General features: G+C 43.6%; 100 protein-coding genes, 1 tRNA gene, 2 riboswitches and 1 other annotated feature (1 of these 104 running past the window's edge). Of the genes, 63 read left to right on the forward strand and 38 right to left on the reverse strand.

What is annotated here, in order from left to right; all coding sequences use genetic code 11:
• Window positions 1-335, reverse strand: the beginning of a protein-coding gene (locus H2O73_RS09165; protein ID WP_182108546.1) for a hypothetical protein. It extends 2,086 nt beyond the left edge of the window; the window shows 335 of its 2,421 coding nt (coding positions 1-335); its start codon is at window positions 333-335; the stop codon falls past the left edge of the window.
• Window positions 336-662: 327 nt separating this feature from the next.
• Between H2O73_RS09165 and H2O73_RS09170 the strand changes: the two genes are divergently transcribed.
• Window positions 663-1,697 (forward strand): potassium channel family protein, encoded by a 1,035-nt coding sequence (locus tag H2O73_RS09170; RefSeq protein ID WP_182108547.1) that lies wholly within the window; start codon window positions 663-665, stop codon window positions 1,695-1,697.
• A gap of 72 nt (window positions 1,698-1,769) precedes the next feature.
• On the opposite strand, the gene H2O73_RS09175 is transcribed toward H2O73_RS09170, so the two are convergent.
• Entirely contained in the window at window positions 1,770-2,342 is a 573-nt protein-coding gene (locus tag H2O73_RS09175; RefSeq protein WP_182108548.1) for a UPF0149 family protein, read from the reverse strand.
• 127 nt (window positions 2,343-2,469) lie between these two features.
• Here H2O73_RS09175 and H2O73_RS09180 point away from each other — a divergent pair, with 127 nt between their 5' ends.
• From H2O73_RS09180 to H2O73_RS09210, 7 genes are all read left to right on the forward strand, one after another.
• Complete coding sequence (locus tag H2O73_RS09180) at window positions 2,470-4,881, forward strand: hybrid sensor histidine kinase/response regulator (protein ID WP_182108549.1); 2,412 nt, start codon at window positions 2,470-2,472, stop codon at window positions 4,879-4,881.
• A 233-nt stretch (window positions 4,882-5,114) separates the two neighbouring features.
• Window positions 5,115-5,567 (forward strand): L-alanine exporter AlaE, encoded by a 453-nt coding sequence (locus H2O73_RS09185; RefSeq protein ID WP_182108550.1) that lies wholly within the window; start codon window positions 5,115-5,117, stop codon window positions 5,565-5,567.
• 135 nt (window positions 5,568-5,702) lie between these two features.
• Window positions 5,703-5,790: transfer RNA gene (locus H2O73_RS09190), tRNA-Ser, on the forward strand.
• Window positions 5,791-6,670: 880 nt separating this feature from the next.
• Window positions 6,671-8,230, forward strand: coding sequence for a BCCT family transporter (locus H2O73_RS09195; RefSeq protein ID WP_182108551.1), 1,560 nt, complete (start codon window positions 6,671-6,673; stop codon window positions 8,228-8,230).
• 2 nt (window positions 8,231-8,232) lie between these two features.
• Window positions 8,233-9,498 (forward strand): aconitase X, encoded by a 1,266-nt coding sequence (locus H2O73_RS09200; protein WP_182108552.1) that lies wholly within the window; start codon window positions 8,233-8,235, stop codon window positions 9,496-9,498.
• Entirely contained in the window at window positions 9,486-9,908 is a 423-nt protein-coding gene (locus H2O73_RS09205; protein WP_182108553.1) for an aconitase X swivel domain-containing protein, read from the forward strand. The genes H2O73_RS09200 and H2O73_RS09205 overlap by 13 nt, the downstream gene beginning before the upstream one ends.
• The gene (locus H2O73_RS09210; RefSeq protein WP_182108554.1) at window positions 9,908-10,804 is read left to right on the forward strand and encodes a dihydrodipicolinate synthase family protein; all 897 of its coding nucleotides are present in this window, start codon (window positions 9,908-9,910) and stop codon (window positions 10,802-10,804) included. Before H2O73_RS09205 ends, H2O73_RS09210 begins: the two co-directional genes overlap by 1 nt.
• Window positions 10,805-10,984: 180 nt before the next feature.
• On the opposite strand, the gene dsdC is transcribed toward H2O73_RS09210, so the two are convergent.
• Entirely contained in the window at window positions 10,985-11,941 is a 957-nt protein-coding gene (dsdC, locus tag H2O73_RS09215) for a DNA-binding transcriptional regulator DsdC (RefSeq protein ID WP_182108555.1), read from the reverse strand.
• A gap of 222 nt (window positions 11,942-12,163) precedes the next feature.
• On the opposite strand from dsdC, the gene dsdX reads away from it, so the two are divergent.
• Both dsdX and dsdA read left to right on the forward strand, forming a co-directional pair.
• Entirely contained in the window at window positions 12,164-13,501 is a 1,338-nt protein-coding gene (dsdX, locus tag H2O73_RS09220; protein ID WP_182108556.1) for a D-serine transporter DsdX, read from the forward strand.
• Between the two features lie 17 nt (window positions 13,502-13,518).
• Window positions 13,519-14,850: a D-serine ammonia-lyase gene (gene dsdA, locus H2O73_RS09225; RefSeq protein ID WP_182108557.1), complete on the forward strand. Its 1,332-nt coding sequence runs from the start codon at window positions 13,519-13,521 to the stop codon at window positions 14,848-14,850.
• A 134-nt stretch (window positions 14,851-14,984) separates the two neighbouring features.
• Here the strand turns inward: dsdA and H2O73_RS09230 are convergent, their stop codons facing one another.
• Together H2O73_RS09230 and H2O73_RS09235 are read right to left on the reverse strand one after the other, a co-directional pair.
• Window positions 14,985-17,129: an EAL domain-containing protein gene (locus H2O73_RS09230; protein WP_182108558.1), complete on the reverse strand. Its 2,145-nt coding sequence runs from the start codon at window positions 17,127-17,129 to the stop codon at window positions 14,985-14,987.
• A 20-nt stretch (window positions 17,130-17,149) separates the two neighbouring features.
• Window positions 17,150-18,112, reverse strand: coding sequence for a phosphate/phosphite/phosphonate ABC transporter substrate-binding protein (locus tag H2O73_RS09235; protein WP_182108559.1), 963 nt, complete (start codon window positions 18,110-18,112; stop codon window positions 17,150-17,152).
• A gap of 1,008 nt (window positions 18,113-19,120) precedes the next feature.
• Here H2O73_RS09235 and H2O73_RS09240 point away from each other — a divergent pair.
• The 5 genes from H2O73_RS09240 to H2O73_RS09260 all read left to right on the forward strand — a co-directional run bounded on the left by H2O73_RS09240 (window position 19,121) and on the right by H2O73_RS09260 (window position 24,736).
• A complete protein-coding gene (locus tag H2O73_RS09240; RefSeq protein ID WP_182108560.1) occupies window positions 19,121-20,704 on the forward strand; it encodes an L-lactate permease in 1,584 nt (527 codons plus the stop codon).
• A 108-nt stretch (window positions 20,705-20,812) separates the two neighbouring features.
• Window positions 20,813-21,532 carry a (Fe-S)-binding protein gene (locus H2O73_RS09245; RefSeq protein WP_182108561.1) on the forward strand — a complete coding sequence of 240 codons (720 nt, stop codon included), beginning with the start codon at window positions 20,813-20,815 and terminating at the stop codon, window positions 21,530-21,532.
• A gap of 11 nt (window positions 21,533-21,543) precedes the next feature.
• Window positions 21,544-22,959, forward strand: a complete 1,416-nt coding sequence (locus H2O73_RS09250) for a LutB/LldF family L-lactate oxidation iron-sulfur protein (RefSeq protein WP_182108562.1) — start codon at window positions 21,544-21,546, stop codon at window positions 22,957-22,959.
• A gap of 11 nt (window positions 22,960-22,970) precedes the next feature.
• On the forward strand, window positions 22,971-23,732 hold the full coding sequence (locus H2O73_RS09255; protein ID WP_182108563.1) for a LutC/YkgG family protein: 762 nt from the start codon (window positions 22,971-22,973) through the stop codon (window positions 23,730-23,732).
• Between the two features lie 101 nt (window positions 23,733-23,833).
• A complete protein-coding gene (locus tag H2O73_RS09260) occupies window positions 23,834-24,736 on the forward strand; it encodes a LysR family transcriptional regulator (RefSeq protein ID WP_182108564.1) in 903 nt (300 codons plus the stop codon).
• 5 nt (window positions 24,737-24,741) lie between these two features.
• Here the strand turns inward: H2O73_RS09260 and H2O73_RS09265 are convergent, their stop codons facing one another.
• Entirely contained in the window at window positions 24,742-26,499 is a 1,758-nt protein-coding gene (locus H2O73_RS09265; RefSeq protein ID WP_182108565.1) for a helix-turn-helix domain-containing protein, read from the reverse strand.
• A 255-nt stretch (window positions 26,500-26,754) separates the two neighbouring features.
• Between H2O73_RS09265 and malX the strand changes: the two genes are divergently transcribed.
• The 5 genes from malX to H2O73_RS09290 all read left to right on the forward strand — a co-directional run bounded on the left by malX (window position 26,755) and on the right by H2O73_RS09290 (window position 33,969).
• Complete coding sequence (gene malX, locus H2O73_RS09270) at window positions 26,755-28,290, forward strand: maltose/glucose-specific PTS transporter subunit IIBC (RefSeq protein ID WP_182108566.1); 1,536 nt, start codon at window positions 26,755-26,757, stop codon at window positions 28,288-28,290.
• Window positions 28,287-29,456 (forward strand): MalY/PatB family protein, encoded by a 1,170-nt coding sequence (locus H2O73_RS09275; RefSeq protein WP_182108567.1) that lies wholly within the window; start codon window positions 28,287-28,289, stop codon window positions 29,454-29,456. Before malX ends, H2O73_RS09275 begins: the two co-directional genes overlap by 4 nt.
• A 1-nt stretch (window position 29,457) precedes the next feature.
• Window positions 29,458-30,564 carry a M20/M25/M40 family metallo-hydrolase gene (locus tag H2O73_RS09280; protein WP_182108568.1) on the forward strand — a complete coding sequence of 369 codons (1,107 nt, stop codon included), beginning with the start codon at window positions 29,458-29,460 and terminating at the stop codon, window positions 30,562-30,564.
• Window positions 30,565-30,995: 431 nt separating this feature from the next.
• Window positions 30,996-32,291 (forward strand): methyl-accepting chemotaxis protein, encoded by a 1,296-nt coding sequence (locus tag H2O73_RS22205; protein WP_182108569.1) that lies wholly within the window; start codon window positions 30,996-30,998, stop codon window positions 32,289-32,291.
• Between the two features lie 247 nt (window positions 32,292-32,538).
• Entirely contained in the window at window positions 32,539-33,969 is a 1,431-nt protein-coding gene (locus H2O73_RS09290) for an amidohydrolase (RefSeq protein ID WP_182108570.1), read from the forward strand.
• Window positions 33,970-34,042: 73 nt separating this feature from the next.
• On the opposite strand, the gene H2O73_RS09295 is transcribed toward H2O73_RS09290, so the two are convergent.
• Window positions 34,043-34,291: a hypothetical protein gene (locus H2O73_RS09295; RefSeq protein WP_182108694.1), complete on the reverse strand. Its 249-nt coding sequence runs from the start codon at window positions 34,289-34,291 to the stop codon at window positions 34,043-34,045.
• Between the two features lie 330 nt (window positions 34,292-34,621).
• Here H2O73_RS09295 and H2O73_RS09300 point away from each other — a divergent pair, with 330 nt between their 5' ends.
• Together H2O73_RS09300 and H2O73_RS09305 are read left to right on the forward strand one after the other, a co-directional pair.
• Window positions 34,622-35,836 carry a serine hydrolase domain-containing protein gene (locus tag H2O73_RS09300; RefSeq protein WP_182108571.1) on the forward strand — a complete coding sequence of 405 codons (1,215 nt, stop codon included), beginning with the start codon at window positions 34,622-34,624 and terminating at the stop codon, window positions 35,834-35,836.
• Window positions 35,837-35,923: 87 nt separating this feature from the next.
• Window positions 35,924-37,228, forward strand: a complete 1,305-nt coding sequence (locus H2O73_RS09305) for a serine hydrolase domain-containing protein (protein ID WP_182108572.1) — start codon at window positions 35,924-35,926, stop codon at window positions 37,226-37,228.
• 27 nt (window positions 37,229-37,255) lie between these two features.
• On the opposite strand, the gene H2O73_RS09310 is transcribed toward H2O73_RS09305, so the two are convergent.
• The 6 genes from H2O73_RS09310 to H2O73_RS09335 all read right to left on the reverse strand — a co-directional run bounded on the left by H2O73_RS09310 (window position 37,256) and on the right by H2O73_RS09335 (window position 42,161).
• Entirely contained in the window at window positions 37,256-38,161 is a 906-nt protein-coding gene (locus tag H2O73_RS09310) for a DMT family transporter (protein ID WP_246335876.1), read from the reverse strand.
• Between the two features lie 211 nt (window positions 38,162-38,372).
• Complete coding sequence (locus H2O73_RS09315) at window positions 38,373-38,978, reverse strand: hypothetical protein (protein ID WP_182108573.1); 606 nt, start codon at window positions 38,976-38,978, stop codon at window positions 38,373-38,375.
• 3 nt (window positions 38,979-38,981) lie between these two features.
• The gene (locus tag H2O73_RS09320; RefSeq protein ID WP_246335877.1) at window positions 38,982-39,263 is read right to left on the reverse strand and encodes a DUF1496 domain-containing protein; all 282 of its coding nucleotides are present in this window, start codon (window positions 39,261-39,263) and stop codon (window positions 38,982-38,984) included.
• Between the two features lies 1 nt (window position 39,264).
• A complete protein-coding gene (locus tag H2O73_RS09325; RefSeq protein WP_182108575.1) occupies window positions 39,265-40,158 on the reverse strand; it encodes a 1-aminocyclopropane-1-carboxylate deaminase/D-cysteine desulfhydrase in 894 nt (297 codons plus the stop codon).
• Window positions 40,159-40,227: 69 nt separating this feature from the next.
• A complete protein-coding gene (locus H2O73_RS09330; protein ID WP_182108576.1) occupies window positions 40,228-41,487 on the reverse strand; it encodes a sensor histidine kinase in 1,260 nt (419 codons plus the stop codon).
• On the reverse strand, window positions 41,484-42,161 hold the full coding sequence (locus H2O73_RS09335) for a response regulator transcription factor (RefSeq protein WP_182108577.1): 678 nt from the start codon (window positions 42,159-42,161) through the stop codon (window positions 41,484-41,486). The genes H2O73_RS09330 and H2O73_RS09335 overlap by 4 nt, the downstream gene beginning before the upstream one ends.
• Window positions 42,162-42,345: 184 nt before the next feature.
• Between H2O73_RS09335 and H2O73_RS09340 the strand changes: the two genes are divergently transcribed.
• The 6 genes from H2O73_RS09340 to fabV all read left to right on the forward strand — a co-directional run bounded on the left by H2O73_RS09340 (window position 42,346) and on the right by fabV (window position 49,930).
• A complete protein-coding gene (locus H2O73_RS09340; protein WP_182108578.1) occupies window positions 42,346-43,350 on the forward strand; it encodes a glycosyltransferase family 2 protein in 1,005 nt (334 codons plus the stop codon).
• Window positions 43,347-44,750: an ArnT family glycosyltransferase gene (locus tag H2O73_RS09345; protein WP_182108579.1), complete on the forward strand. Its 1,404-nt coding sequence runs from the start codon at window positions 43,347-43,349 to the stop codon at window positions 44,748-44,750. The genes H2O73_RS09340 and H2O73_RS09345 overlap by 4 nt, the downstream gene beginning before the upstream one ends.
• Window positions 44,747-45,181, forward strand: coding sequence for a GtrA family protein (locus H2O73_RS09350; protein ID WP_368737155.1), 435 nt, complete (start codon window positions 44,747-44,749; stop codon window positions 45,179-45,181). The genes H2O73_RS09345 and H2O73_RS09350 overlap by 4 nt, the downstream gene beginning before the upstream one ends.
• A 356-nt stretch (window positions 45,182-45,537) precedes the next feature.
• The gene (gene psrA / locus H2O73_RS09355) at window positions 45,538-46,164 is read left to right on the forward strand and encodes a TetR family transcriptional repressor PsrA (protein ID WP_182108580.1); all 627 of its coding nucleotides are present in this window, start codon (window positions 45,538-45,540) and stop codon (window positions 46,162-46,164) included.
• A gap of 64 nt (window positions 46,165-46,228) precedes the next feature.
• Complete coding sequence (locus tag H2O73_RS09360) at window positions 46,229-48,514, forward strand: acyl-CoA dehydrogenase (RefSeq protein WP_182108581.1); 2,286 nt, start codon at window positions 46,229-46,231, stop codon at window positions 48,512-48,514.
• Between the two features lie 213 nt (window positions 48,515-48,727).
• Window positions 48,728-49,930 (forward strand): enoyl-ACP reductase FabV, encoded by a 1,203-nt coding sequence (fabV, locus tag H2O73_RS09365; RefSeq protein ID WP_182108582.1) that lies wholly within the window; start codon window positions 48,728-48,730, stop codon window positions 49,928-49,930.
• Window positions 49,931-50,039: 109 nt separating this feature from the next.
• On the opposite strand, the gene H2O73_RS22210 is transcribed toward fabV, so the two are convergent.
• The 8 genes from H2O73_RS22210 to dinG all read right to left on the reverse strand — a co-directional run bounded on the left by H2O73_RS22210 (window position 50,040) and on the right by dinG (window position 60,884).
• On the reverse strand, window positions 50,040-52,976 hold the full coding sequence (locus H2O73_RS22210) for a calcium-binding protein (protein ID WP_182108583.1): 2,937 nt from the start codon (window positions 52,974-52,976) through the stop codon (window positions 50,040-50,042).
• Between the two features lie 35 nt (window positions 52,977-53,011).
• Window positions 53,012-53,091: riboswitch (cyclic di-GMP riboswitch) on the reverse strand.
• A 57-nt stretch (window positions 53,092-53,148) separates the two neighbouring features.
• Complete coding sequence (locus H2O73_RS09375) at window positions 53,149-54,498, reverse strand: HlyD family type I secretion periplasmic adaptor subunit (protein ID WP_182108584.1); 1,350 nt, start codon at window positions 54,496-54,498, stop codon at window positions 53,149-53,151.
• Entirely contained in the window at window positions 54,491-56,164 is a 1,674-nt protein-coding gene (locus tag H2O73_RS09380; RefSeq protein ID WP_182108585.1) for a type I secretion system permease/ATPase, read from the reverse strand. The genes H2O73_RS09375 and H2O73_RS09380 overlap by 8 nt, the downstream gene beginning before the upstream one ends.
• Before the next feature lie 174 nt (window positions 56,165-56,338).
• Window positions 56,339-57,148, reverse strand: coding sequence for an exodeoxyribonuclease III (xthA, locus tag H2O73_RS09385; protein WP_182108586.1), 810 nt, complete (start codon window positions 57,146-57,148; stop codon window positions 56,339-56,341).
• 92 nt (window positions 57,149-57,240) lie between these two features.
• On the reverse strand, window positions 57,241-57,402 hold the full coding sequence (rsmS, locus tag H2O73_RS09390) for a pleiotropic regulatory protein RsmS (RefSeq protein ID WP_182108587.1): 162 nt from the start codon (window positions 57,400-57,402) through the stop codon (window positions 57,241-57,243).
• 1 nt (window position 57,403) lies between these two features.
• Window positions 57,404-57,952, reverse strand: a complete 549-nt coding sequence (locus H2O73_RS09395) for a primosomal replication protein (RefSeq protein ID WP_182108588.1) — start codon at window positions 57,950-57,952, stop codon at window positions 57,404-57,406.
• Complete coding sequence (locus H2O73_RS09400) at window positions 57,949-58,728, reverse strand: sulfite exporter TauE/SafE family protein (protein ID WP_182108589.1); 780 nt, start codon at window positions 58,726-58,728, stop codon at window positions 57,949-57,951. The genes H2O73_RS09395 and H2O73_RS09400 overlap by 4 nt, the downstream gene beginning before the upstream one ends.
• Before the next feature lie 80 nt (window positions 58,729-58,808).
• The gene (gene dinG, locus H2O73_RS09405) at window positions 58,809-60,884 is read right to left on the reverse strand and encodes an ATP-dependent DNA helicase DinG (protein ID WP_182108590.1); all 2,076 of its coding nucleotides are present in this window, start codon (window positions 60,882-60,884) and stop codon (window positions 58,809-58,811) included.
• A 511-nt stretch (window positions 60,885-61,395) separates the two neighbouring features.
• Here dinG and H2O73_RS09410 point away from each other — a divergent pair.
• Together H2O73_RS09410 and H2O73_RS09415 are read left to right on the forward strand one after the other, a co-directional pair.
• Window positions 61,396-62,364 carry a porin gene (locus H2O73_RS09410; protein ID WP_182108591.1) on the forward strand — a complete coding sequence of 323 codons (969 nt, stop codon included), beginning with the start codon at window positions 61,396-61,398 and terminating at the stop codon, window positions 62,362-62,364.
• A gap of 87 nt (window positions 62,365-62,451) precedes the next feature.
• The gene (locus H2O73_RS09415) at window positions 62,452-63,117 is read left to right on the forward strand and encodes a YccT family protein (protein ID WP_246335878.1); all 666 of its coding nucleotides are present in this window, start codon (window positions 62,452-62,454) and stop codon (window positions 63,115-63,117) included.
• A 76-nt stretch (window positions 63,118-63,193) separates the two neighbouring features.
• Here H2O73_RS09415 and bioA read toward each other — a convergent pair whose 3' ends face one another.
• The gene (gene bioA, locus H2O73_RS09420) at window positions 63,194-64,471 is read right to left on the reverse strand and encodes an adenosylmethionine--8-amino-7-oxononanoate transaminase (protein ID WP_182108592.1); all 1,278 of its coding nucleotides are present in this window, start codon (window positions 64,469-64,471) and stop codon (window positions 63,194-63,196) included.
• A 159-nt stretch (window positions 64,472-64,630) separates the two neighbouring features.
• On the opposite strand from bioA, the gene bioB reads away from it, so the two are divergent.
• Genes bioB through bioD form a run of 4 tightly spaced genes read left to right on the forward strand, consistent with a single transcriptional unit; the run spans window position 64,631 to window position 68,329 of the window.
• Complete coding sequence (bioB, locus tag H2O73_RS09425) at window positions 64,631-65,683, forward strand: biotin synthase BioB (RefSeq protein WP_182108593.1); 1,053 nt, start codon at window positions 64,631-64,633, stop codon at window positions 65,681-65,683.
• Window positions 65,667-66,845, forward strand: coding sequence for an 8-amino-7-oxononanoate synthase (bioF, locus tag H2O73_RS09430; RefSeq protein WP_182108594.1), 1,179 nt, complete (start codon window positions 65,667-65,669; stop codon window positions 66,843-66,845). The genes bioB and bioF overlap by 17 nt, the downstream gene beginning before the upstream one ends.
• 3 nt (window positions 66,846-66,848) lie before the next feature.
• Window positions 66,849-67,652 carry a malonyl-ACP O-methyltransferase BioC gene (gene bioC / locus H2O73_RS09435; RefSeq protein WP_182108595.1) on the forward strand — a complete coding sequence of 268 codons (804 nt, stop codon included), beginning with the start codon at window positions 66,849-66,851 and terminating at the stop codon, window positions 67,650-67,652.
• Complete coding sequence (gene bioD, locus H2O73_RS09440) at window positions 67,649-68,329, forward strand: dethiobiotin synthase (protein WP_182108596.1); 681 nt, start codon at window positions 67,649-67,651, stop codon at window positions 68,327-68,329. Before bioC ends, bioD begins: the two co-directional genes overlap by 4 nt.
• A 46-nt stretch (window positions 68,330-68,375) precedes the next feature.
• Here the strand turns inward: bioD and H2O73_RS09445 are convergent, their stop codons facing one another.
• Complete coding sequence (locus tag H2O73_RS09445) at window positions 68,376-68,543, reverse strand: hypothetical protein (protein WP_182108597.1); 168 nt, start codon at window positions 68,541-68,543, stop codon at window positions 68,376-68,378.
• 325 nt (window positions 68,544-68,868) lie between these two features.
• Here H2O73_RS09445 and htpX point away from each other — a divergent pair, with 325 nt between their 5' ends.
• From htpX to H2O73_RS09490, 9 genes are all read left to right on the forward strand, one after another.
• Window positions 68,869-69,741 carry a protease HtpX gene (gene htpX / locus H2O73_RS09450; protein ID WP_182108598.1) on the forward strand — a complete coding sequence of 291 codons (873 nt, stop codon included), beginning with the start codon at window positions 68,869-68,871 and terminating at the stop codon, window positions 69,739-69,741.
• Between the two features lie 192 nt (window positions 69,742-69,933).
• Window positions 69,934-70,353, forward strand: a complete 420-nt coding sequence (locus H2O73_RS09455; protein WP_182108599.1) for a nuclear transport factor 2 family protein — start codon at window positions 69,934-69,936, stop codon at window positions 70,351-70,353.
• Complete coding sequence (locus tag H2O73_RS09460) at window positions 70,350-71,075, forward strand: SDR family NAD(P)-dependent oxidoreductase (protein ID WP_182108600.1); 726 nt, start codon at window positions 70,350-70,352, stop codon at window positions 71,073-71,075. The genes H2O73_RS09455 and H2O73_RS09460 overlap by 4 nt, the downstream gene beginning before the upstream one ends.
• 3 nt (window positions 71,076-71,078) lie before the next feature.
• The gene (locus H2O73_RS09465) at window positions 71,079-72,386 is read left to right on the forward strand and encodes an NAD(P)/FAD-dependent oxidoreductase (RefSeq protein ID WP_182108601.1); all 1,308 of its coding nucleotides are present in this window, start codon (window positions 71,079-71,081) and stop codon (window positions 72,384-72,386) included.
• Entirely contained in the window at window positions 72,386-73,150 is a 765-nt protein-coding gene (locus tag H2O73_RS09470) for a DUF1365 domain-containing protein (protein WP_182108602.1), read from the forward strand. Before H2O73_RS09465 ends, H2O73_RS09470 begins: the two co-directional genes overlap by 1 nt.
• 4 nt (window positions 73,151-73,154) lie before the next feature.
• Complete coding sequence (locus tag H2O73_RS09475) at window positions 73,155-74,396, forward strand: SAM-dependent methyltransferase (protein ID WP_182108603.1); 1,242 nt, start codon at window positions 73,155-73,157, stop codon at window positions 74,394-74,396.
• A gap of 39 nt (window positions 74,397-74,435) precedes the next feature.
• Window positions 74,436-74,978, forward strand: coding sequence for a DUF2878 domain-containing protein (locus H2O73_RS09480; RefSeq protein ID WP_246335879.1), 543 nt, complete (start codon window positions 74,436-74,438; stop codon window positions 74,976-74,978).
• A complete protein-coding gene (locus tag H2O73_RS09485) occupies window positions 74,956-75,546 on the forward strand; it encodes a chalcone isomerase family protein (RefSeq protein WP_246335880.1) in 591 nt (196 codons plus the stop codon). Before H2O73_RS09480 ends, H2O73_RS09485 begins: the two co-directional genes overlap by 23 nt.
• Window positions 75,543-76,067: a DUF3833 domain-containing protein gene (locus H2O73_RS09490; protein ID WP_182108605.1), complete on the forward strand. Its 525-nt coding sequence runs from the start codon at window positions 75,543-75,545 to the stop codon at window positions 76,065-76,067. The genes H2O73_RS09485 and H2O73_RS09490 overlap by 4 nt, the downstream gene beginning before the upstream one ends.
• Window positions 76,068-76,151: 84 nt before the next feature.
• On the opposite strand, the gene purB is transcribed toward H2O73_RS09490, so the two are convergent.
• The 3 genes from purB to mnmA all read right to left on the reverse strand — a co-directional run bounded on the left by purB (window position 76,152) and on the right by mnmA (window position 79,438).
• Window positions 76,152-77,522 (reverse strand): adenylosuccinate lyase, encoded by a 1,371-nt coding sequence (gene purB, locus H2O73_RS09495; RefSeq protein WP_182108606.1) that lies wholly within the window; start codon window positions 77,520-77,522, stop codon window positions 76,152-76,154.
• A 148-nt stretch (window positions 77,523-77,670) separates the two neighbouring features.
• Window positions 77,671-78,288, reverse strand: a complete 618-nt coding sequence (hflD, locus tag H2O73_RS09500) for a high frequency lysogenization protein HflD (protein WP_182108607.1) — start codon at window positions 78,286-78,288, stop codon at window positions 77,671-77,673.
• A 28-nt stretch (window positions 78,289-78,316) separates the two neighbouring features.
• The gene (mnmA, locus tag H2O73_RS09505; protein ID WP_182108608.1) at window positions 78,317-79,438 is read right to left on the reverse strand and encodes a tRNA 2-thiouridine(34) synthase MnmA; all 1,122 of its coding nucleotides are present in this window, start codon (window positions 79,436-79,438) and stop codon (window positions 78,317-78,319) included.
• 244 nt (window positions 79,439-79,682) lie between these two features.
• Between mnmA and H2O73_RS09510 the strand changes: the two genes are divergently transcribed.
• Window positions 79,683-79,952, forward strand: a complete 270-nt coding sequence (locus H2O73_RS09510; RefSeq protein WP_182108609.1) for a hypothetical protein — start codon at window positions 79,683-79,685, stop codon at window positions 79,950-79,952.
• A gap of 92 nt (window positions 79,953-80,044) precedes the next feature.
• The gene (locus H2O73_RS09515) at window positions 80,045-81,349 is read left to right on the forward strand and encodes an inosine/guanosine kinase (RefSeq protein WP_182108610.1); all 1,305 of its coding nucleotides are present in this window, start codon (window positions 80,045-80,047) and stop codon (window positions 81,347-81,349) included.
• Between the two features lie 103 nt (window positions 81,350-81,452).
• On the opposite strand, the gene H2O73_RS09520 is transcribed toward H2O73_RS09515, so the two are convergent.
• Window positions 81,453-81,860: an H-NS family histone-like protein gene (locus tag H2O73_RS09520; protein WP_182108611.1), complete on the reverse strand. Its 408-nt coding sequence runs from the start codon at window positions 81,858-81,860 to the stop codon at window positions 81,453-81,455.
• A gap of 550 nt (window positions 81,861-82,410) precedes the next feature.
• Window positions 82,411-82,594: riboswitch (Lysine riboswitch) on the forward strand.
• 109 nt (window positions 82,595-82,703) lie between these two features.
• Here H2O73_RS09520 and H2O73_RS09525 point away from each other — a divergent pair.
• Complete coding sequence (locus tag H2O73_RS09525) at window positions 82,704-84,305, forward strand: Na+/H+ antiporter NhaC family protein (RefSeq protein ID WP_182108612.1); 1,602 nt, start codon at window positions 82,704-82,706, stop codon at window positions 84,303-84,305.
• Between the two features lie 109 nt (window positions 84,306-84,414).
• Here the strand turns inward: H2O73_RS09525 and H2O73_RS09530 are convergent, their stop codons facing one another.
• Window positions 84,415-85,341 (reverse strand): sigma-54 interaction domain-containing protein, encoded by a 927-nt coding sequence (locus H2O73_RS09530; protein WP_182108613.1) that lies wholly within the window; start codon window positions 85,339-85,341, stop codon window positions 84,415-84,417.
• Between the two features lie 282 nt (window positions 85,342-85,623).
• Window positions 85,624-85,759: a sequence feature (His leader region), on the forward strand.
• A 52-nt stretch (window positions 85,760-85,811) separates the two neighbouring features.
• On the opposite strand from H2O73_RS09530, the gene hisG reads away from it, so the two are divergent.
• The 8 genes from hisG (at window position 85,812) to hisIE (ending at window position 92,975) form a co-directional block, all read left to right on the forward strand.
• A complete protein-coding gene (gene hisG / locus H2O73_RS09535) occupies window positions 85,812-86,708 on the forward strand; it encodes an ATP phosphoribosyltransferase (RefSeq protein ID WP_182108614.1) in 897 nt (298 codons plus the stop codon).
• 4 nt (window positions 86,709-86,712) lie between these two features.
• On the forward strand, window positions 86,713-88,014 hold the full coding sequence (gene hisD / locus H2O73_RS09540) for a histidinol dehydrogenase (RefSeq protein ID WP_182108615.1): 1,302 nt from the start codon (window positions 86,713-86,715) through the stop codon (window positions 88,012-88,014).
• Window positions 88,014-89,054, forward strand: coding sequence for a histidinol-phosphate transaminase (hisC, locus tag H2O73_RS09545; protein ID WP_182108616.1), 1,041 nt, complete (start codon window positions 88,014-88,016; stop codon window positions 89,052-89,054). Before hisD ends, hisC begins: the two co-directional genes overlap by 1 nt.
• A 72-nt stretch (window positions 89,055-89,126) precedes the next feature.
• Complete coding sequence (hisB, locus tag H2O73_RS09550) at window positions 89,127-90,200, forward strand: bifunctional histidinol-phosphatase/imidazoleglycerol-phosphate dehydratase HisB (RefSeq protein ID WP_182108617.1); 1,074 nt, start codon at window positions 89,127-89,129, stop codon at window positions 90,198-90,200.
• An 8-nt stretch (window positions 90,201-90,208) separates the two neighbouring features.
• Complete coding sequence (gene hisH / locus H2O73_RS09555; RefSeq protein WP_182108618.1) at window positions 90,209-90,823, forward strand: imidazole glycerol phosphate synthase subunit HisH; 615 nt, start codon at window positions 90,209-90,211, stop codon at window positions 90,821-90,823.
• Window positions 90,824-90,835: 12 nt separating this feature from the next.
• Window positions 90,836-91,573 carry a 1-(5-phosphoribosyl)-5-[(5-phosphoribosylamino)methylideneamino]imidazole-4-carboxamide isomerase gene (gene hisA, locus H2O73_RS09560; protein ID WP_182108619.1) on the forward strand — a complete coding sequence of 246 codons (738 nt, stop codon included), beginning with the start codon at window positions 90,836-90,838 and terminating at the stop codon, window positions 91,571-91,573.
• Window positions 91,555-92,343, forward strand: coding sequence for an imidazole glycerol phosphate synthase subunit HisF (gene hisF, locus H2O73_RS09565; RefSeq protein WP_182108620.1), 789 nt, complete (start codon window positions 91,555-91,557; stop codon window positions 92,341-92,343). The genes hisA and hisF overlap by 19 nt, the downstream gene beginning before the upstream one ends.
• Complete coding sequence (gene hisIE, locus H2O73_RS09570; protein WP_182108621.1) at window positions 92,340-92,975, forward strand: bifunctional phosphoribosyl-AMP cyclohydrolase/phosphoribosyl-ATP diphosphatase HisIE; 636 nt, start codon at window positions 92,340-92,342, stop codon at window positions 92,973-92,975. The genes hisF and hisIE overlap by 4 nt, the downstream gene beginning before the upstream one ends.
• A 78-nt stretch (window positions 92,976-93,053) precedes the next feature.
• On the opposite strand, the gene H2O73_RS09575 is transcribed toward hisIE, so the two are convergent.
• On the reverse strand, window positions 93,054-94,259 hold the full coding sequence (locus H2O73_RS09575; RefSeq protein ID WP_182108622.1) for a putative manganese transporter: 1,206 nt from the start codon (window positions 94,257-94,259) through the stop codon (window positions 93,054-93,056).
• 230 nt (window positions 94,260-94,489) lie between these two features.
• Here H2O73_RS09575 and H2O73_RS09580 point away from each other — a divergent pair, with 230 nt between their 5' ends.
• Window positions 94,490-95,395: a manganese-dependent inorganic pyrophosphatase gene (locus tag H2O73_RS09580; RefSeq protein WP_182108623.1), complete on the forward strand. Its 906-nt coding sequence runs from the start codon at window positions 94,490-94,492 to the stop codon at window positions 95,393-95,395.
• 59 nt (window positions 95,396-95,454) lie between these two features.
• Here the strand turns inward: H2O73_RS09580 and H2O73_RS09585 are convergent, their stop codons facing one another.
• From H2O73_RS09585 to pspF, 7 genes are all read right to left on the reverse strand, one after another.
• Complete coding sequence (locus H2O73_RS09585; protein WP_182108624.1) at window positions 95,455-96,228, reverse strand: DUF2927 domain-containing protein; 774 nt, start codon at window positions 96,226-96,228, stop codon at window positions 95,455-95,457.
• An 11-nt stretch (window positions 96,229-96,239) separates the two neighbouring features.
• On the reverse strand, window positions 96,240-97,025 hold the full coding sequence (locus H2O73_RS09590; protein ID WP_182108625.1) for a peptide ABC transporter ATP-binding protein: 786 nt from the start codon (window positions 97,023-97,025) through the stop codon (window positions 96,240-96,242).
• Complete coding sequence (locus H2O73_RS09595) at window positions 97,022-98,017, reverse strand: peptide ABC transporter ATP-binding protein (RefSeq protein WP_182108626.1); 996 nt, start codon at window positions 98,015-98,017, stop codon at window positions 97,022-97,024. Before H2O73_RS09595 ends, H2O73_RS09590 begins: the two co-directional genes overlap by 4 nt.
• Entirely contained in the window at window positions 98,017-98,904 is an 888-nt protein-coding gene (gene sapC / locus H2O73_RS09600) for a putrescine export ABC transporter permease SapC (protein ID WP_182108627.1), read from the reverse strand. Before sapC ends, H2O73_RS09595 begins: the two co-directional genes overlap by 1 nt.
• Window positions 98,891-99,853 (reverse strand): ABC transporter permease, encoded by a 963-nt coding sequence (locus tag H2O73_RS09605; protein ID WP_182108628.1) that lies wholly within the window; start codon window positions 99,851-99,853, stop codon window positions 98,891-98,893. The genes sapC and H2O73_RS09605 overlap by 14 nt, the downstream gene beginning before the upstream one ends.
• Entirely contained in the window at window positions 99,854-101,473 is a 1,620-nt protein-coding gene (locus H2O73_RS09610; RefSeq protein WP_182108629.1) for an ABC transporter substrate-binding protein, read from the reverse strand.
• Window positions 101,474-101,595: 122 nt separating this feature from the next.
• A complete protein-coding gene (gene pspF / locus H2O73_RS09615; RefSeq protein WP_182108630.1) occupies window positions 101,596-102,588 on the reverse strand; it encodes a phage shock protein operon transcriptional activator in 993 nt (330 codons plus the stop codon).
• A gap of 187 nt (window positions 102,589-102,775) precedes the next feature.
• Here pspF and pspA point away from each other — a divergent pair, with 187 nt between their 5' ends.
• The 7 genes from pspA (at window position 102,776) to H2O73_RS09650 (ending at window position 110,098) form a co-directional block, all read left to right on the forward strand.
• Window positions 102,776-103,444 (forward strand): phage shock protein PspA, encoded by a 669-nt coding sequence (gene pspA / locus H2O73_RS09620; RefSeq protein ID WP_182108631.1) that lies wholly within the window; start codon window positions 102,776-102,778, stop codon window positions 103,442-103,444.
• Window positions 103,445-103,531: 87 nt separating this feature from the next.
• Complete coding sequence (gene pspB, locus H2O73_RS09625) at window positions 103,532-103,765, forward strand: envelope stress response membrane protein PspB (RefSeq protein WP_182108632.1); 234 nt, start codon at window positions 103,532-103,534, stop codon at window positions 103,763-103,765.
• Entirely contained in the window at window positions 103,758-104,144 is a 387-nt protein-coding gene (pspC, locus tag H2O73_RS09630) for an envelope stress response membrane protein PspC (protein WP_182108633.1), read from the forward strand. Before pspB ends, pspC begins: the two co-directional genes overlap by 8 nt.
• A gap of 145 nt (window positions 104,145-104,289) precedes the next feature.
• The gene (locus H2O73_RS09635) at window positions 104,290-105,321 is read left to right on the forward strand and encodes an efflux RND transporter periplasmic adaptor subunit (protein ID WP_182108634.1); all 1,032 of its coding nucleotides are present in this window, start codon (window positions 104,290-104,292) and stop codon (window positions 105,319-105,321) included.
• A gap of 1 nt (window position 105,322) precedes the next feature.
• Window positions 105,323-106,405 (forward strand): efflux RND transporter periplasmic adaptor subunit, encoded by a 1,083-nt coding sequence (locus H2O73_RS09640; RefSeq protein ID WP_182108635.1) that lies wholly within the window; start codon window positions 105,323-105,325, stop codon window positions 106,403-106,405.
• Entirely contained in the window at window positions 106,398-109,496 is a 3,099-nt protein-coding gene (locus tag H2O73_RS09645; protein ID WP_182108636.1) for an efflux RND transporter permease subunit, read from the forward strand. The genes H2O73_RS09640 and H2O73_RS09645 overlap by 8 nt, the downstream gene beginning before the upstream one ends.
• A gap of 32 nt (window positions 109,497-109,528) precedes the next feature.
• Window positions 109,529-110,098, forward strand: coding sequence for a DNA-3-methyladenine glycosylase I (locus tag H2O73_RS09650; protein ID WP_182108637.1), 570 nt, complete (start codon window positions 109,529-109,531; stop codon window positions 110,096-110,098).
• Window positions 110,099-110,172: 74 nt separating this feature from the next.
• On the opposite strand, the gene H2O73_RS09655 is transcribed toward H2O73_RS09650, so the two are convergent.
• Complete coding sequence (locus H2O73_RS09655) at window positions 110,173-111,378, reverse strand: cystathionine beta-lyase (protein ID WP_182108638.1); 1,206 nt, start codon at window positions 111,376-111,378, stop codon at window positions 110,173-110,175.
• A 264-nt stretch (window positions 111,379-111,642) separates the two neighbouring features.
• Entirely contained in the window at window positions 111,643-113,097 is a 1,455-nt protein-coding gene (gene cls / locus H2O73_RS09660; protein WP_182108639.1) for a cardiolipin synthase, read from the reverse strand.
• Window positions 113,098-113,489: 392 nt separating this feature from the next.
• Here cls and H2O73_RS09665 point away from each other — a divergent pair, with 392 nt between their 5' ends.
• On the forward strand, window positions 113,490-114,920 hold the full coding sequence (locus H2O73_RS09665) for a sodium-dependent transporter (protein ID WP_182108640.1): 1,431 nt from the start codon (window positions 113,490-113,492) through the stop codon (window positions 114,918-114,920).
• Window positions 114,921-115,343: the final 423 nt, after the last annotated feature.

A 115,343-nucleotide genomic window follows, 5' to 3' on the forward strand; every position in this document is an offset into this window, starting at 1 on the left:
AAGTCACCAATACAGTTGTGGCGAAACAGCGCAACTTTTGCCTGCGCATCTAGTTGGCTTAGTGATTTTGCCAACGATTCAGTCACAACGCGGGCGTCAACGTAATCGCAAAATAGATAGGTAAAACTCACGTTTTGACCAATAGACGTGAGTGGGATGATGTCATCACAGATACCATCCACTGCGTTTAATAGTGCGCTATTTTGAACGTTTATTGCTTGATTGGAATAAAGAAAAAGGAAACATGGGTCATCGTAACTGTCGATTTGATTGAATATCGATTTAACGGCTTCTGGTAACTGACGTAAAGCAGGTTGGTTGATTTTTTCTAACATCTATAAGCTCAAATTTGTACGTTATGATTATTTATTGATGGAAAGGTAAGTGCAAGCACGCTTAGCATTGTCTAAGTTGATGCTCTAGGTGTTGAGAACAACAGTACTTCTTGTTGTATGTGCTTAATCTTATAGAAGAATAAAGTACTACGTACAGCTGAAATGGTGATAAGCAAACCTTTGATAGGCAGAATTTTTTATGTTTTGCCTCTGGGATCTCATCTCAACAGAGATGGCTCGCTTAAGCTTCCTAACTTTGTTTACAATATATCTATGCATCAGTAGGACTCATTCAGAGTGCTCTTACAATACGATATGGGATGGTCTATGGCATTGTGGTTATACCTACGGCGCAAATTACAGGCGAGTTTGTTTGACCTTAGTACACGTAACTTAATGGTACTTTCGGCATTATACGTGGCGTTGTCTTGGTTACTGCTAACCGTGGCGGGTGAGAAAGCATTAACCGAGAGCTTTTCAAATTTCATCTACTACCTGATGGTGACAGCCTCTACAGTTGGTTATGGTGACCACTCACCAGTAACTGACTTTGGTAAATGGGTTGTGGTGTTGTTTGTTATCCCTGGTGGCTTGGCGCTGTTTGCCTCGATATTAGGTCGCTTGGGATCGAACCTTGTCGAATATTGGCGAGCGGGAATTTTAGGGAAGAGAAGAGTGAATACAGAAAATCATATTTTATTGCTTGGTTGGAATGGTCAGCGTACGCTTCATCTCATTCGGATGCTGCAACATGAAGAAGATGGAAATAGACCCATCGTGTTATGTACTCGTTCTGACATTGAAAACCCGTTACCAGGGGAAATTGGTTTTGTAAAAGTGAGCAGTTATACCGATGGGCAAGAGATGAAAAATGCCCAAATAGGTCAAGCTAGCTGTATTGTGGTTGATAACTTGGAAGACGATATTACCCTCTCATCCGCACTGTATTGCTCAAACGTGAACCCGAAAGCGCACCTTGTCGCTTACTTTAAAGATGAGGCGTTAAGTGGGCTGTTAAGCCAGCATTGCCCTAATGCAGAGTGCATACCTGCGGTGGGGGCAGAAATGCTCGCCAAAGCGGCGGTTGACCCAGGTTCAAGTGCGTTGCATCAAGAGCTACTCGCTTCAACCCGAGGGATGACGCAGTATTCTACTTACTATCCGGATTCTTTGGCGGCGACTCGTGTAGAAAGCGCATTTATGTTCATGAAAAAGCACCATCAAGCGACCTTGATTGCGATGGAAGGATCGCAAGGTATTGAGCTAAACCCCGATCTCGATGAGCAAATACAACCCGGCGTTAAATTGTTCTACATCGCTGATGAACGAATTGAGCATTTCGATTGGTCTAAGCTTGGTTAACACTCTTTAGAGACAAAAAAGGCTTCACCAAGTGAAGCCTTATATGATTAGCGCATACAATTAGAGCGACGGTTAATCCGCTTGCTCGACCAACTGCATGCCACGCATCGTCAAACCACTTAGCATGGTTGGAATGGCGTTAAAGATCTCTTCAAACTGCTCAAGCCCTTCAAAACCTTGATCGGCTAATGTCGCGATAGACGTTTCTGGATCATAAAGCATTGTCAGTGACAGTAGCACTCCGCCTAGTAGCGCGTTGTCTTCGCTCTCTTCAGGCATGATTGACTCCCAGTCATCACGCGAGAGTTGCCAACCTTGCAGTAAGCCTTCACAAAAATCACGAGTCTCTTCTGTGACGATTTCGGCTTCATCTAAGGCACAGCCTTCAGGCCATTGCCATTCATTACTCATTAGAGCTGGACGGTATTGATTCCATAGAGCGATCACGTGCTCTATGTAGCACTCAAGTTGTTCACCGTCGCTAAAAGGAGCAACTTCTTCACCACCCCAAAGGAAGGGTAGCCACTCATGTGGATCAAGTGTGTGTGGTGCCGCTGCCATAGCAGTGATAAAACCGTGAGTTTTTGCGTGGTTAATCAGCTTGTCTTGCAGTTCTGGCAGAGCGAGGATATCTTGTAAAGTCAAAATCAATACCGAATCAAATTGAAATAGTTAGATAGACGTATAGTAACAGCCCATTGTTAACAAAAATAGGTTGCTGTTGAGTAGCATTAACTATAATTTCTTATAAACATCAAAAATTCAGTTGCTTATGGTCAAGCGTTCATCATTAAAACGAAAAAGCATCTTAGTTCTTGCCATTTACTTAGCGTTTTTTATTACAGCGGTAGGTGGGGTGAGCTACTTAGTTGTTGAGCCGCCTATTCGAGAGCAACTGACCCGCAATCTCGACTCCCGCTCTAAAATCATATCAAGTGAAATTGAAGCGTCATTAGAAAGCCCGCTCGGTATTCTGCAAGGCATTGTTAGCATTGGTAATTCAGGAAAAGATGCCAATTTGCAGGCTGAGATTTTACAGCATCTTTTTGCCATGAGTGACGGCGCCAGTGTGAGTGGGGGTTTATGGCCTCTCCCTTATGTTGATGATTCAACGACGCATTATGCCAGTCTGTTTTTTAACCGAGCTAAAGACGGAGTCGTTGATAGAATCCACTCTTGGAATAACCCAGCGTTAGGCGGTTATGATGGGGAAGGGTGGTACACCGATGTCGAAAACAAACCATTGGGCACGGTGGTGTGGTCACCTGTTTATATCGACGCTTTTACTCATGTACAGATGATCACCGCTTCCTCACCCTACTATGTTGACGGTCAATTTGCAGGGGTCGCAACTGTTGATCTTTCTCTCGAAAGTCTGATTGAGTACGTACAGAAACATGCCAAGGAGCATGGACTTGGTGTGCTGATCCGTGATGGTCAGGGGGAAGTGGTTATTGAGCACAACTTTAAAGTGGCTGAAGATATTTACATCAGTGAGCATAAATTTGGTCATTTTGATTGGACCATAGATGTTGTAAATGCCAACCGGTTGGTGGCTGATCAGGCCTATGACCTCGTGACCAAGGTTGAAATGGGCATTATGCCAATCATGTTGCTGTGTGTGTTGTTTGGTTATTTTGTTATTAACCGTTCACTGATTGATCCTATCGCTCATATAGCGCGTGAGGTTGATGATTCTAAACAGGGCGGCATCATTGATATTAACTACCGTAGTGACGATGAAATAAAACACCTTATTAATGCATTTAATCAAAAAACGGTTTTCTTAGAGCAAGAGAAGAAAAATGCACTGGCATCAACCCGAGCCAAGAGCGCGTTTCTTGCCACTATCTCACATGAAATTAGGACACCAATGAATGGCGTTCTTGGCACCGCTCAAATTTTGCTGAAAACTGATTTGTCAGATGAGCAGCGCAAACACCTCAAAACGCTTTATGACTCGGGCGACCATATGATGGTGTTGCTCAATGAGATCCTAGATTTTTCCAAAATTGAGCAAGGGCATTTAGAGCTAGAGAAAGAGCCGTTTCCTCTTGAATCGATAATCGGCAGTATTAATAGCGTGTATCACACCTTAAGTGTTGAAAAGGGATTATCGTTTAAGATCTCCAGCGATGTTAGTAAACAACGATGGTATTTGTCTGACAAAGCGCGTCTACGACAAATACTATTTAACCTATTGAATAACGCTGTAAAATTTACTTTGAAAGGTTCGATTGAAGTGAACTTCACCGAAGTCACACTGGATGGTAAGAACTATCTCAATATCATTGTCACCGATTCTGGCGTTGGCATTGATAATGCAGCCTTAGAGAAAATATTTAAACCTTTTGTTCAGGCAGAATCTTCTACCACCCGACGTTTTGGTGGGACAGGTTTAGGCTTAGCCATTGTTAAACAGATTGCTCAGTTGATGCACGGGGATATCTCAGTGCAAAGTAAGCTAGGACAAGGAACCACGTTTGATGTGCTGCTTGAAATGGAGGTTAGCCAGCCTCTACAAGCTGAAGGTCGGAAACATAAGAAACTGAGCTATACAGGGCTTAGAGTTTTAATTGTTGAAGATAACCGTACCAACACTGCCATTATCAACACATTTATGAGTGGAAAAGGTTTTGAGTGCTACTGCGTTGGAGACGGTGAAGAAGCCGTACAGGCAGTTCGAGCAAACGAATTTGACCTGATCATGATGGACAATCATATGCCACACAAAGATGGCATTACAGCAACTCAAGAAATCCGTGCGTTGCAATCTGATCGTTCTAATATTCTTATTTTTGGCTGCACGGCTGATCTGTTTAAAGAGACACAAGAGCGCATGCTATCGGCGGGTGTTGATTGTATTGTTTCAAAGCCAATCGATGAACAAGAGCTTGATGACATGCTCTATAGGTATTCAGACAAACTTTATCAGTTCAAGTCACTGGATGATTGCCAAGCAGCGGCTTCTTTCAATGCCGAGCAACAACTCGTATCACTCTATATTGCAGTAGAAGACCGCAACCACGAGCAGGCATACGAGATCCTCTCCAATATATTTACCTACCTCGCCCCTACGGATCATCGCAGCGTTAAAGAACTGCTTGCGCCATTGATTCAAAGCAAGTCACTTCCCTCCCAACAAGAGCTGGATGTCTTGACGGTATTACTCAAAGACGTGTGAAATTATTGGTTGATTTATAAACTGAAACTTTGATCATTCCTACCTAATTTTTCTACTGATTTTAGCTACTTAACCCTTGAAAAATAGTGGTTTATTTATAACTTAACATGAAATACGGTATCTAATTCTGTTCATTTGGTGTTTTAATGGCGTCATTAACTGCTCTCAGCGCTACCGCTGGGGTTTGATGTTGTCTTAGTGCTGCTTTAGCAGAATTATGTGTCGAGGTTAAAATGAGAGTTGGTGGGTCAATCAGTATTCGTAACGCATTAGCAGATACATTTGCTATGGTCGTGTTCTGTTTTGTTTCTGGCATGCTAATTGAAATTTTTGTGTCGGGAATGACGTTTGAGCAGTCGCTTGCATCACGCAGTTTATCGATTCCGGTTAACATTGCGATTGCTTGGCCTTATGGCATTTTTAGAGACGCAATGCTGCGTTTTGGTGGACGAGTTTCATCAGCGCCGATCATGAAGAACATTTCAGATCTAACTGCATATGTATTGTTTCAATCGCCTGTATACGCCGGTATTCTGGTTGTAGTTGGTGCGACAGGTGAGCAGATTGTTACCGCAGTTGCTTCTAATGCTGTTGTTTCTTGCGGCATGGGTGTGCTTTACGGCTACTTCCTAGACGCTTGCCGTAAGTGGTTTAAAGTGCCAGGGTACTACTCACAAGAAGTATGAGTGTACAATCAGGCAGCAAATTAGCCACAACGTAACCACTTAGACGAGTGATGAGTGATTTTTTAGGGATTGGGCTTGACCTAACCCTCTATAATCATTAAATTAGCGCCTCGTTAGCCAAGTTGCTAACGATTCGGTGAGTTGTCCGAGTGGCTGAAGGAGCACGCCTGGAAAGTGTGTATACGGCAACGTATCGAGAGTTCGAATCTCTCACTCACCGCCACATTCTAAGCCCCAGCAGAAATGCTGGGGCTTTTTCGTATCTAAAGCCTAGTGAGCAGCCAGAGGGAACAATAGAGCGCACAAAGGCATAACTTTCTTCACTCTCTCCTGCAAATCGAGAATGCACGTATCTGGTGCGAGGTAGGAGAGGGGGCAACTCTTTTCCTTGGAACATATCTGATAATGGAACTTATCAGCAGACCAAACTCGGTCTTAGACCCCGTAATTTCCTTGAATTAGTCAATCTAGCTTTAACGCTAGCACTTCAAATTACAGTAAAGGGTAGAACGCCTTCGCTGGGGGCTAAAAGGCATTAGGGAGCTTAGCGCCTAGGAGGAGCTAGGGATAGTAAACTTGCTGATTGTAGTGACTAAATCTGGTTTCCGTAGCAAGGTAGTCATGCTTTTGTTGTTATTGAACATAATGGGGAAATTTATTTTATTTCCCAGTTCGAATCAATATGACTGTCTCTTGAACAAATTGCATATTAATAGATTATTTTTATTGTATTGATAGTGATATTAAATTATCTGGTTAGATAATTTAATATGTATGGAAATCAGATTGAACATAAATTCCACATTTTATTAATACGTGAGCTATGTCATTAAGTTTATTGTCAATTAAGACATTTATCACATTAAATTCGAACTAGATAAGTAATATGGTTTTGGTAATAATTATGGTCTTACCTATGGGTTAATCATGAATTCATTAAGAAAAACAAAGATTTGCAGCTTATCCAATAAGATTCTACAAGCCTGTCTAGCATTTGCATAACCCCCCCTCCTTTTGTCCAGAAGGTCTACTTCTGGAACGTTCTAGTATTTAAAAAATTATCTAGTTAATTAATTTTAATAAATTGCCGTGAGGATGATCTTATGAACTCATTCAAAAGGTCGGTTGAGCCAATTTCATTTTGGCCTAGCTTTATTTGCATTACTTTATTTATTAGCTGTGGGATTTTCTTTACAAGTGAATTTGGTGGGTTTCTTAATAGCTCGTTAGATATTATTTCACAGAACTTTGGTTGGCTATTTATGCTAGCTGGGTTATTTGCTTTTGCACTTTGTCTTTTCTTTCTTTTATCACGCTATGGAGACATGAAGTTTGGTGGGCAAGATGCAAAACCAGAACTGGGCAATTGGCAGTGGTTTACCATCTGTTTGTGCTCGGGTATTGGTACAGGGATTTTGTTCTGGGGCATGGGAGAACCGATGTTTTTCTACGCTGAACCAGCGCAAGCGACAGGTTATGAGCCTTTTAGTCGTGATGCGGGCGTGAATGCCATCTCTCAAGCTGCGTTTCATTGGACGATCATTCAATACTGTTTCTACACATTAGGTGCGTTGGCGGTAGCCTTTGTTGCATACAACAAGAATGTTGGTTTTGCTGTCAGTTCATCGCTGTATGGGCTGATTGGTGATAAGCACAAAGGTTGGATCGGCAAAGCTGTTAATGGTTTATGTATCTTTACTCTTTGCGGAGCGGTCGCTTCATCAATGGGTGGGGCTTTGCTTCAAATAGGATCGGGTTTGAATAACCTATTTGGTGTGGAAACAGGACCGACTCTTTGGCTGTTCATCGCCATTGCCATTACCGCAACTTATGTGTTGTCTTCCATCTCTGGGATGAAGAGTGGTCTAACAAAAATTAGCTCATTGAATACCATGATCTTTATTGGTATGGCGTTGTTTATGCTGCTGTTTGGACCTACTCGTTTCATTTTAGATATTGGTGTTGCCAGCCTAGGTGATTTAGCTAATACATTCTTTGATAAAGCGAGTATCACTAATGCCCTAACTCAAGATGAGTGGGCGAAAAACTGGACAGTTCAATATTGGGCTTCGATGGTTGTAGTCGCTCCGCTGATTGGTCTTTTTTACGCCCGTCTGGCTAAAGGACGTACGGTACGTCAGTTTGTATCAGTGACAATCTTAGGACCATCAATTTTTGGTTTCATTTGGATCAGCATCTTTGGTGGTACCGCCATTGATTTGCAAAGCAGCGGTCAGTTCAACATGTGGGAGAGTATTCAGCAAAATGGTATGGAGAACACCGTATTTGCCATTTTCAATAACATGCCCATGTCAACGCTGTTTATTGCTGTGTTCTTATTTGCTGTGTTCACTTCCATCGTCACTTATGCAGACCCTATGACTTCGGTGCTCTCAAACCTGAGCTCTAAGAGCTCTAAGATTGATCAAGAACCGCCAAAAGTATTGAAGATCATTTGGGGTGTTTCCATTGGTACTATCGCTTACCTAATCATCGCGACTGGTGGTATTGATGGGATCCGCGGAATGTTTACGCTAATTGGCTTCCCAATGATGTTCTTGTTGTTTTTTATCGGCGTAGCGGCAGTGAAGAGCGCTCGTGCGATGTATCAAGAACAATTTGGTGAACAACCAAAAGCAACATTAGTTACTGTTGAGGAATAATCATGTATTTAACCGATTACGAACAAGAGTTGCTCGATGGTAAGCATGGCGATGTTAAGCAAAAAGCGATGGCGGTGCTGTTCGATTTGGGTAAAGCCTACCAAGTTGAACGCTTTATCGATATCGCCAGTTGCCATGATGACAGCACGGTCTACTTTGGTGAAGCTCAGGTTGCGTTTGCTGAGCATTTAGCTGAGCTTGGTGCGCGTTTTTCAGTGCCAACTTCGACCAATGCTTGCGCACTGGATATGGTCAACTTCAAAGAGCAACGAATGCCACTTTCGTGGGCGAGTGCGACTCGTCGTATTGAAGCGTCGCACACTGCGATGGGGGCGGCTGGTAGCTGGACGTGTGCGCCTTATCAGGCAGGCTTTACACCACGCTTTGGTGAGCAGGTGGCATTTGCTGAGTCTAATGTGATTGCTTGGACAAACTCGATATTAGGGGCGCGCACCAACCGCTATGCTGGTCCGATTGAACTATTGGCAGGCATTGTCGGTAAAGTCCCTTATTTTGGGTTACACATGACAGAAAATAGGGTCGCCACGGGTCTGATCCGTTTGGACGCTAGCATTAAATCATCTTGGTTTAGTGAGTTGTCACTCTACAACCTACTTGGTCATCTGCATGGGGAAATCGCTGGCGATAAAATTTTCGCAATGGATGGCATGCCTTTAGTGGCACCGATAGATGCCCTCAAGCAATTTAGTGCGACAGCGGCTTCGTCAGGAGGTATTGCACTGTTTCATTTGCTAGGGATCACTCCAGAAGCTCAGAGTCTAGATCAGTGTTTTGCTGGCAAAGCGCCGCTGGAAGAGAGATTGATCACCGTAGATGACTTACGTGATGCTGAAGCCAAGCTCAATAATTTTGATGCTAGTGAGCAGTTGGACTTGATCTCTATTGGTTGTCCACATTTCTCGTTTGCTGAGTTCGTCGAACTTGAGCAATTGCTGGCGGGGCGTAAGGTTTCTAACAACCTCAATTTATGGGTATTTACTGGGCGCGCAAGTTATCTGCATATCGAATCGACAGGTTTGTTGACTAGGCTGCAAAACTTGGGAGTACAGGTGTTCCGCGATGGTTGCACTATGGAGTATCCAATCCAAAACTGGGATACCAGTAGCATCATGACCAACAGCGGTAAGTTTGCTAATTATTGTTATTCCAAAATTGGTATTCACCCTGTATTTGGCAGCATCAGTGATTGTGTTGAATCCGCCGTTATCGGCAAAGTCTATCGGAGTGCAAAGCCGTGGTCGAATTAACTTATACCCCTGTATTGCAAGGCGACTTTGACGCCGAGCTGATTTATTCCCAACAAGCTATTTCCTTTGTTGGCGGCGTAGATATTGAGACTGGTAAGGTGGCAGATCATCGTCATGATTGTTTTGGTCAGTCGATCAAAGACAAAGTATTTGCCTTTCCTTTTGGTAAAGGCTCTAGCGGAGCTGGTTTAGTGTTGATGGAGATGCTCCGCTTAGGCACAGCACCAAAAGCGATTATTAATCTTCGTTCTGACCCGGTGCTATTAACTGGACCATTAATTTGCAAACATTTTTATCAGCAAATTATACCCATTATTAACTTATCAGAAGCCGACTATCAGCAACTTGCTCACGGCGAATGGGTAACAAATCAAGTCGAAGTCAACAAACTAATTATTAAGGCAAAATAATGACAGTATTAACAGGTATTTTCACCGTTTTAACCACGCCATTTAATGATAAAGGCGAGATTGACTTCGCAACACTGGCGCAGCAAATCAATTACCAAATCGATGCAGGTATTCATGGCTTGCTTTTGTGTGGTGCTACTGGCGAATACTCCACTATGTCAGTTGATGAGCGCAAAGCCATTGTTGAAGCAGGAGCCGAAGTGATTGCAGGTCGAGTTCCGTTTGTTGTTGGCACTATCAGTATGGACCCCCGAGAGACAGTTGCATTGTCTAATCATGCTCATGATCATGGCGCGGCATGTATGATGATTCTGTCACCACCGACGTCAGGTTGTGATATGGATGAGGTATTTGAATTCTACAAATACATCAGTGATAACTCTTACGCCAATGTGATGATCTATAACAACCCATATAGTTCGGGGATTGATATTGATGTGGATACGATCGTTAAAGTGGCCAAGCTACCGAGAGTGATTGCTATTAAAGAGTCGTCAGGCAATATTCGCCGTCAAACCGAGATCCGCGCTCGTACTAACGCTGAACAGTTTACGATTTTCTGTGGCTGGGAAGATATGGTATTTGAGTCTTTTACTCTTGGCACTAGAGCATGGATTTCAATGAGCGCAAACTTTGCTCCGCGAGCTGTGGTGAAGCTATATGATTACATCATGTCAGGAGAGACAGACAAGGCGTGGGCTCAGTATCAACAGATCCAACCATTCTGTGCGTTCCTTGAAGAGGGGAAACCCGCACAGATCTGTAAATACAGTTTATACAAGCTTGGGTTAAACGAGCGTCATTCTGCTTGTCGTCCGCCAAGATTACCGCTTAGTGATGCTCAACGGCAGCTACTGGACCAAATGCTAGAGCAGCAGCGTCATGTTTTAGGTTAAGGTCTATTATACCCGTCCTACTTGAAGTTGCAGAGGTGTTGGCATCGCTTCTTCCCCCCAATCAACTAGTTTATCTAGGCTCATGGGGATTCTCGCGCTTGCCACCTACCTGCATCTTCAAGTAATTTGGGTATACTTCCCACAAACGAAAAGGTCACCATTTGGTGACCTTTCTTAAATTTATCGGATATTCGCAGTATCGGTATCTATGCCTTCTCTCAACCATTCTATAAAGAGTGCCAGTTTTCGTGAGTGCTTCTTGTTTGGTGTGACCAAATAGTATTTTTGCTGGCAGGTGACTTCTGTATTTGGAAATGGAGCGACGAGCTCACCTGAATCCAATCGTTTCTTGATTAGGTTATAACGCCCCATAGCAATTCCCGCGTGGTTCATTGCTGCGATAACCGCCAAATCAGAACGATCAAAAGCGATACTGGAGATATGGTCGATGGAAGGGAGTTGGTTTGCTCTTGCCCATACAGCCCATTCGTCATGGTGTGAGTTGTAATCCCACGCTTGGTTATCGTGTAGTAATGTGGTGTTGATGAGGTTTTCAGGCTTATTGAACAAGAAGTGCTGCTGGGCATATTGCTCAGTGCAGACGGGAATATTGGTTTCATTCATGATCTCTTGGCTCCAGACATTGTCTGGTTGTCCTTCATCAAAATAAATAGCGGCATCAATTCCGAAACCTTGGAAGTTAATATTCTCATTGCCAGTGAGTAGTTTTAATTCAATAAAAGGGTAACGCTGGTTAAATTCGTACAATCTCGGTACTAGCCAGCATTGTGCAAATGAAGGGCGAGAGTAAATCGTCAAACTGCCTGAGACATCACCACTTTTTACATCCAATATCTCTTGGTTTATCTCATTCAAACTACGCGTCAATGATTGGTAAATGCGTTCGCCTTCTTCGGTTAAGGTGATCTTTCTATGCGTGCGATGAAACAGTTCTATTCCAAGCTCCAGTTCAAGCTTGTTGATTCGATGGGAGATGGCACTCGGCGTCATTGATAGCTCATCAGCAGCCAGCGAAAAAGAAGAGTGGCGAGCAGCGACTTCAAAGGTATGCAGTTTTGATAGCTGAAAGCTATTAATGCGCTCATTACGAGTGAATATATTATCTTTTGTATACATTATTTTTGTTTGATCCGCTGAATTCACCTGATATTAGAGCTTGGCATTATAGGCTTTAGGGTGAAATTTAATTAACCATAAGTCACTAAATATGAAAAATAGCGGTGAGATCACGCATTTGTTTTAATCTAGTTCATGTGAAGGTGAGTATTGATCGTTTGTCACTGAAGGGGATTCTTCGTTTAATTGACCGCAAATAAAACAACAAAATAAGGTCTGAACATGGAGTCACAACTTTGGGTCATCATGACCCTACTTTCCAGTATCCTCTTGATCGTATTCTCGATCGTGAAATTTAAACTACACCCATTCCTAGCTTTGCTGATGGCGAGTTTCTATGTGGGTGGCATGATGGGCATGCAACCGCTAGAGATGGTGAGTGCCATTGAAGGTGGTATTGGCGGTACGCTTGGCTTCCTTGCTGCGGTGATTGGTCTTGGTACTATCCTAGGCAAAATGATGGAAGTGTCTGGTGCAGCAGAGCGTATTGGCATCACGCTACAAAAAATCCGTTGGCTATCTCCAGAAGTGATCATGGTTCTGGTTGGTTTAGTGTGCGGTATTACCCTTTTTGTCGAAGTGGGAGTGGTACTGCTTATCCCACTAGCCTTTTCTATTGCTAAGAAAACCAATACATCATTACTTAATCTCGCTATTCCGTTATGTACGGCTTTAATGGCGGTGCACTGTATCGTACCTCCGCACCCAGCGGCGCTATTTGTGACTAATGAATTGGGTGCAGATATTGGTTCAGTCATTGTCTATGGATTGTTGATTGGTTTAGTTGCGTCATTAGTGGGTGGTCCACTTTTCCTCAAGGTCATTGGTGCACACTTACCATTTAAATCTGTACCGAGTGAATTCACTTCGCTTGAAGTAAAGAATGAAGACGAACTGCCGTCACTAGCTGCAACGCTATTTACCGTTCTACTGCCAATTGGTTTGATGCTGTTGAAGACAACTGCCGAGCTAAATATGGATCATGGTAGCGCGCTATACACCGCGTTGGAATTCATCGGTAACCCTATTACTGCAATGTTCATCGCCGCGTTTGTTGCCTACTACATGCTGGGTATTAAGCAAAATATGGGCATGGCAACACTACTCGAAAAAACCGAAGGTGCGTTTTCGTCGATTGCTAATATCTTGCTGATTATTGGTGCTGGTGGCGCATTTAATGGTGTCTTAAAAGCCAGTGGTCTGGCAGATGTCTTAGCCCAGCTTCTCTCTAATCTTGATATGCATCCAATCCTATTGGCATGGCTAGTCGCCATCATTCTGCACGCTGCTGTCGGCTCGGCAACGGTTGCCATGATGGGCGCAACAGCCATTGTTGCACCAATGATGTCGCTCTACCCAGATGTTAGCCCTGAAATTATTACATTAGCGATCGGTTCTGGTGCGATTGGCTGCACCATCGTCACAGATTCTCTATTCTGGTTGGTGAAGCAGTATTGCGGCGCCACCATGACTGAAACTTTTAAGTATTATACGACAGCAACATTCATAGCTTCATTCGTAGCCTTAGCAGGCACATTCCTTCTGTCGTACGTGGTTTAAACGAAGGTAACTAAAAAATGACTACATTAGATATACAAAAACTGACGACTGATTTTCCACTAGTAAACAAGATGATTGCACTGGAAGAAATCAGCTGGTTTAACCCAAACATCACTAGCTTGGAAGAGGCGTTACCTTATGTTGGTCTAGGAAAAAGCAATATTGAGGATGCGAGTCAGCGTTTAAGCCGCTTTGCTCCGTACTTGGTGAAAGCTTTTCCTGAAACGGCAGCGACGAATGGCATTATCGAATCTGAAGTATTCGAGATCAGCAACATGAAAGCGAGTCTAGAGCAGCAGTTTGGCACTCCAATCACTGGTCGTCTGATGCTTAAAAAAGATAGCCACCTGCCTATTTCTGGTTCCATCAAGGCTCGTGGTGGTATTTATGAAGTATTAACGCACGCTGAGAAACTGGCCATAGAAGCGGGTTTGCTGACCCAATCAGATGATTACAGCAAACTGTTTAGTGAAGAGTTTAATCAGTTCTTTAGTCAATACAGCATTGCTGTGGGTTCTACCGGTAACCTAGGTATGTCAATTGGTATCATGAGCGCCAAACTGGGCTTTGCGGTATCGGTTCATATGTCGGCTGATGCGCGTGAATGGAAGAAAAACAAACTGCGTTCTCATGGCGTTAATGTTGTGGAATACGAGCAAGATTACGGCGTAGCGGTAGAGCAGGGTCGTAAAGAAGCAGAAAAAGATCCAATGTGTTTCTTTATCGATGATGAAAATTCTCAAACGCTGTTCCTTGGTTACTCGGTTGCGGGCGAGCGCTTGAAAAAGCAGTTTGAAGAGCAAGGTATCTTAGTTGATGAGAACCACCCATTGTTTGTTTACTTACCTTGTGGTGTGGGTGGTGGTCCTGGTGGTGTCGCCTTTGGTTTGAAGATGGCGTTTGGTGATAACGTCCACTGTATCTTTGCTGAGCCAACTCATTCACCGTGTATGTTACTGGGCGTGCATACTGGCTTGCACGATGAAGTGTCTGTACAAGAAATTGGTATTGATAACATCACAGCAGCAGATGGCTTAGCGGTAGGTCGTGCATCAGGCTTTGTTGGTCGCGCAATGGAGCGCTTACTTGATGGCTATTACACCATGACTGATGAAGCAATGTATCTGCAATTGGGTATCTTGAATCAGCAAGAAGGCATTAAGTTAGAGCCATCAGCACTGGCAGGTATGATGGGCGCGGTTGTGGTATCAAAAGATCAACCATACCAAGTGCGTATGCAGTTTGATGAGACGAAAATGCAAAACGCAACGCACTTAGTTTGGGCAACGGGCGGCGGCATGGTGCCAGAACTAGAGATGAACTCTTACCTAGAGAAGTCAGGCATTTAATTGTTGGTGGCTTTCTTAAGTTAATTCATTGGGGAAAGCAAAACCTGCATGTGATAAGGCGAGCCGCAAGGTTCGCCTTTTTGCTTTTATCGAATTATTGTGGTGGCAGTTGTATGAGAGAGGCTATGAATACCTCACACTTTGGCTAGTATTCGATCAGTTAGTTGGTGAACTGGCATAGGTTTGGCAAATAAATAGCCTTGACCAAAATTGCATTGGTGATCGTTTAGATAGTTAGACTGTGTAATAGTCTCAACCCCTTCAGCGACAACCTTAACCCCAAGAGCATGCGCCATTGATATTATGGCAGCGCAGAGCGCTCGGTCATTGGTCTCGTTTTCAATATCTGCAACAAAACAGCGATCAATTTTGAGACCGTCAATATTAAACTCTCGGAGATAACCTAAAGAGGAATACCCGGTACCAAAATCATCGAGCCATACCTGAATTCCCATCTCGCGAAGGCTATCTAGAGCCTGTTTCGCGCACTGTTTGTCTTTCATTAATGCTGTTTCAGTTACCTCCATATGCAAGCGATGTGAAGGTAAACCGTACTGCGATAATTTCCGTGCAATCAACTCAGGGAGTGTTTGTCCATATAATTGCTTGGCTGATAAATTAATAGCAACGTGGAATGAGTCGGTCAGCGAAACATCCTGCCACGCGGCAATGTCTCGGCATACTTGATCAATTATCCAATCCCCTAGCGGAAGAATGATACCGGTGACTTCCGCAATCGGGATGAATTTATCAGGAGAAATGCTCCCCTTGGTCGGGTGATGCCAACGTAAAAGGGCTTCTACGCCTATGATCTCTTGGGTTCGAAGATCAACTTGGGGTTGGTACCAAACTTCGAATTCAGAGAAGTTTGTTACCGCGAGGCGTAAATCTCGCTCAATTTCACTACGGCTAGAGACGACTTGTTCCATTTCCCAAGTGAAATGGCAGTGAGTCCCGCGACCACTTGCTTTGGCTTCATACATGGCAATGTCGGCACGTTTAACCAAGTCTTCGGGCGTCGCGCCAGCAAAAGGATACATTGCAATACCAATGCTCGCGCCAATAATGACGGATTCATTTGGGCTAGGGAGAAATATCGAGCTGTTGAGATCGGTCAGTAATTGCTTGGCCAATTGAGAAGCAGCGTCAAAATTTCTTATATGAGGCAGGCATAGCAAAAATTCGTCACCGCCAATACGCGCGACGATACTATTTTCGAGTTCATCATAACTCGTGCTCGCGATACTCTTGTTTACTTGTCGGTTGATAATGGTTGCAACCTCGCAGAGCAACTCATCGCCAGCTTGGTGACCAAAGTTGTCGTTGATTTTTTTAAACTCATCAAGATCGATGAATAAGATCGCAAAGGCGTCTTTTTCTGATTTTTTTGAATTAATTAACCGCTGTAAACAACGAATGAATTGTGTTCGGTTCGGCAACTGAGTTAAATGGTCGTTATATGCGAGAAACTCAATAGCATCAGTACGTTCTTTAAGGTTGGTATCCATTTCATTAAAGGCTAACGCGAGCTCACCCAACTCATCGGAGCGTGAGATCGAATTGAGCTGCAAGTATTGCCCTTTACTAATACGTTCGGAGTGCTGTACCAGTGCTGAAATTGGTTTTATCAAAGTGTTGGCGAGCATGAGTGCAAAGACCAAACTAACCAAACACATAATTATCGCGATGATGACGATGAAGCTCGCATTTGATTGTTGACTAAGTTCATTGATGCCGAGAATGATGGACTTGTTTCGTTCAATATCAACGTATACAGTTTCTAGTGAATATTGGATAACTAAGCCACCAAGTAACTCATTATTAAAGATCAATGGGTTAGCAATGAGAAGATTGGTTTCATTTTGCTGAATATAGCGCTGTCTAAGTTCCAATGTGTACTTTTCAACATCGGGCATCTCAAGCGCTTGCCCATAGTGATCGATAGATTGACCACCAGTCTGAAAGATCTTCCCCTGATTATCAAAAACTTGGATTTTTTGTATCAACGGATTTTTGAGGGCGGGTTTGAGCAATGACTGGACACCTTCAAGATCAAAAAAATACATCGGATTAATCAGTGCTTCTGTAAGGTATGAGGTTGTTTGCTCCGCTTGACCCAAAGCGTGTTCAACAAATCGTTCTGACAAATTAGCCGATGATTTTGTGACCATTTCTTCGGCGTAGTGTTTAGACACAAGCCATTGTGATAGCGATAAAACGCCCAACGCCAAAAACACCAGAAGTGTATTGCCAAAAACCAATTTAGCCTTAAGTTTCATTATGTTGAGAATCTTCTAAATTAGTTGACTAAATGACTGTTTAATAGCGTTTTCATTTCGCCAACACGATCAATACTTTGTTTGATACTTGGTGAAATGGCATCGAACTTTTTGGTTTTTTTATAAGCCGCAAGCGCCTGTTGTCCGGCTTTATTTTTATGGGCAGACAAAAGAATCGTAATTAAATCATTTTTCAGCGTTAGTGGCATATCATGGCGAGCCAAGACAATCCCCCTTGGTATTGATTGGCTGGTATAAAAAATATTGAGCTCAGGTTTAATTCGGTCAGGAATTTCTTCTTGCCAATCTAAATTACTGAATGCCGATGCAGCAGTGATTTTTCTATGTACCCAGCTCATCATATTGGTTTCTCCGCCTTTACGAGAAAACTCATCGGCGAAGATGTAGCCAATTTTGTCAGCGGGCGGCAACTCACGCAATGATGACAACTCATACAATTCATATCCTTGTTGCAACAGTAATGCCGAAGGGATGATAAAGGCACTGGTTGAACCGCGGTCTTCAAATGCGATCACTTTTCCTTTTAAGTCTTCAAAAGATTGAATGTTGTTATCGGAATGGCTAAAGAAAACTGTGGAGTATTCAGCGACCCCGCTTTTCCAACGACGTGCCAGCATTTGAGCATCCACATCTTTCACTAATTCATAGGCGGAAAAAGCAGTATCAGACAATAAGTCAACTTGCCCGTTTTGCAGCCAGTTGGCCATTTGCATCGTATCTTTTGCGACGGCTATCCGAGCTGAAGTGATGTTGTGATGCTCCAACTGACTGGCGAGATAGTCGGCAAAAGGTTGTGTTCTTTTGAAGGCTTTTTTTGGGTTTGAACTGATAACACCAACCACTAAAGTATTTTCTCTCGCTGAAGGGTTCATTTCCTCTAAATCTGCGTATGTAGAGAATGATAGAGAGCACAGTAAGCTCCCCAATACTAGGGATTTAATTAATAGTAGAGGGCGGAACATGAAGGCTTCCTAATTATTGTTGTCTAATTTGTAGGGAAGAAGGTGCTGGTCTTAAAACTGAGCACGGAGTTTATATCAGACTAAATATCTCTATCAATATAATTTTGAAAATATTTGTTCGTTGAGTTTAATTATGGGTTAAATAGTGAAACTGTTTTTTATAAATTAATGAATTCGTATTGAAATTAGCATCTTAGAAACGAGGTATATGCGAGTGATATCCGAGTGGAGTGCAGTTTTAATGATAATGTTAATGGTAGCGGCAAGTTGATTTTGTATAGTGATATTTAGATTTTTTTGTTTATTTTGACAATGTCAAAATATTATCGCCTGGTCAGTTTTAACTGGTGGTTTAGATATGAAGTCTCTAGTTGAATTATTCTGTTAGATAAAGCGATTTTGAGCAACGGATCTATGGGTGAATTGTTATTTAGATAGTTTGTTTTAAATTGGTGATGTTTGAAAATGTTGTAAATGATATCTTTAATAATCATCAAGTTAAATTTTTAATGTACTTAGTTGCTCGTTGTTATTTGGGAAAAATAAAGTCTACTAGTCATAAAGAGGTAGGGGAGAGCATGTTTTTTATATTGAATATGCCATATATATTTCGTTAAACATTGTTAACATATAGACACGAAATTTGTTATTTGTTTTCATTGCCTCTTTTGAATTGATTTTCATTTGCATTTACTTTGATTCTTATTGTCTTCTATTGTTCATTAATATGAGTTTCTTTGTTTCCATTATGACGCCAATGCGAGTTATGAAAAATAGCTTGTACTTCTAACTCCTTGTTTATGCGTGCTAAATTTCTTTATCCATATTGTTGATATGGTTGCTTGTCACAAATGATGCGAAGTTGTTAATCAGTGTGAATTTTTAACGATAGTAAGAGAAAGAAAAGTATCTAAAATAAAGTCCACCCCAAGAACATTAGATTGGATGCTTAGTAATAAATATTACAGGCTGTGTAAGTGGCAATAATAACTATTAGTGAACAATGACATGTTAAATCTGATTATCTCTACAATACCTATTATCCTTTTAATTTGGATGATGACGAAAAAGAATGCTTTACCATCACATTTTGCTCTACCTATTACCGCATTCTTAGTCGGAATTATTCAACTATTTTATTTTGGTTCTGACTTTACCAATATTACGGCAAATATTATCGCGGGCAGCTTATCTGCGATCACCCCAATCTCTATTATCGCTGGCGCTATTTTATTGAACCGTACTATAGCTCTGTCTGGCGCTGAAACGGTGATTCGACAATGGCTTGAAAGCATTAGTCGTAATCAAATCGCACAATTAATGATTATCGGCTGGGCGTTTGCCTTTATGATTGAAGGTGCATCTGGGTTTGGTACGCCAGCTGCGATAGCCGCCCCTATATTAGTCGGGTTAGGTTTTCCTCCTCTACGAGTTGCGATGCTGGCATTAATTATGAATTCGGTACCCGTTTCATTTGGTGCTGTAGGTACACCGACCTGGTTTGGTTTTGGTGGATTGAATTTAGATGAGGCATCGCTTCTAACGATAGGTCAGTATTCCGCATTATTGCATACCGTGGCAGCCATCGTTATTCCAGTTATTGCGCTGAGCTTTGTTGTTGATTGGCGAGCGATTACACGTAATCTCATCTTTATTCAGCTCAGTATCTTTTCGTGTACGGTCCCTTATTTGTTGTTTGCTCAGTGGAACTATGAATTCCCCGCATTGGTCGGTGGGGCTATGGGTTTGTCGATTTCAATTCTACTGGCTAAGTTCAACATTGGTATGCAAAAACCTAGCGAAGAAAATCAAGAGCCAATTACCAAAGTGCCGTTTGGGCAAGTGCTTAAAGCAATGAGTCCAACCCTGTTGTTGATTGCTATTTTAATTGTGACGCGAATTCAGCAGCTAGGTATTAAATCGCTACTTTTAGACTCAACACCGATGCTTAATTTTAACCTAGGTTGGTTTGGTGAGTTTAGTGTGAGTAATGCGTTGATCATTAAGTTTGCACACATTTTAGGTACTGAAACTAGCTGGGCATATAAAACCTTGTATGTACCTGCACTGATCCCATTTGTGCTAGTTGTGATGATTTCAGCCGTTGTTTTTGGCATGTCTAGAGCTCAACTGACGCAGGTATTTACAGAGACAGGTAGCCGAATCAAAGTGCCGTTTATTGCGCTAATAGGTGCACTGATCATGGTTAAGTTGATGATGATGGGGGGAGAGAACTCCCCGATCATGACGACCGGACGAGCCTTCTCCGACCTAACAGGGACCAACTGGCAATTCTTTGCGTCTTACCTAGGTGCGCTAGGTGCGTTCTTCTCTGGCTCTGCCACGGTATCTAACCTGACCTTTGGCGGCATTCAGCAGAGTATCGCGCATAACGTTGGTTTATCAGAACACCTTATCTTGGCGCTTCAGTCCGTTGGTGGCTCAATGGGTAATATGGTGTGTATTAATAACATCATCGCAGTATCCACTATTTTGGGCATTTCAAACAAAGAAGGTTACATCATTAAACGCACGGTCATCCCAATGATTCTATATGGGGCGATTGTCGCTGTGGCAAGCCTTGCAATTTAATTTGTTGTCGCTCACTTGCCATCAAATCGCTTTGAAAATAAAGCGAGCGGGTGAGCCAACTTCTACATTTAATACAGAAACACTGTCCCTCTTAATTGGAGCAATATTATGAAGGTTAACTTTTTTGTTACCTGTCTATGTGACACGGTAAAGGCAGATGTAGCGAAAAAAACGGTTCTTTTACTAGAAGAACTTGGCTGCGAAATCATTTTTCCTAAGCAACAAGGCTGCTGTGGTCAACCTTCTCTTAATAGCGGTTACATTGAGCAAAGTAAGCCAGCCATGAAAAATTTGATTATGGCGTTTGAAACAAACGATTTTCCAATTGTTACCCCGGCAGGTTCTTGCGCCGCATCAATCAAAAAGTACCCAGAATACTTGGCGGATGAACCAGAGTGGGCACAAAGAGCACAGAAAGTGGCTGACCGCTTATTTGAGTTGACTCAGTTTATTGTTAATCAGCTTGGCGTTAAAAATGTTGGTGCACGTTTGAAAGGACGCGCGGTTTACCACCCATCATGTAGTTTGATTCGCAAACTTGGCGTACGTGAAGAGCCTCTGATGTTACTCGCAAACGTGGAAGGTTTAGAGATGGTGCCGATTAAGAACCAAGAAACCTGTTGTGGTTTTGGTGGCACGTTCTCCGTCAAAATGTCAGAGATCTCTGGCGAAATGGTCAAAGAAAAAGTTCAACATATTAGCGCAGTAGAGCCGGAGTACCTGATTGGGGCAGACATCAGTTGCTTGATCAATATTGGCGGACGTATGACTCGCGAAGGTCAGCCCGTTAAGGTGATGCACATTGTCGATGTTCTGTTGAGCCGATAGGAGTTTAAGCCATGTCTATGAAAACCAGCGATGTTAATTTCAAGCAACGAATTGACGTACAAATGAAAGATGATTTCATGCGTAAATCAGTGGCGAATGCCCAAGAACGCATGTTCACTAATCGACAAATTGCCGCAGACAAACTTGGAAACTGGGAAGAGTGGCGTGAGATGGGTATGGATATCCGTAATCACGTATTAGAAAACCTAGATTATTATCTGCACCAACTCAGTGAGAAGGTGTTGGATAATGGCGGACATGTCTTTTTTGCCAAAACCGCTCAAGAAGCGACAGATTACGTAGAGCAAATCATTCAAGCAAAAAATGCTAAGAAGGTCGTTAAGTCGAAATCGATGGTGACGGAAGAAATCGGTCTTAATCAGATGATTGAACGCAATAATTGCGAAGTGATCGAGACAGATTTAGGTGAGTATATTTTGCAAGTGGATGATTGCGATCCTCCGTCACACATTGTGGTTCCGGCACTGCATAAGAACAGAACACAGATTAAAGAGATCTTTAAAGATAAGCTGAATTATCAAGGCAGTAATGATCCTGAAGAGATGACGCGTTTCGTGCGCAATCATATTCGTCATGACTTTTTAGAAGCGGATATTGGTATTACTGGGTGTAACTTTGCAGTGGCAGAGTCGGGCACGGTCTCTTTAGTGACCAATGAAGGTAATGCCCGTTTAGCGACGAGTTTACCGAAAACCCATATTGCTGTAATGGGTATGGAGCGAATTGTTCCTACTTTTGAAGAGCTGGATATTGTGATCAGCTTACTGTGTCGCAGTGCTGTTGGCATTCCTCTGACGGGATATGTGACCGCATTAACTGGACCACGGGAAGATGAGCAGTGTGACGGACCTGAAGAGTTCCATTTAGTCATAGTTGATAATGGTCGCTCAGATATTTTAGGCTCCGAGTTTAAAGATATTCTGCGTTGTGTACGCTGCGCTGCGTGCGTAAACACCTGCCCAGCATACCGCCATATTGGTGGGCAATCATATGGCTCAATATACTCGGGTCCGATTGGTGCGGTGCTCTCTCCTCTGCTCGGTGGGTATGACGACTTTAAAGAGTTACCTTATGCGTGCAGCTTGTGTAAGGCTTGCCACGATGTGTGCCCAGTTAAAATTCCGCTGTCTGATTTGCTTATGAAGCATCGCGAGAAGATGGCTGAACAGCATATCACTCCGCTCAGTGAGCGCGTTGTTGTTAAAGGTTTTAACGTGCTAAACGCCACGCCTTTATTATGGAATATGGGGGTTAAAGTGGGGGCAACGATGGCCAGTAAAATAATCAAAAACGGCAAAATGCCACTGAATGTAGGGGCGATTGGCAAGTGGGCAGAAACGCGTGATTTACCACAACCGGACGGGCAATCCTTCCGCAGTTGGTTTGAAACAAGAGACAAGAAATAGGAGCGATGGTTATGTCATACGATAAAACAGCTAATAGAGCGCAGCGTCTGCATAATCGAGAGTCGTTTCTCGACAATATAGCCAGCAAACTTGGCCGTACTAAGGCAGTGTCGCAAGTTGAACGCCCTGCATTAAAGTACACTTGTCACCAAGAGGTGATGGTAACATTCAGTCAAGATGAGCTCAAAGATGCTCTGATTACCTACGCTAATACAGCCTTAGGGGCAAACGCAGTTGTCACTACCCAAGCCGAACTTGAAGCAACCTTGAAACAGGTGTGCTTAACATATTGTCAGGATGAACAAGGTCAAGCGATTCCCGGTGAGACGATATTGTCAGCGTATGAACCCTTGATGGAGTTAGTCTCTGCGCAGGCGTTAGAAACAGAGCAGCATCATGTTTATGTTTGGGACCAAGGTGCCGGTTATGAGGCGAATATTGTTGTCGCGGAACGAGCGAAAGTAGGGGTTGTATTTGCAGAGCAGGCGCTTGCAGAGTCAGGAACAATGGTTTTATATAGCCGCCCTGATCAGGGTAGAGCGGTGAGCTTGCTGCCTGAAGCCTCGGTTTTTGTCGTGCCGAAAAGTGCGCTGGTGGCTCGATTAACTCAAGCGACTGATAAGTTGCATGAAAAAGCTAAACAAGGTGAGCGCTTACCTTCTTGCGTTAATTTTATCTCTGGTCCTAGTTCGACGGCGGATATTGAATTGATCAAAGTTGTTGGGGTTCACGGGCCTATTTATGCGACTTACGTCATCATTGATGATATGTAATTGATGGTAGCGACTGACGCCAGCTGATAACTGGTTGGCGTCGTATCTAGCCAGAGAGATGTATATAATCAAACGATCAGTAAAAATTTAGAGCGCAGCATATGCCCCATATTGATGACCTTGTCTTATTTACTCAAGTTGTTGAGTTTGGTTCATTTAGCAAAGTGGCTGAAGCGAATAACATCACCAAGTCGATGGTGAGTAAACGAGTCAGCAAATTGGAGGCAGATTTAGGAACACAGCTGCTTTATCGTACGACACGAAAGCTCACTTTGACCGAAGCGGGCGAAGTATTGTACTACCGTTCAAAAGACATCCACTCTACCGCAAAATCTGCTTTTGATGCCGTGACTGGCTACAATGACAACTTATCTGGTCATATCAGAATGTCGGTTCCGACGATTTCAGGCGAGTTATTACTTGCGAAAGCGATTTCTGATTTTTGCCAGCAGCACCCCGGCTTAACGGTGGATATGTCGATGGATAATAACTTCGTCGATTTGATTGCAGATAATTATGACTTGGTCATTCGTACCGGTTACCTAGAAGATTCTAGCCTTATTGCTCGCTATATTTTCAATTCTCACTGGATCATCTGCGCCTCACCTGAATACTTAAGTGAGCACGGCACACCAGAAACGCCAAAAGAGTTACGTCATCACAACTGTTTGGGTTATACCCATGATAGCGGTGGGACATTTGATTGGCAGTTCAAAAATAATAGCGATACCTACACTCTGAAAGTGACGGGTAATTTTTCATCAGACAACTCAGCGGCATTAAAACAGTGTGCGTTAGTGGGCAATGGCGTTGCCTATCTACCCACGTGCCTTGTCTACAATGAAATTCAACAAGGTAAATTGATTGAAATTTTGCAGCCACACAGCAGCAAAGTCGTCGGTATTTACGCCGTCTATCCCTACACCAAAAGACCCGCAAAACGTATTCAAGCATTGATTGATCATATTCGACAGCGCTATCTCGATATGCAAGAGTGCTTTTAAAGTAGTTAAGTAGCTAACCCTTGATTAACCAACGCTGTTATCCACTCAATGGTTGAGTGAGTGGTTAAGTCTTGCTCATAAATGTGTTTCTGTTGCTCGAATTGCTGAAGTGCAAATAGCAGTTCGTGTGGTGTTGCACTCTGATTATGTAGTAAAAAGAAGTAGTAACACGGTGATTGGTTGCTCTCGCTATCACTTGGGCGCAAAACCAGTTGAAGTGTAGACGATTGTGTCGCTGGTGTTGCTTGGGCTGAATATAAATAGACATTTGAACCAAGATGTAAGTATTGATTAAAATAGCTCACCACGTTGAGCAATGGATGTTGTACCTGTTGATAATAAATGCCCAGTTTATTGGCTAAATGAAGTGCCCCCAATTCGGCAATATCCACTATACGAGCGGTATGATTTGTCCGATGAACATCAGTAGGGCTAAACCAATTTGGCTGAAGGTAGTCAGCTCTCGCGTGATCTGATATCTGCATCGGGTATTGCTTTAGCAGCGCTTTCTTTAATGGCTCATATTCCATCTGTTTGACGTGTTTTTTCACTGTCGTGAGCAAATCATCCAAAGCAATTTTGCTTGGCTCTTCATACTGTGCTACTTGTTCAACAAACAGAGCGATTTGAACTATCTCTTCGTCTCGCAATGGCTCTGGTAACCAATGCTGACAGTGAGGTATTGCGTTTACTGTCACTTGGTAGTGATTGAGAAGATGCTGCGTTTCTCTCGATATTGAATGTAAGCGAACATGATTTTTTATACGGTAAATTGCTGAAGGTAAATATTGGCAAAGCAGCGTATGAAGTTGTGATAGTTGATTATTTGACAGCGAAAACGTTTGAGTGAGTTGGCGTATGAATAGCATGGCACACATTTCAACACGTAACTGATTTTCATGGAAATTGTCTTCCTCACACCCGCTAAAAAAGTATTCGGTTAAATGTAGGTGCTCATACTCTAGCTGTTCGTTTATCAGTAGGCTTAATTGCTTATATACCAATCTGTACTTGGTCGTCCCTCTCAAATAATCGGCATTGTTCTTCTGTAATATAAATTGCTGTTGCTGTATTCGATGCAAAGACACGCTCAGATAAATAAACATCAGTTTAATAAAATTAGCGGGGAACTTGCCATCAATAGCGTCAGAGATATTGCTAATAATAATGTAAGTTTCTTTTAACGGTAATGTTGAAAATAGCTGCGATAGAACAGATTGAGTGTGGTGCTGCAGTGGTGTCGTTGCGATGTGAAACTCTATCTCAGGGTATATTTTTTTAACTTGCTTATTAATTCTCTCCATCATTAAGTGGCGCAGTTTTTTTTCTGTTCCACAAAGTGAAAAGCTTCCTTCGTGATATTGAATAGAGAGACCGCTAAGTTGCAGTTTCGACGACAGTTCATTTAAGTCTTTTTTGAGAGTAGGACGGGAGATAGCCAGTAGTTTTTCTATCTGTTGGTATCTGTTTTGAGATAAGAATAAGTAGTTGTCGAGCAGGTAATCTTGTCGCTCACAAGAGAGAGGGCGGTAATGCGAAATCGGTATTTCTCTGATTTTCTGCGCCCATTCCTCTCCACTCATAACAAGGGTCGCACAGCCTTTCTCTACACAGACAGCGTGTTCAATATAGTAATTGATATTGGCGATATAGTTGTGGATATGGCGGTTACTGACACTCATTGTCGACGCCAATTCAGCAATGGTATGAGACTTCTGTAACAGTGTGTTGATCAACTTAACTTCGTTAGAAGTGATGCTCATGAGCTATCCGAATAGAAAGTATGGTGAAAATCACATTAATGATTTGAGTTAGGCGTTTTTATCATAGCAGTTTGATTGTGTGTGTGATGTTGAGCTTGTTTTTTGTATCAATAAGCAAAATAGCTGAAAATTTATTTCCGTTTTTATAGAAGCACATTTCGATTTTGTTTTTGCGCAACGTTAAGTAAGGTGTCGCCGAAACGAACATCGTTATCCCTACAAATATAAAATGAATATAAAAATGGAGTGGCTACTATGAGTCATAAAATGAAGCTTTGGGGTTTTATCCAAGGGTTAGGTAAAACGTTTGTTTTGCCAATCGCTCTGTTGGGTATTTCCGGCATCTTGTTAGGTTTGGGTAGCTCGTTAACGGGTGCACAACTGCAAAAACTCTGGCCTTTTCTTTCCTACGAACCGATCAACATCTTTTTTCAATACGTCACTATGATCGGTGTGTTTACCTTTAAGAACATGCCTGTTCTATTTGCCATCGCAATTCCTTTGGGTTTAGCCAAAGAAGAAAAAGGCGTAGCGGCATTTTCTGGTTTTGTCGGCTACCTCATTATGATCATGGGTACCAACTTTGTTCTGAAACAGACGGGAGCATTAGCCGGACCTGAAGAGATGAGAGCCGCTGGGCAAGTGATGATCTTAGGGGTACAAACTATTGGAACCGGTGTTCTTGGTGGTATCTTCTCTGGTGTGATTGTTGCTCGTCTTCATGAACGTTACAAAGACACTCAACTGCCAGATGCATTTGCATTTTTCGGTGGTCCACACGCAGTGCCGATTGTTTCTTTGGTCGTACTGTCGCTATTTGGTATGTTCATCCCTTACATTTGGCCGTTGTTTGATACTTTAATTAAAGGTCTTGGTTATATCATTCAGCAATCAGATGTATTTGGACCAATGATCTTTGGTGCCAGTGAACGTCTACTGATTCCACTTGGTTTGCACCATATTTTAACCGCGATGATCCGTTTTACCCCTGTTGGTGGTGAAGCCATTATTGATGGTCAACAGGTGATTGGTGCGCTGAACATTTTCTACACTAACCTTGCTGCTGGCTATGAAACACCAATGGAGACGGTGAGTTTGTTGTCTCAAGGGCGCATGCTGAGTTTCTTCTTTGGTCTGCCTGCCGTTGCTTTGGCTATCTACCATACTGCTAAGTTTAAGAACCGTCCGTTAATTCGTGGTTTATTGATCTCTGGTGCGGTAACCGCAGTCGTCAGTGGTATTACAGAACCGATTGAATTTATCTTCTTGTTTATTTCACCAATGTTGTACTTGTTCCACGCCTTTATGACGGGGTTGGGCTACCTGACGCTTTCACTATTTGACGTCAATATTGGTCCAAGTGGTGACATTATCGGTTTCTTTGTCTTTGGCGTACTGCAAGGCTTTAAAACTAACTGGTTCTTCGTGCCATTACTGGGTGTAGTTTGGTTTGCCGCTTATTATTCAGTTTTCAAATACGTCATCGTCAAAAAAGACCTGAAGACTCCTGGTCGTGAAGATGAGAGTGACTCAATTGCAAGTGCATTGGGTGCGGAAGGTTTAGCGGCGCATATGCTTGAAGGGCTGGGCGGCAAAGAGAACATTGTTACCATCGATAACTGTGCAACTCGATTGCGCTTGGTATTGCATTCGACAGAAGTCGTTAACGAGAAACTGCTCAAGAGCGCAGGTGCGATCGGTGTTGTTCGCTTAGATGGACAAAACTTGCAGGTTGTTATTGGTCCTCAAGTTCACACAATGCGCAAAAAACTAGAGATGGCAATGGCATGAAAATAGATTTCAACGGCGTAATCGATAGAACGAATACCTACTGTACTCAGTGGGACTATGTTGAAGACCGCTTTGGTAAACCGGGGTTATTACCTTTTACGATTTCAGATATGGATTTTGCTTCGCCAAATGAAATACAACAGGTGCTGAAGACGCGTATTGAACACCCAGTCTATGGTTATAGCCGTTGGAATCATGATGATTATAAACAGGCTATTTGTCACTGGTATCAAAGCCGCTTTGACAGCTCGATTGCCGATGGCTGGATAGCCTATAGCCCAAGTGTTATCTATTCAATCGCAACACTGATTGCTTTAAACAGCCAGGTGGGAGACAACGTTTTACTGTTTACGCCTGCTTATGATGGTTTTTTCAACTGCGTTGATCATTCTGGGCGTAACATGGTTACTAGTGCGCTTGTCGATGACAATGGATATTTTGAAATCGACAAACTCGACTTTGAGAAAAAAGTGGCGAACTGTCAGGTGTTGTTACTGTGTAACCCTCATAACCCCGTTGGGCGGGTTTGGCAAAAAGAGGAGTTAACGTATCTACTTGAGGTTTGCCGACAACATGGCGTGTTCGTTATTTCCGATGATATCCACATGGATATCTGCTTTGGAGTGCCATATTGTCCGATCACGACATTGTCTACAGAGAACGTTGCTATTTGTACCTCTGCATCGAAGGCGTTTAATATTCCGGCATTGGGTGGCTCATATGTGTTAATCCCTGACGCTGATTTACATAAGCGATTTATGGATGTGTTGAAGTTCCAACATGGTTTGTCATCACCTTCAATCTTTGGTGTACTTGCCACCATAACTGCTTACAGACAGTGCGGTTACTGGATGGATGAGTTGAAAACTTACTTGCAAGATAACTTACATTTTGTGCAGTTGTATCTGCGCCAAGAAATGCCTGATCTGAAGATGATTTATCCAGAAGGTTTGTATTTTGCTTGGATTGATTATTCCGCCTTGCAGGTGAGTGCTGAGCAGTTGAAACAACAGATGATTCAAGCTGGTGTTGCCATTATGCTCGGTGATGTCTATGGCGAAGGTGGTAAGCACTATCTGCGACTCAACGTGGCATGTCCTCGTAGCAAAATTGAGCAAGGGCTAGAGTGCTTACAACAAGCAATTTCGCAGCTAAAGGAATGTTAGGATGGACAAGGTTATTGAACACTTTTTAGCGATGGCAGCGATTAGCTCGCCGTCCTATAAAGAAGTCCAAGTTAGTGCATATATTAAAGCGCAACTATCACAGTATGACATTGAAGTTTATGAAGATAACGCTGATCAATACTATCAAGTAGAAGGTGCGCAATGTGGTAATTTGATTGCCATATTACCCGGTACACTCGCAGGTACAGTGGCGTTATCAGCCCATATGGATACCGTTACCCCTTGTGATGATATAACTATTGTCGAAGAGGGAGATTGGATCAAAACGGATGGTAAAAGCGTACTAGGTGGTGATGATAAAGCCGGTATTGCAGTGATACTGGATGTGCTCATTGAATTAGTGACCAACCCAAGACCTCACCCTACCGTAGTCGCTATCTTTACTATTGCAGAGGAAGTTGGATTGAAAGGGGCGAAAGTGCTCGATTTCGACCGTTTACCATCAATAGATACGGCATATGTGATTGATGCTGGTGGCGACATAGGAACCGCTTATATTTCCGCGCCTTATTCAGCCAAAGGTATTGTGACGATCAAAGGTATTTCTGGACATGCCAGTGAACCAGAAACAGGCTGCAATGCGATGGTCGTTGCTGCACAACTGATTACTCAACTGCCAATAGGGCGTGTAGATGACGAGACTACCAGCAATATTGGGCTGATTAATGGTGGTAACGCGACCAACATCATCATGGAAAGCGTTGATATTACCTTTGAGGTACGTTCTCGAACTCAAGATAAAGTGGCATCATTTATTGAAAACGTCTCATCTCAGTTGCAAGCACTACAACAAAGCTATCCAATCAGCCATGAAAACCGTTTATCACAAGGGACACCTGGCTTCCGCTTAGATCCAAGCTCGGCATTGTTAAGTCGGTTTGCATCGAGTTGTTCTGCTCAAGGTATAGAGGTGAAATTGTTAGATGGAATGGGTGGTTCTGATGCCAACATCTTCAATAAACAAGGCATCCCTTGTGCTGATATCAGTGTTGGCATGCAGCATATTCATAGTGTTCATGAGTGCATTAAAAAATCGGACATTATGGCTTGTCGAAATTTAGTTAGAAGTTTACTCATTGATTATTAAAGCAAACATGTGTCTATTTTCAGGTTGACAGTTTACAACCAAATTAACAATCCTCACTATTTAGCCCCAGCCAAGATGCTGGGGCTTTTACTTTTTCCGCACTTTAGATTACGCTTCGCGTCCCGTTAATTGTTCACGATATATTTTGCATTAATACTAGCTATAACCCTTGCGGGAAGCGTGTTTAACGTATTGATTAATAATAATTTTAGAAATTTCTTATTAACTAAATGACTTGATGCTCTAGCGAGTTCTTGATATTGATTTTTAGTGACGCTTATTGCTGGGCGAGTGATGAGTAAAATATTAATAGAAAATAATTGATTAATCATTGATTCACTTTAGGCAAAGTTGTGCGAAAATAGTACGGCATACCGAAAAGTTGCAGGTATGTAAATAATTATAAAAATGCATAGGATGAAAGTAATAGAATGTTTTTCAAAAAGAAACAGGCTGTAAGCAAGCCGACATTTGAAGAAAACTTATACGCTGCCATATTTAAAAACACTGCTTATATTGAGTTTGATAAAAACGGCAATATTTTAACCGCTAGCAATAAATTTCTAAATTGCGTTGGTTATACACTTGATGAAGTTCAGAACAAACATCATCGTATGTTCTGTGAAACAAGTTACACCCACTCATCAGAATACGCTGAATTCTGGCGCTCGTTAGCGGCAGGGGAAGCTTTTGAAGGCACTTTCACTCGTGTTTGTAAAGGTGGTCATTTTGTGATTCTTTCTGCGACTTATATTCCTGTGATTGATGATCAAGGTAAAGTGGAAAGAGTATTCAAGATAGCGGCTGATGTGACTAGCGTACATAAGACTGATGCGCAAAAACAGAGTGTAATTGACGCGCTAAATAAATCGATGGCGATGATTGAGTTTTCTGTTGAAGGCCAAGTGATCAGTGTAAATGACAATTTCCTGAGTACACTAAAATACCGAGAAAACGAAATTCTAGGTCAGCACCATCGAATGTTCTGTTTCGATGAGTTTTACCGTGACAACCCGGATTTCTGGTCTGATCTAAGAGCGGGTCGTCATAAATCAGGGCAATTTTTGAGAAGAGACTCGTTTGGTCGAAATGTTTGGATCGAAGCGACTTATAACCCTATTTTTGATGAGCACGGAAAAGTGGTCAGTGTGATTAAATTTGCTGCTGATGTGACAGAGCAAGTGGAACGCAACTTGGCAATATCTCAAGCTTCTGAAATCGCTTACAGCACGTCAGTGGAAACCTCACAAATTGCGTTGGAAGGCTCTAAATTGCTACAAGAGTCGGTAGAGGTTTCGCATGAAATTAGTGAAAAAGTGGCAGGTGCTGCCGTTAAAATTGCTGACTTAAATGAGAGATCACATAATATTTCTCAGATCGTGTTAACCATTAAAGGCATTGCAGAGCAAACCAACTTGTTGGCGCTGAATGCGGCTATTGAAGCGGCGCGTGCTGGTGAACAAGGGCGAGGTTTTGCTGTTGTTGCTGATGAAGTGAGAAAGTTGGCATCAAGGACGGCAGAATCAACTGCAGAAATTACTCATGTTGTCGATGAAAACCAAGAATTGACCACTGATATTACTCAGTTTATGCAAGAAGTGGCGACAATATCGGACCACGGTAGTGCGAAAATGTCCGAAGTCTCAACGGTGATGGAAGAGATCTACAAAGGTGCTGAGAACGTCTCAAACACTGTGATGAGTCTAAATGACCAAAAACTGCCTTAACTTAACGGCAGTGGCATATCTTTTCATGTTTGAGCCATTAACTTAGCTTTATGAGTTAAGTTAGTGTGCTCATACATAGCAGAACAATGAACCATAGAGAAGCCTCATGCAGAATCAACTGTATTGAGGCTTTTTAATCTCTAAAATTGCCCTCAGTTTCACTGTTTTACACCTTTCACATCGCTTTACTCTTTAACCTCTTCTATGATGCGCGCGATTTTTCCTTTCGCTGATTTAAGAGAATAAAATGATCAAACCTACATTGCTTGCTTCGTTTGTGGCTATGGCACTTTCAGGCTGTGCTCAGTTTACAAACAACCACAACGCTGACCTTATTATTACCAATGGTGAAGTACTGACGATAAATGGCAGTATGGATGTGATTGAAAATGGTGTGGTCGTGATTAAAGATGACAAAATCATTGCCGTTGGTGGTGAGGAGTTATCAGAGCAATACTCGGCACCAAAACAGATAGATGCCAATGATGGGATTGTCATGCCAGGGATGATCAACACTCATAACCATTTACCGATGATCGCTTTCCGTGGTTTAGGTGAAGAGGGCATTTCTAACCGTCTGTTTGCTTACTTTTTTCCTCTAGAAGGTGAGAAGTTGAGTCGAGAGCTTATCTACAATGCCACCAAACTGGGCGCGATTGATTTAGCACAGAGTGGTGTGACGACCTATGCAGACATGTATTACCACATGGACGAAATGGCTAAAGCGACCAAAGAGGTGGGTTTGCGCGCGGTACTAGGGCAAACGGTGATCAAGTTCCCAGTCGTCGATAGCAAGCAACCATACGGTGGCATTGAATACGCAGAAAGCTTTATTCAGCAATACAAGAATGACCCTTTGATTACGCCAGCCTATGCGCCGCATGCGGTTTACACCGTGAGCAAAGAGAAGCTACAGCAAATCAACCAACTCTCAAAGTTGCATGACGTGCCGGTGTTGATCCACGTTGCAGAGTTCCCAAATGAAGAAGCTCGCATTAAAGAGTCACACAGCGCCAGTTCGCCCGTTGAATACCTTAAACAAATTGGTGCGTTAGATGAGCGTGTCGTGCTTGCACACGGTATTCATTTATCAGCAAATGATATTCAGTTAGTCAAACAGGCGGATGCCGGCGTGGCTTACAACCCAATGGCGAATGCCAAAGGTGCCACGGGTATGGCGCCAGCATGGGAAATGTACCGTGAAGAGATGCGTGTAGGTTTGGGCACGGATGGACCAATGAGTTCAAACCAAGTCGACTTGTGGCGTACGTTGAGTTATGCCTCAACTATGCAGCGCCTCAAGCATGATGACCGTACTATTATGATCCCAGAACAGGTGATTGAAATGGCAACCATTGGCGGAGCAAAAGCACTGCATATGGAAGAGACAATTGGCTCGCTGGAAGTGGGTAAGCAGGCAGATATTATTATCGTTGAAACACAATCTGCCAATATGCTGCCGAACTATGACCCATACGCCACGTTAGTATTTCAAGCTAACCCAAGCAACGTAGACACGACTATTGTGAACGGACAAGTGGTGATGGAAAACCGACAAATGCAAACCATCGCGTTAGATGATGTTCGCGGTACAATCGATGCAATGGAAGCAGATATCAAAGCATTTGCCAAAGAACTCGCTAAGAAAGCGATTAAATCTAAAAGTTTGATGGATTAATCTACCGATCGATAGAAACGGTCGCTTGAAACAATAAAGCCCGCATTAGCGGGCTTTATTCATGAGTTCGACATTAGTGGGTAGGCTTAGATCCATTACGTACTAGGTCTTGACCGTTTTTGAACACTTCTTCTGTTACCCAACGACCAAGTAGCAACTGGTGCTTGTCATCTAATACCGCAACAAAGTGACGACCATCAGCATTGTTGGTTGCGAGTGCGACACCTGCTACGTTCTGCAAACCCAGTACACCGCTTTCAATTGCCATAAGGAATGACTCTAGCTCGTCTAATGAGCTAATCACTTTATCGTCGTTAATCATTGTATTGTCTCTTTCTTGAACTTTGTAAACACGAAATGCATCGTGAATTTTGCGCATTACTTTAGCTATCTTAGCGTTGAAAATCCATACTTAGTCTAGTTTTGTTTTTGACTTGATCGCTGTGCTTTTTCCTCATGTTTAAAAATAGATAGATAATAGCTATATCACTCTCAAATTACCTTTATTTAGGTTTTCGGTCTTTACTGCCAATGCCATTATTAGAAGTGGTTAAAATGTGCGCAGTGTTTAATTGTGAGGCAGTAACATCAGCACATGAACAAGAGATTAGATGAATCTAATGTGTTTATTGCTGGGCAAATTAAGGTATGAATGGAAGGTGATGTGAACTCAAAATATAAAATAATGAAATTTGGATTTGCTACTTTATTTGTGTTATTGCCGATGGCTTTCGTTTTTAAATATCTTATTTGGCCACCAAAACCTGATATTAAGAATTTTGATTGGACTCAGGCTTCATTACAAAAGGACTGGTCTTCGACCTCCCCAGAACAATTAGGTTTTTCTCCTAATATTCTCATTGAACTTCATTCAAAGCTCAGCTCAAACCGATCTAAAAAGGTGCATTCCCTATTACTTGTGCGGCATGGTCAGTTAGCTTTTGAGCAGTACTATCCGGTTCCTGCCGAAAATGATAGGACACCTTTACCTAATTATTATCCGCCTAACGCAGATACCTATCATCAAATGCGTTCAGTGACTAAATCGATAGTATCGACCTTGATTGGACAAATGTTGTATCAGAAGCAGCTCTTAGATGTTGATACGCCGATCTATCCATTTTTTGAAGATTATGGAGTTGTGGTTTCAGAAGAGAAGCGAGCAATAACCATTCAGCATGCGCTCAATTTCAATAGCGGAATCAATTGGAACGAATGGGGAGCAGTGCCTAGCGATGCAATGAATATGTGGCTATCACAGGATCCATACCGTTATGTTTTGTCAAAAGGGTCCATTTATCCACCAGGGGAGAAGCATGTCTATCAGGGAGCGATGAGCGTGCTGATGGGGGGAGTCATTGAGAAGGTGTCAGGTGTAAGTTTAAGAGAATACGCTGATCTCAATCTGTTTCAACCGTTGGGTATTACCCATTTTGATTGGTTTGTTCACGAAGTAACAGGAGATCACCTCGGATCATCTGGACTATATCTACGTTCACGTGATTTAGCTAAGTTGGGGCAGTTGTATCTTAATAAAGGGGTGTGGGATGGACAGAGACTGTTTGCAAAGAGTTGGGCTGAGGATAGCTTAAAACCTAGTGGGCAATTCTGGGACAATAAGGCGATTCAATATGGTAATAACTGGTGGTTTCCGCGTATCACCGTGAATAATAAGGCGCTTATTATAGCGGGTATGCGAGGTTCAGGTGGTCAAGAAATGTTTATTTTACCCGAATATGATCTTGTATTTGTAATGACCTCTGGCGCGTATATCACTCAGGATGAAGATTACCCATTTGAATTATTGGTAAATTACATTTTGCCATCGATAGGTATAAAAAATGCAAAGTACATCGCTAGAGAATAATTATATTTTAATGAGTTAGATTGTAACACGCGCAAGTTGTATTAGAGATTTTAAGTATTTTGGCTAGAAACAGTAGTAGGGAGGATAATGACGAGTTTGACTAGAAGGAATGTATTAAAAGCAGGTGTGGCGGTTGGATGTGCAGGAGTAGGTTTAACTGTCGGATATGACCTTCTCAAAGATCCACTCGTTAAGTTGGATGAGGATTTAAATCGAGCATTACAAGATTTACCCGCTGCCAGTATCAGTGCGGCAATCATTAAAAACAATCAACTCTATTGGCATAAGAATTACGGGTTTGAAGATCTTGATTCAAAAAGAAAAATGACAGAAGAGAGCGCTTGGCAAACCATCGGTTCTATTTCTAAACTGGTCGTTTGGACAGCGTTGATGCAATTGGTAGAACGTGGCGATCTTGATTTACACCGTGATGTAAGTGATTACCTTGGGTTTAAATTGCGTTCTCCTTATTACCCGCAAACATCGATTACTACCTACCACTTGATGACACATAGTTCTTCGCTATCATCAAGAAAACTGATGTCGAAGCCTTATCCGATGGCTGATTCATTTTGTCAAAACCAAGATCAAACGCTGGCTCAATGGGTCGAGCAATACCTGAACCCTTCGAGTGAATCGTTTTCAGATGTCATGGTATTTGATGAATACGAAGCCGGCGACTTTGCAAATGTAAGCCAAGACCCGCTTGGCGTTGTTTCGGGTTACTCCAATTTAAACGCAGTGGTGGGAGCTTATCTTGTTGAGCGGATAACCGATCAGAAGTTTAACGCCTATTGTGAAGACGCGATTTTTGAACCTTGTGCGATGAAGCAGACATCGTGGAGTAAGGATAAACCGCTGCACTGGATGACTCATTATGAAGCGGAGTACAGCCCAAGAGCACCAATAATGCAGGTTTATACTAAAGCGATGATTGACCAAGGCTATACCGGTGAAGCATTTTCGTTTATGCCAGATGGAAGGAAATTTCTAAATTTTTCCAACTGTGACTATTTTTCTCCTGTTTATCCAATGGGGTTACTCGGTACGAGTATGCAATCCTTGCTACCATTCTTTCTTGCTTTTGTTAATCAAGGGCGGGTCAACGATGTTGCCATACTACAGCCGGAAAGTGTGGCTAAGATATTGAGCATTCAACGACGTGATAAATCGTTAGGTACCCATCTTGGTTTGGGGTGGTTCAGAAAGCAAGATGCTTATGGTAATCAACTGTGGGGACACGATGGTGGAGGTCCGGGCGTGGTATCTTCTGCATACGTCAACCCGGCCAAAGGAAGTGGAGTACTTCTGTTTATTAATAACTTCCATGTGAGTTATTCATTACGCGAGAAATTATTAGCTGCAATGAATAAAATCGCTCACTCAGTTTAGTGAATGATTCTAGATGTTGATCCCGCGCTAAACTCGTCTAAAAACGCTTGGGATCAGCTTCTTACCAAACACATTGATGAGGGCACCAGTAACAATAAAGCCACCACCGAGATAAGTCCAAACAGACGGTACTTCATTAAAGATCACTACCCCAAGTAGGGTTGAGAATACGATCTGAACATAAGAGTAGCCGGACGCTTTGCCTGCTTCTTGTGTTTGCATTGCTTTGGTTAAACCATACTGACCAATTTGCGTAAATATTCCGACGAAAATCAGTACGATGGTGATAGCTAAGCTTGGCCAGACAAATTCATTCCACATCAATAGAATTGAGGTAGGCAGAGCGACTAACGGAAAATAGAAAATGATCACTGAGCTATCTTCTGTTTGGCTTAGCTTTCTCACTATCACATAAGCGATGGAACTACCGAACGCGCCAAGCAAGGCTATCATCACGCTCTGTAGTGGCAGTGCTTCAGCGGTAATGGAAGTCGCCATATTGGGTTGCACCATGATGCCTAAACCAAATAAGCACAATACAATGCAGATCATAGTGGCACCTTGGACTCTTTCTTTAAGAAAGAGCACTCCAAGCAAGGCAGTAAAGACCGGATGCACATATTGCAGTATTGTGGCTTCAGCCAGCGGTAGGGTAGTGACGGCATAGTAGACACACATGAGTGCCATGGTGCCAACGGCGCCTCGTAAAAAGAGTAGCTTGCGGTTATTGCCCCAAATGGAAATGCCTTTACGTTGTACATCGACAAAACTGAGGATCAAAGAGACTAAAGCACGCGCTGCGACAATTTCGAAGACAGGTATGCCATAGACGCTAACGTACTTAACGCACGCAGACATAAGCGCAAAGCCGAGTGCAGATAGCAGCATAAAGCGAACCCCTACAGGGATTGCGTCGTTAATTCTTGTAAACATGGTGAGTCACGTTGGATTTTGAAGCTGCCATAATACGTGAACTGTCAGTTGAGAGATAGACCGATCCACTAAGCAAACAGAGTCTGCATGTTGCGTGATATTTACGCCTGTAAATGAATGACCTGCGCCATTGGCTATTTCAGTCATTCAAATAGGGTGGTGTAAATATGGCTTTAGTTAGCGATTGGAACAATCGTCCTCAATGCAGATCTCAATGCACTGTGGCGTTTTTTGATTGCGGTATAAAAACAGTATTGCTCTCAATCAGTGCTGGTGACATATCTGCCAACACGATATTGAGAGTTCCTTGGCTAATACACTGATTAAACATATGGCTCTCTTGTTTGGCTAAAATACCAAGCGAGTGAAATAGCGCCGCATTATCAGGTAATTCGTCAGGCACAATATCGTGTTCAGTCATATTGATGGCTTGCACGACAAACGCGATAAACTCTTGGCATGGAAAATTATAATTTGTGGATTTGTCGTGGGCAGCGTGATGCAACCAAACGGTGACCGCTTGGCTCGGGTTATAGCGTAGCAAATCATGGCTGTGTGGGTTGTAAAATATCGCTACCGACTTGTTTAAGTCTTCCATTTTTATTAACTCTTGCTCAATTGCGAGTGCGAGCAGTAACTGGTGCGCTTTATCCTTGTCTTCTTCTGTGTCTTTAGCTAAATAACCTTCGATGATAGACACGGGCTCTATTCCCACTTCGTGATAGATACGAATTCTTTGCGCCATGATCGCCATATCTTCAGCGGTCGTTGTTGGGCAAAGCGTTAGATGCCCATCAAGGTTAAAATAAATATCCATATATCACTCGTTATCTGATTCTTCATTGCAGGCTTTGCCAAATGTTATCCACTTCAAGCGCCCGTTACTTTCAAACTCATTCGCTTCATCACATCGCATTATATAGCCTCCCACTTCCAGTAAGGCTCCTTGCGAGAAAGCTTGGTCTTGATAATAGCAAAGGCGATGGTTCGTCGCCTGCGCATCAAGGATAATCGCCGCCTTGCTAGGCGTGGAATAGCTTTTTTCGTTGGCATAACTGGTTAAGGAGAAAACACTTAACCATAGTAGCAATAACGCCTTCATATCAATCTCCATATTTTCTTTGATAGCGGGGGAGCATACTGGCGTTGCCAAGCAATCCACCTTGATGAATATAGATCAGCTGTTTGTGTTGATTTTTTGGGTACCAATTGATCAAGCAGCGCCACATCATCGGGTCGTAGAGTAATTCAAATTCCACATTGGCTTCTTGATTAAGTTGCTGCCAAATGCGGTAATCCTGTTGGTAAAGTTTGCCAAAATGATGCTTATCTTCCAATTCAAGTATTGTGGGGTGGTTACTTTCTCCAAGTTGCTCGAACTGTGCTTTTAGGTACTCTTTTCCTCCCACACAAGCACACGTAACAACCTCTATTCCATGTTTAGATAGCGTTTTGTGTAAGAACAGTGCCGTTGTGCCGGTTCCTGATGGCAGAGCCACAACAATCTCTTTATCGGTTATAGGTTGCGCCCATTGCAAGATTTCTTTGGCAAGCTGCGTGACACCATATTCAGCCAAGCCACATCGACCACCCTCAGGAACCACGAGGCACTCTTGGTTGGGTTGGCGAATATTGTTTATGTAGTCAGAAGGGTGAAGTTTACTATCAGCGACAGCAATGATCTTCGCACCGAGTTCTAGCGCGGCTTGGTAGTTACCATTGGGCTGTTGTTGTAGCCAGCTAGGAATGCGATCGACATAAAACTCTAGCTGCCAACCTTTTAGGCTAGCCAGTGCCGCCATAGAGTAAAGCGAGTTAGCTTGTACGCTGCCATAGCCAATGAGTGTGGTTATTTCACAATAGTCATTTTCTAAAAGCGCCATAAATTTGCGCGCTTTATTTCCTGAAAACTGAGGGTGGAGTTGATCATCGCGTTTCAGATAAAACGGGATATTTGAAAAATGATGTTGGGTAACAGGGGTATCGGCAAGTTTCATGTAAGGTAAAAGCCAGAGTAAACTGGCTCTATCATACTTCAGTAAGGGCTATCTTTACCTAGCTTTTGGTCAAAATTCTATGCTTGCGATACAGCCTCTATCGGGATGGCTTCGCAAACGAAATTGCCATTGATAGCGTTGGCTTAAGTCCTCAACAATTAAAAGCCCCAGCCCGTGACCGTTCAAGTTGGGCTCGTTGGTTAACCCCGGTCCATCATCGGTGATGGTGAGCATGGTATCGCTAACATCAATTGTCACTTCGCCTTTCGCCGTTGCGGCGATGGCATTGCGGATGAGATTGCCGATGATCATATTCATCACTGGTGGTGTGGCACGAACGGTTGGGGTGGATGAGATGTTTAGTTTAATCGTTACGTCTTTCTCATCGGCTTGAATGGAGTTGTCCGCCACTATAGTGTGCAATTCATTATGCGGTATTTCACGTAGTGGTGCATTGTCGGCATTACGCTCGTAGCGGACTAGGCTGAGTAAAGCATCAACCATAGTGATCATCTGTTCAGTGGCGTTATCGATTCTGTGTATTTGTCGCTGACTAAAGTCGTTTTGTTCAGTGCGAGCGAGCAGTTTTCCGGCACCTTTAACTACCGTGAGCGGTGTGCGTAGCTCATGACTGGCATAGCGAGCAAAGGCTTGCTCTCGTTTTAACGCTAGATTTAAGTCGGTTCGATATTGGTTTAAGCGCTCAGTGAGTGTTTGAAATTCAACCGCAGCTTCTGTTGAAATTGTAAATTCGTTTTCACTGTTGCCACTGTGATTCTCTAGTTGCTCTGCGATTTCATTCACAGGCTCTATTAGTTGGATCGACAGCCGGTACAGTAAAGTGCCAAAAATACACATTAAAGTCGTTACCAGCGCAACCACAATTAAGCTGGAATAGATAATCTCATCTAGCCCAAACTCCACATTATCAATACGGGAGAGCAAGATAATATCGTAGCTTTTTCCGTTGTGTGTATAGGCGCCTTTGTACACCATACGCGAAGTTGGTTTGTCTTTTAATTCCACCTCGCCTAAGTAGTGTTCGTGCTGATGAATAAACTCGCGGTAATCGCTTGGCACTAAACTTATATCGTTATAGGCGTCGGTGAGAACATCAACTGTGATCTTACCTTGCTCACCCGCAATGAAGCGCTCCACGGCGATATCTCTATCCAAGAGTGCGCGCCTTTCCCCCATTCGGTCTTCTGACCAATGAATAGCGAGGGAAAACACACAAAATGCAATCACTCCAATAGCAACGGAAATACCAATAAAAAAAAGCGCTAAGGTGTTGGTTAATGATTTAGTGCTACGTAAATAACGGATCATGTTGGGAGCTCTAAGCGAAAACCTATTTTGGGTACGGTAACCAAAATTGGGTAAGCAAAAGGTTTGTCTAACTGAGTACGAAGCTGGTAGATATGGCTACGCAACACATCATTGTTGGGCTCAGATTCATCCCACAATACTTCTGCGATTTCTTGTCGGGTGACTAAATCGGGGGCGCGTTTACTTAACATTTCTAAAATGGTGTAGGTCGTCGGGTTCAATGCCAGCAGTTTGTCTTCACGATAGGCTTTACGTGTTTTTTGGTCGATAGTAATGGGACCGACGATGATTTTAGTGGAGGCTATTTTCCCTCGGTAGCGTTTGATGAGTGCATGCATGCGCGCTTCTAGAATTTCCAGATCAAACGGTTTGGTTAAGTAGTCGTCGGCACCATGATTAAAACCAGCCAGCATATCTTCTCGGTTATCGAGTGCAGTTAACATCAGTACTGGAGTTGTGTTTCCAGCATCACGTAGCTTGTTGCAGACGGTTAGCCCATCCATTCTTGGTAGCATTAAATCGAGAATAATGATGTCAAAGTTACCTTCAAGTGCAAGCTGCAGCCCGAGCTCTCCGTTGTCGGCATAATCAAGTTCCATATCGAGGCATTCAAAGTAGTCAAATAAAATCCCTGCGACTTCGCGATTATCCTCAACCAATAATATCTTATTCATATTTCTACCAGTGTTAGCTCGACCGAGGTGATTCAAGCTGGTTTGTCTATATAAGCAAAAATCGTGTGAAAAAAACGTCAATGACATTCTTTCCACACTGTGAACCATAGAGTAATCGCAACTTATTGCAAAGTGTTGTGCTTTGCCTGATCAAATTTCAGATATAGATGAATATGGCGGTTGTATGGATTTAATCTCTATCACTCAAAAACGTTTTGAATCTGCGATTACTTTGTCAGTTATCGTTCCTTACTTCAATGAATCACAAGTGCTGCCATCATTGCACTCACGCTTAACTGCCGTTTTAGATTCGCTACCAGAGCGTTGTGAAATTATCTATGTGGATGATGGTAGCAGTGATGACAGCTTACAGGTTGTTGAAGGGTTTCAATCGAGTAGCAGCATTGTGCGTAGTCTTTCTCTGAGCCGTAATTTTGGTAAAGAGTCAGCCATGAGTGCAGGGCTTGAATATAGTCGTGGTGAAGCGGTTGTACTTATTGATGCTGATTTGCAAGATCCGCCGGAGCTTATTGCTCAGATGCTAGAAAAATGGCGAGAAGGGTATGATGTGGTCAACATGCAGCGTAGAGAGCGTCATGGTGAAACGTGGTTTAAGCGCCAGTCTGCTGCGATTTATTACCGCTTGCTTAATACGTTGGTTAAGTCAGATATTCCAGAAAATGTTGGCGATTTTCGTCTATTGAGTCGCCGAGTTGTCGATCATATCAATCGTATGCCTGAACGTAATCGTTACATGAAAGGGATTTTTTCTTGGCCGGGTTTTAAACAGTGCATTTTGCAATTTGATCGGGATGCGCGCTTTAGTGGTGAGACCAAGTGGAACTACTTTAAGCTTCTCGGTCTGGCGATGGATGGCATCACTTCATTTTCGATTCGCCCCCTGCGTTTGGCGACTATTTTCGGCAGTGTGATCGCCGCAGGTTCACTGTTTTATGGTTTGTTCATTGTGGCTCAAACTATGTTTTGGGGGAATGCCGTCACGGGTTATCCGTCATTGATGGTGGTGCAGTTAGCCATTGGTGGAATACAGCTTTTGTGTATTGGCTTGTTGGGCGAATACATAGGCAGAATATTTATTGAAGCGAAACAACGCCCACTCTTTCTGGTTCAGTCGGTTAAAGAGAAACCTGCGGTTATGATTTTCGACCAAATGGAGAAGCGAGCATGAGCATTAACCGTGTCCATTTGTGGGCAATCTTAGGGGCTGCACTCTTTATTCGGCTGATTTCTCTCGGCGCTTATCCGTTGATGGATACCACCGAAGCAAGATACGGTGAAATGGCTCGTTTGATGACGGAAACAGGCAACTGGCTTACGCCTCAATTTGATTATGGGGTGCCTTTTTGGGGCAAGCCTCCGTTATTTACTTGGATGAGCGCGAGCGGGATTGAAGCGTTAGGTATTAATGAATTCGCAGTGCGGTTGCCCCATTGGATCGCGGGGATTTTGGTCATATCGTTGATGGCGTACTTTGCTCGAAAGCTAGGGTTTAGCGGGTTGATCACCTCTGTCGTGCTGGCGACCTGTGGGGTGTTTAGTGTCTCGGCTGGTGCGGTGATGACGGACATGGCGCTGACTTTGGGGTTAACTCTAGCGATGGTTGGTTTTTATCGTTGCTGGCAAGGTAGCCGAGTGTGGGGGTATGTTGGCTTTTTGGGGTTAGCGATTGGTTTGCTCTCAAAAGGTCCTTTAGTGATTGTTTTAATAGCACTTGCTGTGGTGCCTTGGCTGATCATTCAGCATGGCTTTAAGGGCGCATTCATAGCGCTATGGCAACGTTTCCCTCTAGCTTCGGGTACATTGCTGATGCTGGTAGTTGCGCTGCCTTGGTATGTTTTGGCAGAGAGAGCAACCCCCGGTTTTATTGATTACTTTATTGTTGGAGAGCATTTCAAGCGTTTCTTAGTCAGTGGTTGGCAGGGGGATCTGTATGGCACTGCTCACGACGAACCAAGGGGGATGATTTGGGGTTTTTGGCTTTATTCGGTTGCACCTTGGTCGATAGTGTTGCCGTTTTTAGCATGGAAAAATCGAGCTATTTTGCAAAGGGAGTCAGTTAAATGCACCGGCATAGTGAGTTTTTTAGTCTGTTGGCTTTGCTCACCGCTGATTCTGTTTACCCTGTCAGGCAACATTCTACCGGCGTATGTGTTGCCAGGAGTCCCTGCCATAGGGCTGCTCATTGCGATACTACTCAGTGAAGTTGAGTATGACCAAAAGTGGTTTAAAGTAACCGCGAGCATAGTGCCGATTTTGTTGGTTGTTACCTTACTCGTTATTCATGTGGCGATTGGAAATAAAAAAAGTGACAAGGTGATTTTTGATAAAGCAGATCATTCTTTGCCTACGTTCTATGTAGGGAGTCGACCATTTTCGGGGCAATTTTATAGCCAAGGTAAAGCTCAAAAACTCAACTTGGATAAAGACCAACTAACCATGCCGCGTTTTCAGTTAATTGGTAAAAAGTCCGACGTTGCGCAGATAGTGGAGCAACAAGCTCTGAGCTGCGTAGTGGAATATACCGCGAAAAGTAAGCGCAGTTTGTATCGTTGCAGCCCAGCATCGTGAGTAGACTGAGCGCACGTCTTAATCAACACCTAAAACTGGGTAAATTCGCGCTTGTTGGCGCTGTTGGTTTCATGGTTGATGCAGCGGTTTTTACCTTGTGTTTTGCGCTTGGCGAAACGCCACTGCTGTTTGCTAGGGTGGTGGCTTTTTTTGTTGCAGCAACCGTCACTTGGTTAGGTAATCGTTATTTCACTTTTAAAGAGGTTACGGTTATTCAAAAGCTGCAGAGGGATGCTTCACCCCGTGAGCAGTGGCTCAAATTTATCGCCAGTGCGTGTGCTTCTGCATTACCGAATTTTTTGGTTTTTAAAGCAGTTCTGTCGGTGTTGGGAACGCGAGGGGTGAGCCCGTATATTGCGCTGGTTGCGGGTGTTTTGGCGGGAATGGTAAGTAACTACACCTTGAGTAGTCGATGGGTTTTTAAGCCATAGAGCAGCCAAGAAAGTCATCAAATAAAAAAAGCCCAGTGCAATTGTGCGCTGGGCTGATACAAAAAATTTAGGAGTTAATTAGGAAAAAGCAGCGTAAATAAATAGACTCTCAGTAAGGAAAAAGTTTGACGGCCTGTAAAACTATCAATGCCCTGTTATCTACATTAATTAAGACCCAGCGATTGCTATTCAGTTCCCCAAAAAATAATTTTATTTTTATCCCCATATCTATCAGTTAGTTATATTTCAATTTCGATTCTTTGTGCGATTAGTGTTCGAAAATGTGATGTTAACTGGTTGTTAATGATGTTTGCTGGTTGTATATTTCAAACAAGTGTTTAATACGAGTGATTGAAATGACCGCTAAGCTTAAGACAAAAGACAAGATTCTTGATGTAGCAGAAGCGTTGTTTGCCGAGCATGGTTTCAATGATACGTCGCTGCGTACGATTACCAGCAAAGCGGGTGTGAACTTAGCATCAGTGAACTATCACTTCGGTGACAAAAAGACGTTGGTTCGGGCGGTGTTAGATCGTTACTTAGAGGCATTTATGCCCGCGGTATCGGATGCGCTGATCACTCTTAATCTCAACTCTAATATTTCAATGAATCAGGTATTTGAGGCGCTAAGAGCACCTCTAATGTCACTCAACGATGTGCGTCCTAATGGTACAAGTCGTTTCATGCTGTTAATTGGCAGAGGTTATACCGATGTTCAGGGGCATCTGCGTTGGTTTATTACCACACGATATCAAGGCACGTTGGCTTTGTTTTGTGAGTCGGTATTAAAAGCCAATCCCGCCCTTTCTCGTGAAGAGCTGTTTTGGCGTTTGCATTTTACCTTAGGCACTTGCGTATTCACTATGGCGTCAAGCCAAGCGTTAGCAGAAATCGCACGGAATGATTATGGCCAGACGGTGGATGCCCAATCTGTTTTGGATCAATTGATCCCATACCTTGCTGCTGGGGTTTCAGCAGAATAACTCATTGAACAATAAGAATAGAAGATCACCGCAAAGGTGAAATCGTGAACAAAAGGAACTGGTTATGAGCTCTCTACGAAGAAAATGGATCAGTGATCCAGCATTTAAAATGTTTAAAAAGGTATTACCTCCATTGTCGGATACTGAGAGAGAAGCAATGGAAGCTGGCAGCGTATGGTGGGACGGTGAGTTATTCTCTGGTCACCCAAACTTCGAGACACTGCACCACTATCCAAAACCGACGTTAACCGCAGAAGAGCAATCTTTTATGGATAACGAGCTCGAGACTTTGCTAGAGATGCTCGATGATCAAACCATCAATAAGCAGGATCGCGATCTCCCAGAAGATGTGTGGCAATTCTTGCGTAAAGAACGCTTTTTTTCACTGATCATTTCTAAGCAGTTTGGTGGGCGAGAGTTTTCTGCTTTAGCCAACTCGACCATCGTTTCTCGCATTGCAACACGAAGTATCAGCACAGCAGTTACGGTTATGGTGCCAAACTCATTGGGTCCGGGTGAGCTTATCTCTCATTACGGTACTCAAGAGCAAAAAGATTACTGGCTACCTCGCTTAGCTGACGGTACTGACATTCCATGTTTTGCATTAACCGGTCCAGAAGCGGGTTCGGATGCTGGTGGTATTCCCGATGAAGGTGTGGTGTGCATGGGTGAGCACCAAGGCGAGCAAGTGCTGGGTGTGCGACTTAGCTGGAATAAGCGCTACATTACGTTAGCACCAGTTGCCACCGTATTAGGCTTAGCATTTAAACTGAAAGATCCGGATGGATTGATTGGCGATAAAGCAGATATCGGTATTACTTGTGCGCTTATCCCTTCGGATCATAAAGGGGTTGAGCTTGGTGAGCGCCATGATCCATTAGGTTCTGCGTTTATGAATGGTCCAACCCGTGGTAATGATGTCTTTATCCCTATGGATTGGCTGATTGGTGGTCAAGATTACGCGGGTAAAGGCTGGCGCATGCTGGTGGAGTGCTTGTCTGCAGGTCGCGGTATTTCTCTACCTGCATTAGGTACGGCGATAGGTCACCTAACTGCGCGAACGACGGGTGCATACGCCTATGTGCGTAAACAATTCGGTATGTCGATTGGTAAGTTTGAAGGCGTTGCTGAAGCGCTGGGACGCATTGGTGGCTACACCTACTTACTAGAGGCGACTCGAACGCTGACCACGACCTCGCTTGATTTAGGTGAAACTCCGGGGATTGTCACGGCGATCGCCAAATACCACATGACAGAGATGGCGCGTACCATCTTAAATGATTCGATGGATATTCATGCTGGACGCGCAATTCAAGATGGTCCAATGAATTACTTGGCAAAACACTACCTAGGTATTCCGGTGGCAATTACGGTAGAAGGGGCCAACATATTGACCCGTAACTTGATGATCTTTGGTCAAGGTGCCACTCGTTGCCACCCGTATGTATTAAAAGAGATGGAAGCTGCGTCAAACCCAGATCAGGATCAAGCAGCAGAAGACTTTGACAAGTTGTTGTTTAAGCATATTGGTCATGCAAGCAAAAATAGCTTTGGTGCGTTTGGCGCCGCCTTAACAGGGTCACGCCTAATTAAAGCGAATATGAGTGGGGCGACTCAGCATTACTACCAAGATTTGACTCGTATGAGCCGTGCGCTTGCTGTGAGTGCTGATTTTGCCATGCTAACCTTGGGTGGTGACTTGAAGCGCAAAGAGATGATTTCGGCACGTTTAGGTGATGTATTAGCTTATCTTTATATGGCGTCTGCGGCGTTGAAAAAGTATGAAGATGATGGGCGCCAACAACAAGATCTTGATTATGTGCATTATGGTGTTCAGCACTGCTTATATCATGCGGCGCAATCGCTACAACAAGCGTTTACTAACTACCCTTATAAAGGGGTAGGTCGATTGCTAAAAGTGGTGATATTCCCACTAGGTAATCGTTTCCAACAGCCGAGTGATGATCTAAGCGTCAAGCTAGCAGAAAGCTTGATGACGCCGGGAGCGCACCGAGACCGCTTAACGCACTTATGCTATATCGGCAAACGCGCAGATGACAATATTGGGCTAATGGAAAATGCCTTCCTTGCATTGTACGGCGTACAAAGCATTGAGCGTAAGCTCTACCGAGCCGCAAAAGAAGGTAAGGTTGCTCGTAAAGGTCCTCTAGGTGAGAGGCTTGCACAAGCAAAAGAAGCAGGGGTGCTTACTCAGCAAGAGATTGAGCAAGTGCTTGCCGCGGATAAGTTGCGTTATCAAGCGATTCAAGTCGATAACTTTAGCCATGATTTTAGTGAAGTGACGACGGAGAAAACCGTGTGCAAACCAAAGCTAAATAGCGTGGCTTAAGCGTTTTAACTGAAAATCAGGCAATTCTGCGTTTATCGTAGAGAATGTCCTTAAAATTAAAGGCACCATGAACGGTGCCTTTTTCATATTTATGGCTGGTTTTTGCTTGAAACAGCTCCAACCACTTGCATTTCTAGGGTGTTTTTTACGAAATTTGATGAGATTTGCCGTTGAACCTTTTATCCTAGCGATGATTTTTAAAGGAAGTTGAATATGATCATCAAACCTAGAATTCGTGGATTCATCTGTACCACAACACATCCGGTAGGTTGTGAAGCAAACGTAAAAGAACAAATTGCTTATACCAAAGCGCAAGGTCCAATCAAAAATGCACCTAAGCGTGTACTCGTTATTGGTTCTTCAAGTGGCTATGGTTTATCTTCTCGTATCGCGGCAGCATTTGGCGGCGGCGCATCAACGATTGGTGTGTTCTTCGAAAAAGAAGGTACTGAGAAAAAAACAGGTACGGCTGGTTTCTACAACGCTGCGGCTTTTGACAAGCTAGCTGGCGAAGCAGGTCTGTATGCTAAAAGCCTAAATGGCGATGCTTTCTCTAATGAAGCAAAACAAAAAGCCATTGATCTTATTAAGCAAGATCTTGGTCAAGTTGACATGGTGGTTTACTCATTGGCATCGCCAGTACGTAAAATGCCAGAAAGCGGCGAATTAATTCGTTCGGCTTTAAAACCAATTGGTCAAACTTACACTGCAACTGCTGTTGACACGAATAAAGATGTCATCATTGAAGCGAGTGTTGAGCCTGCAACTGAGCAAGAAATCCAAGACACAATCACTGTCATGGGTGGTGAAGATTGGGAACTGTGGGTTAATGCACTAGCAGAAGCTGGCGTATTGGCTGACGGTTGTAAGACGGTTGCCTACAGTTACATCGGTACTGAGCTAACATGGCCAATCTACTGGGATGGTGCGTTAGGTAAAGCGAAGATGGACCTAGACCGCGCAGCTTCAGCACTGAATGATAAATTAGCAGTGCATGGTGGAACAGCGAATGTTGCGGTATTGAAGTCAGTTGTGACTCAAGCAAGCTCTGCAATTCCTGTTATGCCACTGTATATCGCAATGGTGTTTAAGAAAATGCGTGAAGAAGGCGTACACGAAGGGTGTATGGAGCAGATCTTCCGTATGTTCAGCCAACGTCTATATCAAGAAGATGGCAGCGCACCAGAAGTGGATGATTACAACCGCCTACGTTTAGACGATTGGGAATTACGTGAAGACATTCAGCAGCATTGTCGTAACCTATGGCCTCAAATTACTAGTGAAAATCTAAAAGAACTAACGGATTACGTTGAGTATAAAGAAGAGTTCTTGAAGTTATTTGGTTTTGGTGTTGATGGCGTTGACTACGAAGCAGAAGCGAACCCTGCAGTTGATGCTGGTTTTATCAATATCTAGTTGATAGCTAAACCTAGTTAATAGCTAAATAAAAAACCGGAGCTAAGTGCTCCGGTTTTTGTTTGCGCTCCAAAACCACCCTCTAGGAAGGTGGTTTATTACATAGAGCTTAGATGCCGTAATCCGTTTCGACATTCTCCCAAAGAACATCACTAATTACTGAAATCGTGTCACTTCCGTTTGCGAAGGTATAACTATAGATTTCACCACTTACGCCAAATTGGCTAAGTTGCGCTTCAATCGTTGCGTCATTAAGATCAGTTAATGCGATAGCCTGACTGTCGGCAAGGTGATAGTCATTGTTAGCGAGAGCAAATTCTTCAATACCAACGGCATAAAATGTGTCTGACGATGTACCATTAAGTGTTTGAACTGAATTCGCCACTTTGTCTAAATCAAGTAACAGTGAATCATGCAGTGAGCTGCCCACTGCCATTTCAACGTTTTGTAGTTTTGATGAATTGGTCAGCTCAAACTCAACGCCATGTTTGGCACTTTCAACTGATAGATTGAATGTGTCATCAAAACTTGCGTCTGCGGCCACAACGACATCAAAGCCATTACCACCATCAACATAGTCGTTGCCATTGTCTAGAATGATATCATTGCCTTCACCACCACTCACCACGTCTAAGCCTTTGCCACCTGCGAGTACATCATTACCAGTACCACCAAGCAATAAATCGTCAGCTTGATAGGTGCTGACCGCATTGACATAGTAGTCACTCGCATCAATGTTGCCAAAACCGGTCTTATCAAAGGTTCCAGCTGCTGCAGACAGCTGTATTTCGTCAAAGTGGGCATGGTTAGTATCGGTCGGGGAAATAGAGAATTGTCCGCTATAAGTGTCGTTACCATTCTCAAGGACTTTGATATTGTCGGTTTCAGGATCGATTCCGTAAGTTGCCATTGTTTGCGGATCAACATCACCAGCAGTGAAATAGCCTCGAGCGACTTCAACGCCTTGATCGAACACGGTCCATATACCCACTTCATTGGTACCATTGAATGCTTCGTCAGCGAATAAGCGATTAACAGAAATATCGGCGCCAACAGTATTGTCGTCGACCGACAGGCTTAGTGTTTCTGACTGTCCGCTCGCATCGCCAGGTTCGTTACTTTCAATAAAGCTAAAGCCTATTTGACCTGCTTGCCCGCTCTCTTGGTTGCCTTCGACACCGTATCCACGGTTTGTTTCTACGATATTTGCAACGGAACCATCAGGGTTTAACGCTACGCCTTCGCCAACCATTTCTTTTGTACTTTCAGTTGAATCGGTGGCTTGAGCAAAGTCACCGAGTAAGATGTCATTGCCGCTGCCGCCAATGAGTACGTCTTTACCGTAACCGCCTTGCAAACGGTCATTGCCTTCACCACCATCTAGCCAGTCATCACCTTCGTGGCTGCCAGCAATTGAGTCACTATCTATCACGGTGATGTCTTTGATGAAATAATCGCTTGAGTCCCAGTTTTGGTGACCTGTTTTGTCATAGACACCATCAGCGGCTTCGAAAACGATTTGGTCGAAGCTTTGTCCATTGGTATCTTCAAGTGTGATATCAAAGTAACCATCATCAATGGAACCATTTTGGTTTTGAAGTACTTTGATGTTGTCAGTCAATTCGATGCCGTGCGTTTCACGTGTGGCAGCGTCAATGTCTTTTGCGGTGAAATAGCCTGAAGCAACGACGGTACCATTATTTAATACCGTCCATTTACCCACTTCATTGCTGCCATCTAAGGCTTCATCTGCAAACAAGCGGTCTATGGATACGCGTGCCGCGCTTTGTTGATCCGATAAGTCATAGGAGATGGACTCAGACCCACCTTCAAGAGTTGTTTTATCAAAGGTGTAACCAAGTTGGGCAGATACCCCAGATTCTTGGTTGCCTTCTACGCCAACTTTGCCATTAACTAAACTGACTTGTGCGTTAGTTGCATTTGGGTTGTATGCTTGAGCAGCGCTCAAATCTACAGATTGACCATTTTCAAAACCATAGCGGTCATCGCCAAATAAAATGTCGTCGCCAACGCCACCAAGCAGGACATCATTATCATTGCCGCCGAATAGAGCGTCGTCGTTGTTAAGACCATCGGCTTCAATTTGCACATAATCCACATCTTTGACGAGAAAATCACTAGAATCGAGTTTGCCACGACCTTTACTATAGTGACCAATCGCGGCGGAGAATTGAATTTCATCAAATGCGACAAAACCAACATCACTTGGTTCGATAACAAAGTCACCACTTGAACGTCCGTTGCCATTTTCGAGGATTTTTAAATTATCTGTATCAGGGTTTAGACCATAGGCATCAAGTGTTGCTTGATCAAATTCACCAACGGTAAAGTAACCGTGTTCGACAACAATGCCATCACGCAGCACCGTCCATACGCCCACCTCATTGATCTCTCTGATGTAAGACCCCTCTACGCGCCCTTCATCTTTGAACAAGCGTCCAATCGATACTTTGGCGGCAAAGCTGTGTTCATCTAAAGCAACGGAGAGCACTTCTGATGCTCCGGTACGGTCGCCAGCGTCACCATCATCTTTATAGCTATAACCAATTTGACCACTACGACCACTTTCACTATTACCCAGTACACCGTAAGAGCCATTTTTACTAAAAAGAACGGCTTCTGTTCCATCAGGGTTAAATACTTTTGCTTGGCTGAGATCAGCTTTTTTGGATAAGCTGAAATCAATGGCGGGCTGTCCAGTGATTGGATCCATTTTTATATGGCGTGAGAAATCATCACCAATAAGTACATCGTTACCACTGCTACCCGAAACGACATCATTCCCCGCACCAGCATTGACAATATCATCACCAGAGCTGGCATTAACTTCAAAATCACCTGAGCCTAGTGTGATTAAGTCGTCACCGTCGGTACCATTAACCTTATTGTCGATGGCATCGTTCTGCGTGATAGGGTTGTAGCTTTTTCCACCGACTTGAACAGAAAGATCCCCACCATCTACGGGTTCTCTATCTACAAATTCGATACGGTTTTCAATTTGTTGCTTTTTTAGTCGTTTCGACATTGTGAAAATTTCCTCTATCAATCTGATGATTAATGTGAGGCAGCCCAGCCATCTCAAATTCATGAGATCTGCAGCTTTCCGTCCTTACCTCACGATAAGTTTGGCTTTTCTCTTTGCTATGAAGTTGAGACCAGAAGTTGTACTCGTCGGGTAGGCCTCATTTGTACCCTAATTAGATCTCTCTCATCGCTTTATAAGCGCTCACTGAAAGTGGATTAAGTAAATAGTCCATAGGTGTTTGCTTGTTGAGCATGATCATGACCTCAGCAGGCATCCCTGGGTGCAACGTGACTTGTTTGAGTCGCGCTAAATCTTCTTGGTTGAGTTTCACTTGTGCAAGATAAGCGGATGACCCAGATGCTTGGTCTGTAATTCGGTCAGCTGAGATATGGATTAGTTTGCCTCTTACTGGAGGAGTGCGCCTGAAGTTGTAGGCTGTTAGGCGAACTTCGGTATCAAGCCCTACGTGTACTACATCAATATCTTCTGGCTGTATTAGTGCTTCAACCACAAGCTGATCTTGCTGTGGAACTATTTCCATAATTTTTTCGCCAGCGCTAACGACGGATTGCTCTGAGAAAATCGCCAAACCGACCACTACGCCAGATTGAGGTGAACGTATCTCAATCCGCTCTAATACTTGTTGCGCTTCGATCATTGCTTCATCGGTTTCGCGAATTGATTTTTCCAGTTGCTGTAACTCTTCACCCAGCTGTTTGGCATAATCGAAATCGGCGTTGCTATCTTGCAGCTCTGCTTCGGAGATTGAACGTTGCGCTCGATGAATCTTTGCTTCTAGCTCCGCTAAGTTGCCGTTTAGTTTGGTGTACTCTCTTTTCAAATCGAGCATTTTAGATTTTGAGGTGTTTCCGGTTTCCAACAAGGTCTCATGCATTTTTAATTGTTCAGTCAAATAGACAAGAGATTGCTGGTCTGCTTGGTAACGTTTCTCCAGCCCTTGCAGGTCGAGATGGGCTTGGGCGGTTTTACCAACGAGCACTTTGTCTTCGCCACTTCGTAGTGAGCGACGCTTAGCAAAGAGTTCTTTTTGAGTATTGAGAACATTTTGTACATGACGATCCGATTTGAACTTGAGCAATTCAGGATCAAATGAGATGGTTTTGTTGCCAAGCAATTCAGCTTGAAGTCGATTTAATCTTGCTGTTTCACTTTGCCATTTCGCTCTTAATCCAAACAGTTGGGCTTGTGCCTTTGATGAATTGAGAGTGATGAGAAGTTGACCTTGTTCAACAAACTGTCCGTCGGAGATATGAATTTTCTCAACGATTCCACCTTCGAGATGTTGGATTGGCTTTCGCTTCGACTCGACAATGATGACGCCCGGCGCAATCGCCGCGCTGCTTAAATGTGCCAACGATGCCCAAAGGATAAACACCAAAAACATCGCTACTACAGCAAAAGCGCCTATTTTTAGGCTTAAACTTGTTGCAAAACAGAGCTGACGATCGTCGTGGTAGCAAATACCTTGTTGATTAATGGTGTGGAATTGTCGTTCAGCCATTCGATGCCACCGGTTGTAAGTTGTGTACTTTTGCTGCCTGATCTGATTTATAGGCAGAGGTTATTTCGCCATTTTCTAGCTGCACCACCCAATCAACATTTGAGATAAGGTCTTTGTTATGTGACACCATCACTACCGCCACGTTATTTTGCTTCAGTTGGTCGAGTAGGTGCTTGAAAGCCGCTAAATTATTGCTATCCAAATTAGCGTCTGCTTCATCCATCACCAGAATGTGAGGACGGAAATAGAGTGCTCTTGCTATCGCAATGCCTTTTGCGAGTCCGGCAGAAAGTGGCAAAATATTGTTGCCAATAACCGTGTTATAGCCCTCGGGGAGTTTGACGATATCTTGATGAATGCCAATGGATGTTGCCGCTGCAATAACCTCTGCATCCGTCAGGTTCGGGTCGAAATGGGCGATATTTTGTTTGATGGTTCCGGTGATGAATTCGACATGTTGGGGAACATAACCTAGGACGGCTTTAAGCTGATTTGGGTTCCATTGAGAGAGTTGAGCATCATCAATTTTTACGCTGCCAGAACTCGGTTGATATAGATTAACCAGCAATTTACAGAGTACGGTTTTACCGCTACTGCTCGCACCCATGACCATCACGCGATTTCCTGCTTCGAGTTTAAAACGAAGGTTTTTCAACAGTGGTAGTTTTGCTTTTGGTGGGTACCAAGAAACACTGTCTAGATGCAGGCAACCTTTAATATCACTAAAATCGGTGCTGTTTTTTTCAGTAGGGAGATCGTTAAAATAGCGGGTTAATCTTTGGTTTGCAGCAACGGCACTATGCCATCCTTGTAGCGTGCTAGGTAACTGTTCTAGAGGTTGTAGAGCTCGAGACATTAGAATTGAGCCAGCAATAATACCACCGGCAGTCATGTTGTTGCCGATGACGAGCCAGGCGCCAATGCCCATTATCGCCATTTGCAAAGTCAAACGTAAGCATTTGGCTGTCGACGTTAAAGTACTCGTTGTGACGCCTAGCTGTAAATCATGCCAGACGCGTTCAGCGGTCAGGTGTTGAAACTGAGTGCGCAGCCCAGTTTCTAAATGTTGAGCTTTAATCGATTCAACCTGATATGCGGCTTGTTCACTGGCGTTTTTACATGCGCTGTTCATTAGTTGCGATTCGGAAAGTTGCTTCGCTTTCGCTTTGTGAATAAACAGCGCCAGACCACCAACCAGAAGAATGGCGGATAATCCAAGTAATCCAACAATGGGATGAAGTATAAACATCACAAGAAGGAAAATAGGTGTCCAAATAATATCGAATGGTAGTGAGAAGGCAGGCGAAACCATAAACGATTTTATTTCTTTTACATCTTGTAAAGTGGGTTTATTTGCTGAGGTAATATTGGTCACAAATAAATGGCTTGAGAGTAAAGCATCTAGCTTGGTTGACTTCTTATACAGATAACGATTTTTAAGAACATCGAGTGTGGATTGCGTTAATAAAAGGAAAAATACGATCGCACTGATGAGCAGCAAGGTATCGAGACTACGGCTAGTAAGAACTCGGTCAAAGACTTGTAAGCTGTAAATAGGCACAGCCAAAACGAGAATATTGAGAAAGAAACCAGAGAAAATTAGAGTGGAGATGATCTGCTTATTGAAAGGTGTGATTTCATTCCAATGGTTTTTATTGATATCCATATCTACCAAGTTGATATTATTAAGATTTAACGCAATCCTAACATTCAACTATCTGTAGAAGCGATAGTACTAGCGGAGTCTGAAGAGCTCGTTGTAAGTGATTTTGTGGTTTTTGTTGTTTTAAAACAGTCTGTTACAATGGGTTTCTTATGTTTAAGAAACCCATTGAATAGTTTATAAATTAAAGCTTGTCCATATAGGAGCGTGATCAGACGGTTTTTCGATTGCTCGAAGTTCGTAATCAATATCAGATTCAATAGACTTATCTGCTAATGAAGGTGTTGCCAGCACAACATCAATACGCAGCCCACGGTTGTCATCAAAACCACGCGAGCGGTAGTCAAACCATGAATATTTTCCTGTGGTCTCTGGGTGTAATAAACGGAAGGTATCGACAAAACCCCAGTCCAATAAGTTTTGCAGCCATTCACGCTCTTCTGGTTGGAATGAGCATTTACCGGTTTTTAACCAACGCTTCTGGTTTGCTTCACCAATGCCAATATCAAGGTCAGTCGGACTAATATTAATGTCACCCATCACGATGATATTGTCGCGATTCTCATGGTGTTCATTTAAATACTGCATTAAGTCCTTATAAAATGCTCTCTTATAAGGGAACTTCGTTTCGTGACTGATATTATCGCCTTGAGGGAAATAGCCATTGAGCACAGTTATTTTTTCACCTGAAGCATCTTGAAATGTTGCCATGATCATTCGCTTCTGATGCTGTTCAGAGTCAGTAGGAAATCCTTTTTGTACCGAAATAGGCTCTTGTTTGCAGAGCATCGCAACACCGTAATGCGCTTTTTGTCCATGGAAGTAGACTTTATAACCCATGGCTTCAACGTCGGCGAGAGGGAAGGCTTCATCATGAACTTTGATCTCTTGCAAGCCAATTACGTCAGGTTGATGCTTGTCGATCAGTGCTTGTAGTTGGTGAAGACGGGCTCTGAGACCATTAATATTGAATGAAACGACCTTCATTGTTGTACCTTTCTGTGGCAAATTATTGACTTTGTTCCGGTTAACTAACTGATTATTGATACAGCTTCTAGTGATTAACCGCGTAATTAAAGCTATTGATCTTTGAGTTGGGCTTCAAGATCGCTTTGTACAATTTTTAATGCTGCAAGCGCTGTTTTAGGATCAACATGATTACTTTCTAGTAGATAGATAAGATCCACGGCCAGTTTTATTTCGTCAGGCGCATTGTCGAGGCTAGAAGTCGGGTTCGGCATACTACTGATGTCTCTCTCGATAAGTGATTTGATTTTCTAATTTGATTTTAGCACTGCGGCAACGTTCAAGGCGTTGCTCAGTTGACAACAGTGCTTGCTGTGCCTGTTGTTGTGAAAAAGGTGAGGCATTGTCCAATTCAAACTGCTTGTCTCGTACCATTTCCATCAATCGTCTTTCCCACTCTTGATGTTGTGCTAACTCTTGGTAGAGGACATTGATTGGTTTTTGATAGTGGCTAAAGTGCTTAGGCTCTTTCTTACGAATTGATTGAGTTGCTATTTCTCGTTGAATGGCACTGACTTGTGAGAGAAGGCGCTCAGACAGATACTCGGCTCGTAGTGCCGTTAATCGACCACTATCTTCTTCTCGGATGAGTGTTTCCAGTGTTGCGTTTGCTTCTTTGACACAAGGCACCAGCAGGCGAGCACTGCCATGAAAAAGGCGCTCATCAAACAGAGCTTGGTGATGTTCACCGCGAGATCGGTCGAGCGCAGCGGCTTGAACTGATAGTTGCTCTAGGGTACTGACTAATTGTTTTAATTGACTCATATAGTGACAAACCATGCATCATAAGCAAGTTTCACCGCCAGAATGCTTACTACGGTGACGAAAATAGGGCGTATAAAGCCTGCGCCAAAGCGAATTGCCGAATGAGCGCCAACATAGGCTCCTGCCATTAAGCATACACCCATGGTTAAGCCCAATACCCAATCAATATGTCCTAAGATAGCAAAGGTAATGAGAGAGGTGAAATTACTAGTGAAATTCATCGCCTTAGCAACACCTGAGGCCATGAGTATGTTGAGGCGATAGAGTGCCATGGTGCTGACAGTCCAAAATGCACCAGTCCCCGGTCCTGCAACACCATCATAAAAGCCTAAAATGGAGCCTTGTAGATACTGTTTTTTGTGAATCTTTTGGCAAGGTGGCGGCATTTCATTGCTGCTGTTTTTTGGCGTTTTATGCCAAATAGAATAAATAGCGGCAGCCAAAATAATCAAAGGCAGAGCTTTTTCTAACCATTGAGTACTGATCCAATCAACGAATAGAGTACCAAGCATAGCCCCAATTAATGTGGTGATAAAAGCTCTTCCCCAATATTGAGGCTTGAACAAACGTTTTTTGTAATAGGTATAAGCTGCCGTTGATGAAGCAAAAGTTGCGGCGAGTTTATTGGTGCCTAAAGCTATGTGCGGAGGCAAACCGAGAGAGAGCAGCGCAGGTACGGTTAGCATACCGCCGCCACCGGCAACAGCATCAATAAATCCAGCTACAAAAGCGACCAGCGCAAGCACCAACAGCACCGTTGGTTCAAACATTTCCATTAATTATTCTTCTATTTTGTTTGCAGTACTAAACAGAGGATCAGTTCTCTTATTCGCTACTCAATGCTTACCTTAACGCGCTATTCGATGATGCGTTTGAAAGGCGGTAATGAGTCGAGTAATGAAGCTCCATATCTTTTTGAGATCAGTCTGCGGTCGAGAATGATGACTGTACCAGAGTCACGCTCTTTTCGCAGTAATCGTCCTACCGACTGAATCAGTTTTTTACTCGCTTCAGGTACAGTAATTTGCATAAACGGATTACCACCTTTGTGTTCAATATACTCTGCATGGGCTTGTTCTACTGGTGATGTCGGTACACCAAATGGAATTTTAGTGATGATCAAGTTTTCTAATAGTTCTCCTGGAAGGTCTAAGCCTTCTGAAAAACTACCAGTACCAAACAGCACACTGGTTTTCTGACATTGAACGAGCGTTTTATGTTTATTTAGAATTTCATTTCGAGATTCTTTGCCTTGTATTTGCAGCGCCCAGCCTTTTTTTATAAAAAGTTTTTCAAGTGCATCAGCGACTTGGTTCATCTGCCAGTAAGAAGAGAATAAAACTAAGTTAGCCTGTTTGTCTTTAATTTGATTAGGCAAAATATCGATAAGATATTCCGTAAACTCTTTTGCTTGGGGTTCATACTTCATTTTAGGTATGCGTAACTCCGCTTGATTTTGGTAATCAAACGGTGATGCAAGCGCTAAAAAGCGTGTGCCATCCTCAGGTTTTTCGCTGATGCCAGCTTGTCGGCAGAAAAAGCTGAACGAGTTTAGTGCGCGCATTGTTGCAGAAACCAGTACTGCGCCTAAGCATCGGCTCCATATTTGTTGGTCTAGCTGCCAACCTACTTCAAGCGGCGAAACATTGACGGTGAAATCACCTTCTCGCTCACGATTGACTTCAAGCCATCTCGCCAGTGGTGCGCCTTTTTCACGAGGTGGTTCAGCCATTAATTGCCACACTTGAGCGAGGTTATCCATACGTTGGATATAAAAACCTAACTCAGCTAATGCGGGTTCCGCTAGACGCGCGCCGATTTCACCTTCTTTTACTCGTTCAGCAATTAGGTCAGCAATCTTAGCGGTGGCTTGAGCGCCTTTCTTTGAGAGTGTTTTGAGTTCTTTGGATTCGTTTGCGAGCCATTCCGGTAGATCACCATGTTCAAATCGGTAGATACCGTCTTGGAAGTGAGCTGGGTCAAAACGCGTGGTAAGTTGCGTTAATGATGGAATCAATTGCTGAATGGAATCTTGCAATTCATTACGAAAGCGGCTAACACGTTTTTCATCTGCTAAAGCGGCAAACTTAGTCACCGATTGATTCAGTCTTTCTAGCCAAGTCGCAGCACCTTTCAAACCGGCTGATGCTGAGGAGTGATCACGAGCAACATGCGGCAGATGGTGAGCTTCATCAAACACATAAATGGTGTTGTCTGGTTCTGGCAAGATAACACCGCCACCTAAATCGGCATCCGCCATCACTAAGCTGTGGTTGGCAATGATCACATCGGCTTTATCTAACTCAGAGCGCGCCTTTTGGAAAGGGCAGCCACGGTGTGATGGCATGCTGTTATTGCAGCTGTGCTTATCGCTAACGATAAGTTGCCATAAGTCGTCACCAATTGCTTTTGGCCAAGAATCTCTGTCGCCATCCCATTTGCCTTGAGAGAGTGAGCGATACATGGTCTCAAGCAGTTCAATATCTTTGCGCTTTGGTTTTGTTTCAAACAAAGCGGTTTGTTGCCCATCTTCGCTGCCACAAGCGCTGGCAAGTTTTTCTGCGCAGCAGTATCTCTGCCGACCTTTTGCCAGTAAGAATGAGAAATTTAGGTCTGTAATTCGTCTAAAGAGAGGTAAATCTTTATTTATCAACTGTTCTTGCAGCGCCACAGTCGCGGTTGAAATGACGACTTTACGTTGGCTTAAAAAAGCGACCGGAACCGTTGCCATTAAATAAGAAAGAGACTTACCAATACCAGTCCCCGCTTCAGCGACGATGATTCGATTCTTATTGTGATATTCACCACACAAGGTTTTGGTGATCTCAGCGACAAGGTAATTCTGAGCTCGACGAGGAACGAAATTATCCAGCTGAGATTGAAGGTTTTGGTAGCTGTTGCGGATCGATTGATGGATTTTACTGTTGGTCATAACGGCGCCTTACTAACGGGAGGCGATATTAACACACTTATCTAACTGTTATGTAGTTCACGAATCAGGATGCTTTTTAAGTAAATCTAGATCTGCTTCACAAAAAAAAACTGAACTCTCAAAGAGTTAGAATTAATTCTAAATTCGAAATATATATATCTATCAAATTGCGAATGTTGCAGTTTAAAATTCTTCAAAGTGCGCATTTAACTTGCCATTGCAGTGTTTTCATCTATTGATGCGAGCCGGTTCAAGCATTGAATGACACCGTGAAATGATTAGAAGTTAGTCGCAAAAAAGTTGATTTTAGGTGTAGGTGTTTGATTTTTAATGGCTTTATATTTTTTGTGATTGTATTTTTATAAGATTTGACACTCAGAACAATCTTCTGCAATCTAGCATCGAAATTTGAAAGCGGCGGTGTCAAGACGAAGAGCTTGAAACACCTCCAAAAAATAAAAGGGAACCGGATAAGGAATTCCCTAATCTAAGAAAAGGCAGTGGATTAATTATGAAAAAGACTCTAGTAGCTCTTTCAGTACTTGCAGCAGCAACTTCTGCGCAAGCTATCGAACTTTACAACCAAGACGGCGTGACTGTTAATATGCACGGCGACATCGAAGTTGTTTACAAAAACGAAGTAAATCGTAGCTCGATGCAACAAGAAATCCAAGATGCAGATTTTGGTTTTGACGTACGCTATGCAATCAACGATGAGTTCTCTTTTGGTGCGTACTGGGAGTTCGATGGTTCTGAAGACACTAATGCTAAAATCACTGAAAACGGTGATACTTACGTAGCTGTTTACTCGCAATCTTACGGTTCTATCAAGTTTGGTCGTCTATGTACTGCAGTTGATGACATGGGTATCGGTTCTGATTACCAATACGGTATCAAAACTTACCTAGACAATACTACTAACGAGTGTGCAGATGAAGGTGTGCGTTACGATTATGACAACGGTACTTTCTACGCAACTTTGGGTCTTATCCAAGATAAAGTTGGTATGACTGAGCTTGATGGCGGCGTTGTAGTTCAAAAACCAGCATCTGATACTGAATACTTTGATGGTAAATTAGGCTACCGTGTCGCTGATTTTGACTTCACTGCATTCTACTCAAACACTAACGTTGAAGTTGCAAAGGGTGACCACACTGGTTACGGTCTAGAAGCTCGTTTCGCTGGTATTGAAAGTGTTAACCTAGCAGCTGCTTACTACGCAACTTCATCTGATACAGACAACGAAGACAACAATGTTGTAGCGTTTGCTGCTGACTACACTATGGACAAGTGGGTATTTGCTGCTGGTTACTCAATCGGTGACCATGATGACAATGCTAAAGACCAAGATAACTGGTTCCTAAACGCTGGTTACGGTATCGCTCCTAACACTACAGTTTACGCTGAAATCGGTGGTGAAGAGAAGGACAATGTTGACACAGATACAGCTCTAGCTATCGGTGTTAAAGCTGAATTCTAATTGAATTTTAGCTAACATATAAAAAGCCACCTTAGGGTGGCTTTTTCTAATTTTGAAGTCGTTCGATAATTTCTCAAGGAGTATCCTTTGAAAACCAAACAACTTATTGCCCTCGCGACTGCGATGCTTGCGTTACCTTTAAGCGCAGCCGAGCTAAGTGCTCAAAAAGGTATTTCCATCTTATTAGTTAATGGACAAGCAGCGGAAGAGAAATTGGGGTCTAACTCTGTTGAAGAGGGCTTCACCCAAGCGATTGTTAAACTGGACGAAAAATTAGGTCACGGTGCAAGCGCAGAGATCTTTGAATCTAAGCCATATGTTATTAGCTTTGATGGTCAAGGCTCAGAATTTGAAGTTAAGTTGCCAAGATTTAACAGTGTAGCCGAAGCTAGAAAAGCTTTTGAAAAGCCAAACCCAGGCTGGCAAGTGTTGGTGGATGGTCGTCAGGTAGAAGTTAAACAAGAGATGCTTCCAGGCAAGAAAGGCTTTATGCCATACGCAGGTATGGAGAACCTAGTTGCTGAGCACAACAAACAAAATGGTATCTACTTCAAAAACGGTCAGTTGATCGATAAGCCAGTGGCGGTTGAAGTAGCGGCAGCTACAACAGTTACTACCGTTGGTACAAGTGAGAAAGTGGCACCAGTCACCACTCAAGCAACGAAAAACGTTGAGCAGCTAAAAGCTTGGTATCTACAAGCTAGCAAGCAAGAGCGTAAAGAATTCCGTCGTTGGATGATTGACCAAGAGTAATCATCGAATTGATAGTGAAAGGGTTGGCAGTGCCAACCCTTTTTCTTTTTCAGTGACTCAGCAGTTCGCTGTCATGTTATTGAAAGCAAGTAGGATCGTTTAATGCACTTTCAACCGCGTGAACCAGTTTCTCAATATGTTGTGGTTGGCTAATAAAAGGTGGCATCATATAAATCAGCTTACCAAACGGTCGAATCCATACCCCTTGTTTAACAAAGTGAGCTTGAATCTTTTCCATATTAACTGGCGTTGTCGCTTCTACTACGCCAATCGCACCAAGCCATCTCATTTCTTTCACTAACGGATGTTCCGCTAATCTTGGTAGTAACTGGGAAAATTGCTCTTCAATTGCTTGCGTTTGTGCCTGCCATTCGTTTCGTTCTAGTATTTCCATACTGGCAGTTGCTACCGCACAGGCTAATGGGTTGGCCATAAAAGTTGGACCATGCATAAAGCATCCTGCTTTACCGCCGCAAACGGTGTTGGCGACATGGCTGGTAGCCAGCGTAGCGGAAAGTGTCATATAGCCACCAGTGATGGCTTTACCCAAACATAAAATATCGGGCTCAATATCCGCATGTTGGTAGGCAAACAGTTTTCCAGTGCGTCCAAAGCCAGTGGCTATTTCATCTAAAATCAACAGCACATTATGCTGGTCGCAGAGTTTGCGTACTCCCTTTAAAAACTCAGGATGATAAATGCGCATCCCGCCAGCGCCTTGGACGATAGGCTCTAAGATCACCGCCGCTATCTGTTGATGGTTTGCTTCAAGCTTGCGTTTGAAATCACCAAGGTCATTTTCATCCCACGGCTGCCAAAATCCTGTTTTTGGCGAGTCGGCAAAAATATGCTCGGGCAAAAAGCCTTTGTACAGTGAGTGCATCGAATTATCAGGGTCGGTTACCGACATTGCGGCAAAAGTATCACCGTGGTAGCCATCTCTTAAGGTTAGGAACTTTGAACGACTCTCGCCACGCGCATGCCAATACTGCAGCGCCATTTTTAAGCTCACTTCAACAGCGACAGAACCGGAATCAGCGAGAAAGACATGTTGCAGAGCGTTATCTGTCATCTTGAGTAGTTTTTTACACAAGTTAATGGCTGGAGCGTGTGTTAGACCACCAAACATCACATGAGACATTTGGTTGATTTGTTGCTGGGCTGCGCTATTTAAGTGTGGGTGATTATAGCCATGAATGGCAGACCACCATGAAGACATGCCATCAATCAGTTGTTCGCCAGTTTCGAGAAAGATAGAGACACCTGCAGCACGTTCTACTGGGTAGCAAGGTAGTGGGTTTAAGGTCGATGTGTATGGGTGCCAAATGTGTTGGCGATCAAATTCCAGATCCATGAATGCTCGCTATAGATTAAAAAATAACCAATCGTAAACTTTTAATTTGTTTTATTGTTGACAGTCTATCGTGTGGCTTTAGACTAGCCAAGAGCAAAAAATAAAAATCTATTCAGCTTTGGGTTTTTGCCCTGCATGGATCACAAATAAGGAAGACACGTGGAAGTACGTCATAACTGGACAGTTGATCAAGTTAATCAACTGATGCAAAAGCCGTTTATGGATCTGCTGTTTGAAGCGCAATTGGTTCATAGAAAGTACCAACAGCACAACCATGTGCAAGTGAGCACCTTGCTTTCAATTAAAACTGGCGCTTGCCCTGAAGATTGCAAATATTGCCCCCAAAGTGCCCGTTACACCACCGACGTCGACAAAGAACGTTTAATGGAAGTTGAACGTGTCTTAGATGCGGCAAATAAAGCCAAGAGTGCGGGTTCGACTCGTTTTTGTATGGGCGCGGCTTGGAAAAATCCGAAACAACGTGATATGCCTCATTTAACTGAAATGATCCAAGGCGTGAAGGAACTAGGGTTAGAGACTTGCATGACACTCGGTATGCTAACACCTGATCAAGCCAAACAATTGGCTGATGCTGGTTTGGATTACTACAACCACAACCTAGATACATCACCTGAGTTCTACGGCAACATCATTACTACGCGTACCTACCAAGATCGTTTAGATACGTTATCTCATGTTCGTGATGCCGGTATGAAGATCTGCTCAGGTGGCATTATTGGTATGGGTGAGAGCGCTAATGATCGTGCCGGTTTATTGGTGGAGCTGGCGAATCTGCCAACACATCCAGAAAGTGTGCCGATCAACATGTTAGTAAAAGTGAAAGGCACGCCGTTAGAAAACGCGGAAGATGTCGAGTCATTTGATTTTATTCGTCTAATCGCCATTGCTCGAATCATGATGCCAATGTCTGCCGTGCGTCTCTCTGCTGGTCGTGAAAATATGAATGAGCAGATGCAAACGCTCTGCTTTATGGCGGGCGCAAACTCGGTGTTTTATGGCTGCAAACTATTGACCACACCAAATCCATCTGAAGATAAAGACATGCAGCTGTTCAAAAAGCTGGGTGTGAATAGCCAGCAAGTCTCACAACGACCAGATGAAATAGAAGAAAACGAATTGCTTGATCGCGTTGTCGAGCGAGTTGCTGCGCGCCCTGATAAAGATGACATGTTTTATGACGCAAGCGTTTAATCATCGAATTGCTGCAAGTCTGGAGCTGCGAAAACAGCAAGGCTTGCAACGAAAAATTGTTTCGATAGAGAAAGGCAATACCAGCTCACTTGTTCGCAATAACAAAGAGTACATCAATTTTTCGAGTAACGATTATCTCGGATTAGCGGCGGACAAAAAGCTGGCGAAGGCGTGGCAAAAAGGCATCGATCTCTATGGTAATGGTAGCGGTGCTTCTCCGCTTGTGACGGGGTTTAGTTCTGCTCACCAAGCATTGGAAGACAGGTTATGTGATTGGCTTGGCTATTCGCGGGCTATATTGTTCAGCTCAGGCTTTTCTGCCAATCAAGCGATGCTGTTTTCTCTGTTAGAGAAGCAAGATCTACTTCTACAAGATAAGCTCAACCATGCCTCTTTAATTGAAGCGGGAATGTTATGCCCAGCGACGATGAAGCGCTTTCACCACAATGATGTTAATCATCTTTCGATGCTGATTTCAGGTGATGAATTAGCGAATAGCCTGCCTGATGGCGCGATGAGCCGTTTAGTGGTGACCGAAGGGGTTTTCAGTATGGATGGTGACTTAGCCCCACTTGCTGATATTGCTGAGGTAACACAACAGCGAGCATGGTTAGCGGTTGATGATGCCCATGGCATTGGTGTTTTAGGTAACGAAGGGCAAGGAAGCTGCCATCTGGCAGGTATCAAGCCTCAACTATTAGTGGTCACTTTTGGTAAAGCCTTTGGCTTGTCTGGCGCTGCGATCATGTGTGATGAGATGACGGGTGAGTACCTTACTCAGTTTGCTCGCCACCATGTTTATTCAACGGCGATGCCTCCCTCTCAAGCTTATGCGCTGACTCAAGCGGTTAATATGGTGGCGACTGAGCAATGGCGGCGAGACAAGCTTGCAGAGCTTTATCACTGTTATGACCAGCAGCTAAATTCTGTTTCGGGCTACCAATACACACCAACACCGATCAAACCTTTCGTTGTCGGGGAGGCAGAGCAAGCCGTGCAACTTGCGGAATGCTTAAAGCAAAAAGGATGGTGGCTAACGGCCATTCGTCCACCAACAGTGTCGAAAGGGAAAGCGAGATTGAGGGTTACTTTAACGGCGAACCACACTAAAAGCCAAGTCTCCAAGTTGGCTTGTGAATTACGTTCTTTAATAGAGGGTTAACTGATGAATCATGCTGTATTAGTAGACTCCCCATTTGTTGATAAACAGGCAATAGCAGATACATTCGGTAAAGCCGCACAGAGTTACGACCGCCATGCTGCTTTTCAGCGAGATGTTGGCTTACGTTTATTAGAGATGCTGCCGCAAGATTTATCAGGCAAACGAGTGCTAGATTTAGGTTGTGGCACTGGGTATTTCAGCCAGCAACTTAGAGACCGTGGTGCGCAAGTGGTATGTTGTGATTTGTCACCCGCCATGCTTGAACAAGCGAGGCGCCGCTGTGGCAGTGAAGGGGTAGAGTACCAGCAGGGAGATGCTGAAATGCTACCGTTTGATGATCAACAGTTTGATTATGTGTTCTCGAGTTTGGCTTTACAATGGTGCCAAGATCTCTCTTTACCTTTAGCACAAATGCGCAGAGTAACACGAGCAGGTGGAGAAGTTCTGTTTTCTACATTGCTTGATGGCTCACTGTTTGAGCTGAAACAAGCTTGGGCAAAAGTTGACTCATATCAACACGTCAATGATTTTATCACCGTCAATCAGGTAAAAATTGCGTTAGCGCAAGCCCATTGCAAAACCCATCACTTAGACTTGCCCACCATAATCGTTTGGTACTCGTCGGCATTTTCGTTAATGCGTGACTTGAAAGGCATTGGTGCGAATCATGTACAAGGTCGCTCTCATGGGCTGACTAGCCGCCAATCACTCAAACGCTTAGAGCGTGAGTATCAACATTTTGAACACAACCATCAGGGGCTAGTACCCGCAACATATCAAGTTTGTTTGGGGAAAATAAAACTATGATCGATGCATTCTTTATTGCTGGTACGGATACCGATGTAGGTAAAACAGTTGCATCTAAAGCGATCTTAAACGCTTTAGCGCAAAAAGGTTTGAAGACGATCGGCTACAAGCCAGTTGCGTCAGATAGTGAAAAAACAGAGCAGGGCATGCGTAATTCGGATGCATTGTATCTGCAAAATGCGGCAACCGTAGATGTTGACTACGATGATGTAAATCCATACGCATTAGAATTGGCCGCGTCACCGCATATTGCGGCAAAGCGTGAAAACGTTGTGATTGATTATGACGTACTGAGTGAGAAGCTGGCACAGCATAAACAAAATTCTGATATCGTTTTGGTTGAAGGTGCGGGTGGCTGGCGTGTCCCTGTATCAGACAGTGATTGCCTTTCGACTTGGGTTCAACGTGAGCAACTGCCAGTTGTTCTAGTGGTCGGGATTAAGCTTGGTTGTTTGAGCCATGCGTTATTAACCCTAGATGCGATCAAAGCTGACGGGCTACAATTAGCTGGTTGGGTAGCAAACCGTATCAACCCAGGTACAGAGCACTATGCAGAAATCATCGAAATGCTAGAGCAAAAAATCGATGCGCCAAAAATTGGTGAAATTCCTTACGTACCAAGCGTTAAGCGTAAAGAGCTTGCGAAATATATCGATGTAATGCCACTTGTAGGCTAAATCGGAAAAGGCTGCCATTGGCAGCTTTTTTAATCATCAACACGAACTATTTGTCTGTATTTAAACCCATCAGAGCGGATTGGGTTTCTACGATGCGTCTTTGCATCACTTGTTCACTAGAAAGCCCTAATTGCTGCTTGGCTTCTTCTTCCGATATACCTAAATGGCAGCAAAGTAAATCGATTGCCATTTGATAGTTGTTTGTCTCGACCATGAGCTTATCCTTTCCGACGTTGTTCTGTTCTTTACAGTAAATCTAGCAGCTTTTTGGCGACTCACAATTCGACCAAAGTCTAAGCTTTTTCTTCGCTATTGTTTTTAAACAATTTCTCAAAACGCTCAATATTGAACAAGGTGAAAACAAATGTATCAATTTGCTTCTATCGCTTGAGTTTCATGTGATTCGGCTATATCTATATGCTAGCCTAGAGGGTAGCAGAACGCAGTCGACTAATGACTAGTGCCTATGCAAATAAAGGCATTCTGTTTACTGTAAAGAAAGCCACGAATAAGAAAATGTCCTGTTTCGGAGAAAAGTAATGAAACGAGTTATGCTATTCCTAGCAACTAACTTAGCTGTTGTTTTGGTGTTAAGTGTTGTTCTGAATATTGTTTATGCTGTTACGGGTATGCAACCGGGTAGCCTTTCAGGCTTACTGGTTATGGCTGCTGTATTTGGTTTTGGTGGTTCATTTATCTCTTTGATGATGTCAAAGAAAATGGCGCTTCGTTCTGTTGGCGGTATGGTTATCGAGAGCCCACGTAACGAAACTGAGCATTGGTTGATTGAAACGGTACGTCGTCAATCGCAACAAGCAGGCATTGGTATGCCGACTGTCGCAATTTATGATTCTGCAGACATCAATGCTTTTGCAACGGGTGCAAAGCGTGATGATTCACTGGTTGCGGTATCGACGGGTTTGTTACACAACATGACTCGTGATGAGGCTGAAGCGGTACTGGCGCACGAAGTGAGCCATATTTCTAACGGTGACATGGTCACGATGACTTTGATGCAAGGTGTGGTTAACACTTTCGTGATCTTCTTGTCTCGTTTTATCGCCAACATTGTCTCTTCAAGCAACAGTGATGAAGAAGGCGAAGGCGGCAGCAATATGATGGTCTACTTCGGTGTTTCGATGGTGCTAGAGTTGGTATTTGGTTTCCTCGCAAGCTTTATTACCATGTGGTACAGCCGTCATCGTGAATTCTATGCAGATGCAGGAGCAGCAAGCTTGGTCGGTAAAGAGAAAATGATTGCCGCGCTAGAGCGCTTGAAGATGAGTCATGAATCTCAACTTGAAGGCTCAATGATGGCATTTGGTATCAACGGTAAGCGTTCAATGACTGAACTGCTAATGAGCCATCCGCCACTGGATAAACGTATTGCCGCACTACGCAATGGTTTGTAATCGTATAGATTAACGGCGGTTATCCCGTTTATTATTTGAAAAGGCTTGAATTTTATTCAGGCCTTTTTTGATCCGTACAAACCCCACTACGTAAATAGAACTAAGCTTTACAAAAGTTGTGTACGACTTTTGTCATTCAAGATTGATCGCGTTAAAGCTAAACATGCATGTACAAGGCGAGTGGGGGTTCGTATGGATATCGCAGCAGTGGGTTCTGTTTATCAGCAACTCAACAAATCAAACCTACATCTATTGAATGATCTTTATCACCCCAATGTGGTGTTTGAAGATGCCGCACATCGCTTAGAAGGTTGGGGGGAGCTTAAACGCTATTTCGACTCGCTTTATAGCAACGTCAATAGTTGTCATTTTAATATCCAAGAGCAGCAACAATTTGGTGACAGTGGCTTCATTACATGGACGATGGCGCTAGAGCACCCTAAGTTGCAGAAAGGGGCGACCATTTACGTCAATGGCATGAGCCATTTAAAATTTTCCGATGGTAAAGTCATCTACCACCGAGATTACTTTGATCTGGGTGAAATGCTCTACGAGAACCTGCCTTTACTCGGGTCTATCATTCGTACCATTAAACAGAGGTTAGGCGAATGAGCACCGTATTCATTACTGGTGCGACTTCGGGGATAGGTTATCAGCTCGCCGTTGATTACCATGCAGCGGGTTCAAAAGTGGTCGCTTGTGGACGAAACCCTATAGCATTACAAAGCCTACAGTTGCTCGGAGAGCAAATAGAAATCTTACAGTTTGATGTGACGAATGCCACGGCGTCAAAAAATGCTTTGCAACAAATGAAGTATCAGCCCGATGTGTGGATTTTTAATGCGGGTAGTTGTGAATATATCGAGCAAGGTGAGCTAGACAGTGAATTGATCAAGCGAGTGTTTGAGGTCAATTTTCTGGGATTGGTTAACTCAATCGAAGCGGCGCAACCGTATTTTAAAGCGGGTGATAAAGTGGTCGTTATCGGTTCAATCTCTAGCGAACTTGCGTTACCAAGGGCAGAAGCTTATGGTGCATCAAAAGCCGCAGTCAGCTACCTCGCTCGTACACTGCAAACTACGCTAACGCCAAAAGGCGTATCAGTGACGGTGGTTTATCCCGGTTTTGTTCAAACCCCCCTCACAGACAAAAATACCTTTGCTATGCCAATGATGGTCTCGAGCCAAGATGCTTCAAAAGCTATCCGTAGAGGCATCGCCAAAAACCGATCTTTTATCTATTTTCCTGCTCGATTCACCACCATTTTACGTTTGATCGGTTTACTGCCTTATCGTTGGCAAACGCTGCTCACTACTCAGCTGATTAAGGGTTAAACAATGAAAATCGCAATAATTGGTACAGGCATTTCTGGGCTTACGTGTGGTTACTATCTGCATAAGCAGCACGACATCACTCTATTTGAAGCGAACGATTATATTGGTGGGCATACTGCGACTGTTGATATTGAAATTGAAGCAAAGACTTACCCAGTAGATACGGGTTTTATTGTCTATAACGACCGCACTTACCCACATTTCATTAAAATGATGAATGAGATTGGTGTTGAAGGCGTTGCGACGCAAATGAGCTTTAGCGTGTCGAATAAAACCAATGGCTTAGAATACAATGGTCATACAATCGCCACTCTATTTGCGCAAAAACGCAATTGGTTGAAGCCTCGTTTTTATCGATTCATTGCTGAAATCCTTCGCTTTAATAAATTGGTAAAGCAGCGCGCACAAGTTGAAAGTAGATCGAGCGTCATTACCGATGAAAGCCTTGCCAATGAAACGCTAGGTGATTTCTTGAATCGTCATGGTTTTAGTTATTATTTTAATGATAACTACATTCTTCCGATGGGGGCGGCTATTTGGTCATCAACATTGGCTGACATGCGTGCGTTCCCCCTCGATTTTTTCGCACAGTTTTTCCTCAACCACGGTTTGCTTGATGTCATCAATCGACCGCAGTGGTACGTGATCAAAGGTGGGTCAAACCAATACATTCCGCCCCTCACTCGAGGCTTTGCCGATAAAATTAAACTCAATTGCCCCGTCAATAGCGTGAGGCGTGACAGCCGCGGCGTTTATATTGAGGCTAACGGTCAAACGCACCACTTTGATCATGTGATCTTTGCTTGTCACAGTGATCAAGCACTCGCAATGCTTAGTAACCCATCGACAGAAGAAGAACAGATACTTTCGGCACTGACTTACCAAAGTAATGAGGTGATTTTGCACTCTGATAGCCGTTTATTGCCGCAACGTAAGTCAGCATGGGCTGCTTGGAATTACCGTCTTGAAGGGAGCGATAGCGAACAGAATGCACCGCCAACCCTCACTTATAACATGAATATTTTACAACAGATTGATTGTCCAACGACGCTCTGTGTCTCTTTGAATAGCTCCGCTTACATCGACCAAAGCAAAATACTGCGTAGCTTTAACTACAGCCATCCAGTTTTTACTACCGAATCAATCGCGGCTCAGAAAGAGCGTCAACGTATTAATGGAATCAACAACTGCTGGTTTTGCGGTGCCTATTGGTATAACGGCTTCCACGAAGACGGTGTACGCAGTGCGATAGACATAGTCGAAGCTTTAGCAGAACTGGATACAGCGCTCATCACACGAGGAGCGGCATAATGAATAGCTCGTTGTTGGTAGGGCATGTTCGTCATCGGCGCTTTTCGCCAGTGTCTCACTCATTAAATTATCCACTGTTCATGCCTTGCTTAGATCTCGATGAACTTGAGCAAGTTTTTGAACAAGTGGTCGGAATGGGAACGCGCTGGTGGCATTGGGCGAGGTTTCGCCGTGAAGATTATCTAGGCGAAGGGAATTTAAAAAACGCGGTGCTGGAAAAAGTATTCGAAATCACCGGGGAACAACTCTGCGATGGGCGAGTAGAGGCGGTGATTCATTTGCGTTATCTGGGTATCTATTTTAGTCCGGTTAATTTTTATTATGTCTACGACCAACAGGGGCAATGGCGATATGTGTTAGCTGAAGTCAGCAATACGCCTTGGAATGAGCGCCATTACTATGCTATTCCAGCAACGTCCGATGGCTGTTGGCAGCACAAAAAAGCATTCCACGTGTCGCCATTTAACCCATTAGAACAAACCTACCATTGGCGATTAAAGCCTCTTAGAAAGCGACTTAATATCCATTTAGAATGCCATCGAGAGCAGTGTGAGTTTGATGCGACTTTGCTGATGCGTAAGCAAGACCTTGGTGGATATTCTTTGCTAAAAAAATTGATCGCTACACCGATTATGGCAGTAAAAGTGACCATAGGTATTTATTGGCATGCCCTTAAACTTTGGGTAAAAGGCGCGCCATTTTATTCTCATCCAAAATATCTGAACCTCTCTAAAAAGCAGAATAAGACCAATAAAGGAGCATAGGAAGATGACAACTCAAATTCTAACCCTTCCAAAGCAACTAACCTCGGTTGATAAAACCGCCCGCAGTGTAATATGTGCTTGTATGCAGAAAATTTCTGTAGGTACGCTAACCTTGGTTGAAGAGTTTGAGCCAGGCAAAGTGATTCATAAAGAGAGGTTCGGTAACGGTGAACCATCACAGCCAACAGCTTTGGTCATAGTGAAAAATCCTGCTTTCTATACTCGTTTGCTTAAAGGTGGAAGTATTGCTGCGGCAGAAGCTTTTATGGATGGGTGGTGGGATAGTCCGGACCTTACGACTGTAACTGAACTGATGGCCAGAAACTTATCCATGCTTGATCATTTGGAAAGTCGCTCAAGCTTTTTGACCGGTATCATTCATCGCCTTTCGCACTGGTTTAACCGCAATACCTTGGAAAATTCAGAAAAAAATATTCACGCTCATTATGATCTGAGTAATGAGTTGTACGAAACCTTCCTCGACAAGAACATGCTTTACTCTGCGGGGCTATTTACCTCAGTAAGTGACTCATTAGAACAGGCGCAGATCAACAAAATGGATCGTTTGTGCCAGCAACTTCAATTGCAACCGAGTGATCACGTAGTCGAAATCGGTACTGGTTGGGGAGGCATGGCGATATATATGGCACAACATTATGGTTGTCATGTGACGACCACAACCATTTCAGATGCCCAGTATCAATATGCAAAGCAGTCAGTCGAAGCCCTTGGTTTATCGAAACAAATAACACTACTTAAGCAAGATTATCGCTTGCTCGAAGGTGAGTTTGACAAGCTTGTTTCAATTGAAATGATCGAAGCTGTGGGTAAAGAATACTTAACCTCATATATCAAGAAGTGTCAGTCACTACTGAAACCTCAAGGCTTAATGGCAATACAAGCTATTACCATTGCCGACCAACGTTATAAAAGCTATAGCAACAGTGTCGACTTCATCCAGAAATACATCTTTCCTGGAGGATTCTTGCCATCAATAACCGCAGTGACTCAAGCCACAACTGAGCATAGTGATCTGATCATGCGTGACCTATTTGACATTGGAGATGATTACGCCAAAACCTTGAATCATTGGCATCAACGCTTTAATGGCAAACTCGACAGAGTGGAATCGCTAGGCTTTGATAAGCGGTTCATACGCATGTGGAATTACTATTTCTGTTATTGCGAAGGTGGATTCAAAGCAAAAACCATTAGTACCGTACACATGACCTTTCAACGCCCTTAATGGCTAAGGTCAATAGTTTTGCTGGTAATCGTGAGGTGAATGATGAGCCCGTTAACGCGACTTTTAATTGTTTCAACGTGGTTTCAATTGCTTTGGTGTCTTGCCGTATTAGGCAGAGATACATGGCAGTGGTTCACTGTGATGCTGGTTGTTATGACGCTAATCTTTAGTGCATGGCGTGGGGATTTTAACTGGCGAACTGGGTTTATTTTACTCATGTTTGGTGTGGTGATTGACATTGTTAATACCACCATAGGGCTGCTCGTATTTGACGCAGCCCCTTGGTCTTCTTATATCGCGCTACCGATTTGGTTACTGGCTTTATGGGCGATATTTAGCTGGTATGCACAATTTTTAGTGCCTATGTTGAGCCGATACCCTTTATTGATCGTATCTATTGTTGGAGGTCTAGCTGGAGCGGCAAGCTATATAGCTGGATACAAGTTAGATGCGGTGTCGCTTGGTTTTTCCACTTCAGTGGCATTTGCGATATTTTTCATCGAGTGGTCCGTCATTGTTCTGCTTTGTATGAAAATATTGAATATCGAGGCGGTACAAGATGAAAAGGATAAATTGGCGTAAGACATTTACGGTTATGGGTTTGGGTTCGGTATTGTTCACCTTACCCACTTTTTCAGCAGCGACAACCTACTCATACCAGACAAGCTCAACTAACTCTCTTGAACATTGGCAAAATTGGCAACCCGTTGGTCAGGCGCAATTATCATTTCTCTTTTTTGATGTTTACCAATCAACGTTGCTTACGCCTTCTGGCACATATCAGCAAGCGTTTGATGTTACGCCACACCCTTTAGCACTCAGTATTGAATATCAACGCAGTATTAGTCAGCAGCAATTGCTTGATGCCACATTGGAACAATGGCAAAAGTTAGGCTTCAGCGCTCAAGATTCGAGAGTGTGGATTAAACAGTTGGCGACGATATTCCCTGATATTAAAACCGGTCAGACACTTACTTATATCACTAATGGTACGACGGGGTATTTTGTTTATTCGCCACAACCCAACCAACAACAACAGATTGGTATGATTACTGATGAGTCTCTCAATGACGCGTTTTTGTCTATATGGTTATCACCAAAAACGGAATATTCAGATTTGCGAAAAAGATTGATAGGGATGAAAAGATGAAGGCGAAACTAGGTTTATTTTTGATCGCATGTTTTATATTGATAGGCTGTGGAACACAGCTTTCTGATTACGAATCAAGTGCACCCAAGTTTAATTTATTTGAATATTTTGTCGGTGATGTTAAAGCATGGGGAATAGTGCAAGATTATTCCGGTAAACAAGTCAGAAGTTTTGAGGTCGTTATTGTCGGTAGAGTGAAGGGCGACAGGCTGACTTTAGTTGAGGACTTTATCTACAATGATGGCGTGCAAGAACAAAGAGTTTGGCAGATTAACCGTTTGGCTGATGGTACTTATCAAGGCACAGCGCAAGATATTGTTGGAATGGCTACTGGAGCAGAGCAGGGCAACGCTATGCGGTGGCAGTATGATTTTGAATTGCCTTATGATGGCTCAACAATGACGGTATCGATGGATGATTGGCTCTACCGCCAAGATGAGAAGCACCTTTTTAATATTACCAAGGTAAAAAAATTTGGTGTAGAAGTTGCTCAGGTGACCATCTTCTTCCAAAAGCAGTAACTCAGAATAGTGATTAATAGCAATGGTGCAGGGATGAAAAAGGCCTCCGATTGGAAGCCTTTTCTATAGCATTAAACTTACAGCTTAAAGCTTATCAGTTAGCTCGATTGCTTGACCGATGTAGTTTGCTGGCGTCATCTCTTTAAGACGAGCTTTCTCATGCTCAGGAAGCTCAAGACCATCGATAAAGCTACGCATTGCTTCGCCATCAACGCGCTTACCACGAGTTAGCTCTTTTAGCTTTTCGTATGGCTTTTCAATACCGTAGCGACGCATTACTGTTTGTACTGGTTCTGCTAGAACTTCCCAGTTTTGGTCGAGTTCTTTAAGCAGTGCTTCACGGTTTACTTCTAGCTTGCTGATGCCCTTCATCGTTGAAGAGTAAGCAATGATTGCATAACCCACACCCACGCCTAGGTTACGTAAAACCGTAGAGTCAGTTAGGTCACGCTGCCAGCGAGAGATAGGCAGTTTTTGAGCTAGGTGACCAAAGACAGCATTTGCTAAGCCTAGGTTGCCTTCAGAGTTTTCAAAGTCGATTGGGTTAACTTTATGCGGCATGGTTGATGAGCCGATCTCACCAGCAATGGTCTTTTGCTTAAAGTGACCCAGCGCAATGTAACCCCATACGTCACGATCGAAATCGATTAGGATAGTGTTGAAACGCGCAACAGCATCGAATAGTTCTGCAATGTAATCATGCGGTTCGATTTGAGTTGTGTATGGGTTCCACGTTACGCCAAGAGACTCAGTGATGAACTCTTCGCTAAACTTGTGCCAATCTAATTCAGGGTAAGCAGAAAGGTGAGCGTTGTAGTTGCCTACTGCGCCATTAACCTTCGCTAGGATCTCAACGTTTTCGATTTGCTTGTATTGGCGTTCCATACGGTACGCTACGTTCGCCATTTCTTTACCCATAGTGCTAGGAGAAGCAGGCTGACCGTGTGTACGTGAAAGTAGTGGAATGTCGCGGTGCTCAACGGCGAGTGCTTTGATTGCATCAATCAAGCTACGAATTTCAGGTAGAATTACCGTTTCACGCGCTTCTTTAAGCATCAGTGCATGAGAGGTGTTGTTAATGTCTTCAGAGGTACAAGCAAAGTGGATAAATTCATTAACAGCGTGCAGTTCAGGAACCGCCGCAACTTTTTCTTTTAGAAAATATTCAACGGCTTTTACGTCGTGGTTTGTCGTACGCTCGATCTCTTTGATTCGGCATGCATCTTCTTCAGAGAAGTTTGCTGCGACTTGATCAAGGAAAGCATTTGCTTCTGCACTAAAAGCTGGTACTTCTGCAATTTCAGAAGTCGCTGCAAGCTTTTGTAACCAGCGGATTTCAACGATAGTACGGTACTTCAATAAACCGTATTCACTGAAAATTTCGCGTAACGCAATTGTCTTACTTCCGTAACGGCCGTCTACTGGTGAAACAGCAGTCAATGCTGACAGTTCCATGATGTTCTCCTGAATTGAATTTCTAAATTTTGCGAGCTTTATACCAATAACCGTGGCAATTGTCACGAATATTGCGCAAACGTTTGCGTGAGATTTGTATTGCTCTGAAAAAATTAGCTCGCACCTAGGCGCGAGCTACAAAGTATGTCTACATTCGAGCGAGTAGAATTTGTGCTTGCTCGACCATCTTTTTGCGACCGAAGATTAAATGGCGGCGTTTGCCACCCACTTGGCGCCATAAAACCGAACATCGAATACCCGATAGCAATAGAGCTCGAACTTTGTTTTGGCTGCTACTTTGCTGCAAAACAGAAGGCGTTCCAGTTACTTGAATTCGAGGACCAATCGGGCTCACCACATCAAGGTATACGCTGGCCAAATTACTGATCATCTGTTCGTCAGTGATTGAAAAGTGGTCGACTTGTCGAGAAAGCATCTTGATGCGGTCACCAAGTTGAGACATTGCGTCATTTCGACCACTTAGTTTACGCTCTAGTGCCATTAAACTAATGATGTATCGAGTAATTTCGCTACCTGTCGGTGTGCTATCAATGCCCTTGACTAAGCATTCCAACCCAAGCTTTAGATCAGCTTCGCGACCAAACACAGCAACGGTGCTGCTTGGGTTAGTATTCAAAATCGCTTTCAGTGAGGTTTCAAACGCGTCCGAGTCACAATAACCGTTTTTTGCTGCTTGCTGAACTAAAGCGACAGCTTGGCAGATGCCTGCAAACGCAATGGTGCGGTCATAAAGAGTGTTAGCCACGAAGAGTTACTCCTGATAGTACGTCTAATTAAATGCGCTGTTCGATGATACCACCACCAAGACAAATTTCGCCTTGGTAGAATACAGCTGATTGACCTGGAGTCACCGCAACTTGAGGCTCATCGAAGATAACTTTAATAGTGTTATCATCCACTGGGATGATAGTACACGGAATGTCAGTTTGACGATAACGTGTTTTCACTGAGCATTGTAACGGTTCGTGAATCGGTGTGCGATCGACCCAGTGTAATTGTGACGCGATTAACCCATTAGATTTTAAAAGTGGGTGTTCTGCACCTTGCACGGCAATAAGTACATTACGTTTAAGATCTTTTTCAGCAACGTACCACGGATCTTCGTTACCGCCGCCGCCTTTTTGGCCGCCAATGTGAAGACCTTTACGCTGACCAAGTGTGTGGTACATCAAACCTTGGTGTTCGCCGATTACTGTGCCCTCTGGGGTCTCAATTTTACCCGGTTGAGCCGGTAGATAGCGAGATAAGAAGTCGGTGAATTTTCGCTCACCGATAAAGCAAATACCGGTAGAATCTTTCTTCTTCGCGGTGATCAAATCTTGTTCTTCAGCGATGCGACGGACTTCAGGCTTCTCTAAATCACCCACAGGGAATAGGCTACGTGCAACTTGCTCATGCCCAAGAGTGTATAGGAAATAGCTTTGGTCTTTGTTGTTATCTAAACCGCGTAGCATTTGTGGCTTTTCGCCATTTTCTGGGAATGAGCGACGCACGTAATGACCCATCGCAATGTAATCTGCGTCGAGTACTTCGTCTGCGTATTCTAAAAATGCTTTAAATTTGATTTCTTTATTACACAGAATATCTGGGTTTGGGGTGCGACCCGCTTTGTACTCTTCAAGGAAGTACTCAAACACGTTATCCCAGTATTCAGCTGCAAAATTAATCTTATGTAGGTGAATGCCAAGCTTGTCACATACCGCCTGAGCATCGGCTAGATCTTGAGCCGCAGTACAGTATTCTTCGTTGTCATCTTCTTCCCAGTTCTTCATGAAAAGGCCTTCAACTTGATAGCCTTGCTGTTTTAGAAGATACGCAGAAACCGATGAATCAACACCGCCAGACATACCAACGATGACTTTCTTTTGACTGTTGTCAGTACAGTTCTCAGACATTGCTTAACACCACAAAAATTAACTGGGGGCAGATTCTAACAGAAACCGATTCTCTGGGACAGATCCGAGATCGAAATCACACTTCGAAAAGCGTGGTTTTTTACAACTTTATCGGTCAAAACCCGCGTTATTAATAACGACAAGTCTTCTATATATGGCATAGTAGGCGAAATTCAAGCGTTGGCTGATATCAATTTTGATAATCTTCCAATCAGATACACACAATATTGGGTAAGAAGTAAGCATGAGCGAAGAGAATCAAACCTTTCAAGAGTCTGACTTAATTGAAGTGATCGAAAACCAACTAGAAGATGGTAATCCGATCAAAGTTAAAGAGACATTGATGCGTTTAATGATGACAGGAACAAGCCGCGACGATGCGATTGCGATGATGGCTTGCGCGGTATCGATTGAAATTTTTGATGTGATGAAAAACGAAAGTGAATTCAATTTAAAACGCTATTCAGAGCATTTGGAACGTCTACCAGACCTTAGTTTTATGGAAGGTGAGTAGGGTAAACGTTTGCTATACTCGTGGTTATTGCCGCACTTTTAATGGCGAGGTAGAATCCGCTTTCCTGTCATCCCTTATTCAGAATCATAGTTATGAAATTTCCTGGTCAACGTAAATCAAAGCACTACTTTCCGGTACATGCGCGTGATCCTCTGGTGAGCCAAGCGCAATCAAGTAAGAAAATGTCTCGTACCCATATTATTGGCATTGACCAAACCTTGGTAGACATTGAAGCAAAAGTTGGCTCGGAGCTAATTGAAAAATACGGTTTGAGTAAAGGACACTCATTGGTTATTGATGACCAAACGGCGGAAGCTCTTTACAACGAGTTAAAAGAGAATGCGCTTATTACCAATGAATATGCGGGTGGTACAATTGGTAATACACTTCATAACTATTCTGTGTTGGCGGATGACCGCTCAACATTGCTTGGTGTTATGAGCCAGGATATTAAAATCGGCAGCTATGGTTACCGTTATTTATGTAACACTTCTAGCCGCATGGATCTTAATTATCTGCAAGGTGTTGAAGGGGCAATTGGTCGTTGTTTCGCACTGATTACCGAAGACGGTGAGCGTACTTTCGCGATTAGCGAAGGTCAAATGAACCAATTACACCCAGATAGTATTCCTGAAAAGATTTTTAAGAATGCATCTGCATTAGTATTAACCGCTTATTTAGTGCGTTGTAAGTCAGGCGATCCTATGCCTGAAGCTACGATGCGTGCTATTGAATATGCGAAGAAGCATCAAGTACCAGTGGTATTAACATTGGGTACTAAGTTTGTTATTCAGGATGATCCTAAGTTCTGGCAAGACTTCCTACGTGACCATGTCAGTGTGGTAGCGATGAATGAAGATGAAGCAGAAGCTTTAACCGGTGAAACGGATCCTCTTGCGGCTTCTGATAAAGCTCTTGAATGGGTTGATTTGGTTCTTTGTACTGCTGGTCCAGTTGGCTTATATATGGCTGGTTATACCGAAGACGAAGCGAAACGTGAAACCACGTTACCACTATTACCCGGTTGTATTGCTGAATTTAATCGTTACGAGTTTAGTCGCCCTGCCTCTAAAGTATTATGTGAAAACCCTATTAAAGTATATTCACATATCGCGCCTTATATGGGTGGTCCTGAAAAAATCAAGAATACTAATGGTGCTGGTGATGCTGCACTGTCAGCTTTATTACATGATATGGCAGCGAATAAATACCACAAAGAAAACGTGCCTAATTCAAGCAAGCATGCGTACTGCTTCTTAAACTATTCATCATTTTCGCAGGTATGCAAATACTCTAACCGCGCGAGCTATGAAGTGTTGGTTCAACACTCGCCACGTTTATCTCGTGGTTTGCCAGAGCGTGAAGATAGCTTAGAAGAAGCATACTGGGAAAGATAAACTATTTTTATTAAAACTTGTTTCTGGATAAGTTTAATAAACTAGAATTGAGAACAAATAAAAAGCTCCCTACTTAGGGAGCTTTTTTTATGAATAAATTCGATTAGATTAGGAATTCATCTAAAGATTTACCAGAATCTAGTAGAGCTTGGATTGCAGAAGGTGTGCGACCTTGACCTGTCCAAGTTTTCTCTTCACCGTTTGGATCAACGTATTTGTATTTTGCTGGACGAGGTGCACGTTTAGACTTAGTTTTCGTCTTCGTTTCACCTGCTAGTGCACTAATTAGCGCATCAACATCAATACCATCTTTAGCAATTTGCTCAGCGATTGCTGATAATTTCGCTTCTTGTTCAGCAAGTGCTGCACGCTCTTCTTCTTCAGCTTCTTTACGCTCAGAAACAACAATTGTTAATTTCTCAAGTGCTTCTTCTAATTGCTCTAGAGTTAGCTCACGAGAAAAAGCGCGAAGGCTACGAATGTTTAAAAGAGTTTTTGTTAATTCCGACATAAATTCTCACCAATATATTATAAGCAACGAACTAATATTAATATCGTATTTGTGATAATACAAATTAAATATTGTAAATTGAATAAATGAGTATATTGAAAAATAGTGGGCATGGGAACATTTTAAGCTCACATCACATTCTAATGTTAAGTAAGTGAGTGTAACGTCGCAATAAACGTTAGATGGCAATAGTAGTGATTAGTTTCATAACCTTAATCAAATTTATGAGTTTATATCAATTTTATGGATTGTTTGAACTCAATACCTTTCTACGCTTAATGATTCAACTAGTCGATGAATAAATGTTCGCAGTGGTTTTAAAGGCGTTAATTTAAAATTCGGAGAACTGCTTTGTGTTATTAGTGTCTGGGTGAATATCAAAACCGTATCTATTGCCAGTATTGCAAAACGGCACTCGATAAAATGGTCTTATAAAATTCTAGATAGATGTATTGTAAATGTGATTTTTATAAGTACAATGACCGTTACCTAATGCGCTGCATCGGTTAATGCTATGTTAACTTGGTTAATTATTAGCTTAATCTTTGGTCAGTGCGGTAGAGGCGCGGAATGAATCAGTAACATTTGTTGGGGTGATGCCAATGAACAAATGTGAAAGGTCTTATCCGCCGAAGTGAACTGGTAAATCAAAACCACTCGCTGGGGTTGCACTCAAATAGGGGCAACACTGCCATAGTCTATTATTTGTATAACTATGGAGCGCTACTGTAGGGTTGGGTGGAGTATTCGCTTCCCCGTCGCTATGTTCAACATACGTATATGACATTACGTCTATATGTCTGCAGTAGATCTCTAACCAATTTATTACTGGTTTCGAAGATCATGACTTTAATCGATTTTGCATCATCCCCTTTATCACTACTGCCTCCAGTAGTGGCACTTACTCTTGCGATTGTTACACGTCGCGTATTGTTGTCTCTAGGTATGGGTATCATACTTGGCGCTATTCTGCTTGCTGATTATTCAGTGGGGAATTCTTTGACTTACGTTAAGAACACACTGTTTGGCGTATTTGTTGAAGACGGCTCTATTAATGCTGGTAACATGAGTATTATTGGCTTTCTCGTGCTGTTGGGCATGATGACAGCACTTCTAACATTGTCTGGCGGTACTCGCGCTTTTGCTGATTGGGCTCAATCGCGTGTAAAAAGTAAACGAGGCGCTAAACTTCTTGCTGCGTTCTTGGGCATTTTCATCTTTATCGATGATTACTTTAATAGTTTGGCTGTTGGTGCGATTTCTCGCCCTGTGACCGACCGTTTTTATGTGTCACGTGCCAAACTAGCGTATATCCTTGATTCAACGGCAGCACCAATGTGCGTGGTTATGCCAGCTTCTAGCTGGGGCGCTTATATCATGACTATCATCAGCGGCATTCTTGTCTCTCATGGTATCACTGAGTATTCAGCGCTTGGTGCTTATATGCGCTTAGTGCCGATGAACTTTTACGCAATCTTTGCTCTGTTGATGGTGTTCGCCGTTGCATGGTTTGGTTTAACCGTGGGTAAGATGCGCGATCATGAGATTGCAGCCTCTCAAGGTCGCGGCTTTGATGAAAACCAAAGCGATGAACTTGAAGAAGCGCGAGCACTAGATGAAGAGCTGGATATCCGTGAGAGTGAAAAAGGTAAAGTGTCTGACCTGATCTTACCGATTGTTCTGCTGATCGTAGCTACGGTTGCTTCTATGTTGTATACCGGTGGTCAAGCGTTGGCTGAAGCGGGCAAGCCATTTGCATTGCTAGGCGCGTTTGAAAATACCAATGTTGGTACCTCACTAATTTACGGTGGTTTAGTTGGTCTGATTGTTGCGTTGATTACTGTGGTTAAACAGGGCATTGCTGCTGTAGAGGTTAATCGCACGTTGTGGATTGGCGCGAAATCAATGTTTGGCGCGATTTTAATTCTGGTGTTTGCTTGGTCTATTGGTACTGTTATCGGTGATATGAAAACCGGTAGCTACCTATCAACAATGGCTCAAGGCAATATTGACCCGCAATGGTTACCTGTCATCCTATTCTTGTTGTCTGGCGTGATGGCGTTTTCAACCGGTAGTTCATGGGGTACGTTCGGTATCATGTTACCAATCGCTGGTGATATGGCTGGCAATACGGATATCGCACTGATGCTACCTATGTTAAGTGCAGTACTTGCAGGTTCAGTATTTGGTGACCACTGTTCACCGATCTCTGATACGACTATTTTGTCGTCAACAGGCGCACGCTGTAACCATATTGATCACGTTGCGACTCAGTTGCCTTATGCATTATCTGTGGCACTTGTATCTTGTGTTGGCTTTATCGTATTGGGCATGACAGATTCACTAGCACTTTCATTTAGTGCTGCTAGTGTGGCATTTGTGGCGGTTTGTTTTGTGCTGAGTATGTTATCGAAAGCCAAAATGAGTGACAGTAAGATCGCATAATTACATACGCTGGTCTGAGTAAGATCCACTTTGCTAAATAGTGCATCGTAGATTAGAAGAATCGGAAACCTGTTTTAGGTTTCCGATTTTTTATATCGATTAGAAATCGTTAACAAGGATTAATTTGGTACTTTTTCATTAAACGATAGAGAGTAGTACGTGATATGCCTAATTTTCGCGCTGCGGCACTCATATTGTGGTGACTATCTTCAATCGCATTTTCCACACTCAATTTGGACAAAGAGCAAGCCGGTACTTTATTGCATTGTTCTGGCAGTCCTAAGTCTTCTTGGTTAATAATATTCTTCTCACATAATACGATTGCTCGAGTTAATACATTTTTTAACTCTCTGACGTTACCAGGCCAGTGGTAGCTTAACAGTTTGGTTTCCGCTTGAGATGAGAATTGATGCGCTTGTGATGTATGTATTTGCGCTAAAAAATAGTTGGCCAGTTGTAATATATCGCCATCTCGTTCTCTAAGTGGCGGGACGTTGAGAGGTAATATATTTAAGCGATAGTAGAGATCTTCTCTAAACTTTCCTGATTCGACCTGCTGCAATAGATCGATATGTGAGGCGGCAATAATACGTGAGTCTACATCTGTCTCTTTATCACTGCCTAATGCGAGAATTTTTTTCTGATCAAGAAAATGCAATAAGCTTACTTGAAGATCGGGCGGCATATCACTCACTTCATCAAGAAATAAAGTCCCTCGTTCAGCCCGTTTAATAAAACCTGCGTGGTTAAAAAGCGCACCAGTAAATGCGCCTCTTTTATGCCCAAACAGCTCTGATGCGATTAATCCACTGGGTATTGCGCCACAATTTACCGTTATAAAAGGGTGGTGCTTCCGCGAGGAAAGTTGGTGGATCAGTCTAGCGCAAACTCCCTTACCACAGCCGGTCTCTCCTTGAATCAGCACTTCAACGTCACTTAACGCATACTTCTCTAGCAATGCCAAGACAGATTTGATTTGAGGGCTATCACCAATCAAAAGTTTATCGGTCATTGGGTTGTGTGCGTGAAACGTCATAATGATTATTCTTATATCAAACAAAAGTTCGGGTTATAGAAGAATTTTAGTCTGATTTTTTACTTAATGATTAATCTATCACTAGCAATAAGCGGTGATTATTGATTGTCTTAAAAGTGAGATAATCATAAAGGTCACTTTTATAGTCAAATCAGCAAATCACCAGTGAATGTAATTTTTTTCAAATATGTGTTGAAAACTTTGAACAGGTTGGTTAGTGTGTTGTTTAATCAATAAGAAGTGAAGAGCTTTAATAAGTATGCGTAATTTTGTAATGAATATTCATCATCACCATCACCCAGTGTAGTCTTTCGGGAGATGTACGCATACCCGGGAGGCAGGAATCTCCCGGAGGCTTAAGTCAAAGAATTTAAGAATTAACCCTCGGGAGACTAACATCTTCCGAGGGTTTTTCAGTTTTACGGCTTACAAACGTTATAAAATTCAAACATTTGCACAGGGATATCGCAATGCAAACACAACGCCTAAGAATCGCAATTCAAAAAAAAGGTCGCCTAAGCAAAGAGAGCCAATTGTTGCTCAAAAAGTGTGGTGTCAAATTTAACATTATGGGTGAGCGCCTAGTGGTTCACTCATTGAATATGCCTATTGATTTGTTACTCGTTCGTGACGATGACATCCCGGGCTTGATTATGGACGGTGTAGTCGACCTTGGCTTTATCGGTGAAAACGAACTTGAAGAAGTGCGTTTGGATCGCAAAGCGTTGGGTGAGCCGTGTGAGTTTGTTCAACTAAGAAGATTAGATTTTGGTGGTTGTCGTTTATCTATCGCCATCAATAAAGATGAGCAGTACAACGGTCCTGAAGATTTAGCGGGCAAAAGAATTGCGACAACTTACCCACAATTACTTAAAGCATATATGGATAAGCAAGGTGTGCCTTTCTCTGCTTGTATGCTGACGGGTTCGGTTGAAGTCGCTCCTCGCGCCGGTTTATCTGATGCCATCGCTGATTTAGTTTCCACTGGTGCGACATTAGAAGCCAATGGGTTGAAAGAGGCGGAAGTTATCTTCCGTTCAAAAGCGACGCTAATCCAACGTTTGGGTGAGTTTGATAAAGACAAGCAAGAGCTGATTGAAAAGCTTTTGACTCGTATGCAAGGCGTACAGCAAGCGAAAGAATCAAAGTACATTATGCTGCACGCGCCAGTGGATAGACTGGAGCAAATCAAAGCCTTATTGCCAGGTGCGGAAGATCCAACTGTATTGCCTTTGTCTGCTGAAAAACAGAAAGTGGCGGTTCACCTTGTTAGTACCGAAAACCTGTTTTGGGAAACAATGGAGCAGCTTAAAGAACTCGGCGCGAGCTCGATTCTAGTATTGCCAATTGAGAAGATGATGGAGTAACACGATGAGAACAGTTGTTTGGCCATCTCTTAGTGAAACACAGCAAGATGCGGTATTGGAGCGCCCAGCCATTACTGAAGGCGCGAATATCACCGCTGCAGTTTCTCAAGTAATCGCACAGGTACGTGAGCAGGGTGACGCAGCATTGGTGGAACTGACGCAAAAGTTTGACCGCGTGACCCCCGACTCTATTCGCGTTTCAAAATCTGACATGGATGCCGCTTCTGAGCGCTTAAGTGAGAATATGAAGCAAGCGTTGGAACAAGCATACGCCAATATTGCTAAGTTCCACAAAGCGCAGAAACCACAGCCAATTAAAGTTGAAACCCAACCGGGTGTGCTGTGTGAGCAAGTCACTCGCCCAATTCAAAAGGTTGGGCTGTATATTCCAGGGGGGAGCGCACCGCTGCCTTCAACCGTATTGATGCTGGGTGTACCCGCGCAAATTGCTGGTTGTCAGAAAGTGGTGCTTTGTTCTCCGCCACCGATTGCCGATGAAATCCTTTATGTAGCGAAGCTGTGTAATATTGATGAAGTGTATAACGTTGGTGGTGGGCAGGCGATAGCAGCCATGGCCTATGGTACTGAAACGGTTGCCAAAGTGGATAAGATTTTTGGACCAGGTAATGCCTATGTTACTGAAGCCAAGCGTCAAGTGAGCAACGATTTTCGTGGCGCAGCGATTGATATGCCAGCAGGACCTTCAGAAGTGTTGGTGATTGCCGATGAAACCGCAGACCCAGAGTTTATTGCCGCAGATTTATTAAGTCAGGCTGAACACGGACCTGATTCGCAAGTGGTGTTAGTGACGCCATCTCCAGTGCTAGCTGACCAAGTATCCGATGCTGTGCGCAGCCAACTGCAACAGTTATCCCGTGCTGACATTGCTGAGAAGGCGTTAGCGTCCAGCTTAATTGTTATTTCAGAATCGCTGACTCAAGCGATCTCTATTTCAAATTATTATGGTCCTGAGCATTTGATTGTGCAGACAAAGAACCCACGTGAATTATTGCCGCTACTCGATAATGCGGGGTCGATATTCTTGGGGGATTGGTCACCAGAATCGGCTGGCGATTATGCGTCAGGAACCAATCACGTACTGCCAACTTATGGTTATACCCGTACTTATTCTAGTTTAGGTTTGGCTGATTTCTCTAAGCGTATGACCGTTCAAGAGTTGTCAGCAGAAGGTTTACAATTATTAGCACCAACAGTTGTCACCATGGCGGAAGCCGAAGGTTTAGACGCGCACAAACGTGCGGTGACAATTCGTGTGGAAAAGCTGCTTCAACGAGGAGAAGCATAATGGAAAAGTTAGCTCGCAAGCAGGTTCAGCAGTTAACACCTTATTTATCTGCACGCCGAATTGGTGGCTGTGGTGATGTGTGGTTAAACGCCAATGAATCCCCATTTGATAATGAATATAAAACCGATTTTACCCGATTAAATCGTTACAGTGAGTGTCAGCCTAAACCGTTAATTGAAGCGTATGCGGCTTACGCGGGTGTAAAACCTGAGCAAACCTTAACCTCACGCGGTGCTGATGAAGGCATTGAGCTTCTAGTTCGCGCCTTTTGTGAGCCAGGTGAAGATGCCATTCTTTACTGCCCACCGACTTATGGCATGTACGCGATTAGTGCCGAAACGATTGGTGTTGAACGTAAAACAGTGCCACTGACAGCGGATTGGCAGCTTGATTTGGCGGCAATTGAACAAAGCCTAGAAAACGTCAAATTGGTGTTTGTCTGTAGCCCAAATAACCCAACCGGTAACTTAGTTAAGCGTGAAGATATTATTCGCTTGCTCGAGATGACCAAAGATCGCGCTATTGTGGTAATGGATGAAGCTTATATTGATTTTTGTCCTGAAGCATCGACAGTCGATTTGCTAGCTGAGTATTCGAATCTCGCGATTTTACGCACCTTATCTAAAGCTTTTGCACTGGCAGGTCTTCGTTGTGGATTTACATTAGCCAATGAAGAACTCATTAGTGTGCTGCATAAAGTGATTGCCCCTTATCCAGTGCCAATTCCAGTGGCTGATATTGCTGTCCAAGCTTTATCAGAAGCGGGACTTGCTCGCGCGAAATTCCAAGTGCTGGATCTCAACGCCAACCGAGCTTACCTACAAGTTGGTCTATCGATGATTCCGGGTGTAGAAGTTTTCGATGGTTGGGGCAACTACTTATTGGTGAAATTCCCAGAAGGTGACGCGGTATTTAAAGCGGCGTGGGACAGTGGCATTATTTTACGTAATTCACCAATAGAGAATTGTGTTCGCATTAGTGTTGGTAACCGAGATGAGTGTGAAAAAACGGTTGGCTTCATTCGTAATTATTACGCGTAAATGGTTTGTAATTGAATGAGATAATGTGCTCTGGCGTTAGGCGAGAGCGCTAAAAATAAATAAGGATGTTAAATGAGCAAGCAGCAAAAAATCTTGTTTATCGACCGTGACGGTACGTTAATTGTTGAGCCACCGATTGATTTCCAAGTTGATCGTCTTGATAAGCTGAAATTGGAGCCTTTCGTTATCCCAAGCCTCTTGGCACTGCAAGATGCAGGTTATCGCTTAGTGATGGTGACGAATCAAGATGGACTCGGTACAGATAGCTACCCACAAGCTGATTTTGATGCCCCACAAAACATGATGATGGAAATCTTTGAATCGCAGGGCGTGAAATTTGATGATGTACTGATCTGCCCACACTTTGATGAAGATAACTGTTCATGCCGTAAGCCAAAACTTGGCATGGTTAAAGAGTATCTACAAAGTGGCAAAGTGGATTTCCAACACTCAGTCGTGATTGGTGACCGAGCAACGGATCTTCAATTGGCTGAGAATATGGCGATTCAAGGCATTCAATATAATCCAGAAACCATGGGGTGGCTGCAGATCTTAAAAGATCTTACGGTAAAAGCCCGAGTGGCAGAAGTGGTGCGCACCACTAAAGAAACTGACATCCGAGTCAAAGTAAATCTTGATGAACAAGGTGGCAATCAAATCTCAACTGGGCTTGGTTTCTTCGACCATATGCTGGACCAAATTGCCACTCACGGTGGCTTCCAAATGATTTGCCAAGTGGAAGGCGATTTACATATTGATGATCACCACACCATTGAAGATACCGCATTGGCTCTCGGGCAAGCGCTAAAAGATGCACTGGGTGATAAGCGCGGTATTGGTCGCTTTGGTTTTAGCTTGCCGATGGATGAATGTTTAGCACAGTGTGCGCTTGATCTATCCGGGCGCCCATATCTTAAATTTGAGGCTGAATTTAGCCGTGAACAAGTGGGTGATCTCTCGACTGAAATGGTGGTGCACTTCTTCCGTTCACTGACGGATACTTTGGCGTGTACGCTACACCTATCCTCATCAGGTGATAACGACCACCATATCATTGAAAGTCTCTTTAAAGCCTTTGGTCGTACGCTTCGTCAGGCAATTAAAGTAGAAGGCAATGAGCTACCAAGCAGCAAAGGCGTATTGTAGGAGGCATGATGAACAATCAGAAAGTCGTCATTATTGATACCGGATGTGCCAATGTCTCATCGGTTAAGTTCGCGATAGAGCGCTTGGGCTGTGAGGTGGTGATCTCGAAAGACCCACAAGTGGTACTCGCCGCGGATAAGTTGTTTCTTCCGGGCGTAGGCACGGCTAGCGAGGCAATGAAAAACCTGCAACAGCGCAACTTGATTGAGTTGGTCAAGCAGGTTGAAAAACCATTACTTGGCATCTGTTTAGGGATGCAACTGCTGGGTAAATTCTCACAAGAGAAAGGGCAAAAAGCCAATGAGCAAGTTGAGTGTTTAGGCTTGTGTGATGGCGAAGTAAAGCTACTGCAAACCGGCGAGTTGCCATTGCCTCATATGGGCTGGAACACCGTTAAGTCGCTGCCTGAACATCCACTGTTTAAAGGCATAGAAGAGGGCGAGTACTTTTATTTTGTACACAGCTTCGCCATGCCCAAGGGCGAGTACACCATTGCCGAGTGTGATTATGGTCAACCATTTAGCGCCGCGGTACAAAGTGGCAATTATTATGGTGTTCAGTTCCACCCAGAGCGCTCAAGTACAGCGGGCTCAAAACTTATCGAAAACTTTTTAAACTTGTAAAGGGAATTACACGTGATCATTCCAGCTTTAGATTTAATTGAAGGACAGGTAGTTCGCCTTTACCAAGGAGACTACGGTCAAGTAACAGAATACAAAGTGGATCCCGCAGAGCAGTTCAATTTATACCATCAAGCGGGGGCGAATTGGCTGCACTTGGTTGATCTCACTGGTGCGAAAGATACCAATGCACGTCAGCTTGGTCTAATCGCCAAACTACTGGCGAGCACGCCTGCGAATATTCAAATCGGTGGTGGCGTTCGCAGTGAGCAAGATGTTGTTGACTTGCTTGAGGCGGGAGCCCAGCGTGTGGTGGTTGGTTCAACGGCGGTTAAGCAACCTGAGCTTGTAAAAGGTTGGATGGAGAAATACGGCGCTGAAAAAATTGTCTTGGCATTGGATATCAACATTGATGCTGATGGAACTCGCAAAGTGGCGATTTCTGGTTGGCAGGAAGATTCTGGTGTCACCATCGAAGCATTGATTGATGATTACCTTACTGTTGGTCTGAAGCACGTACTGTGTACTGACATTTCACGTGACGGCACACTGGCTGGCTCAAATGTAGAGCTCTACATTGATTTGTGCAAGCAGTACCCACAAGTGCAATTTCAGTCTTCAGGTGGCATTGGTAGCCTTGCGGATATTGAAGCATTGAAAGGCACGGGTGTTGCTGGTGTCATCGTTGGGCGTGCACTGCTGGATGGAAAATTTACCGCAGAGGAGGCATTTGCATGTTGGCAAAGCGAATAATCCCATGTCTTGATGTTCGAGATGGTCAAGTGGTGAAGGGGGTTCAGTTCCGCAATCATGAAATCATTGGTGACATCGTTCCTTTAGCAAAACGTTATGCAGAGGAAGGCGCAGATGAACTAGTTTTCTACGACATTACGGCCTCTAGTGATGGTCGAGTTGTCGACAAAAGCTGGGTTAAGCGTGTTGCGGAAGTGATCGATATTCCTTTCTGTGTCGCTGGTGGCATTAAGTCTGCGGAAGATGCGGTGCGTATTCTCGAATTTGGTGCAGACAAAGTCTCTATTAATTCGCCTGCACTGGCTAACCCCGAGCTTATTACCGATCTTGCGGATAAGTTTGGCGTGCAGTGTATCGTGGTTGGTATCGACTCCTACTATGACAAAGAGACGGGTAAATATCAGGTTTATCAATTTACTGGCGATGAAGCACGTACCAAGGCAACTCAGTGGCAGACACGTGACTGGGTGCAAGAAGTGCAAAAACGCGGTGCGGGTGAAATTGTACTGAATATGATGAACCAAGATGGCGTACGCAATGGTTACGATATTGAGCAGCTCAATATGGTTCGTGAAGTATGTAAAGTGCCTCTAATTGCCTCAGGTGGCGCAGGTGCAATGGCACACTTCGCAGAAGCATTTGAAAAAGCGAATGTCGATGGCGCATTAGCGGCGTCAGTCTTCCATAAGCAAGTGATAAACATTGGTGAACTGAAACAATATCTACTAGCGCAAGGCGTTGTAGCACGACCAGTTGAGGTGAAGATATGAGTTTTCAAGTGAGTGAGCTTGCCGCGCTGAATGAGCGGATTGATTGGCAGAAAGTGGATGGTCTTTTACCTGTGATTGTACAAGATTTTCTATCGAGTCAGGTTCTGATGATGGGGTACATGAACCAAGATGCGTTAGTCAAAACCGGTGAAACAGGGCACGTAACCTTCTTTTCTCGTACTAAGCAACGTCTTTGGACCAAAGGCGAAACCTCTGGCAATGTACTCAATTTGGTTAATGCCGCATTAGATTGTGACAATGATACTTTGTTGGTTAAGGTTAACCCTGTTGGACCAACGTGTCACACAGGAACTACAACGTGTTGGGATGCAGACAAGCAGGAAGAGTCACAATTGGTGTGGCTTCATCAGCTTGAACAACTATTGGCTGCTCGTAAAGATGCCGATCCCGACTCCTCCTACACCGCAAGTCTCTATGCTCGTGGTACCAAACGTATTTCGCAGAAAGTTGGCGAAGAGGGCGTTGAAGTCGCGCTTGCGGCAACGTCGGGTGATAGGGCGGAATTAGTCTGTGAATCTGCGGATCTGATCTATCACTTGTTCGTATTGTTACAAGATCAAGGTTTGTCGTTTAATGATGTGATTAATAAACTGAAAGAGCGACACAAGTAGAATCGTGCAACGTGAAAACACGTAGCTGAGAGTAAAAAGCCGTAACGAATCGTTACGGCTTTCCTTTTTTTATGCCGTTCACATTTCAAATAAGAAATAGTAGCCGTAGCCGACGATAAGAGCAGGAATGGAAGAGTAGATGGTTGCAACCAATGCCGCTTTTGGCGCCAGTGCAATCGCGGGGAATAGTGCATCACCATCGTTGGAAATGGCATTGGCAAGCTGTGCAGAAAGTGGAGCCGCGCCAGAGATATAAAGGCTAGTTACTAAAATTTGTGGTCCACAACCGGGTAGCATACCCACGACTAGTCCCATCAATGGCATGTAGGCACCCCAGCCTGAAAACAGCGCGGCTAAATCTATATGTCCAAAGTATGTAATTAGCTCGAACACCATGAAAGCAACAATAACCCAAGCGGTGACAAAGTTAGTGTCTTGCGCCGCTTTTTGTAAAGGATGGGAGGTAATACATTTTCTATCTTCAGATACCGTTGACTCGTAGTCTTTGATCTCTTTGGTCATCGCCCAAAGCAGCATGCTAGTGATAATTAAAATGGTGCCAATCCACTCAATACTCATCGAAGGAATATGCAGCAATTGGTTGATGTCTATTTGGAATGAACCCAGCGCAGCAATAATGGTGGCTGGCACGAGCAACCACTTCCAGAAAGCGCCTTGAAGGTTAATCGCCTTTTGTTCGAATGGCGTATGAACTTGTTCTGCTTTGCAACAACTTAACGGCATCACTTTTTTAAGTTGAGGGCGTAAGAAGTCATCGTTGTGGATGGCATTAACAACCAAGCCCGAGATACAGCCTACAACGACGCCAATGATCATCACGAATAGACCAATATCAGGTTTGCTGGCGAGTAATAGGAAAGCAGCATCACCCATGGTGGCGGTTAATACGGCAACGACTGCACCAAAGCCAACTCGACCGCTAACAAATTGAGTGGTAACAATAATTGCACCCCCACAGCCGGGCAGTGCGCCTAACAGAGCTGAAAACAGTACTTGATAACGACGTGAGTTATTGAAAAGAGCGACGACCTTATTCTCTTTGCTCATCAGCAACGAGATATAGTGGTAAATAGCCAGAGTAAAGGCGACGTAACAAGAGACAGCCCAGAATGCATCAGAAAGAGTGTTTACGGTTACCTCTTGGGTTGCTTCGGTGGCAACCAAGGCAATCAGGGTAATAGGCAATAGCATTCGTTTGTATGCTAGATGGAACTGGTTAAGCGAAAGTAGACTTGAAAGCTTTGTTGTAATTGAAGAGTCCATACTGACAGCCCAATAAAAATGATTCTCATTATTACTATATGCAAATGAGAATTATTTGCAATAGTAATTTGCAGTGATACTTTTTGAACCCCATGAGCTGAAACCGATGACAAATTACAAAAATCAGCTAAAATGTCCGCTTTGATAAGTAAATAGCCTGATCTTTCTTCAAATGAGAGAAACACTGCGGTGTTTATATGGGCACGTAACAGACTTAAATAGGAAGAGCAATGATTCTAGTTGTAGGTCACAAAAACCCTGATAGTGATAGTATCTGTAGCGCTATCGTAGCCACTGAACTGCTAAAAGCACGTGGTGAGGAAGCAATGCCAATTCGCCAAGGCGAAATCAACCGTGAAACGCAACACATCCTTGAAGTAGCAGGCGCTGAATCTCCAGCACTACGTACTTCGGTTGCTGGTGAGAATATTTGGCTAGTTGATTACTCAGATCTAGCACAAGCACCAGATGATGTGGCTGAAGCTGAAATTCTAGGTATTGTTGATCACCACCGTCTAGGTGATGTAATGACAGTAAACCCAATGGAAGCTTGGATCTGGCCTGTGGGTTGTACAAACACTGTACTATTCAACATGTTTAAGATTGAAGGTCATCAGATCACTCCTCAAATCGCTAAACTAATGATGTCTGCAATTCTTTCAGACACGGTTGGTTTTGCTTCTCCAACTTGTACTCAAAAAGACAAAGATGCTGTTGCTGAACTTGCGGCAATTGCTGATGTTGCTGATGTTGATGCATTCATTAAAGATCTTCTAATTGCTAAAACTGACATTGAAGGTCTTTCAGCTGCTGAACTCGTTGAAAAAGATCTTAAAGGCTACCCATTTAACGGTCGTGATGTTGTTGTTGGTCAGGTTGAGCTAGCAACTCTAGAGCAAGTTGACGGCATGATTGAAGCGCTAGAAGCAGATCTAGAGCGTCGTTGTACTGAAGAGTCACTAGCATTCGCAGCGGTAATGCTGACAGATATTACAACAGCGCAAACTCGTCTTCTTTACAAAGGTGAGTGGGCAGAGAAGCTAGTTAAGCATGAAAAAGATGGCATGCTAATGATGGAAAACACGCTAAGCCGCAAGAAACAAGGCTGGCCGTGGCTTCAAACTGAGCTTGCTTAATTGCTTAATTGCTTAAGTGTTTAAGTGTTTAGAAAACCCGTCTTTGGACGGGTTTTTTATTACTGCAACATTTTACGCAGTGGCGCAGAGCGAGCTACGTTGACCGCATTATCCAATATCCCTTCACGCTGGTAGCGTAGAATTAACTTTTCGAGTACGGGAATGACTTGCTGGCGATTCATTCCACTGGCTAATTCCGGTTCATACAGTAATTTAAGCAAGATAACATCAAGCGGTGAGAGTAAGTCATCCGGGGTATGATCGTTAAAAATGGACGGGTAGGCGAGTTCTGAGTCGTTAGGTAACCCCATCACTTGGGTGATTTCTTCTATCACGCAAGCGAGCAGTTTTCCATGGGCGCGACTTTGATCTACCGGGATGATAATAGCGGCGTGTACTATTTGTTGATCAACTGGCGAGAGACGGTAGCCAGCTTTGCATATCGCTCCTCGGCTATTTTTAAATGCGTGTGGTCCAATTTCTTGGTTAATATCCTGCTCCCACAACGATTCACGGCTAAACAGCCAGATGACATTGGCTTTTTGCCTAGAATTGACTCGGGAAATTGGATGTGAAGTGATTTGCCGTAAGTGAGCAATATGTGCATCGACCAATTGGTCATGCAATTGCTGATCGCCCACTTTATGCTCAACCCAAATCTTGATGGGTTGACGCCATTTCACCAACGGCTTATCACCTTGGGAATACTCATTTTTTAGCGCAACATCTAAAAACGCATTACGAACAAATGATGGGTCTAACCACGTATCAGCGGTGGCATTGACGCTTATCGAGTAGAGCAGTGCGAGTATAAGACAGGCGATCCTTGCCATCGTCTGAGTCCTTACTTAAAACTTGGCGCCTTATTAAAGTGGCTTTCAACCAAGCGTTGAGTGATAGGATTTTGAGGGTTACTCAGTACCTTATGCGTGTCACCCGATTCCACTACATCGCCTTCGTGCATCACCATAATTTTATCAGTGATGTGCTTTACGGTACCGATATGTTGCGATACATAAACGAAAGATACGCCCATCTCCTCTTGGAGTTCTAAGAAGAGGTTGATGATTTGCGAACGCATTGCCATATCTAAACCATTTAATGCCTCATCTGCGACAATAATCGATGGTTGAAGAATTAACGCACGCGCTAGGCAAACACGCTGTTTTTGCCCTGTTGCAAGCATTTGTGGATAAAAATAGGCGTGTTCTGGTAGCAAACCCACTCTAAGTAAGGTGTCTTTTACCCTTTTTACTCGCGCCTCTGGTGGCATGTTGGTATTTCGCTTGAGTGGTCCTTCAAGAATATTACCAATCTGGATTTTCGGGTTTAAAGACGTATTCGGGTCTTGGAAGATCATCCGAATCAGCTTGCATCGTGTGGAGTAATCTTTGTGCTCAAGTAAATCACCGTTTACACGAATTTCACCGGAAGTTGGTTCGACCATTCCAGCTAGCATGCGCGCTAGAGTCGACTTGCCAGAGCCATTTTGACCAATAAAACCAATGGTTTGCCCTGCCTCCAAAGTAAAGCTAACCGGTTTGACTGCGTGATACTCTTTCTTACGCAGCAAGCCTGGACGGGTAACAAATATCTTTGACAGATCAGTAACTTCTAATAGTGCGCTCATCCTTTTTTCTCCATGTTGAGAGGGAAGTGACAAGCGTATTTATGATTCTTAATTCTTTGTGGCATCGGAATTTCCACGCACTGGCGTTGCGCGTAAGGGCAGCGAGGACCAAGACGACAGCCAATCGGTAAATGCTGTAGCGGAGGAATACTGCCCGGTAGTGATTGTAATTTCTGCTTGTGCGGAATCCATTCGGAAAAGTCCGGCATCGCTTTAAGTAGCGCAGCAGTATAAGGGTGCTTAGGTTTTGCCAAGATTTTATTGGTGTCGGCAGATTCTACTGACTGACCACAATACATCACCGTAATACGGTCGGCCCACTGGGTGATGGTGGTGAGATCGTGTCCAATCAACATAATGCTGGTGTTGTTGATCTGATTCATACGACTGAGCAGACGCAGAATTTGCGACTGTGTGATTGGGTCAAGGTCATTGGTTGGTTCATCGGCAATAAGCAATTTAGGCTTGGCAGCAATCGCCATGGCAATCATCACTTTTTGACATTCACCATCGGTTAACTCATAAGGGTAACTACTCATGATTTGACGGTGGTTTTTAATGCCCACTTTGTGCAATAGCGCGGTAGCCTGTTTTCGACGCCAGTGGAAGCGTTGCCACCACTTACCATCAAATGAAAGAGAAGGTATGGACTCGATCAACTGCTTACCCACTTCTTCCGAAGGGTCTAAACAGGTTGATGGCTCTTGAAAGATCATTGCAATATCACGCGCAATGACGCGGCGCCTCTCGCGTGGTGTCAGTTGCAGTAAATCAATATTACCTAAGCGCATTCGGTCGGCAGTGACCTTCCAGTTGTCTTTGCAGACACCGACAATGGCTTTGGCTACAAGGCTTTTCCCTGAACCTGATTCTCCAACCAAGCCACGAATTTCGCCTTCGTTGAGCGTCATACTCATACGATCAACGGCTTTGACCATGCCTTGCGGTGTCGCAATCTCAATTGTTAAGTGTCGAATATCAAGTAATGGCATTATTCAACCCCTGCATTCAGAGCTTGGCGCACGCCTTCACCCACTAAGTTAACCACAACAACCGTAAACATAATTGCTAATCCTGGCAGTGTAACTGTCCATGGAGCCAAATAAATTAACTCAACGGAATCACCCAAAATAGCGCCCCATTCAGCACTTGGTGCTTGAGCGCCAAGACCTAGGAAACCTAAAGCGGTAATGTCGAGAATGGCAATCGAGAATGCCAAGGTAAATTCGGTGGCAAAGACAACCAGTACGTTAGGTAAAATTGAGTTCCACAGTAGGTAGAAGTTGTTGGCGCCATCTAAACGCGCCGCCATTATGTAGTCTTTCTCAACTTCATTGTGCACTGCGAGATAAACAGAGCGAACAAATCTTGGTATTAAGGCAATACAAATCGCCAGCAATACATTGAATTCACCAAAACCAAGAAAGGCAACAAAGATGATCGCCAGTAGCAATGAAGGGATAGACATCACAGTGTCGAGCAGGTGGTTAAGGGTGCTGGAAACCAACCCTTTGGTCATGCCCGCCAGTGTGCCAATAACACAACCGATAGCCGCTGCAATAACGGTAATAATCACAGCAGCACCAAACGTAGGCTGAGAGCCGACAATCAAGCGTGACAAAATATCACGACCCAAATCATCGGTGCCTAAGAAATACTCAACGGTTCCCGCAGGGTTCCATGAAGGAGGTAGGAGCAACTCACCGCTTTGAGCTTGAGGATCGTGTGGTGTAATCAATGGTGCCGCTATGGTGATGAGCACGATAAGAATCAGGCACCACAAGCCAAACATAGCTAAGCTGTTGGTTTTATAACTGCGCCAAAACCGCTCAAACTGAGTTGGAATACGCTCTTCTTGATAAACGTTATCGGTTAGCATACCACTCTTTCCTTACTAGCGGGTTAATCATCGCTCCAATCAAATCAGACAGAATGTTGGCCGTTAACACTAAGGTTGCGACAACAATCACGCCAGCTTGAATAGAGACATAATCTTGGTTGGAAAGGGCGTCTAGTAACCAACGTCCGATGCCTGGCCAGTTAAAAATAGATTCGGTCACGATAGTTAGCGTCAACATACTTGATAGCTGTACGCCAATTTTTGGAATAATAGGTGGAATTGCGTTGCGTAGTACGTGCTGAGTGACAATCTCACGAGTTGTCAAACCTTTAATGCGTGCTGCGCGGATGTAGTTTTTACTCATGACTTCAGAGACAGACGTTCTCATTAAACCAATAACTTGCGTTGTTGGAGCCAATGCCAACACTAAACATGGCAATATCAGGTGGTCAATAACGCTTTGCAGTGCGTAAGCACGCTGTGGTCCTTCGAGCAAGAAGGAGTCAATCAACGCGAACCCCGTAATATGATCAATTTGATAAAGAAGATCGTAGCGCCCTGCAACTGGAAAAACTTGATAGTTCAGAGAAAAAGCCATGATCATCAATAGTGCTACCCAAAAAATAGGCGCAGAGTAGCCTGACATTGAAGTAAAGGAGATCACGGTATCAACCCATTTCCCTTGCTTCATTCCAGCAAGAGTACCAATTGGAATACCGATGATCAGTGAAATGATAAATGCGATGAGTACCAATTCTAATGTGGCTGGAAAAACCAGCTTAAGCTCGTCCCAAATAGGCACGCCAGCTCTATTCACACCAAAATTTAGTTGAGACAATTCACCTAAGTATGAACTCCATCCCCCCCAAAAGCTTTGCATTGCCCAATGGGATGTCGGGTCAAGGCGTAATAGCCCATATCCAACGATGGTTAAGATCAATAATGTAATAATAAATAAGTTCAGTCGTCGAACGGTATAGAGAAACATCTAGCGAATCCTCTCTACTTGGTCGAATGGCTGAGCGTTAAATGGGCTCATTTTAAAACCTACTAATGAACTATCATGCGCTTGGAACTGCATACCATGATTAAGCGGTATAACGGGGAATTCACTATTCAATATGTTCTGCGCTTGTTTATACAAGTTGACTCGGTAACGTGGTGTTTCCACTTCTAAAGCTAAATCAAGCAAGAAGTCGAAATCGGAATTACACCAACGAGAGATATTTTGCCCAGCACGCTCTGAATCACAAGAGAGTAGTGGTCTCAGGAAGTTGTCAGGGTCGCCTGTATCGGCAATCCAGCCCGTTAAGAAAAGATCGACCTTATCGGTATTTCCCGTCACTTGGCTACTAAAGCGGTCATCGGTTAAGAGATTCAGCGTAATGCCTATATCCGCCATGTTAGCTTGGATAAGCTCAGCGGTTTTTCGAGGGCTTGGGTTGTATGAACGTGGCTCTAGTGGCACTAACATATTCAGTGTTAGACCTTCAGAATATCCAGCGTCGCGTAATAAAGCTATCGCATAGTTACGGTCATAACGGATTTGAATGCTATCACCATTATACGCCCAAGAGTTCTGTGGCAGTACCGAAAACGCTTGGCTACCTGTTCCATAATAGACAGAGTCTAAAATGTTTTGGCGATTAATCGCATGATTCAATGCGCGGCGAACGCGAACATCACTCAGCGCGGGGTGCTCAGTATTGACTGCAATGTACGAAATGTTCATCGCCGGTTTCACGTTTAAAGTTAGCTCATCGTGCGCTTTAATGGTTGGTATTTGGCTTGAACGAGGTGAGGTTAATACATCGCACTCATTACGGAGCAGTTTGGCGAGTGTGCCAGTACCGCGGTGAGAAATATCAAACACCACTTGCTTCATTTTCGCCTCGCCAGCCCAGTAAAATGGGTGGCGTTTTAATCGTACCAAGTCGTTAACTTGGAATTCGTTTAGATAAAAGGGACCCGTTCCAACAGGGTGGCTATCTATCATTGCCAGTTCATCAGCTAAGCGAAGTTGTCCAGCGTACTCTTTAGAGTGGATCACGGCATGGCTAGTGGCAATATTTGATAAGAAGGTATTGTCCGGTTTTGCCAGCACAAATTTCACTTTGTATTCATCAATGGCGATGACATCGAGTAGTGAGTTTTGGAAATTGATACCACTAAACCATGGGTACAGACCACCGCCAACCATATGGAAAGGATGGGATGGGTCGATAATACGACGAAAACTGAATACCACATCGTCAGCCGTCAAAGTTCGCGACGGCGTAAACCATGCAGTGCTTTGAAAAGAGACACCTTTTTTCAGCGTAAACAGGTATTCCGTTCCCGATTCATTAACTTGCCAGCTTTCAGCAATGCTTGCCTTTGGTTGGTAAGTAGTAGAATCAAGCGTTAGTAGAGTATCAAAAAGCTGCGAACTCAACGTTTCAGACGTAATACCGCTATCAACCAATTGAGGGTTAAAGGTCGCGGGCCCTGCTTGACCACAGAATACGAACCCTGTTTGGCGTGCTTTTTCGTGATTGATCTCCTCACCACAACCGGTTAAAAAACCAGCAGCAAAGAAACTCAGTGTCAATTGTATGAATGCTCTCATAAGATTTCGCGTTTATAGCGCAATGGAACCCTCAATTATGCCTAAGGGTTCTAGCATTGACTACTACTTGTTGATACAAAGCGCTTCCTTGAATGTATATTTAAATAGCCAGTAGATAAGGATTATTTACTCTCACGAGTCAAATTGTACTTCCTCACCATACCTCTTAGCTGATGATAGCTTAGCCCAAGCAGGTCAGCGGCCTTACGTTGATTATATTTACTTTGCTCCATCGCCGCCGTTAGCAGCGATTGGTCTTGCTGTTCTTGCCACTCTTTGTAATCGAGTGGGAACTCAAATTCAGAGGCTTGAGTTGTTGTCTTCACTTGGTTTTCACTGTCCGTGCTGATAGCGCGAGCAAATGGGTCAAATATCAACTCATCAATTGGGTACTCTGACTCACCGTGTTGGTAAACAGCACGTTCCACGACATTCTTTAGCTCTCGCACATTACCCGGCCACGGGTATTCAAGTAGATCTTGCTCCGCTTGACCGCTAAAACCAACAAAGTATTCAAAGCCCAGTTCACGACACATCTTGATTGCGTAGTATTCGGCAAGCAACATGATGTCTTCTTTTCTTTCACGTAGCGGTGGTAGGTGGATCACATCAAAAGCAAGCCTATCCAGTAAATCTGCACGGAATGCGCCTTCTTCTGCCATTGCGGGTAAGTCTGCATTGGTTGCACAAACTAAGCGCACATTTGCGCTGAGTAAATCATGTCCACCGACACGTTCATATTGACCGTATTCAATAACTCGGAGTAGCTTCTCTTGTACTCGCAATGGCGCGGTGGCGAGTTCATCCAAAAAGAGTGTGCCGTTTTCCGCGCGCTCAAATCGTCCTTTGTGGCGTCCTTTAGAACCAGTAAACGAGCCAGACTCATGTCCAAAGAGCTCAGAGTCAATCAGACCTTCGCTTAAAGCGGAACAATTTAACGATATTAAAGGTTGATCCCAGCGTTTAGACAAATAGTGAAGCCGCTGTGCAATCAGTTCTTTACCTGTTCCTCGCTCGCCTATGATCAGTATAGGTCGTTCGATAGTCGCAAGCTTGGAGACTTTATCAAGAACGGAGAGAAAAGCAGGGGATTCGCCAATCAAATTTTGCTGCATAGTGAACAAGGCTCGTTAAGGTTGGTAAATTTAACCTATAGTTGGTTAAATTTGTCATCCATACAAGGCTTTATTTGGTTGTTTTTTTGTAAGGTGTTGAATTTAAATGAATTTAAAAATTGGCACGGGAATTGATAATGTAATCATGTCAACACATTAATATGATGAACAGTCAAAGGAGTCGTCCATGGGTATTTTTTCTCGTTTCGCCGATATCGTGAATTCAAACATCAGCGCCTTACTGGATAAAGCGGAAGATCCTGAAAAAATGATCCGCCTAATTATTCAAGAAATGGAAGACACGCTGGTTGAAGTTCGTACCAATTCAGCCAAAGCGATTGCTGACAAAAAAGAGTTGGCGCGCAAAGTGGAAGCCATTGAGGATCAAGTTCAAGATTGGCAGCAAAAAGCTACGTTGGCTCTAACTAAGCAACGTGATGATCTTGCGCGTTCTGCGCTGATTGAGAAGCAAAAGTTGCAAGATGTTTTAAAAGGTCTGCATACAGAGCAAACCTTGGTTGAAGAGACCATCAACAAATTGACCGGTGAAATTGGTAAGCTAGAAAGCAAAATCACTGAAACACGTGCTAAACAGCAAGCGTTGGCTATTCGTAGCCAAACGGCTTCAAATCGTCGTGATGTTCAACGTCATTTACATACTGCGCGTACCAGCGAAGCAATGGCGAAATTTGACCAATATTCGCGTAAGATTGATGAGCTTGAAGCTGAAGCTGACTTGTATGCTAAAACAGGTAATGGAAAGTCGCTTGATCAAGAATTTGCCGAGTTACAAGCTCAAGATGAGATTGAGCAAGAGCTGGCAAAACTTAAGCAGCAAATGGAAGAAAAGAAATAGTCATTGCTTGATACCCCATGCACAGGGGTATGGCATAGGCGGGTAGAATGTCTACCTGCCTGATGTAGATTAATTTAGGAGTTACTTATGTCATCGTTTTGGATTGCCGGACCACTGATCGTTTTCCTGATTTTTGTGGCTCCACTATGGCTGCTTCTTCATTATCGCAGCAAACGAAAAACCAGCAGTGGCTTATCGCAAGAAGATTACCAACGTCTACAGACGCTGTCTGAACGCGCGGAATCGATGCAAAAACGTGTTGAGACATTAGAACGAATTCTTGATGCGGAGTCGCCAAACTGGAGGCGCAACTATGAGTAAAGAGCTTTATCGTGATCCAATCAACGGCAAGCTAACCGGTGTCTGTGCTGGTCTCGCCAATTACATTGGTGCAGAGGTCTGGTTAGTGCGTATTTTGGTTATTTCAGCCGCACTATTGGGTGGGTCCTTCTTAGTGGTGCTGGCTTATCTCGCGTTAACCTTAATGGTAGAAAAACAGCCAGCCAACTACGTTGAGAGCTTGAAAACACAGCAAGAACACACGCTAAAAGACAAGCCATGGCAAGCGGGTCAGTCCCCAGAGCAGTTGCTAAATACGCTTGATAAAGACTTTGGACAATTAGAAGAGAAGGTACGTCGGATGGAAGCCTATGTCACTTCAGATACGTTCAAAGTTAACCGCGAGTTTAGTAAACTCTAGTTCTTTCTAATCAGAGAGGCATGATTAGCCTCTCAAGTTATTCTTTTTATTAATGAATATTCCGCTTAAAGTGGCGGAGTAGAGTTCGGTCATCTATCTTTTGTTAAAGGCTGTAAAAGCCCGCTCAACAAATGGATGATTGATTATGCTCAAGATACTCTTCCCACTTGCTGTAACCGTTGGATTATTTGGTTGTGGCAAGGAGCTTCCTCCTGTACCTGAGCCGGACTCACGTCCTGCCAAACTGTTCTCTGTTACTGTTGGTAACTCAGCTTTTGAGCGTCGTTTCCCTGCGACTACAGAAGCTGGCGACCGAGCCGTACTCGCTTTTCGTGTCCCCGGATTACTACAAACCATTGATGTCGTCGCTGGAGAGCCCGTGGTAAAAGGTCAGGTGCTCGCCACACTTAACCCCGATCAATATGAATTGTTGTCTAAGCAAGCTCAGGCGCAATATCGTTTAGCTGATGTCCAATATCAAAGAAACAAAAAACTACGTAGAGACAAAGTGGTCTCGGAACAGGACTTTGACCAAGCTAAAGCGAACCGCAATTCAGCTCGAGCCATGCTCGACCAAGCCAATGCCAACTTACGTTATACCAAGTTAGTTGCGCCATATGACGGCACTATTTCGCTTATTCCTGCGGAAAACCATGAGTATATTGAGGCCAAAAAAGGGGTGATGAATATCCAGACCAATAGTCTGATGAAGGTATTTTTTCAGCTTCCCGATCATTTGTTTGGTCGATACTCAACTGGGGCGAATCCTGAGGCATACATGTCGTTTGATGCGTTTCCAGGTGGTGAGTATTTGCTTTCGTTTCAAGAAATAGATACTGAAGCAGACCCGAAAACGGGCTCATACAAAGTCACCATGATAATGGAACGCCCACCCAATACCGGTATTCTTCCGGGTATGTCCGGCACTATTCGTGTTGTTGCCGCCTCTTCTACTGCAACCAGTATTCCTACCTCGGCGCTATTTAACGAAAACGGCAAAACTTGTGTTTGGCGTGTCAATCAAGACGGCATAGTGGAGAAAGCCGCGATAGAGCTCGACGACAAAAAGCAAGTGGTGTCGGGTCTCAATGATGGTGATCAAATTGTAATGTCAGGTGTCAGCGGTATAGAGGCCGGGATTAAAGTTCGTGAATGGGTTAAAGAGAGGGGGCTGTAATATGAAAATTAAAATAGTACTGCTTTCGAGTATTCTCGTTCTGCTCTCTGCATGCGGAGGGGAGCCCACCCACACGGATTTTGGCTTAGCGAAAGTCTCAGTGATGAATATTGAAGAGACTATCAAGGGTGATAGCCTCTATTTCCCTGCGGTTGCCAGTGCAGCAGAGCGATCTCATTTGAGTTTTCGTGTGGCTGGTGAAGTGAGCAAGGTCTATGTCAAAGAGGGCGATAGAGTAATGAAAGGTGCGCTCATTGCTGAATTGGATCCGACAGATTATCAACTTGAAGTCGATAATGCCGCTGCCCGTTACTCTGTCATCAATAGCCAACATCGTCGTTCAAAGCCCCTAGTGAAGAAAGGGCTGTTGGCTAAATCTCAATTTGATGAAATTGCGGCACAGAGGCTGATTGCTTTGGCGGAATTAGAGTTAGCACAATTGCGTCTATCTTTTACTCATCTAAAAGCCCCTGTTGATGGCATTGTTTCGCGTGTTTCAGTCGACCAATTTGAGAATATTCAAGTCGGACAGAATATCGTTAATATTCATAGCATTAGCCATGTTGAAGTATTAATCCAACTGCCAGACCGAATTTATGTCAAACAGCCGGATCAAGACCGTTTGTCGCGTATCGATGCGATAGTTAAAGTGCCTAGTGGTAAGGAATATCATGCATCGATTAAAGAATTTACCACTGAGCCAGATCCACGAACAGGTACCTTTAACGTGACATTGTCACTACCAATGCCAGAGGAAGAATTTATTCTTGATGGCATGGCAGTGGAAGTTACTTCACGAAGTGAAGGGGTAGGGCTTGAACTCAAACAGGGGGTGCAAGTACCGATAGAGGCCATTTTCAATCAAGACGGTGATGCGCTTGATCGTCAAAGTAAGTTTGTTTGGCTGGTGAATAGCGATAACACGGTAACGAAGCAACAAATCATCATCGGAAAGGCGAGCCAGAACTCGATACAAGTGCTATCGGGCTTAGAGGCGGGGCAAAAAATCGTGACAGCTGGTATTTCACGATTAACAGAGGGAAGTAAAGTCCAAATAATCGCCAAGGAGGTGGGCAATGAATAATAAAGCAGAGATCCCTCAAGATGATGACAGCATAACTGGTATCGCCGCTTACTTTATTCGTAATCGGGTGATCAGTTGGATGATAGCGCTTATCTTCTTAATTGGTGGTATTGCCTCTTTCTTTGGTTTAGGCCGTTTGGAGGATCCAGCGTTTACCATTAAAGATGCCATGGTAGTCACGACATACCCAGGTGCCACGCCTCAGCAAGTGGAAGAAGAAGTGACTTACCCTCTGGAAAAAGCCATTCAGCAACTGACGTATGTTGATGAAATAAATTCTATTTCCAGCCGTGGGTTATCACAAATCAGCGTGACGATGAAAAACAACTATGGTCCCGACGATTTACCGCAGATTTGGGATGAACTACGCCGAAAAGTGAATGATTTAAAAGGTGCGTTACCGCCGGGGGTTAATGATCCACAAGTTATCGACGATTTTGGTGATGTTTACGGCATTTTGCTCGCAGTGACGGGGGAAGGCTATAGCTATAAAGAGCTACTTGATTACGTCGACTATTTACGGCGAGAACTGGAATTGGTTGACGGCGTCAGTAAGATTTCAGTCACTGGTGAGCAGCAAGAGCAAGTCTTTATAGAGATTTCTATGAAGCGGTTGAGTAGCTTGGGTTTGGCGCCAACGACGGTATTTAATCTACTTTCGACACAAAACATTGTCTCAACTGCTGGGGCGGTGCGTATCGGTAGCGAATACATTCGTATTCACCCTACGGGGGAATTTGAAAACGTCGACCAACTGGGTGATTTGATCATCACCGAAAGCGGTGCGCAAGGGTTAATCTATTTACGTGATGTTGCCGAAATCAAGCGTGGCTATGTTGATGTGCCAACCAATGTCATTACCTTTAATGGGCAGCTAGCGCTCAATGTTGGTGTCTCATTTGCGCAAGGGGTAAACGTTGTTAAGGTCGGCGAGCGGTTTAACCGTCGGTTAGCTGAGCTTAAATATCAACAACCCGTTGGCGTGGAAATTTCGGAAATATACAGCCAGCCGAAAGAGGTCGATAAATCTGTTCGTGGGTTTGTTGTCAGCCTTGGGCAAGCTGTGGCGATTGTAATTATTGTCTTGCTGTTCTTTATGGGCTTACGCTCCGGGCTATTGATTGGCTTGATACTTCTACTGACGGTGTTAGGTACTTTCATTTTCATGAAGTACTACCAAATTGATTTGCAGCGTATTTCACTAGGGGCACTGGTGATAGCGCTAGGGATGCTGGTGGATAATGCCATTGTGGTGGTCGAAGGGATATTAATAGGTACTCAGAAAGGGAGGACGAGGCTACAAGCCGCTACCGACATTGTGACACAGACAAAATGGCCATTGTTAGGCGCAACGGTGATCGCCGTGACAGCTTTTGCGCCAATTGGCTTATCCGAAGACGCAACTGGTGAGTACTGTGGGACTTTGTTTACCGTTCTACTGATCTCACTGATGTTGAGTTGGTTTACCGCAATATCACTGACACCATTTTTTGCCGATATCTTTTTCAAAGGACAAAAAGCACCACAAGGTGAAGAGGGAAGTGACCCGTATAACGGCTTGTTGTTTGTCGTTTATAAAAACTTTCTTGAATTTTGTATGAAACGAGCATGGTTAACCATGGCGGTATTGGTACTGGGCTTAGTTGCGAGTATTTATGGTTTTACGCATGTTAAACAATCATTTTTCCCATCGTCGACAACACCTATGTTCCAAGTTGATATTTGGCTACCGGAAGGGACGGATATTCGTGCAACCAACACCAAGCTGAAATCGTTAGAAGTTTGGATAGCTGAGCAGGCGGGTGTTGCACATGTAACGACGACCGCAGGTAAGGGCTTGCAGCGCTTTATGCTGACTTATGCTCCGGAGAAAAGCTACGCAGCGTATGGTGAGATCACCACTAGAGTTGAAAACTACGAAACGTTGGCGGATTTGATGAATAACTTCCGTCAGCATTTAGAGCAGAATTTTCCTGAAATTGATTACAAGTTAAAACAAATTGAATTAGGACCTGGTGGTGGCGCAAAAATTGAGGCGAGAGTCATTGGTTCAGACCCAACGATTCTTCGTTCTATTGCTGCGCAAGTGGAGAGCATCATGCATGCCGATCCTGGCGCGACCAATATTCGTCATGATTGGCGTCAGCGGACGAAAATTCTAGAGCCGCAGTTTAATGAGAGCCAAGCGAGACGATATGGTATCTCAAAATCTGATGTTGATGACTTCTTAGCCATGTCCTTTTCGGGAAAATCCGTCGGTGTGTACCGTGACGGCACAACACTAATGCCAATTGTTGCTCGCTTGCCTGAAGATGAACGGGTTGATATTCGTAATATCGAGGGAATGAAAATCTGGAGCCCGGCACTGAGTGAATATATTCCATTACAGCAAGTAACATTGGGTTACGAGGTTCTTTGGGAAGATCCAATCATAGTGCGTAAAGATCGTAAAAGAGTGCTCACCATTATGGCTGACCCCGACATCTTAGGTGAGGAAACAGCAGCCACATTGCAAAAACGAATTCAAAGCCAGATAGAGTCGATTGAGCTGCCTTCAGGCTATAGCTTAGAGTGGGGGGGCGAGTATGAATCTTCTGGTGATGCGCAAGCTTCGCTGTTTACCACCATGCCGCTCGGCTATTTGTTTATGTTCCTCATTACCGTGTTCTTGTTCAATTCGGTAAAAGAGCCGCTCATTGTATGGTGCACGGTGCCATTGGCGATTATTGGCGTAACGACTGGGTTACTTGCACTCAATACGCCGTTTGGCTTTATGGCGCTACTCGGGTTTTTAAGCTTGTCAGGTATGGTGTTGAAAAACGGTATTGTATTGCTTGACCAAATTAATATCGAGATCCACTCAGGCAAAGAGCCTTATATGGCGGTGGTAGAAGCGGCATTGAGTCGTGTTCGACCTGTATGCATGGCCGCGATAACTACCATATTGGGTATGGTGCCTTTGCTACCTGATATCTTCTTTAAGCCGATGGCGGTAACCATTATGTTTGGTTTGGGTTTTGCTACTGTTTTAACGCTGATTGTGGTGCCGGTACTGTATCGACTCTTCCATCGAGTGACGATTCCGAGTTAATCTAGCTTGAAGTGAGTGAGAGAGATTAAACGATGGAACAACAGGATCAAAGTTGCGCTTGGGCGATGAACCACCCGCTAGAACGGGAGTATCATGATAGAGAGTGGGGTGTCCCAGTTTATGATGATAAAACGCTGTTTGAGTTTATCACTTTAGAAGGCGCACAAGCCGGGCTTAGTTGGATCACTATTTTGAAAAAGCGAGAGGGGTATCGACTCGCTTTCGAAGACTATGATCTGACTAAATTAAGCCAACAAGATGAAGCTCGTATTGAACTGATTGTTGAACAGTTTGATGTGGTTAGGCATCGCGGAAAGATAGCGTCGGTGTTTTCTAATGCGAAAGCGACATTGGCTTTGATTGATGAATATGGCAGTTTGTCGAATGCACTTTGGCAGTTTGTTGAGCACAAGCCTAAGATCAACCACTGGCAGGATATGTCACAGGTACCGGTGTCAACGGAAGAGTCAAAAGCGATGAGCAAGTTTTTGAAAAAGCGCGGCTTTAAATTCGTTGGTGAGACAATCTGCTATGCATTTATGCAAGCAACCGGCATGGTGGATGACCATTTAGTCAATTGCCCGAAAAAACAGAATAAGTAAAAAGAAACCCGCGATTATCGCGGGTTTCTTTTTGAACAATTCAACTCAATGATGAACCGAGTGAGAGCGTGCAACTATAGAGAGGTTGCTTTTTCCAGTATCACTGAATTGTAGCGAGCTAAGCCAGCATCGAGGTCCGCGATAAGGTCGTTTACATCTTCCAAGCCAATGTGAATGCGAACCAATGTGCCTTCAAAATGAGGATGTGCCACGGTTCTCAGGCTATCAAAGCTTTTAGGCTCATTTGCCAAGATCAAACTTTCATAACCGCCCCATGAGTAGCCCATGCTGAAATGTTTCATTCCATCGAGTAATGCCGTGGTGGCTTTCACATCATTGGTTTTGAGTACAAAAGAAAACAAGCCATTGCCACCGGTAAAGTCACGTTTGAAAAATTCATGACCCGGACAAGTTTCCAAGGCAGGATGGCGAACGTGATCAACCTCGGGGCGTGTTTGTAACCACTGCGCGACCTTAAGGCTGTTTTCTGCGTGTTGGCGTAAACGCACATCTAAGGTGCGAATGCCACGCAAACCTAAGTAGGCATCATCGGCTGAAACACACTGACCCATTAAGTAACTTTGTTCACGGAGCTGATCCCAACATTTCTCATTTGCAACCGCCGTACCAAGCATGACATCAGAGTGACCAACAATGTACTTCGTCGCTGCCTGAATGGAAATATCCACACCGTGATCAAACGGAGAGAAGTTCACTCCCGCAGCCCAAGTGTTATCAAGCATGACAATTATCTCATGCTGGTGGGCGATCTTGGCAAGTGTAGGAACATCTTGCACTTCCATGGTGATAGAGCCAGGAGACTCGAGGAATAAAACTTTGGTATTTGGTTGAATTAAATCTTGGATTTCTTCACCGATCGTTGGTGAGAAGTAGGTGGTTTCTACCCCCATCTTTTTCATTATTATGTCACAAAAATCACGGGTAGGTTCGTAGCAGGTATCGACCATTAAAATATGGTCACCAGTTTCGATGAATGAGAGTATGGCATTAGATATTGCAGCAGTACCACAAGGGTATAAGGCACAGCCTGCACCACCTTCAACCTCAACCATGGCATCTTGCAGAGCAAAGTGGGTTTGCGTGCCGCGACGACCATAAAAAAGGGTTTTGTCGGCTCGGTTTATAATGGCATGGTTCTTTTCTGCCACGGTATTAAACACCACGGTAGAAGCACGTTGTACCGGTGGGTTTACCACCCCGTTAGTCCATTTTTTATCGCGTCCTGCGGTAATATATTTAGTCTGTTTGCCTTCTGACATTTTAAGTCCTTGTCTTAATTGGGCTAGCTGATGATTATATTTAAAACATGCTCGCGCTGACAAAGCAAGACTAACCCTTAGAGCGTTTGGCGATATACCCTTTCTATTTGATTGAAGCTGCAGCGGTGTTGACTACGCTCATTCCCCCCTATTACATAGTCTATCTATTCTCATAGGGATGAATTCACTTGCCGCCTACCTGCTGCTTCAAGTTGTTTGAGTATTAAGATAAAAATGACCGAGCATAGGCTCGGTCATTGGTGATCAAAGCAGCGGATTAAATAGGTAGAATGTTCGCTCAAGAAAGCGTGAAAAGATTGAGCGTTCACGCCATGTTTCAAGAGAAACCGTGTGTGATTGGGCAATATATTCGTTTTGTAATTGATACATCTGCTGCGTAAATTCTTGGTCATCAATGGCTAATGTTACTTCAAAATTAAGCCATAGACTGCGCATGTCCATATTAACGGTACCCACCAAGCAAAACTGCTCATCAATCACGACAGATTTGGTATGCAATAAACCACCGTAAAATTCATAAATTTTAACGCCAGCCAACATCAGCTCACTGTAGAAAGCCTTTGATGCCCATTGCACCATTAATGAATCATTTTTATGTGGAATAATCAGTTCTACATTGATGCCTCTTTGTGCTGTCATTTTCAGTGTTTCGAGAAGATCTGTACTAGGTACAAAGTAAGGTGTGGTGATGCGTACGGATTGATTCGCTTGGTTAATGGCTAGGGTCAAAACTTGATAAATCAAATACTCAGGCATGCCTGGACCGGATGGTACTACTTGAATTGGGTGTTTGGAGCTATGTTCGTCAATCTTGCATTCCGGAATAGATGGAAAGGCTCGCTCACCAGTTTCTACTTCCCAATCCCAACAATGAATGGCTGATAGCACGTTAACGGTTGGTCCGGTCACGCGCACCATGATATCGATCCAATGTCCTACCCCTGAATCTTGTTTGAAAAAGGCGGGGTCGACCATGTTCATTGAACCTGTGTAGGCGACCTTCTCATCAATAACAATGATTTTTCGATGCTGTCGAAGATCGAGCCGACGTAAAAATATACGCCATGGACTGACTTCTAAAGCTTGTACCACTTTGATACCAGCACTTTGCATTTTTGCTACCCAGTCACTGCGGAAAAAGCGTGGGCTACCGGCAGAATCAAGCAGTAGCTTAATATCAACTCCGCGATGAGCGGCGAGGATGAGTGCATTGGCGACTTCATCAGCTAAACCACCAGGGTGCCAGATATAGAAAACCATCCGAATACTATGGTGCGCTTGGTTTATATCCTCAATGACCGATCGCATAATCGTTTCTGGCGAATTCTGTAATGAGAGTTCATTACCACTTAGTGCTGGTAAACCTAGGCGGTTATTACACAGCTCATCAATTCGGTAGATATGTCGACCAAAGTTTTCAGGAGAATGGGCGTGACAATTGCTGAGTTTGGAGAACCAATCAATAAAGGGGGCGAGCATTTCTTTTGCACGATCGGCGCGTTTTCGACCGAGGTTCAATTCACCGAACAAGAAATAGCAAGCAACACCGACGACAGGGATGATGTAAATCACCATCAACCAAGCTAAAGAGACACTGACCGCTCGGCGTTTTAATACCACACGCAGAGTGACACCTGCCACCAATACCCAGTACAAAACAAGGCTTGCCAGAGTTAAAAAATGGTAAAACTTTTCCATTAATGATCCTAGTCAGAACAACTAGTTAAATACTAAGCCGAATTGGTCATGGTTAACAACTGAAGCTGAATAAAATGATAGAGAAAACGAAAAATTCTTTTTGTTGCGAAAGTGGGCGGTATTGTTGTTTGCTTGAGCTTGTTCTGTGCTCTGTGTGGCATTTCTTGTTATAAAATGTTTAATTTGAACAAAAAAACAGCACTCAAACGCCGTAAAGAGGGTTTTAAATGGGAATTTAGACTGGTGGGGTTCCAATTTTAATCCCAAACTGTTTTACTTACCATACACAGAGCGTCACACAAATTTTTCTTCAGTGTAAACTTTTTACTACACTGTTAACCTTTAAGACGCCGACATTAAGTAAACACAACAATAAAATAAATGGTGATAATGTGGCTACAACAACTACCACTAAACCCCGCGATAGCTGGGGGTCTAAATTTGGTTTCGTTATGGCCGCTGCTGGTTCAGCAGTCGGTCTTGGTAATATATGGAAGTTTCCTTATACCGCAGGAGAAAGCGGTGGCGGTGCATTTGTTGCAATATACCTTCTATTTGTAATTTTCATTGGTTTTAGCGTAATGCTGACAGAGTTCGCGATTGGACGTAAGACAAGTGTATCAGCCGTTGGTGCATTTAAGTCAACTGACAGACGTTGGACTTTTGTTGGTGTAATCGGCGTACTCAGTGGCTTGTTGATCATGGGCTTCTATCCAGTCGTAGGTGGTTGGGCAGTAGCTTATATCTATAAGATCGCGACAGGGCTACTAAGCACGCCAGAGGCAATTGGCGACAGCTTTGGTAGTTTTATTTCTGACCCAGTACAGCCTTTGATGTGGATGGGTTTATATCTACTATTTAACATTTTCGTTGTGATCCGCGGCGTTTCGGGTGGCATTGAGAAAGCCGGTAAAATTCTGATGCCGTTGCTATTCTTGATTCTGGTATTGGTTGCCGTAAAAGGTTTAAGCCTACCAGGAGCTATGGCCGGTCTAGAGTTCTTATTCCAGCCTGATTTCTCTAAGGTGAATAGTAGCGTTGTATTAGCAGCTCTTGGACAAGCATTTTTCTCCTTAAGCTTAGGTATGGGTTGTATGATTACCTATGGCAGTTACTTGAAGAGAAAAGAGAACTTGGTACAAACCACGGCAATGGTGACCGCAATGGATACTGGTGTTGCAATGCTTGCCGGTGTAGCCATGTTCCCTGCGATGTTTGCATTTAGCATAGAGCCAGCGGCTGGTCCTGGTCTGGTTTTCGTTGTGGTACCACAATTGTTTGCTGAAATGGGCGGCGTGATTGGTTTACTTTTAGCGCTACTGTTCTTTATCGGTTTAAGTGTGGCGGCATTGACTTCTTCGGTCTCACTTCTGGAAGTAGTCGTTTCTTACTTAATTGATGAGAAAGGTATGAAACGTCCAACAGCAGTGCTGAGTGCAAGTGCGGTAATGGCGGTATTGTGTGTGTTCGCTTCGCTTTCGTTAGGCGGTACAGGACCAACGCTATTCTCAACTGGTGCGTTTGATATCTTTGACCTACTAACAGATAAAATCTTCCTTGCGGTCGGCGGTATGTTTGTTTGTATTTTTGCTGGCTGGCGCTTAAATCGTGCAGAGCTAGAGAAAGAAATTACCAACGATGGTCAGATTAAGTTCCCACTGTTTGGCTTGTGGTACAACCTAGTTAAATATGTGATTCCTTTTGCTATTGCTATCGTCGCTATTGCGGGTGTGAAAGCCGGTTTTGATAGTGGCAAAGGTGAAATTATGATGATTGGTTTAGGGGTGATAGGTATCGCTGCTCTACTATCGAAGAAACTATAATGCTGCTAGGTAGGAAAGCTGTGTAATACAGCGTCCTAACTCAATAAATCAAAACATTGAATGCTTGTTGATAGGTCATAAGATCAAATCAGCAAGCATTTTTTTATGTTGAACTTTTATAGCAGCAAAAAAAGTAAACAGGTAAGCGAGGCGATTAAGATATTCATTTTGCTATCAATGGATATTTCTAAAAATTAGTGACTTGGTCGCCATTAATTTACCACCCGTCAAAGAAATAACGAATCATTGCTAAGTGTTTGTTAATACTCAATTCACTATGACTTTGTGAGCTATTATCCAAAGTTGCACAAGTTATAGTGATAGTTGTGTATTTTTATAGCGGTCATTAACGTGACGCATCCCGCAAATGCGTTATTATTTGGCTGCAAATCACAAAAGATACGAAAACTGTTACATAGGTTG

It is taken from the genome of Vibrio marinisediminis (genome assembly GCF_014050145.1).
In the GTDB taxonomy this organism is placed as follows: Bacteria; Pseudomonadota; Gammaproteobacteria; order Enterobacterales; family Vibrionaceae; genus Vibrio; species Vibrio marinisediminis.

What these genes read in the sequence shown, in the direction of transcription:
- H2O73_RS22210 (WP_182108583.1), bottom strand. Translation starts at nt 52,976, where the DNA reads ATGTCGAAACGACTAAAAAAGCAACAAATTGAAAACCGTATCGAATTT.
- H2O73_RS09610 (WP_182108629.1), bottom strand. Translation starts at nt 101,473, where the DNA reads ATGAGAGCATTCATACAATTGACACTGAGTTTCTTTGCTGCTGGTTTT.
- bioC (WP_182108595.1), top strand. Translation starts at nt 66,849, where the DNA reads ATGAATCATGCTGTATTAGTAGACTCCCCATTTGTTGATAAACAGGCA.
- dsdC (WP_182108555.1), bottom strand. Translation starts at nt 11,941, where the DNA reads ATGTATACAAAAGATAATATATTCACTCGTAATGAGCGCATTAATAGC.
- H2O73_RS09375 (WP_182108584.1), bottom strand. Translation starts at nt 54,498, where the DNA reads ATGGCTGAACGACAATTCCACACCATTAATCAACAAGGTATTTGCTAC.
- H2O73_RS09525 (WP_182108612.1), top strand. Translation starts at nt 82,704, where the DNA reads ATGACTTTAATCGATTTTGCATCATCCCCTTTATCACTACTGCCTCCA.
- H2O73_RS09395 (WP_182108588.1), bottom strand. Translation starts at nt 57,952, where the DNA reads ATGAGTCAATTAAAACAATTAGTCAGTACCCTAGAGCAACTATCAGTT.
- H2O73_RS09260 (WP_182108564.1), top strand. Translation starts at nt 23,834, where the DNA reads ATGCCCCATATTGATGACCTTGTCTTATTTACTCAAGTTGTTGAGTTT.
- H2O73_RS09635 (WP_182108634.1), top strand. Translation starts at nt 104,290, where the DNA reads ATGCTCAAGATACTCTTCCCACTTGCTGTAACCGTTGGATTATTTGGT.
- H2O73_RS09530 (WP_182108613.1), bottom strand. Translation starts at nt 85,341, where the DNA reads ATGACGTTTCACGCACACAACCCAATGACCGATAAACTTTTGATTGGT.
- H2O73_RS09380 (WP_182108585.1), bottom strand. Translation starts at nt 56,164, where the DNA reads ATGGATATCAATAAAAACCATTGGAATGAAATCACACCTTTCAATAAG.
- H2O73_RS09480 (WP_246335879.1), top strand. Translation starts at nt 74,436, where the DNA reads ATGATGAGCCCGTTAACGCGACTTTTAATTGTTTCAACGTGGTTTCAA.
- H2O73_RS09360 (WP_182108581.1), top strand. Translation starts at nt 46,229, where the DNA reads ATGAGCTCTCTACGAAGAAAATGGATCAGTGATCCAGCATTTAAAATG.
- H2O73_RS09510 (WP_182108609.1), top strand. Translation starts at nt 79,683, where the DNA reads ATGAGCGAAGAGAATCAAACCTTTCAAGAGTCTGACTTAATTGAAGTG.
- cls (WP_182108639.1), bottom strand. Translation starts at nt 113,097, where the DNA reads ATGGAAAAGTTTTACCATTTTTTAACTCTGGCAAGCCTTGTTTTGTAC.
- H2O73_RS09640 (WP_182108635.1), top strand. Translation starts at nt 105,323, where the DNA reads ATGAAAATTAAAATAGTACTGCTTTCGAGTATTCTCGTTCTGCTCTCT.
- hisIE (WP_182108621.1), top strand. Translation starts at nt 92,340, where the DNA reads ATGAGTTTTCAAGTGAGTGAGCTTGCCGCGCTGAATGAGCGGATTGAT.
- H2O73_RS09240 (WP_182108560.1), top strand. Translation starts at nt 19,121, where the DNA reads ATGTTAAATCTGATTATCTCTACAATACCTATTATCCTTTTAATTTGG.
- H2O73_RS22205 (WP_182108569.1), top strand. Translation starts at nt 30,996, where the DNA reads ATGTTTTTCAAAAAGAAACAGGCTGTAAGCAAGCCGACATTTGAAGAA.
- purB (WP_182108606.1), bottom strand. Translation starts at nt 77,522, where the DNA reads ATGGAACTGTCAGCATTGACTGCTGTTTCACCAGTAGACGGCCGTTAC.
- H2O73_RS09575 (WP_182108622.1), bottom strand. Translation starts at nt 94,259, where the DNA reads ATGGACTCTTCAATTACAACAAAGCTTTCAAGTCTACTTTCGCTTAAC.
- H2O73_RS09465 (WP_182108601.1), top strand. Translation starts at nt 71,079, where the DNA reads ATGAAAATCGCAATAATTGGTACAGGCATTTCTGGGCTTACGTGTGGT.
- H2O73_RS09490 (WP_182108605.1), top strand. Translation starts at nt 75,543, where the DNA reads ATGAAGGCGAAACTAGGTTTATTTTTGATCGCATGTTTTATATTGATA.
- H2O73_RS09580 (WP_182108623.1), top strand. Translation starts at nt 94,490, where the DNA reads ATGATTCTAGTTGTAGGTCACAAAAACCCTGATAGTGATAGTATCTGT.
- H2O73_RS09315 (WP_182108573.1), bottom strand. Translation starts at nt 38,978, where the DNA reads ATGGATATTTATTTTAACCTTGATGGGCATCTAACGCTTTGCCCAACA.
- H2O73_RS09325 (WP_182108575.1), bottom strand. Translation starts at nt 40,158, where the DNA reads ATGAAACTTGCCGATACCCCTGTTACCCAACATCATTTTTCAAATATC.
- dinG (WP_182108590.1), bottom strand. Translation starts at nt 60,884, where the DNA reads ATGACCAACAGTAAAATCCATCAATCGATCCGCAACAGCTACCAAAAC.
- H2O73_RS09290 (WP_182108570.1), top strand. Translation starts at nt 32,539, where the DNA reads ATGATCAAACCTACATTGCTTGCTTCGTTTGTGGCTATGGCACTTTCA.
- H2O73_RS09195 (WP_182108551.1), top strand. Translation starts at nt 6,671, where the DNA reads ATGAACTCATTCAAAAGGTCGGTTGAGCCAATTTCATTTTGGCCTAGC.
- H2O73_RS09170 (WP_182108547.1), top strand. Translation starts at nt 663, where the DNA reads ATGGCATTGTGGTTATACCTACGGCGCAAATTACAGGCGAGTTTGTTT.
- H2O73_RS09230 (WP_182108558.1), bottom strand. Translation starts at nt 17,129, where the DNA reads ATGAAACTTAAGGCTAAATTGGTTTTTGGCAATACACTTCTGGTGTTT.
- pspB (WP_182108632.1), top strand. Translation starts at nt 103,532, where the DNA reads ATGTCATCGTTTTGGATTGCCGGACCACTGATCGTTTTCCTGATTTTT.
- H2O73_RS09515 (WP_182108610.1), top strand. Translation starts at nt 80,045, where the DNA reads ATGAAATTTCCTGGTCAACGTAAATCAAAGCACTACTTTCCGGTACAT.
- H2O73_RS09340 (WP_182108578.1), top strand. Translation starts at nt 42,346, where the DNA reads ATGGATTTAATCTCTATCACTCAAAAACGTTTTGAATCTGCGATTACT.
- H2O73_RS09460 (WP_182108600.1), top strand. Translation starts at nt 70,350, where the DNA reads ATGAGCACCGTATTCATTACTGGTGCGACTTCGGGGATAGGTTATCAG.
- H2O73_RS09310 (WP_246335876.1), bottom strand. Translation starts at nt 38,161, where the DNA reads ATGTTTACAAGAATTAACGACGCAATCCCTGTAGGGGTTCGCTTTATG.
- hisG (WP_182108614.1), top strand. Translation starts at nt 85,812, where the DNA reads ATGCAAACACAACGCCTAAGAATCGCAATTCAAAAAAAAGGTCGCCTA.
- H2O73_RS09590 (WP_182108625.1), bottom strand. Translation starts at nt 97,025, where the DNA reads ATGAGCGCACTATTAGAAGTTACTGATCTGTCAAAGATATTTGTTACC.
- H2O73_RS09485 (WP_246335880.1), top strand. Translation starts at nt 74,956, where the DNA reads ATGAAAAGGATAAATTGGCGTAAGACATTTACGGTTATGGGTTTGGGT.
- hisB (WP_182108617.1), top strand. Translation starts at nt 89,127, where the DNA reads ATGAGCAAGCAGCAAAAAATCTTGTTTATCGACCGTGACGGTACGTTA.
- H2O73_RS09605 (WP_182108628.1), bottom strand. Translation starts at nt 99,853, where the DNA reads ATGTTTCTCTATACCGTTCGACGACTGAACTTATTTATTATTACATTA.
- pspA (WP_182108631.1), top strand. Translation starts at nt 102,776, where the DNA reads ATGGGTATTTTTTCTCGTTTCGCCGATATCGTGAATTCAAACATCAGC.
- H2O73_RS09445 (WP_182108597.1), bottom strand. Translation starts at nt 68,543, where the DNA reads ATGGTCGAGACAAACAACTATCAAATGGCAATCGATTTACTTTGCTGC.
- H2O73_RS09295 (WP_182108694.1), bottom strand. Translation starts at nt 34,291, where the DNA reads ATGATTAACGACGATAAAGTGATTAGCTCATTAGACGAGCTAGAGTCA.
- sapC (WP_182108627.1), bottom strand. Translation starts at nt 98,904, where the DNA reads ATGCTAACCGATAACGTTTATCAAGAAGAGCGTATTCCAACTCAGTTT.
- H2O73_RS09585 (WP_182108624.1), bottom strand. Translation starts at nt 96,228, where the DNA reads ATGGCAAGGATCGCCTGTCTTATACTCGCACTGCTCTACTCGATAAGC.
- htpX (WP_182108598.1), top strand. Translation starts at nt 68,869, where the DNA reads ATGAAACGAGTTATGCTATTCCTAGCAACTAACTTAGCTGTTGTTTTG.
- H2O73_RS09650 (WP_182108637.1), top strand. Translation starts at nt 109,529, where the DNA reads ATGGAACAACAGGATCAAAGTTGCGCTTGGGCGATGAACCACCCGCTA.
- dsdA (WP_182108557.1), top strand. Translation starts at nt 13,519, where the DNA reads ATGACTACATTAGATATACAAAAACTGACGACTGATTTTCCACTAGTA.
- pspC (WP_182108633.1), top strand. Translation starts at nt 103,758, where the DNA reads ATGAGTAAAGAGCTTTATCGTGATCCAATCAACGGCAAGCTAACCGGT.
- H2O73_RS09245 (WP_182108561.1), top strand. Translation starts at nt 20,813, where the DNA reads ATGAAGGTTAACTTTTTTGTTACCTGTCTATGTGACACGGTAAAGGCA.
- H2O73_RS09305 (WP_182108572.1), top strand. Translation starts at nt 35,924, where the DNA reads ATGACGAGTTTGACTAGAAGGAATGTATTAAAAGCAGGTGTGGCGGTT.
- H2O73_RS09330 (WP_182108576.1), bottom strand. Translation starts at nt 41,487, where the DNA reads ATGATCCGTTATTTACGTAGCACTAAATCATTAACCAACACCTTAGCG.
- H2O73_RS09645 (WP_182108636.1), top strand. Translation starts at nt 106,398, where the DNA reads ATGAATAATAAAGCAGAGATCCCTCAAGATGATGACAGCATAACTGGT.
- hisD (WP_182108615.1), top strand. Translation starts at nt 86,713, where the DNA reads ATGAGAACAGTTGTTTGGCCATCTCTTAGTGAAACACAGCAAGATGCG.
- H2O73_RS09210 (WP_182108554.1), top strand. Translation starts at nt 9,908, where the DNA reads ATGACAGTATTAACAGGTATTTTCACCGTTTTAACCACGCCATTTAAT.
- H2O73_RS09320 (WP_246335877.1), bottom strand. Translation starts at nt 39,263, where the DNA reads ATGAAGGCGTTATTGCTACTATGGTTAAGTGTTTTCTCCTTAACCAGT.
- bioD (WP_182108596.1), top strand. Translation starts at nt 67,649, where the DNA reads ATGATCGATGCATTCTTTATTGCTGGTACGGATACCGATGTAGGTAAA.
- H2O73_RS09185 (WP_182108550.1), top strand. Translation starts at nt 5,115, where the DNA reads ATGAGAGTTGGTGGGTCAATCAGTATTCGTAACGCATTAGCAGATACA.
- H2O73_RS09250 (WP_182108562.1), top strand. Translation starts at nt 21,544, where the DNA reads ATGTCTATGAAAACCAGCGATGTTAATTTCAAGCAACGAATTGACGTA.
- malX (WP_182108566.1), top strand. Translation starts at nt 26,755, where the DNA reads ATGAGTCATAAAATGAAGCTTTGGGGTTTTATCCAAGGGTTAGGTAAA.
- H2O73_RS09470 (WP_182108602.1), top strand. Translation starts at nt 72,386, where the DNA reads ATGAATAGCTCGTTGTTGGTAGGGCATGTTCGTCATCGGCGCTTTTCG.
- xthA (WP_182108586.1), bottom strand. Translation starts at nt 57,148, where the DNA reads ATGAAGGTCGTTTCATTCAATATTAATGGTCTCAGAGCCCGTCTTCAC.
- H2O73_RS09655 (WP_182108638.1), bottom strand. Translation starts at nt 111,378, where the DNA reads ATGTCAGAAGGCAAACAGACTAAATATATTACCGCAGGACGCGATAAA.
- H2O73_RS09475 (WP_182108603.1), top strand. Translation starts at nt 73,155, where the DNA reads ATGACAACTCAAATTCTAACCCTTCCAAAGCAACTAACCTCGGTTGAT.
- bioF (WP_182108594.1), top strand. Translation starts at nt 65,667, where the DNA reads ATGACGCAAGCGTTTAATCATCGAATTGCTGCAAGTCTGGAGCTGCGA.
- fabV (WP_182108582.1), top strand. Translation starts at nt 48,728, where the DNA reads ATGATCATCAAACCTAGAATTCGTGGATTCATCTGTACCACAACACAT.
- H2O73_RS09335 (WP_182108577.1), bottom strand. Translation starts at nt 42,161, where the DNA reads ATGAATAAGATATTATTGGTTGAGGATAATCGCGAAGTCGCAGGGATT.
- mnmA (WP_182108608.1), bottom strand. Translation starts at nt 79,438, where the DNA reads ATGTCTGAGAACTGTACTGACAACAGTCAAAAGAAAGTCATCGTTGGT.
- H2O73_RS09345 (WP_182108579.1), top strand. Translation starts at nt 43,347, where the DNA reads ATGAGCATTAACCGTGTCCATTTGTGGGCAATCTTAGGGGCTGCACTC.
- H2O73_RS09410 (WP_182108591.1), top strand. Translation starts at nt 61,396, where the DNA reads ATGAAAAAGACTCTAGTAGCTCTTTCAGTACTTGCAGCAGCAACTTCT.
- H2O73_RS09455 (WP_182108599.1), top strand. Translation starts at nt 69,934, where the DNA reads ATGGATATCGCAGCAGTGGGTTCTGTTTATCAGCAACTCAACAAATCA.
- H2O73_RS09255 (WP_182108563.1), top strand. Translation starts at nt 22,971, where the DNA reads ATGTCATACGATAAAACAGCTAATAGAGCGCAGCGTCTGCATAATCGA.
- H2O73_RS09280 (WP_182108568.1), top strand. Translation starts at nt 29,458, where the DNA reads ATGGACAAGGTTATTGAACACTTTTTAGCGATGGCAGCGATTAGCTCG.
- H2O73_RS09200 (WP_182108552.1), top strand. Translation starts at nt 8,233, where the DNA reads ATGTATTTAACCGATTACGAACAAGAGTTGCTCGATGGTAAGCATGGC.
- hisF (WP_182108620.1), top strand. Translation starts at nt 91,555, where the DNA reads ATGTTGGCAAAGCGAATAATCCCATGTCTTGATGTTCGAGATGGTCAA.
- H2O73_RS09275 (WP_182108567.1), top strand. Translation starts at nt 28,287, where the DNA reads ATGAAAATAGATTTCAACGGCGTAATCGATAGAACGAATACCTACTGT.
- H2O73_RS09235 (WP_182108559.1), bottom strand. Translation starts at nt 18,112, where the DNA reads ATGTTCCGCCCTCTACTATTAATTAAATCCCTAGTATTGGGGAGCTTA.
- hisC (WP_182108616.1), top strand. Translation starts at nt 88,014, where the DNA reads ATGGAAAAGTTAGCTCGCAAGCAGGTTCAGCAGTTAACACCTTATTTA.
- dsdX (WP_182108556.1), top strand. Translation starts at nt 12,164, where the DNA reads ATGGAGTCACAACTTTGGGTCATCATGACCCTACTTTCCAGTATCCTC.
- rsmS (WP_182108587.1), bottom strand. Translation starts at nt 57,402, where the DNA reads ATGCCGAACCCGACTTCTAGCCTCGACAATGCGCCTGACGAAATAAAA.
- H2O73_RS09520 (WP_182108611.1), bottom strand. Translation starts at nt 81,860, where the DNA reads ATGTCGGAATTAACAAAAACTCTTTTAAACATTCGTAGCCTTCGCGCT.
- H2O73_RS09300 (WP_182108571.1), top strand. Translation starts at nt 34,622, where the DNA reads ATGGAAGGTGATGTGAACTCAAAATATAAAATAATGAAATTTGGATTT.
- pspF (WP_182108630.1), bottom strand. Translation starts at nt 102,588, where the DNA reads ATGCAGCAAAATTTGATTGGCGAATCCCCTGCTTTTCTCTCCGTTCTT.
- psrA (WP_182108580.1), top strand. Translation starts at nt 45,538, where the DNA reads ATGACCGCTAAGCTTAAGACAAAAGACAAGATTCTTGATGTAGCAGAA.
- H2O73_RS09180 (WP_182108549.1), top strand. Translation starts at nt 2,470, where the DNA reads ATGGTCAAGCGTTCATCATTAAAACGAAAAAGCATCTTAGTTCTTGCC.
- H2O73_RS09265 (WP_182108565.1), bottom strand. Translation starts at nt 26,499, where the DNA reads ATGAGCATCACTTCTAACGAAGTTAAGTTGATCAACACACTGTTACAG.
- bioA (WP_182108592.1), bottom strand. Translation starts at nt 64,471, where the DNA reads ATGGATCTGGAATTTGATCGCCAACACATTTGGCACCCATACACATCG.
- H2O73_RS09400 (WP_182108589.1), bottom strand. Translation starts at nt 58,728, where the DNA reads ATGGAAATGTTTGAACCAACGGTGCTGTTGGTGCTTGCGCTGGTCGCT.
- H2O73_RS09595 (WP_182108626.1), bottom strand. Translation starts at nt 98,017, where the DNA reads ATGCCATTACTTGATATTCGACACTTAACAATTGAGATTGCGACACCG.
- hisH (WP_182108618.1), top strand. Translation starts at nt 90,209, where the DNA reads ATGAACAATCAGAAAGTCGTCATTATTGATACCGGATGTGCCAATGTC.